This window comes from Rhodococcus koreensis, from assembly GCF_900105905.1.
Classification (GTDB): Bacteria; Actinomycetota; Actinomycetes; order Mycobacteriales; family Mycobacteriaceae; genus Rhodococcus_F; species Rhodococcus_F koreensis.
The window spans coordinates 8,730,273-8,844,573 of record NZ_FNSV01000005.1 but is presented as its reverse complement, the minus strand read 5'-3'; the positions used below and the strand labels follow the sequence as shown (position 1 = coordinate 8,844,573).

Annotated in this window: 108 protein-coding genes and 10 pseudogenes (2 of these 118 only partly in view); 54 read left to right on the top strand and 64 right to left on the bottom strand. The window is 66.4% G+C overall.

Features of this window, described 5'->3' with window-relative positions; genetic code table 11:
* The 9 genes and pseudogenes from BLV94_RS44985 to BLV94_RS44945 all read right to left on the bottom strand — a co-directional run.
* Positions 1-191: the 5' portion of a VOC family protein gene (locus BLV94_RS44985; protein ID WP_072943302.1), read on the bottom strand. Its footprint begins 139 nt before the window's first position; only the first 191 of its 330 coding nucleotides appear in the window; the start codon lies at positions 189-191; the stop codon falls past the left edge of the window.
* Between the two features lie 116 nt (positions 192-307).
* A complete protein-coding gene (locus tag BLV94_RS44980; protein ID WP_072943300.1) occupies positions 308-1,039 on the bottom strand; it encodes a thioesterase II family protein in 732 nt (243 codons plus the stop codon).
* A 111-nt stretch (positions 1,040-1,150) separates the two neighbouring features.
* Positions 1,151-1,531, bottom strand: coding sequence for a VOC family protein (locus tag BLV94_RS44975; protein WP_072943353.1), 381 nt, complete (start codon positions 1,529-1,531; stop codon positions 1,151-1,153).
* Positions 1,532-1,547: 16 nt separating this feature from the next.
* The gene (locus BLV94_RS44970; protein WP_072943298.1) at positions 1,548-2,306 is read right to left on the bottom strand and encodes an arsenate reductase/protein-tyrosine-phosphatase family protein; all 759 of its coding nucleotides are present in this window, start codon (positions 2,304-2,306) and stop codon (positions 1,548-1,550) included.
* 56 nt (positions 2,307-2,362) lie between these two features.
* Positions 2,363-3,247 carry an aldo/keto reductase gene (locus tag BLV94_RS44965; protein WP_072943296.1) on the bottom strand — a complete coding sequence of 295 codons (885 nt, stop codon included), beginning with the start codon at positions 3,245-3,247 and terminating at the stop codon, positions 2,363-2,365.
* Positions 3,244-3,891, bottom strand: a complete 648-nt coding sequence (locus BLV94_RS44960) for an MFS transporter (protein WP_255314982.1) — start codon at positions 3,889-3,891, stop codon at positions 3,244-3,246. Before BLV94_RS44960 ends, BLV94_RS44965 begins: the two co-directional genes overlap by 4 nt.
* A gap of 58 nt (positions 3,892-3,949) precedes the next feature.
* Positions 3,950-5,092 carry an RNA-guided endonuclease InsQ/TnpB family protein gene (locus BLV94_RS44955; protein WP_072943294.1) on the bottom strand — a complete coding sequence of 381 codons (1,143 nt, stop codon included), beginning with the start codon at positions 5,090-5,092 and terminating at the stop codon, positions 3,950-3,952.
* 10 nt (positions 5,093-5,102) lie between these two features.
* Positions 5,103-5,768, bottom strand: a pseudogene (locus tag BLV94_RS44950) (MFS transporter); the annotation flags it as partial.
* 21 nt (positions 5,769-5,789) lie between these two features.
* Positions 5,790-6,839 (bottom strand): alcohol dehydrogenase catalytic domain-containing protein, encoded by a 1,050-nt coding sequence (locus BLV94_RS44945; RefSeq protein ID WP_072943293.1) that lies wholly within the window; start codon positions 6,837-6,839, stop codon positions 5,790-5,792.
* A gap of 101 nt (positions 6,840-6,940) precedes the next feature.
* Between BLV94_RS44945 and BLV94_RS44940 the strand changes: the two genes are divergently transcribed.
* Positions 6,941-7,840 (top strand): helix-turn-helix transcriptional regulator, encoded by a 900-nt coding sequence (locus tag BLV94_RS44940; RefSeq protein WP_072943291.1) that lies wholly within the window; start codon positions 6,941-6,943, stop codon positions 7,838-7,840.
* A gap of 68 nt (positions 7,841-7,908) precedes the next feature.
* Here BLV94_RS44940 and BLV94_RS44935 read toward each other — a convergent pair whose 3' ends face one another.
* Positions 7,909-8,736, bottom strand: coding sequence for an LLM class flavin-dependent oxidoreductase (locus tag BLV94_RS44935; RefSeq protein WP_072943290.1), 828 nt, complete (start codon positions 8,734-8,736; stop codon positions 7,909-7,911).
* 173 nt (positions 8,737-8,909) lie between these two features.
* Here BLV94_RS44935 and BLV94_RS44930 point away from each other — a divergent pair, with 173 nt between their 5' ends.
* On the top strand, positions 8,910-9,611 hold the full coding sequence (locus tag BLV94_RS44930) for an MspA family porin (RefSeq protein WP_072943288.1): 702 nt from the start codon (positions 8,910-8,912) through the stop codon (positions 9,609-9,611).
* Between the two features lie 422 nt (positions 9,612-10,033).
* Here BLV94_RS44930 and BLV94_RS44925 read toward each other — a convergent pair whose 3' ends face one another.
* Positions 10,034-10,471: a carboxymuconolactone decarboxylase family protein gene (locus tag BLV94_RS44925; RefSeq protein WP_072943351.1), complete on the bottom strand. Its 438-nt coding sequence runs from the start codon at positions 10,469-10,471 to the stop codon at positions 10,034-10,036.
* A 32-nt stretch (positions 10,472-10,503) separates the two neighbouring features.
* Positions 10,504-11,142 carry an HD domain-containing protein gene (locus BLV94_RS44920; RefSeq protein WP_072943287.1) on the bottom strand — a complete coding sequence of 213 codons (639 nt, stop codon included), beginning with the start codon at positions 11,140-11,142 and terminating at the stop codon, positions 10,504-10,506.
* Positions 11,143-11,272: 130 nt separating this feature from the next.
* Between BLV94_RS44920 and BLV94_RS44915 the strand changes: the two genes are divergently transcribed.
* The gene (locus BLV94_RS44915; RefSeq protein WP_244163809.1) at positions 11,273-12,253 is read left to right on the top strand and encodes a GlxA family transcriptional regulator; all 981 of its coding nucleotides are present in this window, start codon (positions 11,273-11,275) and stop codon (positions 12,251-12,253) included.
* A gap of 48 nt (positions 12,254-12,301) precedes the next feature.
* Here BLV94_RS44915 and BLV94_RS44910 read toward each other — a convergent pair whose 3' ends face one another.
* A complete protein-coding gene (locus BLV94_RS44910; protein WP_072943283.1) occupies positions 12,302-12,952 on the bottom strand; it encodes a TetR/AcrR family transcriptional regulator in 651 nt (216 codons plus the stop codon).
* Between the two features lie 188 nt (positions 12,953-13,140).
* On the opposite strand from BLV94_RS44910, the gene BLV94_RS44905 reads away from it, so the two are divergent.
* A complete protein-coding gene (locus tag BLV94_RS44905; protein ID WP_072943282.1) occupies positions 13,141-13,653 on the top strand; it encodes a DUF4863 family protein in 513 nt (170 codons plus the stop codon).
* Between the two features lie 23 nt (positions 13,654-13,676).
* Entirely contained in the window at positions 13,677-14,426 is a 750-nt protein-coding gene (locus BLV94_RS44900; RefSeq protein WP_083395868.1) for a nitroreductase, read from the top strand.
* A gap of 51 nt (positions 14,427-14,477) precedes the next feature.
* Here the strand turns inward: BLV94_RS44900 and BLV94_RS44895 are convergent, their stop codons facing one another.
* Positions 14,478-14,990 (bottom strand): DoxX family protein, encoded by a 513-nt coding sequence (locus BLV94_RS44895; RefSeq protein ID WP_072943280.1) that lies wholly within the window; start codon positions 14,988-14,990, stop codon positions 14,478-14,480.
* Between the two features lie 530 nt (positions 14,991-15,520).
* On the opposite strand from BLV94_RS44895, the gene BLV94_RS44890 reads away from it, so the two are divergent.
* From BLV94_RS44890 to BLV94_RS44870, 5 genes are all read left to right on the top strand, one after another.
* Positions 15,521-16,774: an MFS transporter gene (locus BLV94_RS44890; RefSeq protein ID WP_072943349.1), complete on the top strand. Its 1,254-nt coding sequence runs from the start codon at positions 15,521-15,523 to the stop codon at positions 16,772-16,774.
* A 164-nt stretch (positions 16,775-16,938) separates the two neighbouring features.
* Positions 16,939-17,319, top strand: a complete 381-nt coding sequence (locus tag BLV94_RS44885) for a hypothetical protein (protein WP_072943278.1) — start codon at positions 16,939-16,941, stop codon at positions 17,317-17,319.
* Between the two features lie 18 nt (positions 17,320-17,337).
* Positions 17,338-18,045 carry a methyltransferase gene (locus BLV94_RS44880; RefSeq protein ID WP_244163808.1) on the top strand — a complete coding sequence of 236 codons (708 nt, stop codon included), beginning with the start codon at positions 17,338-17,340 and terminating at the stop codon, positions 18,043-18,045.
* Positions 18,046-18,093: 48 nt separating this feature from the next.
* Positions 18,094-19,569, top strand: coding sequence for an MFS transporter (locus tag BLV94_RS44875; RefSeq protein WP_072943277.1), 1,476 nt, complete (start codon positions 18,094-18,096; stop codon positions 19,567-19,569).
* Positions 19,566-20,210, top strand: a complete 645-nt coding sequence (locus BLV94_RS44870; protein WP_072943275.1) for a TetR/AcrR family transcriptional regulator — start codon at positions 19,566-19,568, stop codon at positions 20,208-20,210. Before BLV94_RS44875 ends, BLV94_RS44870 begins: the two co-directional genes overlap by 4 nt.
* A 22-nt stretch (positions 20,211-20,232) precedes the next feature.
* Here BLV94_RS44870 and BLV94_RS44865 read toward each other — a convergent pair whose 3' ends face one another.
* The 6 genes from BLV94_RS44865 to BLV94_RS44840 all read right to left on the bottom strand — a co-directional run bounded on the left by BLV94_RS44865 (position 20,233) and on the right by BLV94_RS44840 (position 25,032).
* Positions 20,233-21,534, bottom strand: a complete 1,302-nt coding sequence (locus tag BLV94_RS44865) for an alpha/beta hydrolase family protein (protein WP_072943273.1) — start codon at positions 21,532-21,534, stop codon at positions 20,233-20,235.
* Between the two features lie 122 nt (positions 21,535-21,656).
* On the bottom strand, positions 21,657-22,142 hold the full coding sequence (locus tag BLV94_RS44860) for an SRPBCC family protein (RefSeq protein ID WP_072943271.1): 486 nt from the start codon (positions 22,140-22,142) through the stop codon (positions 21,657-21,659).
* 3 nt (positions 22,143-22,145) lie between these two features.
* Positions 22,146-22,487, bottom strand: a complete 342-nt coding sequence (locus BLV94_RS44855) for an ArsR/SmtB family transcription factor (RefSeq protein WP_072943269.1) — start codon at positions 22,485-22,487, stop codon at positions 22,146-22,148.
* 393 nt (positions 22,488-22,880) lie between these two features.
* Complete coding sequence (locus tag BLV94_RS44850) at positions 22,881-23,159, bottom strand: hypothetical protein (RefSeq protein WP_072943267.1); 279 nt, start codon at positions 23,157-23,159, stop codon at positions 22,881-22,883.
* 170 nt (positions 23,160-23,329) lie between these two features.
* Positions 23,330-23,470, bottom strand: a complete 141-nt coding sequence (locus BLV94_RS49785; RefSeq protein ID WP_167372227.1) for a hypothetical protein — start codon at positions 23,468-23,470, stop codon at positions 23,330-23,332.
* Between the two features lie 539 nt (positions 23,471-24,009).
* Complete coding sequence (locus BLV94_RS44840; protein ID WP_072943348.1) at positions 24,010-25,032, bottom strand: helix-turn-helix transcriptional regulator; 1,023 nt, start codon at positions 25,030-25,032, stop codon at positions 24,010-24,012.
* 202 nt (positions 25,033-25,234) lie between these two features.
* Between BLV94_RS44840 and BLV94_RS51670 the strand changes: the two are divergent.
* The 5 genes and pseudogenes from BLV94_RS51670 to BLV94_RS44820 all read left to right on the top strand — a co-directional run.
* A pseudogene (locus BLV94_RS51670) lies at positions 25,235-25,915 on the top strand (FAD-dependent monooxygenase); the annotation flags it as partial.
* Positions 25,916-26,052: 137 nt separating this feature from the next.
* Positions 26,053-26,844 carry an FAD-dependent monooxygenase gene (locus tag BLV94_RS51665; RefSeq protein ID WP_255314980.1) on the top strand — a complete coding sequence of 264 codons (792 nt, stop codon included), beginning with the start codon at positions 26,053-26,055 and terminating at the stop codon, positions 26,842-26,844.
* Positions 26,841-27,938 (top strand): alpha/beta hydrolase, encoded by a 1,098-nt coding sequence (locus BLV94_RS44830; protein ID WP_244163807.1) that lies wholly within the window; start codon positions 26,841-26,843, stop codon positions 27,936-27,938. Before BLV94_RS51665 ends, BLV94_RS44830 begins: the two co-directional genes overlap by 4 nt.
* Positions 27,928-28,341: pseudogene (locus tag BLV94_RS44825) on the top strand (iron-containing alcohol dehydrogenase); the annotation flags it as partial. The gene BLV94_RS44830 and the pseudogene BLV94_RS44825, both read left to right, overlap by 11 nt.
* Positions 28,335-28,853: pseudogene (locus BLV94_RS44820) on the top strand (dioxygenase family protein); the annotation flags it as partial. The pseudogenes BLV94_RS44825 and BLV94_RS44820, both read left to right, overlap by 7 nt.
* Here BLV94_RS44820 and BLV94_RS51280 read toward each other — a convergent pair.
* Positions 28,850-29,425, bottom strand: a complete 576-nt coding sequence (locus BLV94_RS51280; protein WP_143051474.1) for an Lsr2 family DNA-binding protein — start codon at positions 29,423-29,425, stop codon at positions 28,850-28,852. The pseudogene BLV94_RS44820 and the gene BLV94_RS51280 overlap by 4 nt on opposite strands.
* A gap of 247 nt (positions 29,426-29,672) precedes the next feature.
* Between BLV94_RS51280 and BLV94_RS44810 the strand changes: the two genes are divergently transcribed.
* On the top strand, positions 29,673-30,584 hold the full coding sequence (locus BLV94_RS44810; RefSeq protein WP_072943261.1) for a MurR/RpiR family transcriptional regulator: 912 nt from the start codon (positions 29,673-29,675) through the stop codon (positions 30,582-30,584).
* A 77-nt stretch (positions 30,585-30,661) separates the two neighbouring features.
* Here the strand turns inward: BLV94_RS44810 and BLV94_RS44805 are convergent, their stop codons facing one another.
* Positions 30,662-32,077: an amino acid permease gene (locus BLV94_RS44805; protein ID WP_244163806.1), complete on the bottom strand. Its 1,416-nt coding sequence runs from the start codon at positions 32,075-32,077 to the stop codon at positions 30,662-30,664.
* Positions 32,078-32,531: 454 nt separating this feature from the next.
* On the opposite strand from BLV94_RS44805, the gene BLV94_RS44800 reads away from it, so the two are divergent.
* The 5 genes from BLV94_RS44800 (at position 32,532) to BLV94_RS44780 (ending at position 38,716) form a co-directional block, all read left to right on the top strand.
* Positions 32,532-33,305, top strand: coding sequence for an enoyl-CoA hydratase/isomerase family protein (locus tag BLV94_RS44800; RefSeq protein ID WP_072943260.1), 774 nt, complete (start codon positions 32,532-32,534; stop codon positions 33,303-33,305).
* Between the two features lie 2 nt (positions 33,306-33,307).
* A complete protein-coding gene (locus tag BLV94_RS44795) occupies positions 33,308-35,494 on the top strand; it encodes an acetate--CoA ligase family protein (RefSeq protein ID WP_083395865.1) in 2,187 nt (728 codons plus the stop codon).
* On the top strand, positions 35,491-36,291 hold the full coding sequence (locus tag BLV94_RS44790; protein ID WP_072943259.1) for a crotonase/enoyl-CoA hydratase family protein: 801 nt from the start codon (positions 35,491-35,493) through the stop codon (positions 36,289-36,291). Before BLV94_RS44795 ends, BLV94_RS44790 begins: the two co-directional genes overlap by 4 nt.
* Complete coding sequence (locus tag BLV94_RS44785; protein WP_072943257.1) at positions 36,288-37,409, top strand: C45 family autoproteolytic acyltransferase/hydrolase; 1,122 nt, start codon at positions 36,288-36,290, stop codon at positions 37,407-37,409. Before BLV94_RS44790 ends, BLV94_RS44785 begins: the two co-directional genes overlap by 4 nt.
* Positions 37,410-37,519: 110 nt before the next feature.
* Positions 37,520-38,716 carry an MFS transporter gene (locus tag BLV94_RS44780; protein ID WP_244163805.1) on the top strand — a complete coding sequence of 399 codons (1,197 nt, stop codon included), beginning with the start codon at positions 37,520-37,522 and terminating at the stop codon, positions 38,714-38,716.
* Positions 38,717-38,785: 69 nt separating this feature from the next.
* Here the strand turns inward: BLV94_RS44780 and BLV94_RS44775 are convergent, their stop codons facing one another.
* From BLV94_RS44775 to BLV94_RS44740, 8 genes and pseudogenes are all read right to left on the bottom strand, one after another.
* Complete coding sequence (locus BLV94_RS44775; protein ID WP_072943255.1) at positions 38,786-39,466, bottom strand: biotin/lipoyl-containing protein; 681 nt, start codon at positions 39,464-39,466, stop codon at positions 38,786-38,788.
* Between the two features lie 126 nt (positions 39,467-39,592).
* Complete coding sequence (locus tag BLV94_RS44770) at positions 39,593-40,048, bottom strand: MaoC family dehydratase (RefSeq protein ID WP_072943254.1); 456 nt, start codon at positions 40,046-40,048, stop codon at positions 39,593-39,595.
* The gene (fabG, locus tag BLV94_RS44765) at positions 40,045-40,818 is read right to left on the bottom strand and encodes a 3-oxoacyl-ACP reductase FabG (RefSeq protein WP_072943252.1); all 774 of its coding nucleotides are present in this window, start codon (positions 40,816-40,818) and stop codon (positions 40,045-40,047) included. Before fabG ends, BLV94_RS44770 begins: the two co-directional genes overlap by 4 nt.
* Positions 40,815-41,218, bottom strand: a pseudogene (locus tag BLV94_RS52260) (thiolase family protein). The gene fabG and the pseudogene BLV94_RS52260 overlap by 4 nt, the downstream one beginning before the upstream one ends.
* A gap of 54 nt (positions 41,219-41,272) precedes the next feature.
* Positions 41,273-42,109 carry an SDR family oxidoreductase gene (locus BLV94_RS44755; RefSeq protein WP_072943250.1) on the bottom strand — a complete coding sequence of 279 codons (837 nt, stop codon included), beginning with the start codon at positions 42,107-42,109 and terminating at the stop codon, positions 41,273-41,275.
* A gap of 130 nt (positions 42,110-42,239) precedes the next feature.
* Complete coding sequence (locus tag BLV94_RS44750) at positions 42,240-43,169, bottom strand: helix-turn-helix transcriptional regulator (protein WP_244163804.1); 930 nt, start codon at positions 43,167-43,169, stop codon at positions 42,240-42,242.
* A 110-nt stretch (positions 43,170-43,279) separates the two neighbouring features.
* Positions 43,280-44,800: a long-chain-fatty-acid--CoA ligase gene (locus BLV94_RS44745; protein WP_072943248.1), complete on the bottom strand. Its 1,521-nt coding sequence runs from the start codon at positions 44,798-44,800 to the stop codon at positions 43,280-43,282.
* A gap of 52 nt (positions 44,801-44,852) precedes the next feature.
* The gene (locus tag BLV94_RS44740; RefSeq protein ID WP_072943246.1) at positions 44,853-45,821 is read right to left on the bottom strand and encodes a polysaccharide deacetylase family protein; all 969 of its coding nucleotides are present in this window, start codon (positions 45,819-45,821) and stop codon (positions 44,853-44,855) included.
* Between the two features lie 234 nt (positions 45,822-46,055).
* Between BLV94_RS44740 and BLV94_RS44735 the strand changes: the two genes are divergently transcribed.
* Positions 46,056-47,072, top strand: a complete 1,017-nt coding sequence (locus tag BLV94_RS44735; RefSeq protein WP_072943244.1) for an NADP-dependent oxidoreductase — start codon at positions 46,056-46,058, stop codon at positions 47,070-47,072.
* A 577-nt stretch (positions 47,073-47,649) separates the two neighbouring features.
* Here BLV94_RS44735 and BLV94_RS44725 read toward each other — a convergent pair.
* From BLV94_RS44725 to BLV94_RS44655, 16 genes and pseudogenes are all read right to left on the bottom strand, one after another.
* Positions 47,650-49,716: an FUSC family protein gene (locus tag BLV94_RS44725; RefSeq protein WP_072943243.1), complete on the bottom strand. Its 2,067-nt coding sequence runs from the start codon at positions 49,714-49,716 to the stop codon at positions 47,650-47,652.
* 337 nt (positions 49,717-50,053) lie between these two features.
* A pseudogene (locus BLV94_RS52255) lies at positions 50,054-50,739 on the bottom strand (IS701 family transposase); the annotation flags it as partial.
* A gap of 88 nt (positions 50,740-50,827) precedes the next feature.
* Positions 50,828-51,256 (bottom strand): DUF6262 family protein, encoded by a 429-nt coding sequence (locus BLV94_RS44715; RefSeq protein WP_072943241.1) that lies wholly within the window; start codon positions 51,254-51,256, stop codon positions 50,828-50,830.
* Positions 51,256-53,427: a tyrosine-type recombinase/integrase gene (locus BLV94_RS44710; RefSeq protein WP_072943240.1), complete on the bottom strand. Its 2,172-nt coding sequence runs from the start codon at positions 53,425-53,427 to the stop codon at positions 51,256-51,258. Before BLV94_RS44710 ends, BLV94_RS44715 begins: the two co-directional genes overlap by 1 nt.
* A complete protein-coding gene (locus BLV94_RS44705; RefSeq protein WP_244163801.1) occupies positions 53,424-54,662 on the bottom strand; it encodes a tyrosine-type recombinase/integrase in 1,239 nt (412 codons plus the stop codon). The genes BLV94_RS44710 and BLV94_RS44705 overlap by 4 nt, the downstream gene beginning before the upstream one ends.
* Positions 54,663-54,755: 93 nt before the next feature.
* Positions 54,756-54,884: a hypothetical protein gene (locus BLV94_RS51660; protein WP_255314979.1), complete on the bottom strand. Its 129-nt coding sequence runs from the start codon at positions 54,882-54,884 to the stop codon at positions 54,756-54,758.
* Between the two features lie 104 nt (positions 54,885-54,988).
* Positions 54,989-56,302 (bottom strand): MFS transporter, encoded by a 1,314-nt coding sequence (locus BLV94_RS44700; protein WP_083395864.1) that lies wholly within the window; start codon positions 56,300-56,302, stop codon positions 54,989-54,991.
* A 317-nt stretch (positions 56,303-56,619) separates the two neighbouring features.
* Positions 56,620-57,789, bottom strand: a complete 1,170-nt coding sequence (locus tag BLV94_RS44695; protein WP_072943238.1) for a CaiB/BaiF CoA transferase family protein — start codon at positions 57,787-57,789, stop codon at positions 56,620-56,622.
* A 45-nt stretch (positions 57,790-57,834) separates the two neighbouring features.
* Positions 57,835-58,626 carry an enoyl-CoA hydratase/isomerase family protein gene (locus BLV94_RS44690; protein ID WP_072943237.1) on the bottom strand — a complete coding sequence of 264 codons (792 nt, stop codon included), beginning with the start codon at positions 58,624-58,626 and terminating at the stop codon, positions 57,835-57,837.
* On the bottom strand, positions 58,623-59,873 hold the full coding sequence (locus tag BLV94_RS44685; protein ID WP_072943236.1) for an NAD(P)/FAD-dependent oxidoreductase: 1,251 nt from the start codon (positions 59,871-59,873) through the stop codon (positions 58,623-58,625). Before BLV94_RS44685 ends, BLV94_RS44690 begins: the two co-directional genes overlap by 4 nt.
* A gap of 47 nt (positions 59,874-59,920) precedes the next feature.
* A complete protein-coding gene (locus BLV94_RS44680; protein WP_072943235.1) occupies positions 59,921-61,078 on the bottom strand; it encodes an acyl-CoA dehydrogenase family protein in 1,158 nt (385 codons plus the stop codon).
* Positions 61,075-62,646, bottom strand: a complete 1,572-nt coding sequence (locus BLV94_RS44675) for an acyl-CoA synthetase (RefSeq protein WP_072943234.1) — start codon at positions 62,644-62,646, stop codon at positions 61,075-61,077. The genes BLV94_RS44680 and BLV94_RS44675 overlap by 4 nt, the downstream gene beginning before the upstream one ends.
* 70 nt (positions 62,647-62,716) lie before the next feature.
* Positions 62,717-63,619, bottom strand: a complete 903-nt coding sequence (locus BLV94_RS44670) for an SDR family NAD(P)-dependent oxidoreductase (RefSeq protein ID WP_072943233.1) — start codon at positions 63,617-63,619, stop codon at positions 62,717-62,719.
* A gap of 64 nt (positions 63,620-63,683) precedes the next feature.
* Positions 63,684-64,475: an acyl-CoA thioesterase gene (locus tag BLV94_RS44665; protein ID WP_241031239.1), complete on the bottom strand. Its 792-nt coding sequence runs from the start codon at positions 64,473-64,475 to the stop codon at positions 63,684-63,686.
* A 155-nt stretch (positions 64,476-64,630) separates the two neighbouring features.
* Complete coding sequence (locus BLV94_RS44660) at positions 64,631-64,837, bottom strand: ferredoxin (RefSeq protein WP_072943341.1); 207 nt, start codon at positions 64,835-64,837, stop codon at positions 64,631-64,633.
* A gap of 18 nt (positions 64,838-64,855) precedes the next feature.
* Entirely contained in the window at positions 64,856-66,088 is a 1,233-nt protein-coding gene (locus BLV94_RS44655; protein ID WP_072943231.1) for a cytochrome P450, read from the bottom strand.
* Between the two features lie 314 nt (positions 66,089-66,402).
* On the opposite strand from BLV94_RS44655, the gene BLV94_RS44650 reads away from it, so the two are divergent.
* The 8 genes from BLV94_RS44650 to BLV94_RS44615 all read left to right on the top strand — a co-directional run bounded on the left by BLV94_RS44650 (position 66,403) and on the right by BLV94_RS44615 (position 73,982).
* Positions 66,403-67,590, top strand: a complete 1,188-nt coding sequence (locus BLV94_RS44650) for a lipid-transfer protein (protein ID WP_072943229.1) — start codon at positions 66,403-66,405, stop codon at positions 67,588-67,590.
* A gap of 3 nt (positions 67,591-67,593) precedes the next feature.
* Positions 67,594-68,049, top strand: coding sequence for a MaoC family dehydratase N-terminal domain-containing protein (locus tag BLV94_RS44645; protein WP_072943227.1), 456 nt, complete (start codon positions 67,594-67,596; stop codon positions 68,047-68,049).
* Positions 68,046-68,441, top strand: coding sequence for a MaoC/PaaZ C-terminal domain-containing protein (locus BLV94_RS44640; protein ID WP_072943224.1), 396 nt, complete (start codon positions 68,046-68,048; stop codon positions 68,439-68,441). Before BLV94_RS44645 ends, BLV94_RS44640 begins: the two co-directional genes overlap by 4 nt.
* A 26-nt stretch (positions 68,442-68,467) precedes the next feature.
* Positions 68,468-69,271, top strand: a complete 804-nt coding sequence (locus BLV94_RS44635) for an SDR family NAD(P)-dependent oxidoreductase (protein WP_072943222.1) — start codon at positions 68,468-68,470, stop codon at positions 69,269-69,271.
* Positions 69,272-69,340: 69 nt separating this feature from the next.
* Entirely contained in the window at positions 69,341-70,510 is a 1,170-nt protein-coding gene (locus BLV94_RS44630) for a thiolase family protein (RefSeq protein WP_072943220.1), read from the top strand.
* On the top strand, positions 70,507-71,292 hold the full coding sequence (locus BLV94_RS44625) for an SDR family NAD(P)-dependent oxidoreductase (RefSeq protein WP_072943216.1): 786 nt from the start codon (positions 70,507-70,509) through the stop codon (positions 71,290-71,292). Before BLV94_RS44630 ends, BLV94_RS44625 begins: the two co-directional genes overlap by 4 nt.
* Positions 71,293-71,315: 23 nt before the next feature.
* Positions 71,316-72,125 (top strand): enoyl-CoA hydratase/isomerase family protein, encoded by an 810-nt coding sequence (locus BLV94_RS44620; RefSeq protein ID WP_072943215.1) that lies wholly within the window; start codon positions 71,316-71,318, stop codon positions 72,123-72,125.
* A gap of 36 nt (positions 72,126-72,161) precedes the next feature.
* The gene (locus BLV94_RS44615; protein ID WP_072943213.1) at positions 72,162-73,982 is read left to right on the top strand and encodes an AMP-dependent synthetase/ligase; all 1,821 of its coding nucleotides are present in this window, start codon (positions 72,162-72,164) and stop codon (positions 73,980-73,982) included.
* 55 nt (positions 73,983-74,037) lie between these two features.
* Here BLV94_RS44615 and BLV94_RS44610 read toward each other — a convergent pair whose 3' ends face one another.
* Entirely contained in the window at positions 74,038-75,237 is a 1,200-nt protein-coding gene (locus BLV94_RS44610; RefSeq protein ID WP_072943211.1) for a TetR/AcrR family transcriptional regulator, read from the bottom strand.
* 422 nt (positions 75,238-75,659) lie between these two features.
* On the opposite strand from BLV94_RS44610, the gene BLV94_RS51260 reads away from it, so the two are divergent.
* From BLV94_RS51260 to BLV94_RS44590, 5 genes are all read left to right on the top strand, one after another.
* Positions 75,660-76,064: a hypothetical protein gene (locus tag BLV94_RS51260; RefSeq protein WP_072943209.1), complete on the top strand. Its 405-nt coding sequence runs from the start codon at positions 75,660-75,662 to the stop codon at positions 76,062-76,064.
* A gap of 43 nt (positions 76,065-76,107) precedes the next feature.
* Complete coding sequence (locus BLV94_RS51255) at positions 76,108-76,848, top strand: PucR family transcriptional regulator (RefSeq protein WP_244163873.1); 741 nt, start codon at positions 76,108-76,110, stop codon at positions 76,846-76,848.
* On the top strand, positions 76,745-77,059 hold the full coding sequence (locus BLV94_RS51250) for a hypothetical protein (RefSeq protein ID WP_241031240.1): 315 nt from the start codon (positions 76,745-76,747) through the stop codon (positions 77,057-77,059). Before BLV94_RS51255 ends, BLV94_RS51250 begins: the two co-directional genes overlap by 104 nt.
* A gap of 355 nt (positions 77,060-77,414) precedes the next feature.
* Positions 77,415-77,876: an alkyl sulfatase dimerization domain-containing protein gene (locus tag BLV94_RS51245; protein ID WP_244163800.1), complete on the top strand. Its 462-nt coding sequence runs from the start codon at positions 77,415-77,417 to the stop codon at positions 77,874-77,876.
* Between the two features lie 518 nt (positions 77,877-78,394).
* Positions 78,395-79,594 carry a Fic family protein gene (locus BLV94_RS44590; protein ID WP_072943206.1) on the top strand — a complete coding sequence of 400 codons (1,200 nt, stop codon included), beginning with the start codon at positions 78,395-78,397 and terminating at the stop codon, positions 79,592-79,594.
* Between the two features lie 174 nt (positions 79,595-79,768).
* On the opposite strand, the gene BLV94_RS51655 is transcribed toward BLV94_RS44590, so the two are convergent.
* Positions 79,769-79,903 carry a hypothetical protein gene (locus BLV94_RS51655; protein WP_255314978.1) on the bottom strand — a complete coding sequence of 45 codons (135 nt, stop codon included), beginning with the start codon at positions 79,901-79,903 and terminating at the stop codon, positions 79,769-79,771.
* Positions 79,904-79,998: 95 nt separating this feature from the next.
* Between BLV94_RS51655 and BLV94_RS44585 the strand changes: the two genes are divergently transcribed.
* A complete protein-coding gene (locus BLV94_RS44585) occupies positions 79,999-81,249 on the top strand; it encodes a M16 family metallopeptidase (RefSeq protein WP_072943204.1) in 1,251 nt (416 codons plus the stop codon).
* A gap of 225 nt (positions 81,250-81,474) precedes the next feature.
* On the opposite strand, the gene BLV94_RS49780 is transcribed toward BLV94_RS44585, so the two are convergent.
* The 3 genes from BLV94_RS49780 to BLV94_RS44575 all read right to left on the bottom strand — a co-directional run bounded on the left by BLV94_RS49780 (position 81,475) and on the right by BLV94_RS44575 (position 82,772).
* Positions 81,475-81,636, bottom strand: coding sequence for a hypothetical protein (locus BLV94_RS49780; protein ID WP_167372226.1), 162 nt, complete (start codon positions 81,634-81,636; stop codon positions 81,475-81,477).
* A gap of 386 nt (positions 81,637-82,022) precedes the next feature.
* Entirely contained in the window at positions 82,023-82,223 is a 201-nt protein-coding gene (locus BLV94_RS44580) for a hypothetical protein (protein ID WP_072943202.1), read from the bottom strand.
* A 66-nt stretch (positions 82,224-82,289) separates the two neighbouring features.
* Complete coding sequence (locus tag BLV94_RS44575; protein WP_072943200.1) at positions 82,290-82,772, bottom strand: cupin domain-containing protein; 483 nt, start codon at positions 82,770-82,772, stop codon at positions 82,290-82,292.
* 112 nt (positions 82,773-82,884) lie between these two features.
* Here BLV94_RS44575 and BLV94_RS51240 point away from each other — a divergent pair, with 112 nt between their 5' ends.
* Positions 82,885-83,196 carry an SDR family oxidoreductase gene (locus tag BLV94_RS51240; protein ID WP_072943199.1) on the top strand — a complete coding sequence of 104 codons (312 nt, stop codon included), beginning with the start codon at positions 82,885-82,887 and terminating at the stop codon, positions 83,194-83,196.
* A 124-nt stretch (positions 83,197-83,320) separates the two neighbouring features.
* Here the strand turns inward: BLV94_RS51240 and BLV94_RS44565 are convergent, their stop codons facing one another.
* From BLV94_RS44565 to BLV94_RS44520, 8 genes and pseudogenes are all read right to left on the bottom strand, one after another.
* The gene (locus BLV94_RS44565) at positions 83,321-84,097 is read right to left on the bottom strand and encodes a VOC family protein (protein WP_072943197.1); all 777 of its coding nucleotides are present in this window, start codon (positions 84,095-84,097) and stop codon (positions 83,321-83,323) included.
* 493 nt (positions 84,098-84,590) lie between these two features.
* Positions 84,591-85,997, bottom strand: a complete 1,407-nt coding sequence (locus BLV94_RS44555) for a DUF2252 domain-containing protein (RefSeq protein WP_072943193.1) — start codon at positions 85,995-85,997, stop codon at positions 84,591-84,593.
* 717 nt (positions 85,998-86,714) lie between these two features.
* Positions 86,715-87,518, bottom strand: a complete 804-nt coding sequence (locus BLV94_RS44550) for an SAM hydrolase/SAM-dependent halogenase family protein (RefSeq protein WP_072943192.1) — start codon at positions 87,516-87,518, stop codon at positions 86,715-86,717.
* A 1,000-nt stretch (positions 87,519-88,518) separates the two neighbouring features.
* A complete protein-coding gene (locus BLV94_RS44540) occupies positions 88,519-89,034 on the bottom strand; it encodes a Clp protease N-terminal domain-containing protein (RefSeq protein WP_244163799.1) in 516 nt (171 codons plus the stop codon).
* A 179-nt stretch (positions 89,035-89,213) separates the two neighbouring features.
* A complete protein-coding gene (locus tag BLV94_RS44535; protein ID WP_072943188.1) occupies positions 89,214-89,453 on the bottom strand; it encodes a hypothetical protein in 240 nt (79 codons plus the stop codon).
* 212 nt (positions 89,454-89,665) lie between these two features.
* Positions 89,666-90,175: a hypothetical protein gene (locus BLV94_RS44530; RefSeq protein ID WP_143051472.1), complete on the bottom strand. Its 510-nt coding sequence runs from the start codon at positions 90,173-90,175 to the stop codon at positions 89,666-89,668.
* Positions 90,176-90,406: 231 nt separating this feature from the next.
* Positions 90,407-90,871, bottom strand: coding sequence for a pyridoxamine 5'-phosphate oxidase family protein (locus tag BLV94_RS44525; protein WP_072943184.1), 465 nt, complete (start codon positions 90,869-90,871; stop codon positions 90,407-90,409).
* 298 nt (positions 90,872-91,169) lie between these two features.
* A pseudogene (locus BLV94_RS44520) lies at positions 91,170-92,214 on the bottom strand (zinc-binding dehydrogenase).
* A 486-nt stretch (positions 92,215-92,700) separates the two neighbouring features.
* On the opposite strand from BLV94_RS44520, the gene BLV94_RS44510 reads away from it, so the two are divergent.
* Positions 92,701-93,264 (top strand): HD domain-containing protein, encoded by a 564-nt coding sequence (locus tag BLV94_RS44510; protein WP_072943180.1) that lies wholly within the window; start codon positions 92,701-92,703, stop codon positions 93,262-93,264.
* A gap of 833 nt (positions 93,265-94,097) precedes the next feature.
* Positions 94,098-94,592, top strand: a complete 495-nt coding sequence (locus BLV94_RS44505) for a hypothetical protein (RefSeq protein WP_072943178.1) — start codon at positions 94,098-94,100, stop codon at positions 94,590-94,592.
* A gap of 396 nt (positions 94,593-94,988) precedes the next feature.
* On the opposite strand, the gene BLV94_RS44500 is transcribed toward BLV94_RS44505, so the two are convergent.
* Positions 94,989-95,849 (bottom strand): nucleoid-structuring protein H-NS, encoded by an 861-nt coding sequence (locus BLV94_RS44500; protein WP_208613730.1) that lies wholly within the window; start codon positions 95,847-95,849, stop codon positions 94,989-94,991.
* A gap of 512 nt (positions 95,850-96,361) precedes the next feature.
* Between BLV94_RS44500 and BLV94_RS49775 the strand changes: the two genes are divergently transcribed.
* The 4 genes from BLV94_RS49775 (at position 96,362) to BLV94_RS44485 (ending at position 100,205) form a co-directional block, all read left to right on the top strand.
* Positions 96,362-96,532: a hypothetical protein gene (locus BLV94_RS49775; protein ID WP_167372225.1), complete on the top strand. Its 171-nt coding sequence runs from the start codon at positions 96,362-96,364 to the stop codon at positions 96,530-96,532.
* 375 nt (positions 96,533-96,907) lie between these two features.
* Entirely contained in the window at positions 96,908-97,516 is a 609-nt protein-coding gene (locus tag BLV94_RS44495; RefSeq protein WP_074933939.1) for a hypothetical protein, read from the top strand.
* Positions 97,517-97,824: 308 nt separating this feature from the next.
* A complete protein-coding gene (locus tag BLV94_RS44490; protein ID WP_072951434.1) occupies positions 97,825-99,171 on the top strand; it encodes a hypothetical protein in 1,347 nt (448 codons plus the stop codon).
* Entirely contained in the window at positions 99,171-100,205 is a 1,035-nt protein-coding gene (locus tag BLV94_RS44485) for a glutamate ABC transporter substrate-binding protein (RefSeq protein ID WP_072951431.1), read from the top strand. Before BLV94_RS44490 ends, BLV94_RS44485 begins: the two co-directional genes overlap by 1 nt.
* 140 nt (positions 100,206-100,345) lie before the next feature.
* On the opposite strand, the pseudogene BLV94_RS51900 reads toward BLV94_RS44485, so the two are convergent.
* Positions 100,346-100,454 (bottom strand): annotated as a pseudogene (locus tag BLV94_RS51900) (citrate/2-methylcitrate synthase); the annotation flags it as partial.
* Between the two features lie 577 nt (positions 100,455-101,031).
* Positions 101,032-102,279, bottom strand: coding sequence for a PucR family transcriptional regulator (locus BLV94_RS44475; protein ID WP_174705591.1), 1,248 nt, complete (start codon positions 102,277-102,279; stop codon positions 101,032-101,034).
* 159 nt (positions 102,280-102,438) lie between these two features.
* Between BLV94_RS44475 and BLV94_RS44470 the strand changes: the two genes are divergently transcribed.
* The 8 genes and pseudogenes from BLV94_RS44470 to BLV94_RS44435 all read left to right on the top strand — a co-directional run bounded on the left by BLV94_RS44470 (position 102,439) and on the right by BLV94_RS44435 (position 108,817).
* Complete coding sequence (locus tag BLV94_RS44470) at positions 102,439-103,908, top strand: flavin-containing monooxygenase (protein WP_167372255.1); 1,470 nt, start codon at positions 102,439-102,441, stop codon at positions 103,906-103,908.
* Positions 103,909-103,922: 14 nt separating this feature from the next.
* The gene (locus BLV94_RS44465; RefSeq protein ID WP_072951423.1) at positions 103,923-104,855 is read left to right on the top strand and encodes an alpha/beta hydrolase; all 933 of its coding nucleotides are present in this window, start codon (positions 103,923-103,925) and stop codon (positions 104,853-104,855) included.
* Positions 104,856-104,907: 52 nt separating this feature from the next.
* A pseudogene (locus BLV94_RS49015) lies at positions 104,908-105,111 on the top strand (3-hydroxyacyl-CoA dehydrogenase NAD-binding domain-containing protein); the annotation flags it as partial.
* 65 nt (positions 105,112-105,176) lie between these two features.
* Positions 105,177-105,623, top strand: a pseudogene (locus BLV94_RS49010) (nitric oxide synthase oxygenase); the annotation flags it as partial.
* A 50-nt stretch (positions 105,624-105,673) separates the two neighbouring features.
* Complete coding sequence (locus BLV94_RS44450; protein WP_072951421.1) at positions 105,674-106,006, top strand: DUF6907 domain-containing protein; 333 nt, start codon at positions 105,674-105,676, stop codon at positions 106,004-106,006.
* Positions 106,003-106,290 (top strand): hypothetical protein, encoded by a 288-nt coding sequence (locus BLV94_RS44445; RefSeq protein ID WP_072951418.1) that lies wholly within the window; start codon positions 106,003-106,005, stop codon positions 106,288-106,290. The genes BLV94_RS44450 and BLV94_RS44445 overlap by 4 nt, the downstream gene beginning before the upstream one ends.
* A 731-nt stretch (positions 106,291-107,021) precedes the next feature.
* A complete protein-coding gene (locus tag BLV94_RS44440; RefSeq protein ID WP_072951416.1) occupies positions 107,022-108,059 on the top strand; it encodes an alpha/beta fold hydrolase in 1,038 nt (345 codons plus the stop codon).
* A gap of 443 nt (positions 108,060-108,502) precedes the next feature.
* Positions 108,503-108,817: a WhiB family transcriptional regulator gene (locus tag BLV94_RS44435; RefSeq protein WP_072951436.1), complete on the top strand. Its 315-nt coding sequence runs from the start codon at positions 108,503-108,505 to the stop codon at positions 108,815-108,817.
* 86 nt (positions 108,818-108,903) lie between these two features.
* Here the strand turns inward: BLV94_RS44435 and BLV94_RS44430 are convergent, their stop codons facing one another.
* Positions 108,904-110,238 (bottom strand): IS110 family RNA-guided transposase, encoded by a 1,335-nt coding sequence (locus tag BLV94_RS44430; RefSeq protein ID WP_371851629.1) that lies wholly within the window; start codon positions 110,236-110,238, stop codon positions 108,904-108,906.
* Between the two features lie 454 nt (positions 110,239-110,692).
* Positions 110,693-110,959 carry a helix-turn-helix domain-containing protein gene (locus BLV94_RS44425; protein ID WP_012687703.1) on the bottom strand — a complete coding sequence of 89 codons (267 nt, stop codon included), beginning with the start codon at positions 110,957-110,959 and terminating at the stop codon, positions 110,693-110,695.
* Positions 110,960-111,058: 99 nt separating this feature from the next.
* Between BLV94_RS44425 and map the strand changes: the two genes are divergently transcribed.
* From map to iolD, 3 genes are all read left to right on the top strand, one after another.
* Positions 111,059-111,829, top strand: coding sequence for a type I methionyl aminopeptidase (gene map / locus BLV94_RS44420; protein WP_072951159.1), 771 nt, complete (start codon positions 111,059-111,061; stop codon positions 111,827-111,829).
* A 410-nt stretch (positions 111,830-112,239) separates the two neighbouring features.
* Complete coding sequence (locus BLV94_RS44415) at positions 112,240-113,670, top strand: aldehyde dehydrogenase family protein (RefSeq protein WP_072951162.1); 1,431 nt, start codon at positions 112,240-112,242, stop codon at positions 113,668-113,670.
* 24 nt (positions 113,671-113,694) lie between these two features.
* On the top strand, positions 113,695-114,301 hold the start of the coding sequence (iolD, locus tag BLV94_RS44410; RefSeq protein ID WP_244163798.1) for a 3D-(3,5/4)-trihydroxycyclohexane-1,2-dione acylhydrolase (decyclizing). It continues 1,370 nt past the right edge of the window; 607 of the gene's 1,977 nt are visible here — the first part of the coding sequence; the start codon lies at positions 113,695-113,697; its stop codon lies off the right edge, out of view.

Genomic DNA, 114,301 nt, shown 5'->3' with positions numbered 1-114,301 from the left:
TCGACGTCGGCGAAGGCCACCGGTCCCCCGCCTTCCTCGCCTGGATTCAGAGCGACCTCGAAGCCGTCGACGTTGTATCCGACATAATAGGGCTGGTCGGTGTGCGGTTCGCCGAGCAGCGCGGTGTAGACCGCCTTCGCGGCGTCCAGGTCGGACACCGGAATCACCAGGCTGCGGATCGTGGCACTCATACTCGTCTCCTCAGGGTCCGGCGGCCGCGTCGGCGACCGCTCGGTGTCCACGCTAAGGGCAGTCCTGGGACCGGCGCTTCTTTATTCCTGATCGGTCTGCTGCCTGTTCGTCCGGCTCAGTTGAACCGCGAGCCGACCAGGGAAGCGATCTCGTTCGCGTGGTCATCGATATAGAAATGGCCGCCGGAGAATTCGCAGGTGTCGAAGGTCCCGGTCGTGAATTCGCTCCAGAGCCGGATGTCGGCGTCGGTCACCGATGGGTCGGCGTCGCCGCGAAGGGCAATGATCGGACATGACACGTCCGGCCCGGATTTGTACCTGTAGGTCTCCACGGCCTTGTAGTCGTTACGCACGCTCGGCAGCACCAGCTCTGCAAGGTCGGGGTTCTCGACCAGTATCTGCACCACATTGGAGTCCGCACCCCCGAGCCGGCGCATGTCGTCGAGCAAGGCCTGATCGCTTGCCAAGTGCAACGCCGTCGGCTGGACGACACTCGGTGCTGTTCGACCAGAGACGAACAATGCTGCGAGCGCCTGACCTCGCTGCTCGAAACGCCGCGCCGCCTCGAACGCAATCGTTGCACCCATGCTGTGACCGAACACTCCGAGGCGCCTACCCGCGGGCGGAGTCGACTCGCGCACAACCTGCTCCGCGATAGCGCCGACGTCGGACATCATCTCGTCGCTGAGGCGATCCTGCCGACCCGGATACTGCACCGCCAGCAACTCGATCCGCGGGAACAGTGCCTCGGCCAACTGTCGATAGGCGCTCGCCGTACCACCACCATGCGGAAAGCACAGCAGCACCCCGGATGCGTTCGGGGATTCTTGGAAACACCTGATCCACATCTTCGCTCAGCACTCCCCGTTGTCGAGATCACGGTGGACGGCGTTCACGGTAGCGCGTCGCCTCGTGCGCGATCGGCGAGACGTAGCCGGGCAGCCGATGTCGCCGGCTCCTCAGGCGACGGGCTGGAACAGTTCGATCAGGTTGCCTGCCGGGTCGGCGATCAGGATCTGACGCCCGCCCGGACCGGCGACCACATCGCTGCGAAACGCGACACCGGCATCACGCAAGCGGGCGATTTCGGCGTCGAGGTCGCCGACGATGAGGTGAATGCGGTTTCTCCCCGCACCGGCATTGTCGGCCGGGGTTGCGCGAGCCCCCGAACTGGCCGGCCCCGACAGCAGGAGCCTCAGCGAGCCGCGTATCACGTCGGCGAAGGCCGGCGCAGGATTTGTGTGCAGGGTGAAGCCGAGGTGGCGGGTGTAGAAGTCGATGGCTGCGGGCACATCGTCGACCAGGTAGCGGACGCTGACGTAGTCGTCGCGTGGGGTCATCATCGCAAGCTCCTTTTCACGTTTCGGTGGTGAGGTTCGGCACCAGGTACCGGATGCGGGTGTCGATGTCGGCGGCGGTCGCCTGGAAGGCCGGGTAGGTGTCCTCGTCGGTGCCGCCTGCCTCCGACGGGTCGGGGATGCTCCAGTGGATCCAGCGCGTGCCCTCACCGAACTCCGGACAGACTTCACGAGCCTTGTCGCACAGGGTGATTACCGTGTCGAACCGGTGGTCTGCGAGTGCGTCCAGGTGGCGGGGATTCTGGCCGGAGATGTCGATCCCGAACTCTTCTCGCAGCACCCGCACCGCATTCGGGTGCATTATCGGTTGAGGGCGGGTGCCTGCACTGCGTGCTTCGACCCGGCCGTTGGTACGCTGCCGCAGCAGAGCTTCCGCGATCACGGAACGGGCACTGTTACCGGTACACACGAACAGCACCGACGCAGGTGCCTGCGAATCGAACTGCGGGGCAGTAGGAATCAACCCGAGCGCCGGGTGCAGCGCGGCGCCCGCACCGGTCAGCATCTCGGCACAGCAGTCCAGATCCAGGTGGTAGTAGCTGTCGCGGCCGTCGAAGCTGCTGCGGGTAGCCCTCACCAGCCCGCCGTCCCGCAGCAGGCGCAGGTGGTAGGAGATGAGGTTCTGCGACTCACCCAGCAGAGTCACCATCTCCCGGACCCGGTAATCGCCGCCGGACAGCGCTGCCATCAGCTGCCACCGCAACGGATGAGCAGCCAGCTGCACGAACGACGGGACTGGTTGACGCACCAACACCACAACACCAGACTACCACCAGATACATCAAATGAGTTTGATGTATCCGATGAGATTCCTCAGGCTTCGGAAATTTCGAGACCGAATGTCTCGCGGGTGATGTGGTCGGGCTCCGGACCGCCGCGCACACCGGTGTCGAGAGCGTCGATCGCGGCAAGTTGGTCCTCGGTGAGATCGAAGTCGAAGACGTCGAAGTTCTCGGTGATACGCGACGGGGTGACCGACTTCGGGATCACCTGGCGGCCCTGCTGCAGGTGCCACCGCAGCATCGCCTGGGCCGGCGACTTGCCGTGCGCCGCTGCGATGCTCTTGATGGTGGGGTCGTCGAGAGTGGAGCCGTGGGAACCGTCGCGGTAGAAGGTGATACCACCGATCGGCGACCATGCCTGGGACACGATTCCGTGTTCGGCGTTGGCGGTGAGCACGTCGGATTGCCGGAAGTACGGGTGCACCTCGATTTGGTTGATCGCCGGCACCACGGATGTTTCGTCACGCAGTCGCGTGAGGTGGTCGGGCATGAAGTTGCTGACACCGATGGCGCGGACGCGGCCGTCCGCGAGCAGCGTCTCGAGTGCCTTGTAGGCCTCGATGGTGAGGGTGAATTCGCCGGGTAGCGCCTGGTGCAGTATCAGCAGGTCGATTTGGCCGACTCCGAGTTTGCGGGCGCTCTTGCCGAAGGCGTGCAGGGTCGCGTCGTAGCCGTAATCGGTAATCCAGATCTTGGTCTCGATGAAGACGTCCGCGCGATCGACGCCCGAGCGGCGTATGGCTTCGCCGACCTCGCGTTCGTTCTGATAGGCAGCAGCGGTGTCGATGTGCTGGTATCCGGTTTGCAGCGCCGCCTCGACCGCGGTAATCGTGGCATCGGGCGGCGTCTGGAACACACCGAAACCCAGTGCCGGCATGGTTGTTTCATTGTTCAGTGTCAGTAGTGGGATGGTCATGCTTCAACCTTGGGGTCGGTCACAGGGTGCTGAGTGTGTTTGTCGGACGAGGTGCCCGGACCCGCAGTGCTTTGTCGTGCGGCGGGCACGATCACCGTGAGCACGACGGCCAACGCGAGCACGAGCAGAATGGCGCTGCCGGTGAGGGCGGCGCCGACGTGGTCGGTCACCGCTGCCGGCCGGTCGAGGGCGCCGCCTGCGTTCGCCGAGAGTGCGACGAGGATGCCCAGACCGAGTGCCATCCCGAGTTGGTGGGCCGTGTTGACCAGTCCGGAGGCCGCGCCGGCGTCCGCCGAGTCCACACCGGCGACTCCTGCGTTCGTCAGCGGCCCGAACGCCAGGCCCTGCCCAGCGCCCACCAGGATCATCGGCAGCGCAACGTCTGCGAGATATGCATCGAGTGCGCCGATGCGGCTCAGCCATGCCATGCCGGCCAGGGTCAGCGCGGTCCCGGTGGCGAGCAGAATCCCGTTCGACAGCCGGGCGCTCAGCCGGGGCACCGCGAGTGCGACGGCGAAGTTGACGAGGGTCATCGGCAGAAACCCGAGGCCGGCTTGCAGTGGGGAGAAACCGAACCCGTCCTGCAGCAATTGGGTGAAGTAGAAGAACCCGTTGACTTCTTCTCGGCCGTGAACGACCGAGATTCCCCTCCAGACTCGCGTCCCGAGGTTCCTGTTTCACCGACAGTCGCCACCCCACACGTTATGTGCGGGGCGGTCTCACACCGTCTCCGCAGGCTGCCACCGTCAGTCCGACGGCCAAAATATTCTTCGCCGCGTTCACATCCCGGTCATGGACGACGCCGCATCGGCACGTCCACTCCCGCACGTTCAGCGGCATCGCCGACGCGACCTCCCCACACACCGAGCAGGTCTTCGACGACGGACAGAACCGATCGACCGCCACCACCCGCCGCCCGTACCACTCGGCCTTGTACTCGAGCATCGACCGGAACTCCGACCACCCCGCATCCGAGATCACCCGAGACAACGACCGAATCTTCACCATGTTCCGCACACTCAGATCCTCGATGGCGATCACTTGGTTTTCGCGCACCAAACGAGTGGAGAGTGTGTGCAGATAATCGCGGCGCCGATCAGCGATCCGACCATGAATCTTCGCGACCTTCAGTCGGGCCTTGGCCCGGTTCCGCGATCCCTTCTGCTTCCTGGCCAGCATCCGCTGCGCCTTCGCCAACCGCGCACGATCCCTGCGCTCGTGGCGCGGGTTGGTGATCTTCTCCCCCGTCGACAGCGTGTACAGGCTCGTGATCCCGGCATCGAGCCCGACCACCCGATCGACCGGCTCGAGCTCGCTGATCGTGTCCTCGACGAGGATCGAAACATGGTACTGACCACGAGCATTACGCGACACCGTCACCTGCGACGGCACCGCCCCCTCCGGCAGCGGCCTCGACCACCGAATATCCAGGGGTTCGGACTGCTTGGCCAACCGGAGCTGCCCGCCGCGGTAGGTGAAGCAGTTCGAATAGTAGGTCGCCGAATCCTTCGACCGCCCCTTCCTCTTGAACTGCGGGTAGCCGGTCTGCTTGCGCCAGAACCTCTCGAACGCACCCTGCAACTGCCGCAGAGACTCCTGCAACGGCCCCTTCGACGGCTCCGCCAACCACTCCGTCTCGGCATCCCGCTTCCATCCGGTGAGCATCTTCGAGGTATCCGCATAGGTCACCCGCCGCCGCTCCTGCGACCACGCCCGCGACCGCTCCGCCAACGCCCGGTTGTAGACATACCGGGTGCACCCGAACGTCCGAGCAAGCTGTTCCGCCTGCACCGCAGACGGATAGAAACGAAACTTGAACGCCCGCTTCACCACCCTCCCCGCCATGACCCAGACACTAGCCCCACAGTCCGACAAAACCAGATCGGCCATCCCGGACCTGAAGGACCGGGTTTGCGCCGAAAGACTCAAGGATCATCGCCCCGAGGTAGAGCAGCCGAGCGGTGTAGGCGCCGCTGCGTTCGCGACCGTAGAACAACCGCAGGGGCAGGATCGGCTGCCGCACCCGCCCCTCGTGGACGATCAGCGCAACCAGCAGGACCACCCCGACGACCAGAGCAGCCTGCACCCGGGCCGATCCCCATCCAGCGTCGGCGGATTCGATGATCCCGAAGATGACGGCGCCCATGCCCAGTGTGGCAGCGAGCGCACCGATCACATCGAACTGCCCCGTTCGACGTGGTGTTTCCACGAGCACCGTGCCGGACCACGCTATCAACGCGACCGCGATCGGGACGTTGACCAGGAACGCCGCTCGCCAGGAGACCCACTCGGTGAGCGCACCCCCGACGAGGAGACCGAGGCTGGCACCGATACCGGCCGTTACGGCGTACCAGGCGATCGCTCGATTGCGGGCCTCGCCGTCGAAATAGGTCGTGATCAACGCCAACGAGGTCGGTGCGACGATCGCCGCACCGATTCCCTGCACCGCACGGGAGGCGATCATCCACCATCCCGCCGGCGCCAGCCCGACGAGCAAGGGAGCGGCACCGAAAAGCGCGAGCCCGACCGGAAACCGCGGTCGTCACGGCCGGACCGCAACCTTGAGCGCTTCCCGGGCGTCCATCGCGGCGTACCCCAGCGGCGTCTGATCCAGGCCGACGGTCCGGTCGAACACCCTCCCCGGCTGCACGGTGCCCTCCAGGACCGCCGGAAGTAGGCGCTCGATATACGCGCGCACCGGCGCCGGACCACCGGTCAGCGTGACGTTCGGTCCGAACAGGCTCCCGAACCCGACCGGTGCGTCCTCGTACTGAGGCACCCCCACCCGACTGATCACTCCGCCCGCGCGGACGACGCCCACCGCCTGGTCGTAGGCGGGCCGGTGACCGACCGCCTCGAGGACGATCGCGCTGCCCAGTCCGCCGGTCAGCTCGCGAACCCTCGCGATGCCCTCCTCGCCGCGCTCGGCGACCACATCGGTTGCACCGAACTCGCGACCGAGATCGGTCCGCACCTGGTGCCGACCCATCAACACGATCTGCTCGGCGCCGAGTTGGCGAGCCGACAGCACCGCCAGCAATCCCACCGCCCCGTCACCGATCACGGTCACGACACTGCCCTCGCCGACGCCTCCGCGGACCGCAGCATGCCAGCCGGTGCCGTACACATCCGACAACGTCAACAAGGAGTCGAGCAGCGCATCGTCGTCGTCCTCGCAGACCGGCGCCGTGACCAGCGTGCCGTCGGCCAGCGGCACGCGGACTGCTTCGGCCTGACCACCCGCCGTACCCAGCGCGGCGTCGTTCCAGAACCCGCCGCGCACGCATGAGGTCTGCAGACCCTGGGCACAGAACACACAGGTGCCACACGACACCGCGAACGGCGCGATGACGAAGTCACCGACCCGCACCGTCCGCACGTCCGAACCGACCGCTTCGACGACACCGATGAACTCGTGCCCCATCGACGTGCCCGCAGGGTCGACACCCATGGAGTGGTAGGGATGCAGGTCACTGCCACAGACGCAGGCCCGCACGATCCGTACGAGAGCGTCGGTGGACGATTGGATGGTGTGATCAGGGACATCGATGACGCGGACATCGCCCGCTCCGAACATGTACGTCGCTTTCATGCCTTCCAGTCGACCTCTATTCGGGTCGTCCGGGGAGTCACGGACGTTCCAGGTACTGCCAGTACCTCCCACACCCAGCGGTTACTACCTACCGTGGACTCATGAGCTCGATCGACCTGCGCACCGAAATCCGCGAATTCCTCAGCACGCGGCGCGCACGCATCACCCCCGAGCAGAGCGGACTCCCCGTCTACGGAGGTAACCGCCGAGTCAAAGGCCTGCGCCGCGAAGAGGTAGCCATGCTCGCCGGTGTCTCGGTCGACTACTACGTCCGCATGGAACGCGGCAACCTATCCGGTGCTTCCGACAGCGTTCTGGATTCCCTCGCCGGCGCCCTGCAACTCGACGACGCCGAACGCGACCACCTCCTCGCCCTCGCCCGCCAATCGCGAGTAAGCAGCACCCGTCGCCCCCGCACCCAGTCGATGACGGTTCGCCCGGCGATCCAGCAAATACTCGACGCCACCACCGACGCACCTGCGTGGATCCGCAACGGCCGCCACGACATCCTCGCGATGAACGACCTCGCCCGGGCCCTGTACTCCCCCGTGCTCGCAGACCCTCGCCGTCCGGCCAACACCACCCGATTCGTCTACCTCCATCCCCGGGAAGCCGAAGTGTTCTTCGTCGACTACGACACGATCGCCAAGGACGCCGCCGCCATGCTCCGACTCGAAGCGGGTCGCAACCCCCACGACAAAGCGCTCATCGCTCTGGTCGGGGAACTGTCCACCCAGAGCGAACTGTTCCGGCAACGCTGGGCATCACAAGACGTGCGCTTCCACCGCAGCGGTCGAAAACGACTGCGCCACCCTGCCGTCGGTCAACTCGACCTCGATTTCGAAGCACTCGATCTGCCCTCCGAACCGGGCCTCCAACTCAACATCTACACCGCCGCCGCCGGCACACCCACCGCCGACGCCCTCAAGCTCCTCGCGTCCTGGGCCGCCAGCCAGGAAGTACTCGACACCGAGCAAGACACTTCACACCGTCCCCGGTGACCCCGAAACACCGGGTGACGATCGCCGACATCGACACACGCGCATCGAAGACCCCCTGCCCAAGGTCTCTACCGACCCGGGACGCGAGGTGGGCCGGCCCGCAGACGGTCCCGCATCTGCCCGGCGCGCCCACCGAACGGGTACATACTCTCCAGCCACCACGTCGCACCTGCCCCCACCCACTCCGATACCGCGGCAACATCATCGGGACCGGATGTCGAGCCGCTGGCCACGTATGCGAAATCGTCCGCCCGCCCGATCGCGACCCGGATCGCACGGAGGTCATCGGTGGTGACCAGCCCCGTTTCGTCGTCGGCCTTGCGGGGAACGACGCCGTCGAAGCGAGCCGCCCGATCGAACGGCGCCCGGTTCGGCCAGTGACCTCCGACCCAGATCGGGATCGCGCCGTTCACTGGCGTCGGGAGCATCGGCGGACAATGCACGTGGTAATACGTGCCGTCGAAGTCGACCGGCCCACCAGTGAACAATGCCGTCAGGACGGCCAACGACTCGTCGAGGACCTCACCGCGAGCAGTCAGCCGCTCCCCGAAGACCTCGAAGTCGTAGTCGGCGCCCAAACCAACACCCAGGAGCGCGCGTCCACCCGAGAGGTGGTCGACGGTGAGGACCTGACGAGCCACGATCTGCGGCCGACGACGCGCGAGCGGCGTCACCACCGTCCCCAGCAACACGTGCGAGGTCGCGGTCGCCGCGGCGGCCAGGCACGTCCACGCGTCAGCGATGGGCGGCGTGCCACCCCAGGCAGGGTTCCACGTCACGTGATCCCACAGGAAGAAGCCATCCCAGCCCGCCTCATCGGCCTCGGCGGCCATCTCGACAACCGTCAACGGGTCTGACCACTCCATGAACGGTGGCAGCGTCACTCCATAACGCATGAAGTCAACCTACCGAGACGATGCTCCAATCGCACGGGCCGCCGAGCGTGCAGCCCTCGGACGCAGGAACTTCGTCGTGAACTTCTGATCAATACCGAGATTCTGTGCGCCCCCGTGGCTACGCTTCGCATATTTCTTCACTTCTGATTTGAAGCACTCTGAATGGGGTCGGCATGACGGACATCAGCACATCTCGCGTTGGGTACAAGAGCTTCACTCGCGCTGTCGCGGTCGCGGGCATCGCAGCGCTCGCTATGGTCATGGGCAATGGCACGGCGTCGGCCGGCGTGGACAATTCCAGCTCGGTCGTCGACGCCGCCGGTAACCGGATCGAGGTCTTGCAGGGCGACACCTCGTACCAGGTGGTACCGCCACTCGACGGCGTGCCCACCAGCGTGGAGTTCTTCCACAACGGCTATGCCGGGGTCAACATCACCGGACCGGACGCGGCGTCCTTCGAGGGCACACAACTCACCGTCGGTTACCAGATCGGTTACCCGATCGCGTTGGCAGGCGCAACGATCGTCCTGAACACACCCGGTCTCGGGTTTGCTATCGGCTCGAGCAACGGCATCGATCTCGGGCTCGTCCCGGACCTCACGCTGGGGCTGAACGCGGGCACCAGCGCAACACTCGCCGGCGACATCATTCCGTCGCAGGAACTCGACATCGACCTCGAGCCGGGCGGAATCACCACCGTCCCGATCCTGGAGGGCCAGGAGTTCGACGGACCGGCGGCCTCGGTGAGGATGCAGGGAGTTCATGGCTCCATCTCCGGCGCTCTCGGTGCGGTCACGATCCGTCCGTACGCCATGGCAGTCACCGCGGACGGTGACACGGTCATGACTTACGGTGTGCCGCAGAAGCTCAACTAAAGTCCACCGGCACAAACGACGATGTGCAGGCCGACGCGACCCAGTCGCGTCGGCCTGTCGTTGCGCGGACAGTCCGCACAGTGCATTACTGAGACATGTTCGGAAAGAACAGAATTCGTCGCTGTTCGGCCGCTGAATGCGAGTAACATTCAGTGTGTGCTGCAAGTTCGATGCAACCGATCCAGCGGCATGTCGGCCCCCGCTCACTGCCCCAAAAGCGGTGGCGGGGGCGCGTCGCGCGTACTGCCCCTAACCGTATCGGTAGTGCATCATGCCGTGATGGCCGCCCCCATGGGTGATGACCGCGACGGCGACCAGGATGCACAGGATCACGAAGAGGAGCAGCAGACCCGTGAAGATCCACAACGAGAGTTGCCCGAGCCGACGAACACCGACCCGTCGCCGGACAGTATCGTGCGACTCTACGGCGCAACCGGGTAGTGGCTGCTGACCGCGACCCGGTTCCAGGCGTTCATCACCGTCGCGAGCCAGCTGATCGCGGACACCTGCTCGTCAGTGAGCGAGCCGTCATCCCAGGTGCGCCGTTCCGGAACGGCGAGAGCGGTGACCTGTTCGGCGAGAGCGAGCGCGGCACGCTCCTGGTCGCTGAAGTACTGCGCCTCCCACCACGCCGCGACGACCGCGAGTCGATCGGTCGTCTCTCCCTTGGCCAGGGCGTCGCGGGTGTGCATGCGAAGGCAGAAGGCACAGCCGTTGAGTTGGGAGACGCGAATCTTCACCAACTCCACCAGGAGCGGGTCCACTCCCGCCGTTTCCAGGGCAGCCTTCACATCCGCGTCCAGCTTCATCAGACTCTTGTATACGGACGGGTGTTGCTTGCTGAGATTCACGCCGGTCATGATGTTCCCTTCGAGTAGGCGGTGCGTGCCGATCATGCAGACCAGGCCGAGTCCATGATCCGCTCCACCATGCTCACGCGGCGGAAACCCGGGACGAAATGTTCGAGCACGTCGGCATTGACGGTGCCGTAAGTCGTGTCCGGCCGGTAACTGAGCCCGTCGACGAAGGCACGCAGAAACTCGTTCTTGAAATCGCCGCGCGGATGAACAGCGGTGATCTCCTCCACCTGCCCCGGATCCAGACCGTCCAGACCCAACCCGACCACATCGGTGAGGACACCGAAGTTGGTGGCAGCGACCTCATCCCCCATCCGGCCCGGAATCCCCGGCGTGGTGTGCAACGCGATCGCCGTCCAGACCACCTCGGCAGCAGCACCCGAGAATCCCCGCTCGAGCAGGAACTGGCGAGCGTGATCGGCTCCGTCGAGCTCGAACCGCTGCTCGACATCCGAGAACGGACGCAGCAGACCCGTGTCATGAAACAGCGCAGACAGGTACAGCAGCTCCGGGTCCGGCCGCAGGCCGAGCTCACGGCCTCGGAGCGTGCTGAAGAGGAACACCCGCCGCGAGTGATGGAAGATCAGCGGGTCCGTCGTCTCCCGGATGAGGCGTGTCGCCTCCGCCGCCGCCGGCGTCTCGGGAATTTCCACTCCTGCGATGATCTCGGACATGGGCCCTGCCCTTCCAGATGTCGATGTTGTAGAACGGACGGTGTGCCCGTCCCCTTACGATGCCGAACATCCCGGGCCGGCGCCGCCCAGACCCGGCCATGAAGCACCCGAATCCGGACAGGCGGTAAGCGTGGACACCAGCCCCCACCCGCATCGGGTCGCGATCCTCGTCTACGACGGCGTGAAACTGCTCGACGTCGCCGGCCCCGCCGAGGTGTTCGCTGAAGCGAATCGCTGCGGCGCCGACTACCGGATCGTGCTGCTGTCACCGACCGGCGCCGACGTGGCGTCGTCGATCGGCATCCACCTCTCCGTCGACGGCGACGCCGAATCGGAACCCGCCCCCGACACCTTCCTCGTCGCCGGCGGCGACATCTACCCCCGAACCGCCATCGCCCGCGACCTGATCGACGCCACGAACACTCTCGCCACGCGAGCCGCCCGGGTCGGGTCCATCTGCACCGGGGCGTTCGTCCTCGCCGCGGCCGGACTGCTGGACGGCAAACGCGCCACAACACACTGGAAAGTCGCACACCAACTCGCGGCCCGGCACCCTACGACGCACGTCGAACCCGATTCGATCTACGTTCGCGACGGCACCACCTACACCTCCGCCGGTGTCAGCGCCGGCATCGACCTGGCACTGGCACTGGTCGAGGAAGACCACGGCCCCGAGCTGACCCGCGACGTAGCCCGACACCTGGTGGTCTACCTGCAGCGCGCCGGCGGACAATCACAATTCTCCGCCCCACTCCAGGGCCCGCCACCACGAACACCGGCCCTGCGCCGCATCGTGGACCTGGTGACAGCGGACCCCGCCGGGAACCACTCCCTCACCGAACTCGCCACACACCTCAACGTCAGTGCCCGACACCTCACACGCCTGTTCCGAACCGAACTGTCCACCACCCCGGCCCGCTACGTCGAACTGATCCGCTTCGACCTGGCAAAGGCCCTCCTCGACCAGGGACACAACGCAACACAGGCAGCATCACTCGCCGGATTCCCCAGTTACGAAAGTCTCCGACGAGTCTTCGTGCGAGAGCTGTCGATGTCACCGACCGTCTACCAACGCCGCTTCGGCACCGCACACCGCGCCGACGCGGAGTAACTCGACGCAGGCGTGAGGTGGTTGCAGCCGGGCACGGGACTGTCGTGGCTACGTTTGCACGACCGCAATTCCCGGCCACAGGGTCGCCGCAACCTTCTCGGCCAGATCCTCGCGATCGCTGTCACCTCGGAGAAAGGCGGCGTAATAGCTGCCGAAGCAGATGGTGGCCAGGGTGTGGGTGTCGATGTCCTCGCGTACTTCGCCGCGACTTCGGAGATCGTCGAGCACGCGTTCGACCAGATCTACCCGTGGTTCCACTGCGTGTTCGCGCACGATCTCGAGCAGTTCGGGCGTGCGGAAGGCCTCGCCCATGAAGTTGCCCATGAGAATCATGGCGTCCGGATTGAAGTAGCACGGGTCGACCCGCCGGATGGCCTCGGTGAAGGCTTCGAACGGTCGCAATTTCGCGAGTTCCAGGTTCGGGTAGGTCGCACGTTGCGCGCGGAAGCCGAAGTCGAGGGCGTCGACGACGAGTTCGAACTTTCCCGGCCACCGCCGGTAGAGAGTGGGGCGGGTGACGCCTGCATCGGATGCGATGTCGCCCAACGTCATTCTCGAGTACCCGTCGACGACCAACCGTCGCCGAGTCGCCTGGATGATGGCGTCGTCAAGGGATGGATTGCGGGGTCGGCCCCCGCGGGCGGCGGCCTCTGCGTCGGCACCCTCCTGCGAATCCGTGCCGACTCCCTTTTCCGCCATGACCACCCCTTCGCTCGTTCCGTTACGGTCGATAATCGTAACCGAGCCTGCTCCCCGCTTCGGGATCGCGCTGTCATCTCGATCGAGCCGCCGTTCGCAGTTACGTTACACCTCTTGACTGTAACTTAACTGCGTCATAGTCTGGCTGTAGCCACAGACGTGGCGGAAGTCTCATCCAGGAGCGCGTCATGAATCCCAGTCAGGCCCTGATCGATCGCAGCATCCCGTTTCTCGACGAGGTCAAGAACCGGACCGCGGGCGGAGAGTTGGAGGGGTGGCTCAACACCAACTACGGGCCCGGGACGGAGTTGTACGACGACCTGGCTCGGATGATCACCGAAGGCGTCGACGACGGGTGGGCGGCGAATGTGGAGCTCGACGGACCGAGGTATCGCCGCAGCCGAATCGCATCGCCGAGCGAGGAACTCCACTATTTCAGCGTCACCGCGGTCTACATGAACAGCATTTCCCGGTACCGGGGCCAGTACCACCAGCATCCGTATGGCGAACTCAACCTGGTAGTGCCCCTTGATCCCGGCGCCGAGTTGGCCGGTCCGCGCGGATGGTGCGGCGCAGGCTGGACCGCACCCGGGCCGGGGAGCCACCACTACCCCGAGGTCCGAGGCGGTGCCCTGATCGCTCTGTTCTACCTACCGGCTGGGCGGATCTCCTACGACATCACGCCCGCCGCCACCGTCTGATCAATGAAAGGGGCGCATGCTCCATGAGTGATGTGACCACCACCGCCCCGCGAACGTCCCGCGCCGTACGCCGTGCGATCGAACACATGACAGTCGAGCAGGCGTTACTGAGCAGGCGAAGTGTTCGCGCCTTCCTGCCGACACCGGTACCCCGCGACGACATCGAACACTTACTCGAGTTGGCCGCACGGTCGGCCAGCAATTCGAACTGCCAGCCGTGGCAGGTTCATGTCGTAACCGGCTCAGTGAAGACGCGCCTGACATCAGAACTTCTCGCCGCCCACGACTGCGAGGACCGTGTAAGTACGCGGGAGTACAACTACCAGCCCAAGCCGAACGAATGGGCGGAGCCGTTTCGTACTCGTCGACGTCGATTCGGTGAGAGCCTGTACGGCAACGCCTTAGGCATCGCGGCAACCGACTCGGCAGCCAGGCTGGCCCACCATCGCCGCAATTACGACTTCTTCGGCGCTCCCGTCGGAATCATCCTGACGGTCAGTCGGAATCCGCTCGACGGTGCGCTCGTAGATGCAGGCCTCTTCCTGCAGGCATTGATGCTCGCTGCCCGCGGCGCCGGGCTCGACACTTGCCCTCAGGCATCGTTCATCGACTTCTACCCGGTTTTGCGCCGGCACCTCGACATCCCCGACGACCAGCTGATCGTCTGTGGACTTGCACTGGGTTACGCAGACAACGAACACCGGCTCAGCCGGCACCACACTCCCCGAGAAGCCGTCGCCTCATTCACCACCTTCTACGAAGACTCCCCATAGGACGGTGGCCCCCACGCGTTTCGCGTGGGGGCCACAACCGGTTTCACATTCCTATGCGCCCACCGTGACCTTCGAGGGCCGATAGAACAGCGCCAATTGTCCTACTCCGCCGAGAATTCCCGCACCGGCCGCAATGACGAGACCGGCCCATCCATCGACCGGATTGCCACCGAACACCCACTGCTCGAGACTGACTCGTCCTGCACCGAGCACCGCAACACACACCGCCGATACCGCTATGACAAAAGTGTATTCCCAACCTGAGCCCATGACATAGAAGCCCTTGGTGCGGTGCACCGTCCACGCGGCAACCAGCATCAGCGCCACCACCACTGCCGCCGCAGCGGTGGTGAAGAGGCCCGCCGCCAGGCCGAGACCCGCGACGATCTCCGTCCCGGCAGCCACCCGAGCATGCAGCATGCCTGGACGCATACCCAAGCTTTCGAACCACTTGGCGTTACCTGAAATTCGGCCACCGAGAAAGATCTTGTGGCATCCATGAGCAGCCATTGTCAGGCCGAGTGTGACGCGCAGCAGCAGCATGGCGAGATCGAACGAGTTCATCGCTGCAACCTCCCAGCGACCGGCCCCACAGAGACGGCTTCGACTTCTCCGATCACCCGTGTCGACGACAGACGATGTACCACGCGAATCGCCTCTGCGACCGCATCTTCCGTGCTCAATGGTTTCTCCTTCGGGATGTTGGGTAGATCGGCCGCGGCGGCATCGAGTGCCCCGCACCGAGTTCACGCCGATCTCCAGCGGTCGAAGCCTAGATTCACGTATCGTTACAGTCAAGATGCGTAACGTAATTGGTGTTTCGTTACAGCTATTGACTGTAACGAAAGACGCCTCTATGGTTCTCATCACCGGCCCCGATCCACCGTCCGCACCCAGAACAGCTGACAACGCGTGACGAGGGCCTCTGAACCAACAATCAACTCAACTCGCACCTGAGCGAAAGTGAAGTCGCAATGGCCTCTGAACTCTCCAGTTCGCATGCATCCGTCACCGGGGTCCGCGTCGGTGAACTCATCGACGGGCGGCCCGTGGGCCGCTTCCACTACCTCCTCCTCGCTCTCGCAGGCGCAGTCATGTTTCTCGACGGCTTCGACACCCAGTCGATCAGCTTCGCGGCCCCGGCCATCGCACGCGAGTGGGGGCTGCCCGTTTCCTCCCTCGGGCCAATCTTTTCCGCGGCCATCGTCGGCCTCATGGTCGGCTACCTGTGCCTGGCACCGCTCGCTCATCGATCCGGACAGCGACGCGCGGTCATCGTCTGCACCGCGATGTTCGGTATTTTGACCCTGCTGTGCGCATTCGCAGAATCGCCGCTTCAATTGATCGCACTGCGATTCCTCACAGGGGCTGGACTCGGCGCTGCCATTCCCAGTCTCGTCGGAATTGTCAGTGAGTTCACACCGGCACGGCGACGCTCGTCCTTCGTGATGTTCATCTATTGCTGGTACGCCTTAGGATTCGTCGCAGCCGGGGTCGTCTCCGGATTCGTCATTCCGCTGTGGGGATGGCGCGCGATGTTCATCGTCGGGGGCACCGTACCTTTGGTGCTGTTGATGGTCTTGCTGCGTTACTTTCCGGAGTCCCCCCGATACCTGCTCCTACGCGGCGCCGGCGATCGCGCAAATGCCACTCTGCGCCGGCTCGATCCCGCCTTGCCCTCCAACGCCATCGTCCTGACAGACGCAACAGACAACAGCCACCCCGCGGGAGAGGGGAAAGCCTCGATGATTCTCGACTTCGTACGAGGTCGGTGGTTGCTGAACACCCTTCTGCTCTGGCTTGCCTTCGGCGCGAATCTGGCGGCGTTCTATGCCATCCAGAGCTGGCTTCCGACAATCGTCGGCTCTCTGGGTGAATCAGCACGCGTAGTCATCGCTTGCACTGTTCTCACTACTGTGGGTGGCATCGCCGCGGCCATGTTCATCGGCCCTGCCATGGACCGCACCAGTCCTTTTCGCACACTCGGAACGGTCTATCTCGTCGGCGCCGGATTCGTGGCCCTGCTCGGATGGGCGCTCGGCGGTGGCAGCACCGTGGCCCTTCTGGTCGCGGCGTTTCTCACGGGGACATGCGTCACCGGCGGTCAGATGAGCGTGATTGCCCTGGCGACAGTCCTCTATCCGACCGACATGCGCTCGACCGGAGTGGGGTGGGCACTCGGAATCGGCCGACTCGGCGGAATCGCCGCCCCTCTGATCATCGGTGCCGCGCTGAGCGCCGGCATTGCGCCCCGCGAGGTCTTCTTCGCGATGGCGATTGTCCTCGTCGTCGCCGGCTTCTGCGTGCTGGCCCTCGAACGGCGCGTGCAGGCTGTTCGACAGCCGTAGCACCGAACCGCTGTCCTCCGAGGAACCACCCCGAGGGGTGGATTTCGACCCCGTACAGGGTGGCGGGATGACCACCCTGTCGGTGTTACCACCGGCCCGCTCCCGGAGCAGAGTTGGTGTCGTTCGCAAGACGCGGACTTCACCCACCAGGCAGGAGTAACACGATGACCTCGATCAAGACCCGCACCGCCGTCGCAGCCGCCGCAGGCGTCGCCGTAGGACTGGGGGTGTTGATGGCGCAAGGTGCCACCGCTGGCGCCGCACCCGCCGACGGGGTCGCTCCACACGCGATTTCCCCGTACACCGTCCAGGTACGAGACCGCATCGGATGCGCCGACGCCTGGCCCATGGTCTCCTGCGACGCCCCCGACGAGGACCGGCCCCCGCAGGTCACCTTGGTCGAGCCCGGCACCACGCTGACCCAGCCGGGCGGCACCGACCTCTTCGGATCCTCGAGCGCCCAGTTCCACCCGGCGAACTACCCCCTCGAGCCCGACGACGGCGTGATCTCCCACCCGCTCGATCCCGACATGCCGTGGATGTGAACCCAATATCGTGGAGTGGTGGGCGACGACAGCTGGGAAAGTTTGGCCGACCATTTCGCCGACGAGGCCTACGCCTCGGCAAAGGGGCTCGTGCGCACCACTGTGTTGCACCAGCAACTGCTCGAGCATCTCCCGGCACCACCGGCGGCGGTGCTCGACGTCGGAGGCGGCGCCGGCCATCAATCGTTTCCGCTCGCCCGAGCCGGCTACGACGTGACCCTGCTCGACCCGTCCGCGGCGATGCTGGGCAAAGCCCAGCAGCGACTCCGGAAATTGCCCGATGACGCCCGGCACCGGGTGACGCTCCTACAGGCCGACGGCGAGAACGCCGACGAGGCACTCGACGGCCGACGCTTCGCCGCTGTGCTGCGTCATGGCGTGCTCGGATACCTCGAAGACCCGGAACCGTTGATCGACCAACTGTGCCGGTGCGCTGATGCCGGCGGAGTCGTCTCGATCATGGCAGGCAACGCCCACGCGATGGCGGTGCGCCCGGCTCTCGAACGACGGTGGGACGACGCCCTGGCCTCGTTCGATGCCAGCAGCGAGATCGGGGTGCTGGGAGTTCCGACCCACGCCCACACTGTCGAGGAACTCAGCGACCTCATCCGAGACCGCGGGATCGAGCCGGCGAGACCCTTACCGCCAACTCAGCCGAATCTTCCACCTCGTCGGACGCAAAGGTCCCAACTGACCGGGATCGCGCACCCGCATCGCGTCGAATGATAGATTCCCGATATGCGGAGTGAACGCTCCGCTTTGTTGGGAGTATTCATGAAAACCGCTTCGCCGCGGACGCACTATCAATTGACATTTGCCGTTCTCACTATCGGTGTCGGCGCCTTTGCCCTTCTGCAGTCGCTGGTGATTCCGGTGCTGCCGACCCTCGAGTCGGCGCTGGGCACGACTCAGGCCGACGTCACGTGGGTGTTGACCGCCTACCTGTTGTCGGCGTCGATCTCCACCCCGGTCATGGGACGCCTCGGCGACATGCACGGGAAGAAGCGCGTGTTCGTCGTTGCACTCACCGCACTGGCGGTGGGGTCCCTGCTCGCCGCCCTCGCCACGTCCCTGCCGGTGATGATCGCGGCTCGGGTGATCCAGGGCATCGGTGGCGGTGTGCTGCCTTTGGCGTTCGGCATCATCCGCGACGAGTTCCCCGAGGAGAAGGTGGCGGGAGCAGTCGGCATCATCGCCGCACTCACCGCTGTCGGTGCAGGTCTCGGCATCGTCCTCGCCGGTCCCATCGTGACGGTGCTGAGTTACCACTGGCTGTTCTGGATTCCGCTGATCATGGTCGTCCTCGCGGGGGTGGCCGCGCACATCCTGATCCCCGACTCCCCCGTGCACACTGCCGGCAAGATCAACTGGCTCACCGCGCTGCTGCTGTCCGGGTGGCTGGTCGCGCTACTACTCGGTGTGAGTCAGGCGCCCACGTGGGGTTGGGGCTCACCGATCGTCGTCGGGCTTCTGGTGGCCGCCGCGGTCGTCGTCGTGACGTGGGTGGTCGCCGAAGCGCGATCCGCCAACCCGCTGATCGACATGCGGATGATGCGGGTCCGCAGCGTCTGGGCGGCCAACCTGCTGGCTCTGCTGATGGGCGTCGGCATGTATGCCGCATTCGGCTTCCTGCCGCAGTTCCTGCAGACACCCACGTCCGCCGGATACGGCTTCGGCGCTTCGGTCACCGAGTCGGGTCTGATGCTGCTGCCCCTGAGTGTGGGAATGTTCCTGCTCGGACTCGCCTCCGGCCGCCTGGCGGCTCGACTGGGTTCGAAAGTCCTGCTCATCGCAGGGTCGATCGTGGGTGCGATCGGCTACTTCGTGGTGGCGTTCGCGCATGACACCGAGATCGACATCTACCTCGCCACGTCATTGATCGGGATCGGCTTCGGACTGGCCTTCTCGGCGATGTCGAATGTCGTCGTCGCAGCGGTACCACCCGAACAGACCGGTGTCGCCAGCGGTATGAACGCGAACATCCGCACGATCGGCGGCTCTGTGGGCGCTGCACTCATGGCCAGCATTGTCACCGCGGGGGCGTCGTCCGCGGGAGTTCCGCCGGAATCCGGTTACACCCATGGATTCGTCATGCTGGGCACAGCAGTGGGCCTCGGCGCCGTTGCGGCCATGTTCATCCCGGCGATGAAGCGGGACAAGACCACGCGTCTCGAGGAGTCGGCCGCACTGCGGCACCCGGAACTCGCGATGGTCGCGGGAGGCACTCTGGTGGGCGACGAATCCGAATGAAGTCCGACATGAGGGTTCGGGGAAGCGAAAGGGCGCTGCGCCGCGACGCCGCGGAGAATCGGCAGCGGCTACTCGACGCGGCAGCGACCGTGTTCAGCGAGCGCGGCCTGGATGTGGGAGTCGACGAGATCGCCCGGGTCGCCGGCGTCGGAATCGGCACCCTCTACCGCCGGTTCCCCACCAAGGATGCATTGGTCAGTGAGCTCGTTCGCCAGGTATACGACGACTTCCTGGCCCTTGCCGACGAAGCCCTGTCCGCGCCGGACGGCGAAGGCCTCGAGCAGGTTCTGTATGGTACCGGTGCCATCCTGGCGTCGAACCGAGGATGTTTGTCCCGTATGTGGAACGACGACGAGACCACGATTCTGCGGGACGAGTACCGACGGATCCTGTTCGAACTCCTGGCGCGAGCCAAGCAACACGGGCGCATCCGCGAGGATGCCGCCGACGCCGACCTGGATCTCATCTTCTGGTCCGTGCGCGGCGTCGTCGCGACAACCCGCGGCGTCACCGACACAGGGTGGCGCCGGGCCATGGCGATCATGATCGCGGGACTGCGGCCCGGCGCGGACACCCTCGACGAGAGCCCGATGAGCGCCCAGCACGTCGCACAGATCATCGACAACCTGTCGGCCCGATAGCGTACGGCGGATCCCTACTGCTTCAAGCACGCCGCAGGTGGCCGGCGGTCCAGTCGGCCACCAGCGACAGCACCTCCGGATCCACGGCGTCGCGCACGAGTCGCCGATAGGCGCGCAGCGACGGCGGGGCCGTGTCACGTCGGATCAGATGCGTCAGGTCCGGAACCCGGACGGTGTCGACCTGGCCGGGCACGAGTTCGGCGATCGCCGTGAGATCAGCCGGGTCCACCTGCACGTCCTTGGCTCCGGTGATCGCAAGGACCGGCGCGGGGTTCTCCCGCAACAGCGGTTTCGGGTCGAAGTCGAGAAACTCTCGGAACCAGCGCGCATTCACCCGGCGACCACCCATCCGCGCGGTGTCCGTGGTGCTCCGGGACAGCTTCTCGAGCGCCGCGCGTTGCCTTTCCTTCACATCGATGCGCAGTGCCCGCAGGACCGCCCGCACCGGAGCGGGCAGGCCGTCGACGGCCTTGCCCGACTGCCATTGCAGCACCTGCCGCCCCGTCACCGCCGGACACGCGAGAAGCACCACTGCCGCCGGGTCGACCCCCCGATCTGCTCCCAGCGCCACTGCGAGGCAGGCGCCCTCGCTGTGCCCGATGACCGCGATCGAATTGCGTCCGAATCCCCCTGTCGTGCCCAACCAGTCGACGGCGGCAGCGGCGTCCGCGATGTTGTCCGACAGGCCAGCCGACAGGTAGTTGCCGCCCGAGTGCGCGACCCCGCGCTTGTCGTATCGCAGCGAGGCGACACCTTTCTCAGCCAACGCGTCCGCGAGGGCACGGCTCACACCGATCGGGAGCTTTGCGTGGTCGCCGTCGCGATCGAGTCGGCCGGACCCGGTGAGGATCACCGCCGCCGGCCCGCCCTCGGCACCCGCCGGAACCGTCACAGTGCCGGTCAGTACGGTGCCGTCGCCGGACCGGAACCTCACCTCGTGTTCGGGTACTCCCACTCGTTCGACATCGAGCACGTCGCGGATCTGCGCCGCGACGCGAACGGCATCGGGCACGGTCACGATCAGTTCGTCGAACTCCGCTCCCGAGCCCCGTCCGAGGGTGCGCACGCGAATCGCCGGGACACCCGACCGCGCCGCGACGAAGGAGCGCACTCCCCTGCCGCGCCAGGTCCCGATGCACAGACGCCGCGGAATTCCCAGACCCGGTGCCCGCACACCCCGGATGTTCGCGAACGGGTCGGCTATCACCTCGGCGCCTCGAATCAGCGGCATGGGGACGGCGACGTCGCCGTGCAATCCGGCGAATTTTTCGAACCTGGACAATGCGAGACGTACCTCGCTCGCGCTCACGCTGATCTCGGCCATCGGACGCCCTCCCGTCGGTGCTGCCCCATGACGATCTCATCACTGTGTGACCGCATCCCGCACCGGATTGGAGGCGCCGCCTCGCACACGGACGGCGAGGCGGCGACAGTGAACCGGTACGCTCAACCCCTGATGAGATCGTCGATCTGGCCGATCGCCTGCGAGGAACCCTCGACTACGCCCATGTCGAGCACCTGCTGGAGACCTTCGGCGGTCGCATAGGTACTGACGTAGGTGGCAACGGTGCTGCCGCCTTTGTCCTCGAAGGAGAACTCGTTGGTGGACACCGGCATCGATTCGATCGGAGTGTAATCCGCATCGGCGAATCCGTCGGTGAAGGTGAAGCCGGTCGGTTCGTCGACGGAGACGATGTTCCAGTAGCCCGCATGCTTGTCACCCTCGGGGCCGGTCATGTAGTACGTGACCCGACCGCCGGGGGCGAACTCGTGGTCGACGACCGTCGCCGGGTACGTCGGCGGGCCCCAGATCTTCTCGAGCTGGCGGGGATCGGCATAGATCTGCCAGATCCGTGCTCGGGGTGCGGCGAACTCGGCGGTGATGGTCAGGGTCAATGCATCGGTGTCCTGGCTGACATTGGTGACAGGCATCGTTCATTCCTTCCATTGCGGTTCCGTTGCGATCAGTTCGTCGATGCGGGCGATCCGTCCACGCCACACCTGTTCCAACTCGGCTAGCATGGACGACACCGCGCGCACTGCTTCCACATCGCCCGTGGCGAGTTGTTCACGGCCGCTGCGTCGCTTGACGAGTAAGCCGGACTTCTGGAGGACGGCGACGTGCTTCTGGACGGCAGCGAAACTCATATCGTACTTCGCTGCCAGTGCCGAGACGGAATGTTCTCCGGCCAGCACGCGACGCATGATGTCGCGCCGCGTTCGGTCGGAAAGCGCGTGGAACAGGGCATCGGCCCGGTCCTCATCTGTCTCTGACACACCCAAAACATACAACCAATCGGTTGTATGTGCAAGACCGAAACTCCCCCGATCCCCGAAGGAGCCCATCGCCCGACACGGAAATACCTGTGTGGCATAGATCACACCTCTGCGATGCGGCCCGCCGGTGGATCTACCATTTCCTCGCGACGGTACACACCCAGTGCACCGCGCCGATGCACTCTTCGCCCGCCAAATCCATACCGGCCGAGGGTGATTGAAGCAGTCCGTTGCGCTGCGATCCACCGACCGCACGAGCGCGGCGGGGACCGAAGCGGTGTCTTTCCATACGTCACGGCGAGGCCCGGTCAGAGCGGAAATCCACTCCGACCGGGCCGCTTCGGTTCACCCGACCGATCACCGCATTCACAGACGGATCGGCGCCCGCCGTCCTCACCCGACGCAGATCAGCACACCCACGACCACCACCGCGACCAGCGAGGCGCCGCCGCAGATCAGCCACGCCTGGGTGGCGAGTTGCCGCCACTGATCGCACCGGCCGGTCATTTCCGCGACCGCGACCGATCGCCCCTCATTCGCATCGGACGCAGGTGGCCCCGACAGACGGCGGGCCTTCGCATCCGCACGTGCCGCCACACCGAACGACACGGGAACCACCAGCAGCGCAACCACCAGCAGGCCCACCATCGCGCCCAAACCCGTCCCGAACATTCTCAATTCCTTCCACACCACACGACGCCCGCCACAGGTGCCGCACGTCTGTCACCGCCCACCCGCACCCACGGGCACAACCAATCCCCGTCAGCTATATCGCCACACGGCCGCCCGATGTTGCACCCTCGGACCGCCGGAACTAGCGAAGGACAAGAGTCACCGCCGGCCTACACGCCCGGCACCGGGAAATTCCACATCGCCACGACGATCACGCCCATGACCAGTCCGGCGCACACGACGGTGCCAACGACACTGACACGCAACGCATCCAATAGATCGGCCCCCGATTTCTTGCTGATCCGTGCCATGACAAACTCTTTCTTTCACATGCAGGGGTTCTGACTGCCACGTCGGTGACGGTGCACCACATACACTCACCCGAGTTCGCCACCGGCACAACGGCCGATATACCTACACCCATACCCCTGTCGGGCCTCGAGAAGAGACAGCACCACAACTCGCTCCCGAACGTCGGATTTCTCCGCAGAATTACGTGTGTTTCATGTCACATGTTCGCGTTTCGCCTTGGTTGCCGGATAACGGACTTCGGAATTGCACCTACCGGTCGGTAATTCAGGCAGTCGGAAAACTATGCAATGGCATAGGTCACACTCTATGGACTTCCACGCTGCGTCTCACGAAAATCACTGATACGCCGCTCGTCACGACGTGCAGGCTGTCCGTGTAGCGCCCCTGCCAGCTGATTCCCATCGTTGGCGGGGGCTGCGCCTGGCTGCACCACGAACCCGCACAACTCCCACGTCGCCTCAGTGCGGACCGTACAGCCTTGCATTGCAGCACAATTCACCCCGGCATCACGAGAAGCCTACATCCACTGATCCACGCATCAATGGTGATTCGCTCGGAGCCTTGTGGCAGAGGGGGTTTCGCCGTACCGCCGCCGGTATGCGGCCGCAAATCGGGAAAGGTGAACGAAGCCCCACCGGTAGGCGATGTCTGTCACCGACCCCGTGTCCGGCCCGTTCGGTGCGAGAAGATCCTCCCGGACCCGGGCCAGTCGAAGCGACTCGAGATAGCGACTCGGTGACGTGCCCAGATCCTCCTGGAACGCGCGTTGCAGCGACCGCACGCTGACACCGACGTGCTGGGCGACGTCACCGATCGTCATCGACTCGGTGAGGTGTTGTTCGTAGTACTCCACGGCGCGGGCGAGTGCGCGGGGGGCGAGCCGAGGCTGATCGTGGTCGTGGAGGACTGCCGAGTAGGTGTGTGGCTGTGCGAGGAGTAGACCGGTGAGCAGCATGTCCTGCACGCTCGCGGCGGCGAGGGGGTGGGCGGTGAGTCCACTCTCCGCGTCGAGGTCGCGGATCACTACCTGCAGTGACGACATCCAGGTGGACAGTTGGGGCGGCGTCAGATCCACGGACAGATCGAAGATCACCGGCCCGGGAGCGGACCGTCCGATCAGGCACTCCAGTCGACGGTCGAGGGCGTGTTGTTCGATGCGCAGATGCATCTGCCGGTAGGACGCGTCCATCTGCATCCGGGCGCGCATCCTCGGCAACAGCAGTGCGGCGTGTGCAGGCCCGACGTGTGTGCGAGCGTCGTTGCAGGTGATCTGGTTGGTGCCCTCCACTGCGAGCATCAGGTCGTAGTAGTCGAGGTGTTCGAGGATGTCGACGTCGATACCGATGCCTTGTTCCAGATAGACCAGTTGCAGATCGCCGAGCGACGCCGCGCGCACCCGGCCCCGGAACGGCGCCGTGTCGACCGCGTCGATGCGACGGATGCGGTGTTCGCTGAGCAGGCTGGAGGCCTGGTGGCGGAACTCGTCGACGCTGGCGGTGGCGAGTGTGTCGTGGCGCGCCAGTGGGCCCGGCAACGCGGAGGCGTGTCCTGGATCGTGCATATCGAATTGGTGAATGCCCACGTCAACCTCGTCCGATCGAGCGCCCGGTCATCCCGATGGTATCCCCGGCGGGCACCGGGACCGCCGCCGCCGGAAGTTCGTGGCGTGATGCGGCTACCTCTGGCGCGTTGCGGATAGCGACCTGGATCACACCCTCGTAGCTTCATCGCATCGGGCAGAAAGCCCCAGGTAGCAAGGAGTTGTGGTGTCTGCAGATTTCGATGTCGCGGTGGTCGGATACGGGCCGACCGGTCTTGTGCTCTCGTCGCTTCTCGGTCGCGCGGGCCACCGAGTGGTGGTGTTCGAGCGGTGGCCGGATCTGTACGGTCTTCCGCGCCTGACTCACATCGACGGCGAGACCGCGCGGATCGTTCAGGCCGCCGGCGATATCGAGTTCGCGCTGCGTGATGCGTCCCCGAAGCAGGTGTACGAATGGCGCGGATGCGACGGCGAATTGTTGCTCGAAGTGGACTGGTCCGGGCGGTCCAGTGGGTTCGAGGCCCATTACTCGATGTACCAGCCGGATATCGAGTCGGCGATCGATCAGCGCATCCGGTCGTACCCGAATGTCGAGGTCAACCAGGGAGTCGGTGTCGTCGCCGTCGAGCAGGAGCCCGACCAGGTGACGCTCGTGGTCCGGCCGTGGAAGCGGGACCGGGACGAGCAGTGGGCCAGCGGATCCGAGGACCGGACCGTGACAGCGCGGTATGTGGTGGGCGCGGACGGTGCCAACAGCTTCGTGCGCAACGCGCTGGGCGTCGAACGCTCGGATTTACACGTCGAGGACCGCTGGTTGAACATCGACACCGAGTGTCTCCGTCCGCTCGGCCCCGAGTTCGAGGTCACTCGGCAGTATTGCGATCCGGCGCACCCGAACATGTTCATGCCGATCGGACGCAGCCGACAGCGATTCGAGGTCGCGGTGTTGCCGGGCGACGATCCCGAGAAGATGGAGTCCCGGAATTCGCGTGGTCGTGGTTCCGTGAGCGGCACGGCCTGGGACCGGACGACATCCGGATCTTGCGGCAGATCATCTACACCTTCTCTGCCCGCACCGCCGACAGGTGGCGCAGCGGCCGGGTACTGCTCGCCGGCGATGCCGCGCACACGATGCCGCCGTACATGGGCCAGGGCGCGTGCTCCGGGATGCGAGACGGGATCGCGCTGGCATGGAAATTGGATCTGGTCTTGTCCGGGCGTGCGGGCCACGGTCTGCTCGATACCTACGAGACCGAACGCCGTCCCCACGTCGAGGTCATCCAGCGGTGCGCGGTCGAACTCGGCCGGGTCGCGAATCTGAAGGATCCCGAGGCTGCGGCCGCCCGCGATGCCGCGTTCCGGCGCGGCGACGTTCCGCCGTTGCCACCGTTTCCCGTCGTCACGACCGGGGTCATCGCCACCCGGGAGGACAAGACTCCGCAGTCGTTGGCAGGGACGCTGTCACCGCAAGGCGTCAACGCGGTCGGAGACCGAGTGGGCCGATTCGACGATGTATTCGGGTGGGGCTTCGTCGTTGTCACGACAACCGATCCCCGCGCGGTGCTCGATGCCGACCACCTGGCCTTCCTGAATTCGCTCGGCGCCGTCCTCGCAACCACCGAGCCGGGCAGCGCGCATTCGATCACCGACGTCGACGGGACCTACACCGACTACCTGGCCGCGCACGGAATCGAGGCGTTCCTCGCGCGCCCGGATTTCCATCTCTACGGAGCCGGAACGATGCACGAGCTTCCCGGACTCGTCGATGGCCTGCGTGCCGCATTGGGAACTGTAGGAGTGCCGACCCGCCGATCCGAGGGAGCCGCACTGTGACCGACACCGTCATCGAGACAGCGCTCTCGGCGGAGAATGCGGCGCACCGTCGCGCGATGCCGGCGACCCGGTTGCTCGACGGCGGCATGCTCCACGCCGACGTCATCCTGCTCGAGCAGGCGATCGTCGCCGGTGACCGCTGGGATGTGGCCGCCGAGCGCCTGGGTGAGCACCGGTTGGAGTTGGCCGAGTGCGCGCTGGGGTCCGGACACGCGGTGACCGCCCGGCGCCAGTTCCGGGCCGCGGCCGCCGCCTTCGCGCAGATGGCGATCAATTCGGACACCGACCGCAAACGGGAGCTGTACGACAGATTCGGCGCCGCAGTCGCCGCGGCAGCCGCGGTGGTTCCGTCATCGATGCGGAAGGTCGAATTGCCCTACGCACGTGGCTCGTTGGTCGGCTGGCATGTCCAGCCGGCAGGCACTCCGGTGGGCACAGTGGTGGTGTTCGGCGGCCAGAGCGGGTGGGGTGCGACGTATCTGCGCTATGCCGACGCGCTCGCCGAACGTGGAGTGGCGACCATACTGGCCGAGGGCCCCGGGCAGGGCGAGACGCGGCTGCGGCACCGAATCTACCTGGACGTCGACGTGGCCGCCGCGTACGGCCACTTCGTTCGCTACGCGACCGAGCAGTCCGGTGGCCCGGTCGGGGTGTGGGGCAACAGTGTCGGTGGACTGTTCGCGGCACTGACTGCCGCCCGCAATCCCGCCGTCCGCGCATGCTGTGTCAACGGTTCGTTCGCCGCGCCCCGGTTGCTCCCGTTCCGCGCCTTCACCGAGCAGGCCGCCGCCATGTTGGGCACCGCCGACGAGGCCGCGATCACCGCGAACTTCGCCCGCCTACGCTTCGACCCGGACAAGGAGTCGATCCGGTGCCCGCTGATGGTGCTGCACGGAGGCGCCGACCCCCTCGTGACCATGGAGGACCAGCAACCGTTCCTCGACGGAGCGACAGGCGGCGACGTGGTCCTGCGGGTGTGGCACGACGGTGAACACACCCTCTACAACCACGCCGACGAACGTAACGACGTCGTCGCCGACTGGTTCGCCGACCGGCTCTCACTGAGCGAAGAGAACACGCACCATGCGTTTTGAACACGAAACCTTGCCGCAGCGTGTCTGTTTCGCCACGGGTGAGGCGCGGGCGATGCTCGCCGGCGAGGTACCCCGGCTGGACGCGTCCCGGGTGATGGTGATCGCCTCGGCGGCCGAGGCCGGGCGCGCCGAACAGGTCGTGCATCGACCTGCCGGTCGTGCATCGCCACGACAAGGTGGTGATGCACGTGCCGGTGGGGGTGGCCGAGCGGGCCCGGACAGCGGCCATTACGCACGACGTCGACGTCGACGTCGACGTCGTGGTCTGCGTCGGTGGCGGGTCGGCCACCGGGCTCGCGAAAGCGGTGGCGTTGACCACGGGGCTGCCGATCGTGGCGGTCCCGACCACCTACGCCGGCTCGGAAGGACGAACGTGTGGGGGCTGACCGAGACATCGCGCGAGAGGCGACCGTGTTCGGTCCGTTCTTCGTCGACGACGCACCCGAAATACCCTGCGGTGGTGACATCGCCGGCGGTGCGACCGGACAACCGTGCTGGATCGAGGGCACCGTCACGGACACCGACGGCCGTCCCGTCCCCCACGCCCGCATCGAGGTGTGGGAATGCGACGAGAACGGCTACTACGACGTCCAGTACGACGATCACCGGATCGCCGGCCGGGCCCACCTGTATTCCGACGACAACGGAAGGTACCGATTCTGGGGGCTGACGCCGGTCCCGTACCCGATCCCGCACGACGGTCCGGTCGGCCGGATGCTCGAGGCCACCGGCCGCTCCCCTGTGCGGGCAGCGCACCTGCACTTCATGGTCTCCGCACCGCACCAGCGGACGCTGGTCACCCACTTCGAGCAGCAACCCGCCGGCACACCCACCCCGGATGGACGCGAACTGAATGACCGCAGCTGGGCCAGAACCAATTTCGACATCGTGCTGGCTCCCGAGACTCGGGCCTAACGCTCGGGGTGCGCGTCGGTGTAGGCCTCCCAGACTTCGGCGCGTAGTCGTCCGCGGTCGGAGACGGGGAAGCCGTGTTCGCGGGCCCAGGCTCGAACCTCGGCAGTGGACGGTGAAGGCGCCGCAGCACTCCTCTCATCTGCGGTAGAAGCGTCGGCGACGGACGCGTCGGCGACCGGTTCCTCGTCGTCGGTGTCGTCGTCTCTGTCGGTCTCCACGTCATCGGCGGGGAGATCGTCGACCTGGTCCACGGCGCCCACGGCCAGGTCTTGGGCGGTCCGGAGGATCTCGTCACCGCTGTGTGGGAGCAAACGGTCGATGTCGACGTCGCTCCGGGTGGTGCCTGCGGTCACGGCCGCCACCTTTACTGCGTCGAGGAGTTGACCACGCACCGATTCGTCGAGGGCGGCGAACTCGGGCGATGCCTCCAACAGCGTGGCAGCGTGGTCGACCATCTCCTGCGGGCTGCCGGCGAGGCGTCCGGCACCCGCCGCGGCAAGCTTCGTGTGGCGGGCTCGGCCCAGCCAATATCCCACGATCACCGCGATCGCGACCTGCATTCTGATCATCATCGTCGACTCCCACGGATGGACTTGACCGTGCGGCCTACTGAGGCGACTACCCTGGACCGCCTGCACTCAATCGCCCGTGAGCGGTCGTGCAGGCATCACGGCAGACGCATACGAGCCGCTTCGAAACGAACACCCGAAGAGTGCAACGGCAATTGCAGTAGCACGTCTAGAAGCAAGTTCCCAACTACTACGATGGCGTTAGCTCGTCAGTGATCGACCACAGATTTTCGAGGAGAAGAGGGCGCGCATGGCCACGAAGTCCAAGTCGGCGGGTCCTGCGACCTTCGAGGAATTGCTCACCGAGATTCGTCAGCGCGAGGGCAAGTTGTCGCCGTCGCACAAGAAGCTCGCCGAACGGGTGATGTCCGACCCCGAGGCGGTGGCGTTCATGACCATCTCGGAGCTCGCGGCCGCGGTCGGCGTCAACGAGGCCACCGTCGTACGGTTCGCGACGGGGCTGGGACTCAAGGGATACCCCGGGCTGACGCGCCTGTGCCGCGAACGCCTCCAGGAGCAGGCGCAGCTGCTGCGTCGTTTCGACAACCTCGAGCACATGGCTGCGGAGGGCGCCGGCCTGCTGGAACAGACCGTCGCCCTCGATCAGGCCAACATCGCCCGCACGTTCGCCCGGATCGAGGGTTCCACCTGGGATTCAGCGGTCGAGCACCTCGCCCGGGCGCCGCGTGTGCACGTCATGGGGTTGCGCAAGTGCCACGCGCCGGCATACTTGCTCGGATACTTGCTGCGCATGCTGCGCGAGGACGTGGAGACAGTCAACGCCAGCGTCGGTTCGCTGACCGACGACCTGCGTCGGGTCCGCGAGGGCGACTGCTTCGTGGCGATGTCCATCCACCGCTACAGTGTCGACACCGTCCGGGCCGCCGAGTGGGCGCGGCACAGTGGCGCACACGTCATCGCGTTCACCGACAATGCCAGCTCTCCGCTTGCCGCGTCGGCGCACGACACCTTCTACATCGACGCGTCGAGCGCCTCGGTGTTGCGGTCGATGACCGCATTCACCTCGCTCGCTCAGGCCATGTCCGGCGGCGTCGCACAGCTTCTCGGACACCGGGTGCGCGAAACCCTCCTGGAGGAGGAGAAGCTCTTGAGCAGCTTCAGCGTGTACGTCACCGATGCCGCGGCAGACAAGCACCACTAGCCGATCCACGCCCGGTCCGTACAAAGAGCGTGGGGTGCACCCGATCGGGTGCACCCCACGCTCTTTGTACGCGAGGGCTACTGCCGGCGGGTTTCAGCCAGCGTGGTGTTGCTGTTGTCGGCGGGAACGGTGGTGCGTCGCTGATGAATCAGGCCCGCAGCGACGGCCAGCGCGGTGACGATCGCGGTCAGCACCAAGGGCGTTCGAGTGGCGGGAGTGAACGCCATACCGGCGACGATGGCGACCAAGACGACGCCGACCACGTACGACAGGTACGGGAAGCCCCACATCTTGACCGGTAGCGCAGCGTTCTCCTCCGCCGTCTTCTTGCGGCGACCGACGATCTGGGTGCCGCAGATGCACAGGTAGACCACCACGGCGACGGCGCCGGACGAGCTGAGCAGGAAGGTGAACACGGCGCCGGTGGGCAGGAAGTAGTTCGCGATGACCGCAAGAAATCCGGCGCTGGAGGCCGCAAGCACCGCCTTCACGGGAACTCCGGACTTGCCGGTCCGGGCGAGCACTCGGGGTCCTTCCCCGCGGCGGGCCAGCGAGAAGAGCATCCGGGAGGAGGAGTAGACGCCCGAGTTCAGGCAGGACAGCACCGCCGTGAGGACGACGAGGTTCATGATGGTGTTCGCGCCGGGCAGGCCGAGGAGGTTCAGCACGGCGGTGTACGGGCTCTTGGTGACCTCGGCGGTGTCCCACGGCAGCAGGGTGACGACGACGAGGATGGAGCCGACGTAGAAGATCAGGATTCGCCAGGCGACGCTGCGCATGCTCTTGCGGACCGCCCTGACCGGATCCTTCGCCTCACCTGCGGCGATGGTGACCAGTTCGGTGCCGAAGTACGAGAAGAACACCGTCAGGGTGGCGATCAGCAGCGGGGTGAGACCGTTCGGGACCAATCCACCGTGCCCGAGCAGATTCGAGGTGCCGGGAGAATCGAAGTGCGGCAGGACGCCGAGGATTGCGGCGACGCCGACACCGATGAACAGCACGATCGCCGTCACCTTGATCATCGCGAACCAGAATTCGAATCGCGCAAAGGAGGTGACCGCCGCCAGATTCACCCCGGTCAGCGCCGTCATGAAGATCAGTGCGTACAACCAGGTGGGCACGGCGGGGATCAGTTGGTTCGCGATCGCGGCGCCGGCGATCGCCTCGAAGGCGACTGTCACGCACCAGTGATACGCGTAGAGCCACCCGACGGAAAGCCCGGCCCACGAACCGAGTTCGCGGGAGGCGTAGGTCGAGAACGAACCGGTCTCGGGACTCGCGGCGGCCAGTTCGGCGAGCATCCGCATCACCAGGATGATGAGGAGCCCGGTGAACAGATAGACCAGGACTATGCCCGGGCCTGCGGAGGAGATCGCCTTGCCGCTGCCGACGAACAGACCGGCACCGATGACGCCGCCGATGCCGATCATCGTCAGCTGACGAGTGTTGATGGAGTGCTCGAGCGTTTCCGAGCTGGAAATCGAGGTTGGCACGATGCCTTCTTCCGTGTAACGCGGATGTGACCCAGGTAACTGTGTGTCAGCCATGAAACACGTCATCGCCACGTTATGCAAGTCAATTTGCACTCTGTTTACTAGATGCAATTTTCAGGTCGCGTTCGCAGAAATGCGCCCCCACCAGCCCGAACGCCGAAAGATCAGGTCGCGGATGACACTCGAAATGAAGTTCGCCGCGAAGGCGAGAGCCCGCGCCACGACTCGAATCACCAGGCGCCACAACGGGAGACGGGATCGCAACCGGCTTGTCATGCTGTCGAATTGCAATTTCACATCAACGTGCAATTTTACTTGCATCTGCCGCGGCGATGCGGTTGTATGGATGACAGGAACCCTTCCCGGAAGCACCGCGACCGGCAGCACCCCTGCGGCCACACCGTCAGCGGGACAACGCATTACAACCAGATCGACGAGAAAGTGACGTGAGACGATGACGACCGTCCTGGCAACCCGTTCGGGTTCGACCGCGACCCTGGCCCTGAACCGCCCCGACCGCCTCAACGCGGTGAGCGAGGAGCTGTACCAGACGCTGATCGACGAACTGGTCGCGGCGGATTCCGATCCGGACGTGCGCGCGGTCGTGATCACCGGCGCAGGCCGCGCGTTCTGTGTCGGCGCCGATTTGAAGGCCCACAAGTCCGGCACCCGCAGCCGGGAAGAGCAGGCCCACTACCTCGACCTCGGCCAGAGAGTCTGCGAGCAGATTCAGACGATGGACACCCCGGTCGTTGCCGCGGTCAACGGATACGCACTCGGTGCCGGCGCGGAAATGGCGGTCAGCGCCGACTTCCTCGTCGTCGCCGAGGACGCCCAGATGGGCTTTCCCGAGGTCGGCATCGGCACCTTCGTCGGCGGGGGTGTCACCAACCGACTCCCCCGCCTCGTCGGACTGCGGCGGGCCACTGACATGCTGATCCTCGGCGAACGCTTCACCGGCGCCCAGGCGCTGGAGTGGGGACTGGCGCACTCGGCCGTCATCGCGGATGAGCTACTGGACGCGGCGTACGCGCTCGCCGACACCCTCGCCGGGAAGGCCCCGCTCTCGCTCGCCCGGATGAAGGCAGCGCTGCGGCGTAACGACCCCCTCGACATCGTCCTCGAGACCGAGCCGCAGGAGTTGCTGGCGCTGATGAGCACACAGGACTGGGCCGAAGGTGTGGCCGCATTCGCCGAGCGCCGCGCCCCGATCTTCGAGGGAAAGTAGCGATGACAACGATGGCTCAGCCCTCCCCCGCCGCGGTCGCTCCCGCCCCGCGGGCCGGAACCCGCACGGCGCTCCAGCGCCTCTTCGATCCTCGCTCCATCGCGATCGTCGGCGCCTCGACCAGCCCGACCAAGCGCGGCTTCCAGGCCGTGCGCGCGCTGCAGCAGGCCGGGTACGAGCACCCGGTGTACCCGGTCAACCCGAATGCAACCGAGATCCTCGGACTCGAGGTCGTCCCCTCGATCGACGGACTGCCCTACGGCGTCGACGTCGCCCTCATCGCCCTACCCGGCGCCGCCGTACCCGACGCCGTGCGCGAGTGCGCGGCGGTCGGCATCGCCGGAGTGGTGGTGCTGGCCAATGGATTCAAGGAAACCGGAGACTCCGGGGCCGACCTCGACGCCGACCTCGCGCGAGCGATCGCCGAGACCGGTGTGCGGGTGATCGGTCCGAATACCTCCGGGATGCTCAACGTCTCCACCGGCGCGAACCTGGTGGGCCTGCAGAACGTGCCCATGGGCCCGATCAGCGTGGTCACCCAGAGCGGAAACATGCTGCTGTCCATGGTCAACGACAACCGCGCTCTGAAAGGTCCCGGCTTCCACGCCTACGTCGGCCTCGGCAACCAGGCCGATGTCCGCTACGACGAATGTGTCACCGAACTCGCCCGCGACACCGGCACCGGTGCCGTCGCCATCCACTCGGAGGGTTTCGCGGACGGCCGGGCGTTCCTGGTCGCCGCGGCGAGCGCGGTGCGGGAGAAGCCGGTGGTGGTACTGCGCGGCGGCCGCTCCGAGGTCGGGCAGCGCACCGCGCTCTCTCACACCGGGTCGATCGCCGGTTCGGACGCTGTCGCCACCGCGGTGCTGCGCCAGGCCGGTGCGGAATTGGTAGACCGCTCGGACGAACTGGCCGTCGTGGCAGGAGCAATGTCCACCACCGCGCCGATCGCGTCCGGCCGCAAGGTTGCAATCCTGTCCGACGGCGGCGGCCACGCCACCCTGGCCGCCGACGCACTGACCGCGCGCGGAATCGAACTCGCGCAGATCGGTGACCAGACCCAGCGGGTCCTGCGTGATCTGCTCGGCGGGCCGGCGTCGGTGGTCAACCCCGTCGACGTGGCCGGGGCCACCGACGCCGATCCCACGGTGTTCGCCGACGCGGTGGACGCCCTGATGCGGGATCCGGCGGTCGGATTGGTGCTGATCGTGGGACTGTACGGCGGTTATCACCTGCGGTTCGACGCCAGCCTGACAGACGCCGAGGACGCCACCGCCGACAGGCTCCTCGAGCTGACCACCGCCCACCGGGTTCCCCTGCTGGTGCAGAGTTGTTACGCCGGGGACACTGTCTCCAACCACGACCGCCTGCGCGCCGGTGGGGTCCCGGTGATCAGTTCCATCGACCACGCCGTCCGGGTGGTCGCCGCCCTGGACCGGCGCGGACGACGACTGGCCACGGCGTCGCAACGTTCGCCCCTCACCTTGCCCGCCCCCGCACCGCGTGCTGCGGTGGGAACGGGAATTCTGGACGAGCCGACCGCCCGCGCCTTCGTCGAGGACGCCGGGGTCGACATCGGCGGATGGACCTTCGCCCGCACCGTCGACGAGGTCGTCACCGCGGTCGTCGGATACTGGCGGCCGTGTGCACTGAAGATCGTCTCGCCGCAAGTGATCCACAAGTCCGACGTCGGTGGCGTGAAACTGAACGTGGTCGGCGCCACCGCCGCGGAGAATGCACAGGCGATCATCGACGCGGTCACCGAGAACGTGTGCGGCGCAGTGATCGACGGCATCGTCGTCACCCCTATGGCCGATCAGGGCGTCGAACTCCTCGTCGGCGCCACCCACGACCCGATCTTCGGCCCGGTGGTGGCATTCGGCAGCGGTGGTGTGATGGTCGAAGCCCTCGAGGACGTCACCTTCCGCGCGGCGCCGTTCACCGAGATCGAAGCCCACGAGATGATCGACGAGACCATCGCCTCCCGCATGCTCGACGGCTACCGCCACCTTCCGGTGATCGACCGGACTGCGCTGGCCAGGTTCCTCGTCCACGTCGGTGACATCGTTGCAGCACACCCCGAGATCGGCGAGCTCGATCTCAACCCCGTCATCGCCTCGAACACCGGGATCGTCCCCGTGGACGTGCGTATCGTCTTGTCCGACAATCTTTCTGGAGAACACGCATGAGCGACCCCCTGCTGACCGACCGCACCGGCGACACCGTCGTCTGGACCCTCAACAACCCCGAGGCCCGGAATCCCATCTCCGAGGCCGACACCATCGACGCGCTCGAGGAGGCCGTCACCGCGGTCAACCGCGACCCCAGCGTGCGGGTGGCGATCCTCACCGGCGCCGGCTCCGCGTTCTCCTCCGGCGGCAACGTCAAACACATGCGCGACAAGGAAGGCATGTTCGGCGGGTCCCCCGCAGAACTGCGGCAGGGATACCGGCACGGCATCCAGCGCCTCCCGAAAGCGCTGTACCACTGTGAGATCCCGACGATCGCCGCCGTGAACGGGGCAGCCATCGGCGCCGGCTGCGACCTGGCAATGATGTGCGACCTGCGGATCGCCTCGACCACCGCGCAGTTCGCCGAAAGCTTCGTCAAGGTCGGCATCATTCCCGGCGACGGAGGCGCCTGGCTGCTGCCCCGTGCCATCGGCATGGCCCGGGCAAGTGAGATGGCCTTCACGGGTGAGGCGATCGACGCGCAGACCGCACTCGAGTGGGGCATGATCTCCGCGGTCACCGAGCCCGAGCACCTTCTGACCGCCGCCCACGAACTCGCGTCCCGGGTGTCGGCGAACCCGCCGCACGTGCTGCGGATGACCAAGCGGTTGCTGTGCGAAGGGCAGCACCAGAGCCTCGAGAGCATCCTCGAGCTGTCGGCGGCCATGCAGGCTGTTGCGCATCACACCGAAGACCACCACGAGGCTGTCGGGGCCATGCTCGAACGGCGAGCCCCGCAGTTCAGCGGACGATGAACGCCCGTATCGACGAGACCACGGTCGCCGGACTGCGATGGGTGGTGGTGACGGGTGAACGCATCGCCGCGTTCACCCTGCTGGGTGAGTACGCCCGCGCCTCGATCACCGCCGTGCAGAAACAGTTGCCCGAACGCGAAGGCCTGCAAGTCTTCACCCGCAGTGGTCGCGGACGACGCATCCTGGCCGATGTGGCGGCAGCCACCGAACAGGCGTACCCGCACCTCGCCGCCGAGCTGCGTGCGCTCGCGGCCGGCGCCACGCTGCCCTACGAGGATTTGCTGCTGGCCAATCTGCGCGGCGACCTCGGCGTCGACGACGGCACCGGCTGCACGGACCTCGCCTGGCGCGGCACATCGTCTTTCATCGCGCACAACGAGGACGGCGCCCCCGCCCTCGACGGACACTTCATGCTCCTGACCCTCCACATCGACGGTGACCTACCGGTCACCGTGCAGTGGTACCCCGGGTTCCTGCCTTCCAACACACTCGCCGCCAACGCCGCAGGACTGGTGTGGGGCATCAACCACATCCAGGTCACCACTCCGATCGCCGCCCCCGGCCGCCATTTCGTCGCCCGCCGACTGCAGCAGTGCACCACCTTCACCGACGCCGTCGACTTTCTGCGCACCCACCCCAGCGCCGGCGGCTTCGCCTACACGATCGGCGATACCCACACCGGTCGCGCCGCAGTCGTCGAAACCGCCGCGGGGCGTCACGCCGTCCGTGAACTCCCACCCGACAGAGCATTCGAATGGCACACCAACCACATCCGGTTCATGCCCGACCCACCGGACCGGGCGCCGGCTGGAGCCGCCACCGCCAATCTCGGGCAGCGCGACGAGAGTCTTGCTCGGGGCAGGGTCCTCGAAAACATCACCCCGGCCCTCGAACCCGGCGTCGACTGGTTCGACCGAGTCCTGGCCGGATCCCCCGTTCCCACCGGCGTCCACCGCACCGCCGCGGGCGACGACCCCCTCGCCACCCTGTGCACCACCGTGACCAACCTGACCGACCAAACCATCTTCATTCGCAACCGACACGACCGAACAGCCTCACTGTCGCTGGCCGACTTCGTCGCGGGACCGCCCTCCACTGAACGATCGGCGACCGAGTGACGTAACGCTCAGGACTTCGTCCGATGTAGCCGCTGCTACATTTTCCTGGTGACGAGTGAGGGAACCGGAGCGCGCTGGCTGACGGAACCCGCCGCCGACAGCGAACGGCCATGACCGGCGCCGCGTCACCAGCCGCGCGGTGGCGGATGTGGCCGCTGTACGCGGCCGGTTTCACCACGGCCTTCGGAGCGCATGCCGTCGCGGCGAACCTCGCCTTCGACCTCGAGGACCCGGCCGGCTCCCTCCTGTATCTCGGTCTGCTGCTGGCGCTGTACGACGGCGCCGAGGTAGTGCTCAAACCCGTGTTCGGGACCCTCGCCGACCGGATCGGTGCCCGACCGGTCCTCCTCGGTGGCCTCCTCGGATTCGCCGCGGCCTCCGCCCTGTTCGTCGTGGTCGGCGACTCGGACTGGCTGTGGTCGGCCCGGCTCGGGCAGGGCGCCGCCGCGTCCGCGTTTTCCCCGGCCGCAAGTGCGCTGGTCGCACGGATGACCCCGAAAGCCGGGCACGGCACCGCGTTCGGAACATACGGCTTCTACAAGAGCCTCGGCTACACGCTCGGCCCACTGCTGGGCGGCGTGCTGGTGTGGCTCAGCGGCCTCACACTGCTGTTCGCGGTGATGACCGCCCTCGCGCTCACCATCGCGGCATGGGCGGCGCGCGTGGTGCCCGCCCTGCCGCCCCTGCCGCGCGACCGACAGACCGTCCTGGACCTGGCACGCCGCCTGACGGATCGGACGTTTCTCCGGCCCACCCTCGCACTCGCGTTCGCAACCTCGGCGCTGTCCGTGGGAGTGGGATTCCTGCCCGTCAGCGGCGCCGCCGCCGGGATGGGCTCGGAGGCGACCGGCGCTGCCGTGTCCGTCCTCGCCGCCTGCGCCGCCCTCGTGCAGCCGCGAGCCGGGCGGGCACTGGACGCAGGTCGCATCTCGGCCGGCACCGGAACCGCGCTGGGCCTGCTGATCACCGCCACCGGACTCGGGTGCGCGATGATCCCCGGTTTGCTCGGTGTGCTGCTCTCCGCAGTGGTCATCGGCACCGGCACGGGACTGATCACCCCGCTGGCTTTTGCGGCGCTGGCCGGCTCGACTCCCGACGAGAGGATGGGACAGACCATGGGTGCCGCCGAACTCGGACGCGAACTCGGCGACGCAGGAGGACCTCTACTCGTCGGAGGCGTCGCCGCGGTCGCCACACTCACCGCCGGGTTCGGCGCCATCGCCGCGCTCACCCTCGTCGTCGGCGCCGGGACCGCGGCCGCACCGCTGCGCCGCCATCTCGGTTTCGTCTCGCCGAAGGACGAGTGACAGCAGCGGCAACAACTGGTCCGTCTCGCTCGCGCGTTGGCCCAGATCGATTGAGACAAACGGAGATCGTCAGGTTTGGTTCGAGTTCAACCTGTGCTTGATGCAGAGCTGCAGGCCAAAGCCCGTTTCCAGCCGTTGCCGCACCGTGGTGAGGTTGATCACCGGATGGTCGCCGAGCGCTTCGACCGCGTCGGCCACGAAGAACGGCGGGAACGACAGCTTCATACCTGTGCGTGCGTGGAGCACCGCCTTCTCCCGGTCCCGCACGCGGGCGATCCCGGTGACATCGATCTCGACGACTGTCGTCAATTGCGCCGAGGTGTGGAGGGATTCGACCATTCTCCGGGCGATGGTGCGACGGATCCGCGGCAGCTTCTCGACGCGGTCCGCGCCGGACACCGTGACCGGTTCGACGATGGGCGCAGGTTCCGGCAGAGTCACCCCCGCGGCGTTCGCTCCGATCATCGCCAGCGGGCCACCGACCTCGACGACAGTGTCCTCTGAAGCGAGGATGTCGACGAGAATCCCGGCCGTCGGCAACGGGACCTCGGTGTCGACCTTGTCGGTGGACACCTCGAGCACCGGTTCCCCCTCTTCGATGCGGTCACCTCGCGATGTGAGCCAGCGGGTGATGGTCGCCTCGGTGACGTTCTCACCGAGCGACGGCAGCACCACGGTGGTCGCGGCGATCTGATTCAGCGGAGCTTCGCGCTTGCGGGCGGTGGAACCCTCGGGGAACGGCTTCGGCATTGCAGCATCCTTTCAGCGTGAAGACTGATTTTCACAGGTCAGATGTCACCCCATGCGGGTGTGGCCCCCCGTCGATCATTTGTCAGCGTGCAATCTCTCCGGTGGGGATTTCGCAAGTCTGCGAGGTTAATTCGGAACGTAGATGCTGACAATCTCTGCAATACAAACCGGCTTGTCGGCATTCTCGCGTTCGATCGTGACGGCCGTGACAACCTGGACGCCCGAGGGGACGGTTTCAACGTTTACTATGTCAACCGCGGCCCGAATCCGCGAGCCGACGGGGACGGGTGCTGGGAATCGAACCTTGTTCGACCCGTAGTTGATTCCCATTCGGACGCCGTCGACGGCGTAGACCTCCCATACAAGCATCGGGATCATCGAGGTCAGCAGATGTCCGTGGGCGATGGTGGCGCCGAACGGTCCGTCAGCAGCCCGTGAGGGATCGACGTGAATCCACTGGTGGTCACCTGTCGCGTCAGCGAACGCGTCGATTTTCTCCTGGGTGAGGGTGTGCCATGACGAGTAGCCGATCCGGGTGTTCGCCACCGCGTGCAGTCCGTCGATTCCGTTGAGTGTTTTCATACCTTGGGCCCTCCGGCGATGTAGAGAACCTGCCCGGAGACGAATCCGGCTCCCTCACTCGCAAGGAATGAGATCGCGTGTGCGATGTCGTCGGGGACCCCGACTCGGGCGACGGGGATGTCGGCGGCCACCCTCTTCTTGAGATCGTCGAACTTCATTCCCATTCGTGCTGCCGTCGCGGCTGTCATCTCGGTCTCGATGAAACCGGGAGCAACGGCGTTGGCGGTGACGCCGAATTTGCCGAGTTCGAGGGCTAGAGTTTTGGTGAAACCTTGCAGCCCGGCTTTGGCTGCGGCGTAGTTCGCTTGACCGCGGTTTCCGAGCGCCGACACGCTCGAGAGGTTGATGATTCGCCCAAAACCGGCCTGAGTCATGTGTCCCTGAACCTCTCTCGTCATCAGGAACGAGCCACGCAAGTGGACGTTCATGACGGTATCCCAGTCGGTGGCCGACATTTTGAACAGAAGATTGTCGCGGGTGACGCCGGCGTTGTTGATCAGAACGACCGGCGCTCCGAGTTCCGTTGTGATCTTATCCACTGCCTTCTCGACACCAGTTCCGTTGGAGACGTCTGCGCCGACAGCAAGTGCGGTTCCTCCGGCCTGGGTGATCGTGTCGACCACGTACTGGGCGGCGGCCTCCTCGAGGTCGAGGACGGCGACAGCGTGGCCGTCTGCTGCGAGCCGCTGCGCGACGGCGGCGCCGATTCCCCGTGCAGCACCGGTGACGATTGCGGTGCGGCGGTGTTCGGGATGGGGTGATGTGTTCACGAGATTGGGGGTACCTCTCGAGGATTGGATCGATGTGACTTCGGGTCAGGTGAGCATTCGAGGATCAGTGCCATGCCCTGTCCTCCGCCTACGCACATGGTTTCGAGGCCGAACTGCTTGTCGTGCGTCTGCAGTAAGTTGATGAGGGTGCTGGTGGTCCGCGCACCGGTCATGCCGAACGGGTGGCCCATGGCGATGGCCCACCGCTGACGTTCAGTCGCTGTTCGCCGACACCGAGCATGAGGTCGTCGATGTCGCTTGGATGGAGTGCAGGTACTTTCGCCAACGCGGCCGTGACCATCTGGACGGGGAGGTCATCGGGCCGAATGTCCTTCAATGAGTCCTCGATCGCTCTACCGATCGGCGAACGTGCGGTGGCGACGATGACAACTTCAGGCATGGTTGTTCCTTCAATCGGTGATTGCTGTACGTGGAAGAAGATGGAGGCGAAGGTTCAGCCGGCGCAGCCGGAGATCCCGCCGTCGAGCGGAATGATGGTGCCGGTCAGATAAGAGCCGGCACGGGAGGCCAAGAACCGGACCGTGCCGATCAGGTCGTCGGTTTGTCCGTAGCGGCCCAGTGGGACGCGCCCGACGAGCTCTGCCTCGACCTCTGGATCCGCCGCGACGTGTCCGAGCATGTCCGTCAAGACAGGCCCGGGGGCGATCGCGTTGACGGTAATACTGTCGGATGCCAGTTGCTTGGCTAAATGGCGGGTGACCATGTGCAGACCGGCTTTGCTCGCACTGTAGGAGTAGTTCTCCCAGCTAGGTGTAGTCAAGGCATCCACGCTGCCGATGTTGATGACATGAGCGGGCCGGTCGGGGCGTGCCGCATTGCGCAGAAGCGGAAGCGTTCCCGTGATGAGGTAGAACGGAGCGACAAGGTTGGTGTTGAGCACCTTCGTCCAACCGATGAGGGGAAACTCTTCAAGTGGCGCACCCCAGGTGGCCCCGGCATTGTTCACCAGGATGTCGATGCTTGTCAGGTGCTCGCCCAGCCAGTCGACCAGACCGGTCACCCCTTCGGCCGACGACAGGTCACTGGCGACGGGGGTGCAGCGTCCTGTCGTTCCCGCAGCGTCTGCCCCGGCATTGATGGCTTCGGCCGTCGCGCGGCACTGTTCTTCCTTTCGGCTGGTGATGACAACGTGGGCACCGCCCTGTACCAGGCCGCGGGCGATCATGGCGCCGATCCCTCGTGAGCCACCGGTTACGACGGCGGTCCTCCCGGCGACAGAGAAGAGGGTGTCGGGTGCCGGTCGCACTTCGGAGGTGGTTGCACTATTCATATTATCTACGCTAGGACCGCATTGACGTTATCTCTTGGAGGTCAGCGCACTTCGCTTGCGTCGCGCGCAGTAGACATGAGCGGAGCCGCGGGCAAGCCTGGTCGTCGAGCGGGCCCGCGGGTCTGCTGATTCAGTCGTTTTCGGCTGCCGCAGAACGTGTGTCGGACGGGCGCTCACCGAAGGCCCGCCGGTACGCATTACTGAAGGTGCTGAGGTCGCCGAATCCTGACGAGTATGCCACCTGAGTCACGCTCTGGTGGCTCCAGCCACGGTCCTGAAGACGCAACCGGGCCAACGCCAGACGCTCCTCTCGGATGAGGTCCGACGGCGTTGTCCCAATCCGCTGCAACTGGGCCTGAACGTGCCGGAGCGACCAGCCGAGACGCGTCGCGACCACGGCACCTGTGAGGTTCGGGTCGTGCGCATTCTCTCGAACAAAGCGTCGGATCGCGGTGACCAACCCTTCCTGAACATCGACGGAGGGGGCGGCCGTGTCTGCGTTGTAGGCGAGCGCCACGAGATCGACGATTCGGTCGGCGATCGCGTCGAATTGACTACCGGTGAGCTCGTGCCGCTCCCTGCGCAGACTACTGACCACGTCGACAACGATGCGCCCCAGTCCGGATGTCGCATCGAGGACGGTGCCGGCGTGCGGCAATGTCGGCACCCGCGCCTCGATCCGGTCACGGGGAATCACGAATGCAACGGAGGAGAAGCCGTCACCATGGCGCAGAACAGTCGCGGTGTCCAGCGACGTGAGAGCCATGACCGCCGGTGTGATCGTGGCTTCACGACGATCCTGCTCGAGGATCACTTCACCCCGGACCGGTAGGAGCAGTTCGTAGGCGCCATGTGGATGTCTGCGGATGTCGGCTGCCGTGCGGGAGAGGACCTCCGCTTCGCCCCACCAACGAACTAGCTGGTACGTGTCCGAATATTGATGCTGAAGGGTTCCCTGGTAGCTGTCCGCAAGGGAGAAGGCCATCGGACAGTGGATCGACGAGACCTGATCGCGCCACCAATCACCGCGCTCGCGCTGGTCGTGCTCGTTGCTGCGCAACGTATCGACGGAATACAAGGTCACAACACCTTCTCACACCGGTATGCCGAAACTGCGACTCACGCCACCGTCGACGCTAGCGTGCGCCGGCGCCCACGCCAACGGCGTGATCATCGCAGAGCCCGCTTGAGGAGCTTTCCTGTCGCGTTCATTGGCAAGGTGTCCCTGAACTCCACCAGGCGCGGGTACTTGTAAGCCGCCAACCGTTCCCGTGACCAGCCGATCAGGTCTTCCTCCTTCAACTCCGATCCGGGCTCGCGGACGACGAAGGCTTTCACTTCCTCACCGATTCGCTCGTCGGGGAGTCCGACGACGGCCACGAGGCTGACCTCTGGATGGCCGGTGAGCACCTCCTCGAGCTCGCGCGGGTAGATGTTGAAGCCTCCCCGCACGATCAAGTCCTTGGCGCGATCGACGATGAAGTAGTAGCCGTCCTCGTCTCGCGTTGCGATATCGCCCGTGCGGAACCAGCCCTCGCGGATCACTTCCTTTGTCGCCTCGGGCCGCCCCAGGTATCCCTTCATCACGTTGTATCCACGTACGGCGAGTTCTCCTGGCTCCCCGGCGGGGACCTCGTTCCAGTGATCGTCGATGAGCTTCACCTCTACCCCCCAGATCGGTTTGCCGATCGATCCCGACCGGTTTGGTTGGTCGAGCGGGTTGAACGTGACGGTGGGACTGGTTTCGGAGAGTCCGTAGCCTTCCCGGATCCCGACACCGAAGACATCCCGGAACCGCTCCAGCACATCGACGGGCATGGCAGCTGCGCCGGACAGCGCGATTCGCAGGAGACCGGCGAGGTCAACGTCTATTCCGTCAGCGGCCCTATTGAGCAGAGCCCAGTACATCGTCGGGACACCGGCGAAGACTGTCACCCGGTGCTGCGTGATCAACGCCAGGGCCTCGGCTGCGTCGAATCGTGGCAGCAGGACCAGGGTGGCACCCATTGCGAAGCCGGCGTTCAGCTGTACGGTCTGTGCGAAGGAGTGGAAGAGCGGAAGAGTGACCAGGTGTACGTCGTCGGCGCGGGCGTCGAGCAGTTGGTTATGCCCGATGGCGTTGAGGACCATGTTGGCGTGGGAGAGCTCCGCCCCCTTCGGCTTGCCGGTCGTCCCGCTCGTGTACAGGACCACCGCTGTGTCCGTTGCCTCGGTCACCTGCAGGACGTCTTCCGCGGGGTGTTCGGCCAATGCCTCAGCCAAGGTTGTTCCCACGCCTGGCTCATCGAGCAAAGCGGGGCCAAGGGTGACCAGTTGCTCGCAGGATTCGACGTCCTGGAATCCGCGCCACGCCTCGTCGTCGAGCCCCGGCACGGTACAGAAGTATGCCGTCGCGCCCGAGTCACGGAGGTGGTAGGCAACCTCCTCCCGCTTGAGCATCGTGTTGAGCGGCACGACGGCTCCACCGGCCTTGAGGATGCCGAAGTAGACAATCGGAAACTCGACAACATTCGCGATCGTCAGGGCAACGCGGTCGCCTGAGCGCAACCCCAGGGAGAGAAGATATTGGGCAACACTGTTCGCAGCCGCATCGATTTCACCGAAGGTGAGGGTTCGGTCACCTTCGATGACAGCGGTTCTGCTGGGAGTGCGTCGAGCAGTGTCGGCAAGCATGGTGGCCAGGTTGAGCATGATCCTGCTTTCAGATGATGACGGTGTGACGTTGTGAATGTGGATTGCCGACTCAGGACCAATCCCAGTCGTATTCAGCTCCCACCCGCTTTGCCAACGGCTTGAACATGCGCTCTTCGTAAGTCGCCATCGTGTCGAGGCCGGGAATGGGCGCGAGGTTCAGGATCTCGGCAAGCCGCTCGAAGTCGAGTTCAGGTTTCGGCAAGCCCGCAGCAAGCGCGAATCTCTGTAGTTGGTTGGTGAAGCTCTCATTACACGGCGGCTTCCCGAAGTTCACCGGATGCTTCATCGCCTCATCGAGGGTTACAAACTCCACGCCACGCTCGAGGAATGCCTCCAGGATCGGAGCGAGGGTGTCACGAGAGATCGTGGTGCCGTGTACGAGCCAGATGAGGGGCGCGTCGGCACCGAACAGGGTGTGCGCGGTGTCCGCGTGCTTGTAGAGCATGTCAACCGCGGTCGACACGTGCAGGTCGCGTACCTGCTTCTGCACGTCCTTGTCGCCTAGGGTCATCGCGCGGAAGTAAGGCATGATGAACGCGAAATCACTGAACCAACTGGTGATCGGGGCAGTGCGGTAGCCGAGATCTGCGAGGTAGTTCTCGACTTCCCCTCGACGTCGTTCGGATCCTGATGACATGTCCATGGGGTACCGGAAGTACTTCGACGGTGCGGCGTCGATCAGATGACCGATGTACTTCTCGGCCGTCTCAAAATCGCGTCGGAATGCCGCGTCGGGCATCCAGCGCAATGGAGCGTGCTGGTGAGTGTGGTTACCCAGGTGATGGCCCGCTTCGGCCCACGCCTCGAAGGCCTCGATTTGCTCTGGCTCGTTCTCGAGCCGGTATGTGTGAGAGAAGCCGTAGGTGCCCTTGAGTCCGTAGTCGTTCAGCGTTTTCGCCACAGACCGCGTGATGTCGGTGGGAGTCGTGTCGTCCGGCATGGGAACGCCGTCCCACAGGACGAAGTCATCGATCGTGACCGCAATCTCGAGAGGGCGGTCGGCGCGTGTGTCATTCATTGCGTTGACTCCGGATCTACCAGGAGGACTCCTCGACACGAAGCCCATTTCCACCGACCCTATGAAGTGATGGACATCACGTCTTGGCTGTTTGCGCGCATCAGCTTTTATCAGGCGCACCGTATTCGGCATTGAGATGCGCGCTGTGCGCGCTCGTCGAATCCCGTGCGCATAGGGCCAAGTTTCGCCTTGTCATGACTTCTACCGTCGTTGGTGACGAAGGAGTAGCACACCGTGAATTCATCACAACAGATCGTCCTGGCGCAGCGCCCCCACGGGCACGTGAGCTTGGAGGACTTCCGAGTGGAGGACGTCGTCCTGTCCGAACTCAAGGCTGGCGACGTCGCACTCGAGACCCTCTTCATCTCGATCGATCCGGCCATCAGGGGCTGGCTCGACGACCGACCGAGTTATCTTCCGCCAGTCGCAATCGGAGAGCCAGTTCGCGCTTTCGGACTGGCCCGCGTGACCGCCTCACGCAACAGCAATTTCACCGCGGGCGACATCGTTCGTGGCTTCGTCGGCTGGCAACGGCACCAGATCGTCAGCTCGCCCGGCTCTGACTGGGACCGAATCGCATCACGCGAGGACGTCCCCTTGGAGCACTACCTTGGCGTCCTCGGGATGACGGGCCTGACCGCGTGGGCCGGAGTGTGCGACATCTTGCGGCCGGAACCAGGGCACACCGTCTTGATCTCCGGCGCCTCTGGCGCAGTCGGAAGCGTGGCCGTCCAACTCGCGAAGCAGGCGGGCGCACAGGTTGTCGGCATCGCAGGAGGCGCCGAGAAGTGCTCGATGGTGGCCCGACTGGGCGCCGACGCCGTCGTCGACCGCAAGGCCCCTGATTGGAAGGACCAGCTCGAGGCGGCAACACCGGACGGCATCGACCGCCTCTTCGAAAACTCGGGGGGCCCGATGTTCGAGGCATCGATCACCCGGCTGAACAACCACGCACACATCGCCTTGTGTGGCCTGATCGACGGCTACAACTTGACCGAACGCCCCTCCGGCCCAAACAACTTCGGACAGCTTCTCACCAAGCGTGTCCTCACCCAAGGATTCGTCGTGCTCGACTACATGGACCGCGCAGCAGAGGTTGAAGCCACGCTTGGCGAACTCATCAGTTCCGGACAGTTGGAGGCCGTGCAATCGGTATTGCCCGGATTCGAGGAGCTGCCGGCCGCCTTCGTGGACTCGTTCCCCAACGGCCAACCGGGCAAGCTCATCATCGATCTGACTGCCAGCCTCTGAAACCACCTCAGTCGGAGCTTCGCATTTCGTCATCGCGCGGCCGGCATACGGCCCCCGACGCAGGCGAGGTATCCCACCGATCCACCTCTACTGCAGGTCCTCGCCAACTCCGTCCACTGGGATCACTCCGCCCCTGTCGGCACGCCCGTCGATTTGCACAAGGTGTTGACCACCGAGCCCGCCCGACGCGCTCACAATCTGCTCGGGCTCGACGAACAATAGGTGAGCGGGCCGACGAATCCGCCTGCCCCTACACTCGCGGCGGCCGCGATGACGGAATCATCGTTCGCGCCGACGGGGCGATCGCCTACGGGCCGATCTGGAACTGGACCACAAGTTCGGCGTGGGCACATGTCACCCGACATCGGCTGACCGTGAACCCCGTCTACGCCAAACTCCATGAACTGGGTGTCCCCGATCATCAGCAGCAACTCTCCCACCTCATCAAAGGCAGCCACCTCGACCGCGGCCCTCTCACCTGGCTACGCCGCGGATGGCCCGCCCTCTTCGAACATGCGCCGACACCCTCCCCGCATCCGACAACTGAGCTGAGCGCCCGGGAGTGTGTACGACGCCATCAGACACGCGTCAATGCCTCCCCCATCGTGCGGTTGAGGGTGCTGAGCGAGCGGACGGCACTGCGAACCGGCCCGGGTGTGGTAGTCGACCGCAGCATGACGTCGGGTGCCGAGGTTTCGGTGAGTTTCTCTGGAGGCTCTACGTGCTCGCCGGCGAGTGCGCGTTTGACGTCGGCGATGGTTGCCTTGGTGACGTCGGCTGCTTGGCGCAATGCCTTCGCGGTCGCCTGCGACGGTCCGCTGTCCGGTTCGCCGCGAGAGGCGCTGACCCCTGCTCGGGCGAGTGCATGAGACGACCGATTGCTGGCCGTCATGATCCGCAACAGCCGTTTTGCTCCCCGACGGGTCCGCGTCGTCGGTCCCATTTCCAAGGGTTTGCCCGCCGTGACAAGGTCCTTCAGCGCGTTGTCCAGCTTCCGGATGTCGGCGACGAGGTCAGTCTCGTGGCCTGGTTGGACGACGGCTCCGATACCGGTGTCGATGATGGCAGTCATCTGATCGAGGTAGTCGTCGATCTTCGAGATCAGCGTCGATCTCGTTCCGGTGGAGAAGATGAAGCACGCCGCCGCTATTCCGACGATTCCCCCGGCCGCCGTTTCGTAGATGCGCAGTTCTAGTACCTCGATGCTGAATGTGCCGAGCAGTCCGTACAGCATCGCAAGCATGACGGTAACGAAGAAGGAGAGCAATGCGTAGGCAACCGTGACGAGGTAGAACGCGAAGAATACGCAGACAACGAGCAGGAGCAGCTGCAATGGCTGGTTGTTTCCGACCAACGCGGACAGCAATACTCCTGCAAGAACTCCCGCGATGGTGCCGACGACGCGGTGGCCTGCGCGCGAGAGAATCTCACCGCGGGTAGACGCTCCGGTGAAAACGAGGAAGGCCGTCAGGACCGCCCAGTACCAGCGGTCGGGCGAGATCAGCTCACCGAGAATCGTTGCAGCGCTGGTTGCGACGGCTACCTGGATCGCGGCTTTGGTGCTCGGATTCCATCCGGTGTCCGCCTCTTCGGCCTCGTCCGGTTTCTCCCTCGGCTCGGATTCTGTTCGCAGGGCATTGTTGGTGATGTGATGGATCGCGATGTGTGCCTGTACTGCTCGCATCGCGACGGCGGTCGCGATACCCTCCGGAGTCGATGGATCGGACTTGTTTGCGGCCGCGGTGGCGAGGCGTCGGGCAGCGCGGAGTTGGTTGTCCGACGGATTGTTCTGCAGGCACGATCCCAGTGCCGTGGTCGCCTGCCCCAGCGAGTTCGGCCACGACTTGTTCGGGTCGAGCGCCCACAGCGCGCTGACGAGTTGTTCGGTAGCGATTTGCGCGTCGAAGATGCGAACGGACAGATCATCGTTTGTGACGCTCAGGAGCTGGGCTGCATCGTTGCGGTCGAGCCAGTCGTCGATCATCAGCGCGGTGCTTCCGAGCCGGTCGAGTTTCTTGCGGAGTAGATCGAGATTCCGATCACCCCTGTTCGACGCCACCTCCAGCACGTCGATCGACGCGGCCCGCAGCGCCCGAACCAACCGTTTGAGTTCGAGCCCGGGCCGGTCCGGCAGGATCACTGTACGGACGAGGAGCGAGATACCGACGCCGGCGACGACGGACACGGCGAGGATGGGAATCTGCCCAGGCTCGGCCCGAAGGAAGAGCGCGAAGAAGTAGCAGATGAACGCAACCATTCCGAGCGCCGTCCCTCGGGGGCCGTAGCGCCGCACCCAGACGGCCGCGAAGAGCACCGCGATGAAGCCCACATCGGCGACCTTCCCGAACTGTGACAGCACCGCGGACATCGACACCGCTGCGATTGCAGGAAACACGAGCAGCAGTGTCGTGATCACCCTGCTGTGCTGATCCCTGTCCTTGACCGCCGCCGAGGACTGCATCGCGACGACCGTCCCGAGCAGCGCGACGGTGAGTGGCTGGCCGATCACGTTGGAACCCGGTAGCAGCACCACCATCGCGAGCACGACGGTGATCGTCGTGGCGGTTGCGGCACGGAGCCGCAGCCTGCCGGGATCGGAGACCGCGAGAAAACGGACCGTCTCCTGTACGAACCGAAAAGCCATTCACCGATTGTGCGCCTTCAGCACCCGCGCATCCGTCATGACACCCCTACACATCGCGGTGCTCTGCGATATCACCCAATCCCGAAATACTTCCTGCCGATCGTTAATCCTATGCACCGTACGTTGATTCGGGAAGTGTCCGCGTCCTACCCATCGCGGTCAGTCTCGGACGATATCGCTTCTGATCGTGTCCGCGTGTTCGGTAATGGCAGATGCGGGCCTGGTGCTGTCGGCGTCTCCGCCAGTGTGACCAGGACCAGACGTGCTCGTCGGGGTGCACGTGCCGCAGGATCAGATGCACGAGCAGTCGCCGGATCTGAAGGTACCGTGTAGCCGATCATGCCCTGATCGTCGATCCCGATTCCCCTTCTACTGCTTCGGTTTCGTCCCGGCCAGCCAGCGAGGGCGAGCATCGACAAGGTGGTGTGGGCGTACCAGGCACGGTAGGTGCGCACCTGATACTGGTCCAGGCCGGCCTCGCTGCGGGCCTACTGGAAGCATTCCTCGACCCGCCACCAGGAGCCGGCGGCGGCGAGTTCGGTGAGCGTGGTGCGGCGGGGTCCGGCGCAGATGTAGTCCGCGATCTCGGTCGGATCCGACAGGGATCGGCGGGCGAGCAGCCAGTGCCCCCGCCCGGGTGCCCAAGCGATCCGGATCGGGATCCGCACCCAGGAATACTCCCGCGGGCCGTGCCCGCCGTCGCCGGCAGAGATACGGCGCCACTCTTCGGCGGGACCGCGGCGATCGTCTCGTCTGCCCGGCCGGTGTGCCCGCCGGGATAAAGACGTCGTCGCCCACGCGAGTGGCCAGCACGTAGGAAATATCGCGTTCGACGAGCCAGACCCGCAGAGGTCCATGATTCGGGCAGGTACAGCTCCCGGTCGATCAACGCGTGCCCAGCGGAACTCGCGTAGGCGAGGAACACCCCGATCTGACATTGTCCACCCACCCAGCGGAGCCCGAGTACTGGCGCTGCACGCCGGCCGAGCGGGTGCCCTTCTTCAAGAACCCGGTGTCGTCGACCTATGCCGACGTCTTATCTGGGGTAATGAGCGTGAATCTGCGTGTTTACACGGGTAGATCTTTTGCGTACGCGTCTGCAAGAGGAGCGTCAGGGTGTCTCGGTGTTGTGGAGGGCGCGTTGGGCGCCGAGGCGGCGACGTAGTTCGAGGTTCTCGCCGTGCGCGGCCTCGAGCGCCTGTTGGAGCGCGCCTATCTCGTCACGGTGACGCCGTTTGAGTTCGGTGAGCTGGGCGGTGAGGGTGCGGACGACGCTGCTCGGAGTTCCGTCTCCGGTCGGGGCCGCTGCTGCCGGTGGCGGTGTGTTCTGCTGTTGAGTCCGAAGTTGTTGGACGCGTTGGCGGATCGGGGTGCAGCGGTAGAGGAAGTCCAGGGAGACACCCGCGGTCCGGGCGAGGCCGCGGAAGGTGATCGGCTCGTTGCGGCGGATGATCTCGTGCAGTCCTTGCTCGGCTCGGGCCTGAGCGGCGGCGCTCTTTCGGGCGGCGGCCTGGCGGAGGTTGTCCGGGTTGCCACGCATCAGTGGTTGTCCTCTTTTCCGGTGATGGCCTCGGTGCGAGCCTCGACGCCGGCGCCGCGTATCGCCCCGGCGGTGCCGTCGGCGAGCCGGGTGTGCCCGAGGGTGAGGATGATTCGGCCGAGGGCGTCGCGTTCCTGGTGGCGTCCGGCGAGCCAGATGTTGTCCTCGCCCATCGGCTGTCCGGTGCGGGCCTCGAACGTCGCGCGGCGTTCGGTAATGAGTTGCGTGGTTCGGACGAGTTGGATTTGCAGCTCGGGCAGGAAGGTGGCGTCGGTGGCGAACTTGTCGCAGGTCAGGCAGGCGTTGCCCTTGCCGCAGACCTGACGCGGCGGCAGCAGGCAGTACCCGTTGGGCAGGATCCGGTCGGTGCGCCTGTCCAGCTCGAGCATGTCGTAGAGGTCGCGGGAATCGACCTCGAGCTCGCGCCCGTCGGCGGTGATCTTTCGGAAGCGCAGAAACTCGGCCTCGGCGGTGGACTGCAACGTCTGCGCATACGTCATGCTCATAGTCGGCGTGAGGTGCCCGAGGTAACGCTGCAGCACGTGCAACGGGACGCCGGAGTTCAGCAACCGGGTGGCGACGGTGTGGCGGAATCGGTGGGTGCGGTTGAAATCGACCAGGGCTCCGGCGCTGTCACGCACCTCCAGTCGGACGGCCAGATCGGTCAGCAGATTCCGCAGGACGGTGCCGGAGTAGGGCCGGTCGCCGTTGCGGTTCATCAGCGCGGCCAGGAACAGGTACTTCGGGGTCCTGCCGGGCGCGCCGTGTTCGGCGAGGAACCGCTGCGCCCACTGTTGCTGCTCGCGGATGATCGCGACGACCTCGGCGTGCACCGGGATGGTGTCCGGCCCGCCGTCGATCTTCGTCTGCTGGTAGCGGAGCTTGGCGACCAGCCCCGGCTCGTCACTGTCTGCGGCGGGGCCGCCCGGCGAGGCGGGGGCCGTCGGCGACAACGGCAGCAGCGGGTCGCGGTCGAGCAGACAGATCTCGCTGACGCGCCGGCCCAACAACGCCACCAGCATGGTGATCCGCATGGCCTGTTCGTCCCCGAACCCGCCGTCGGCGACCGCGGCGCCGAGCAGGTCCAGCCCGCCCATGATCCGCGTCATGGCGTCGTCGTCGATGACCTGACCGTCGAGCCGGGGCCGCGGCTTGCCGGGCAGCTCACCCCGCCGGTAGAAGCCGGCGTGCTCGGGTCCGAGTCGCCGCCAGCCCGGTTCGGCCAGCGCCGCGGCGGCCGCGTCCTTGTTGTCGGTCATGAATAGGTAGAACTGCTCCACATCGCTGGCCAGGCGCTGCATCGACGCCGGTGACAACCGCTGGCCGGTGCGGCGTCCACGGGTGACCGGCCTGGCGCGGAGATGACCGAGGAACTCCAGCATGAGGGCCCGCATCCCGGCGGCGCCATCGACCAGCCACGGCCCCTCGACCCCGCGGCCGCCCAGGAAGCCGTCGAACTCGCCCACCGCCACGATCCGGCGGTGCACCGTCGACCAGCTCAACGATCCCGTCTCCAGCCCGACCTTGCAGTGCCACTGCAGCCCGCGCCGCAGCCAGCGGGTGCCGATCCGGTCGAACCGCACCGAGTACCGGCCCATCGGCTCGTGCTCGCGCAGCGGGATCTGGTTGTCCTCGACCGGGTTCCATCGGTCTCGCTGCCACCACGGGCCGGTATCGGAGGCGGTGACGAGCAGCCGCATCATCCGCGTCAGCAGGCAGCGGATGTTGTTCATCGTGGTGGCCGCCGGCAGCCGCCCGCGGCGCCGATGCACCGCATGCTGGATCTGCCCGCACCAGTCCCGCACGGGCAGTCCGAGCAGGGAGGCGGGCGCCCGCCCGGCACGATCGGCGATCACCTCACCGAGCCGGCGCACCAGCATGCTCAAGCCCGGTGTCGGGATCTTCCCGCCCAGCTCGATGATCCGGAACACACACCACGCCACCTCCCGGCGCATCGGCTCCGGCAGCTGCGACAGGTCCACCCCGGCCCGCCAGGTCCCGTCGTGGCAGAACGCTCCCGCGTATTCCGTTGGGACACTTGACTCGGCGAAGCACGACAGCCGCATCGGTTCCGGCACCGCCGCCCACAAGTTCTCCAGCGCCTGCGGGTCGCAGCGGACGCGGGCCGCTTCCACCCAGTCGATCGTGGCCTCGTCGCGCCCGCCGGTCACGAGCCGGACTCGATCCGCTCGTCGCGGTGCGCGCCGACTCGCCAGCCACCGGTGAACGCCTTCCAGTCGGCGACCGTCCGCATCTCGGCGTCCTCGCTCACGTGCGCGTACGTGTTGAGCGTGGTCTGCACGTCGACATGCCCCAATCGTCGACTCACCACGTGCACCGGTACCCCCGACAACAACAGCGCCGTGGCGTGGCTGTGCCGCATCCAGTGCGGCGACCAGGCCTGCGGCACCTGCCCGGACAGCTCGCGGCGCAGCCGGTCCACCAGGTCGTAGACCGACTCCGGTCGCCACGGCGCGAACCGCGGCTCCCGGTCGAGGTTGACGAACACGCAAGTGCCGTCGAAGTCGTCGGTGGCCAGATCGGCGCCGACCTCACACAACCGCCAGACGTACTCGCCGTAGAGGCGGTCCAGCTCGTCGGAGACATACACCCGCCGGTAGCCGCTCTTGGCCCGCACCTCATGCGGGTGGTCTCGGGCGACGACCTCGACGTACGGGGTGTCACCGCACCCGGTGTGCCAATCGCGATGCTGCAAACCGAGCGCCTCACCCAGCCGAACGCCCGTCTCCGCCAACAACATCCAGAGCAGTCGGTTGCGCACCGACCCACGCCACTCCCGCGTGTCGGGATCCCAACTCGCGCATGCCTCACAGATCCGCTCGATCTGCTCGGGCGTCAAGATCGGTGGCGCCCCCCGGCCCGGGCGGCGCACCCGGATCACCGCCTGGCGACGACCCTTGCGCCGCGCGACGTGCTCGAGCAGCGGCTTGTACCGGCCGCCGCCGCGATGGGTGATCCGATGCAGGTCCCGGCCGACGTCCACGCCGTTGAGCACGTGATAGTCGTAGCAGGACAGCACCGCACCCAGCCGCGCGGAGATCGTCGACTCGGCGAATCGGGCACCACGGTGCTCGATCGACACCACTCCCGGCTCGTCCCCGGTGCGCAACCACGTCAGGAACGCCCCGAAGTTCTCCAACGTCACCGCATCCCAGACCAGCCCGAACAGCTCCAGAAACTGCCACCACAACGCCAACGCCCGCGCATAGGACTTCACCGTGTTCGGCGACACCTGCTGGGCCCGAAGATATTCCAGATACTCCTCCGCCGGGACCACCGGGCGATGATCCGAGCCGAGCACCGTCCAGGTGTGGCCCCCACCCCCGGGCAGGACCAGCCGCTGCACCCGACAACACGCCCCGACCGTTCCTGCGATCGTCGTCACACCCCGTAGCGTATCCACCCCGGATAGAACGTCCGCGACAGACACGCCGACCCTCGCACAGAACTCTCACCATTCATTGCGGACGGTGGTCACCTAACCCCAGATAGGACGTCGGCATAGGTCGATGATTCGCACACCGGCCACGTTGCTGATATGGCCTGCGAGCCCGATATCGGCGGTCCGCAAGGGAATGTGCACTGCTTGTTCGAGCAGCAGCTTCATGCTCAGACTTTCGGTGGATTCAGTCCCCGAGGTGTCGACAAGCGTTCCCCGTGGTGGATCCGATGCGATCGAAATCCACCACGGGGCGCAGCTGAGCGCGCGCTCTACCTGCCAGCCGCCGCGGACATCGCGGCGACGTCACGTTCCGGCTTGATCAGAAGCGCGCCGATCACTCCCGCGACGATCAGGATTCCCCCGAGCAGGGCGAAGCCTGACTGATAGCCCGCGAGCGGAGTCGCCGAGCCCGTCACGAAGCCACCCAGCATCAGCGGCGCGAGAACGCCACCCATGCTGTAGCAGGCGACGATGATGCCGATCACGGTGCCGCGCTGTGTCGCGGGGACGACGTCGGAGATCAGCGTCCACGCCACCCCCTGTGCCCCCACGACGAGGGCGGCTCCGACTACCAGCAGAGCGATCTGCAGCGGACCGCGTTCGGGAACCATCCACACCGAGGTGCTGAGGCCGCCCACCGTGACCAGTGCACAGGGCAGCAGACCTCGCGCGGCGCGCACACTCATGCCCCGCTTGGTCATCGCCCGGGAGACCGCGCCGAAGGCGATCATCAGCACCGCGCTGAGCAGGTACGTCAGCGAGACCAGCCAGCCGGCAGTCTTCGCGTCGTAGCCGGCGCCCTGTCGCAGCGCCAGCGGCAGCCAGCTGATCTTCGTTGCCGCTGTGCAGAAGGTGGCGAAGAACAGCACCGTGACCCCGATGACGGTGCCGGAGAACAGCAGCCGCCGGAACGGCACGTGCTCGGGCAGCAGGGCGATCGACGACTGCTGGTGCCCGGCCACCTCCGGGCCCTCGCGGCCGAGGAGCAGCCAGGCCACGACGAACAGCGCACCCGCCACCGCCGCGACCGCGAAGGCTGCATGCCAGTCGAAGCTGGTGATCAGTGCGGTGATTACCGGCGCGGCGACGACCGGGCCAACTGCGACGCCGGCGCCGACGATGGAGGTAGGCAGGGCCCGCTTCTCCGGGGCGAACCAGGTGTGGGTGACGCTGAAAGCCATGGCAGCGCTGGGCCCTTCGGCAAATCCCAGCAAAATCCGGGTGATGATCAGGACCGTGAAGCTGGTGCTCCAGATCATCGGGACCAGACTGAGGGTCCATAGAAGAGCGACGCCGCCGAGCAACCAGCGAGCCGGTACCTTGCCGACGAAGTACCCACCGAGGATGGCGCCGACGGCGAAGAGCCAGAAGAATGCGCTCTGCATGAGGCCGAACTGGCTGGCGTCGATGCGGAGATCCCGCATCATCTCGACACCGGCGAGGCCGACGATCGCCTTGTCAGCGTAGTTCAGCAGCAGGAATGTGAACAGCAGCACGACGATCGTCCAGGCCTGACGCCTGGTCACCGGGCCGCGCGCCGCGGCTTCCGGCTTTGCTGCCGGTGAAGACTGGTCAACAGTCATGAGCGACCTTCCTCGAATGAAGAGTTTATCGGAGGGGTGGGAGGCGAACCCACACGATTCCTGCCCGGCGCGGTGACGCTCACACGGGGCTTCGCCTCTCAAGAGTGAAGCACGCCACACCGACCGAAGCAAGAGCTATACCCGACTAACAATTAACTTAATCGTGTTCTTACAGTTAAATTGAAGATTATCTTTCGAACACCACTTCACTAATGGCGTTCTCGGACGCGCGCAGAGCCAGCCACGTGGGCCGCCGGGCGTTAAGGGCCCCCGGCGCCGCCGGGGGCCCTCCGTTGTGGGGCTGATCGCCGGTATTGCTACGCAATCACGCCTTGCGCCCGCAGTCCGGCGATGCGGCCGGGAACGTAACCGACTTCGGCGAGTACGTTTTCGGTGTCGGAGCCGATGACCGACGCGCGGGACGGCTCGGCGGCCGGGGTGCCGGAGAACCGCGGCGCGGGAGCGGGTTCGATTGCCCCGTCGGGGCCAGTCCTGAATGTGCCGCGCGCGTGGTTGTGTGGATGCCGAGGGGCTTCGGTCAGGGACAGGACGGGAGTCACACAGGCTCCCCTGCCGGCGAACACGCGCTCCCAGGCATCGCGATCGCGACTGCCGAAGACCTCGCCGAGAGTCTTGCGCATGGCTCGCCACGCGGTGCTGTCGCGTCGGTCGGCGAAGTCCGGGTCGTCCTCGAGTCGCAGAACCTGGAGCAGGGCCCCGTACGACCGCTCGTCCCCGATGCCGAGGGCGACGTGCCGGTCGTCGGCGCAGCGATAGACCCCGTAGCAGGGGCTGCCGCCGTCGATCGAGTTGCGTTCTCGTTCGTCTTCCCAGCCTCCCGCGTTGAGGAAACCGTGGATCATCGCCAGCAGCGTGGCCGAGCCGTCGGTCATCGCGGCGTCGACCACCTGGCCCCGTCCTGTGCTGCGCGCGCTGAGGATCCCGGCGAGCAGGCCAAAGGCCAACAGCATGCCACCGCCGCCCATGTCACCGATTAGGTTGAGCGGCACGACCGGCTCGTCGGCCGGCCCGATGGCGTGCAGGGCCCCGCTGAGGGCGATGAAGTTGATGTCGTGCCCCGGCTCGGCGGCCAAAGGACCATCCTGACCCCAGCCCGTCATCCGGCCGTAGGCCAACGCCGGGTTGCGCGCCAGCAGGGCATACGGTCCGATACCCAGACGCTCGGCGACTCCCGGGCGGAAGCCTTCGATCACGGCGTCCGCGGTGTCGATCAGCGCTAGTACGACGTCGGTGCCCTGCCCGTGCTTGAGGTCGATCGTGACCGAGCGCCGATTGCGGTGCAGGATCGGGTGGGGGTTGGGCTTCCCCGCGTCCTGTGGTCGGTCGATGCGGATTACCTCGGCACCGAGGTCGCCGAGCAGCATGCCGGCGAAGGGGCCGGGACCGATGCCTCCGAGTTCGACGACACGGATGCCGGACAGTGGCCCGCGGTGGGCCGTGGTTTTTCTAGGGGCGGTGGGAGTCATGGTGGGAGCTCTCGTTCGGAATTGGGCGTCGCCTCCGCACGGGAGTCAGGCGATCACGAATCGGGGCGCGCGCTTTTCCACGAAGGCGACACGCGCCTCCTCGGCGTCCGGGGAGGCCGCGCACGTGGCGAACTGCTCTGCTTCGAGGGGTAGATAGTCCCCCAGGGACAGGCTCGTGGCCGCCTGCAGGTTGCGCCGCGCCGCCGCGACGGCTGTGGGCGAGTGGGACGCGATCTCGGTAGCGGTGGCCATCACCCTCGCCGAAAGTTCCTCGGGCGGTAGCACGTCGTTGACCAGTCCCCAGTCGAGCAATTCGGTGCCGCGCAGTCTCGGGGAGAGCAGAAGCAACTCTTTCGCCCGGAGCGGCCCGACGAGCCGGGTCAGGTGCCACACACCGCCGAGGTCGCCGCCGAAGGCGACCTTGACGAACGCGGTGCTCATCACGGCCGTCGTCGAGGCGTACCGGAAGTCGCAGTTGAGCGCGAAGGACATCCCGGCGCCGGCGCAGCCACCGCGGATCTCCGCGATGGTCGGTGTGTTCATGTCGTGCATGCAGGTCACCAGACGCGTGTAGCGCATGAGCGACGTACGGCCCCGCAGGTGGTCACCCGCCGGGTATGGCGGCGGGTCGGTGTCGGCGTTGTCGCGTCCGACAGAGAAGTGGTCGCCGGTGCTGGTGATGACGACCGCCCGGATGCCACGGTCGTTCTCCGCCCGTTCGAGGGCGGCGAGCAGCCCGTCGGCCATCTCGATCGTGAAGGAGTTGCGGCGCTCGGGGCGGTTCATCGCGATCGTCGCGACACCGTTTTCTTCTCGGTATACGACCGTGTCGGTCATGGTTGTGTCCTCACTGCTGGAACGTCTGTGATGGGTGATGGAACCGGGCCGACACCGGCCGTCGTCGGTGTGCGCTGCGGAGGCGGTGCATCGGCGACGAGCCGCGCTCGCCACGTGCGCGCGATCCGCGGCATGTTCCAGGCGGCCACGGCGCGGGTGCGCCCGTCCGCGTCGAACTGCACGGCGGCGAACGGCCCTTCCTCCGGATCACCGTCGACGACCGTGAACCCGAGGTCACCCGAGATGCGCCCGTAGACCTGGATCCTGTTGTCGTACTGGTCTGTCCAGAAGTACGGGATCGGTGCGAACGGGATGCGGTGGCCGAGCAGCGTCCGGGCAGCCGCCATCCCCTGCTCTGTCGCGTTCATGCGGTGTTCGACGCGAATCCGGCCGAACCGAGGATGGATCCACGAGGCGACGTCGCCTGCGCCGACGATGCCGGGCGCGGCCTCGCAGCACTCGTCGCACAGCAGCCCGTCACCGACCGGCAGACCGCTGTCGCGCAGCCAGTCGACCGCAGGTACCGAGCCGATCGCGACTACGACAACCCGGGCGGGAGTCACCGTGCCGTCGTCGAGACGCACACCGGCAACCCGGCCGTGCTCTTCCGTGAAGCCGACGACTCCGGTGCCGCACCGCAGGTCCACTCCGCGGTCGATGTGCAGCCGGGCGACCCGGGCCGCCATACCGGCACCCAGTTGGCGCACCATCGGCGCGTCCAGCGGATCGACAATCGTTACAGCACACCCTAATTCTCGGGCAACCGCCGCGGCCTCGGCGCCCAGGAAGCCGGCGCCGACGACCACGACGGGCGGGCGCTCCTGCAGTGCCTCCCTGAGGTCCCACGCGTCGTCGAGACCGCGCAGCACGTGCACGCCGTCGAGGTCGTGTCCGAACGGAAGTCGCCGGGGCTGCACCCCGGTTGCGACGACCAGTCCGTCGAACGGTACTCGTGTGCCGTCGCCCAATTCGACGGTGCGCGCAGCCAGATCCAGGCGCTCCGCTCTGATACCCAGCAACCAATCCACGTCGAGGGCGTCGAGCGACTCCTGGGCGCGCAGAGCGACGCGCTCACGTTTCCACTCGCCGCGCAGGACCTGTTTGGACAGGGGCGGTCGGTCGTACGGGGCGTGCGGCTCGTCGCCGATCACCGTCAACCGCCCCTCGAAGCCGTCCCGGCGCAGTGTTTCGGCGGCGGTCAATCCCGCCGCCGATGCGCCGACGACGACGACATCTCGGAGTGTCATCGAATGTTCCTTCGGTTGGGTTCGCTCACGACGTTCAGCGCTCTCGTCTACAGGCTGAGGTCTTTGGCGATGATGGTCTTCATCACCTCGCTGGATCCGCCGTAAATGCGGTTGACGCGGATATCGGTGTACAGCCGGGCGATGGGGTATTCGCGCATGTAGCCGTAACCGCCGTGCAGTTGCAGGCACTTGTCGATCACCCGGCCGGCGGTCTCGGTCGCGAACAGCTTGATCCGCGCCGCGTCCGCCGGGGTCAGTTCCCCGACTGCCTCCAACTCGATACCCCGATCCACCAGTGCCTGCGAGGCCTCGACCTCTGTGGCGCACTCCGCCAGCACGAACTTCGTGTTCTGGAATGCCGCCACCGGCCGGCCGAAGACGACTCGTTCCTTGACGTACTCCTTGGCGTGTTCGATCGCGGCTGCGGCCCGTCCGGTGGCGTCGACGCCGACCAACAGGCGCTCACGAGGCAGATTCTGGCCCATGTAGGCGAACGCCTTGCCCTCCTCGCCGAGCAGATTTTCCACCGGCACAACGATGTCGGTGAAGGACAATTCATTGGTGTCGCTCGCCTTGAGGCCGATCTTGTCGAGATTGCGGCCGAATTCGAAGCCCGTGCTGTCGGTGGGCACGACCAGCAGGCTCAGGCCGGTGCGGCGGTCGTCCTCGGTCGGGAGTGAGGTGCGGGCGACCACGACGCACAGCTCGGAGTTGCGGGCACCGGAGATGAAGGTCTTCGCACCATTGAGCACATAGTGAGTGCCGTCCTCGGACAGCCGTGCGGAGGTCCGGATGCCTGCCAGATCCGAGCCGGTGCCCGGTTCGGTCATTGCGATGCACAGGACCGTATCGCCCGATGCGATCCCGGGCAGCCACCGCTTCTTCTGCTCCTCGGTGGCCAGGGTGAGTAGGTAGGGCAGGACCATCCCGGTGCTGAGCCCGTAGTGGCCGAGCATGATGACGGCGCGGGCGCTTTCCTCGGAGAGGATCGCCTGATACTTGAAGCTGACCTCGCCCGGGCCCCCGTATTCCTCGGGGATGCCGAAACCGGTGACGCCGATGTCACCGAGTTTGCTGAACAGATCGCGGGGCGGGTGGCCGGCTGCTTCCCAGTCCGGATAGTGGGGAACGACCTCCTTGGCGATGAAATCGCGGATCATCGTGCGGAATTCGTCGTGGTCGGTGTCGTAGACGGTGCGTTTCATGTCGGCTGCTCGTTTCGGGAAGTCGTTGGAAGGGTGGTGTCGCGGTCGGTGTATGCCGCGCGGAGTTCACGTTTGAGGATTTTTCCGGTGCCCGAGACCGGCATGGCGCCGACGAAGTCGACCGTGCGCGGCGCCTTGTAGCCCGCGATGAGGGTCTTGGTGTGAGCGCGCAGTTCTTCGGCAGTGACCGTGTGGCCCGGCCGCGGCACGATCACGGCGTGCACCCGCTCGCCCCAATCCGGGTCGGGGACGCCGATCACCGCACAGGACGCCACCGCCGGGTGGGCGGCCAGGGCATTCTCCACCTCCGCGGAGTACACGTTCTCACCACCGGTGATGATCATGTCCTTGAGGCGGTCGACGATGTAGAGGTAACCGGCCTCGTCGAGGTATCCCCCGTCGCCGGTGTGCATCCAGCCGTCCCGGAGTGCGGTCGCGGTGGCTTCCGGCTTGCGCCAGTACCCGGCCATGACGTGGTCGCCTCTGGTCACGACCTCGCCGATCTGGCCGGGAGGGAGGCGGTGACCGTCCGGGTCGACGACGGCGATCTCGACGGTGGGCGTGGCCCGGCCGACCGAGCGTAGTCGGGCGCCTCCGGTCCTGTGCTCGTCGCCGCCGAGGACGGTCAGCACGCCGGTCTCGGTCATCCCGTAGACGTGGACGAAGTTGATCGAGGGGAAGTGTTTCATTGCCAGGTCGAGCAGGCTTTGCGGGGTGCCCGATGCGCCGTACCCGATGAATTCGAGGCTGCTGACGTCGTAGGAGTCGAAGTCGGGGTGCTCGCAGAGCCTTTGGATCATGGCGGGAACGAGCGCACACCCGGTGACGCGGTGTTCGTCGATTGCGCCCAGTACGGCCTCCGGCGTGAAGGTGGGCAAGAACACCAGGGTGCCGCCGAGCAGGGTCTGGCCGTACCAACTGAGAAGGGCTCCGATGTGGAAGAGCGGTGCCGTGCACAGCGTGGCTCCGCCACGTTTCACCGACGACCCGGCGAGGTGGTAGCTCAGCAAGGAGGTCATGAAGGAGCGGTGGGTGACCATCACGCCCTTGGGTTTGCCGGTGGTGCCGCCGGTGTAGAGCAACATCGCCAGCTCGTCGCCGCCTCGATGGATGTGGGGAACCGGTGCCGCGCCGGCGACCAGTTCCTCGTAGGCGAGCATGCCCTCGGGGGTCGGCCCGGCGCCGCAGTAGATCAGGGTGCGTAGGCCGGGGGCTCGCTCACGCAGCTCGGGGCCGAAGTGTGCGAACGCGTCGTCGACGAACAGTACCTCGGTGCCGGAGTCGGTCAGCGCGTAGGCGATCTCAGCGGCGGACCATCGGGTGTTGATGGGGTTCGCCACTGCGCCGGCCCACCAGCTGGCGAAGAATACTTCGTGGTGGTGGGCGGAGTTCAGCGCCACGATGCCGACCCTGTTGCCGGTGCCGACGCCGATCCGCTGGAGTGCCCCGGCCAGTCGAGCCACCCTGTCGGCGACCTCTCGGGTGGTGCGGGAACAGTCGCCGTCGACGGTCATGACCTCATCGGGCCACTGCTCGAGTGCGCGGTGTAAGGCGTGGGTCAGATACATGACAACTCCCGCTGCGCCGTCCGGCGGAACCGTCGGATCGGATGGTGGTTGTGCGATAAGGGGTCCGCGGTCACTGGCCCGCACCCTCGAGTTGGATCAGTCGGGGGCGGATGGCCTCGGCCGACTTCGGGAACGACGCGGCGCCCATCAGTTCGGCCAGCTCGTCGACCGACCAGGGGCGGTCGGTGTCGACGGAGTGCGCGAGCGAGTAGCCGGCGTAGAGACCGACATGGCCTCCGGTGACGGAGAAGACCTGCCCTGTGAAGGGGCAGTCGGCGGTGGCCAGGTAGCCCACCAGTGACGACACATTCCTCGGGTGGAACCGGTCGAACGCGTCTTCGTCTTCCGGTGCGGCGACCGCCGCGGCCAGAATTGGTGCGGTCGTGACCATCGGCGTGCGCGCCGCCGGCGAGATCGCGTTGGCGCGGACCCCGAATCGGCCCAGTTCTTCTGCCGCGAGAACGGCCTGGATCGCCAGGCCTGCCTTCGCGGCGGCGTAGTTCCATTGGCCGACATTGCCGTGCAGGCCGGCGGCGGATGTCGTGTTGACGATCGAGCGGTCGGCCGACGCACCCGACCGACTCTGTTCACGCCAGAACCGTCCCGCCGCCCGGGTGAGCCCGAACGCACCCTTGAGGTGGACGTCGACCACGAGGTCGAACTGGTCCTCGGTCATGTTCCACAGCATGGCGTCACGCACGACCCCGGCGTTGTTCACGATGACGTGGAGGTCGCCGAAGGACTCGACCGCTGCTGCCACGAGCTGCTCTCCGGTGGTCATATCAGCAACGGAGCCCTCGACCGCGACGGCTTCCCCTCCGGCGGAACGGATCTCGTCAACCACGGCCTGTGCGCCATGCAGATCGTTCACGACGACCGTGGCGCCTTCGGCGGCGAGTAGCAACGCGTGCTCGCGTCCCAGGCCGCCGCCGGCACCGGTGACGACGGCCACGCGATTGTGCAACTGTCCCATGGTTTTTACTCTCTTTCTGCGGGGGAACGACCGACACGACCGGTCGGTCTTCCCGTGGGATGGTCTAGGTGGTGCCCGGTTCGGCCCGTCGGGAACGCGGACGGATCGCCGCCTCCTGGGTGACGGAAGCGACCAACGCGCCGTCCCGGGTCCAGAATTCACCGAGGTTGAAACCCCTCCCGTCCACTGTCGACGTGCTGCGCTGAGCGAACAGCAGCCACTCGTCCGCACGGAAAGGGCGGTGGAACCACATCGCGTGGTCGAGGGAGGACAACATCATCTTCGAGGGCTCGGCCCGGATCGGGTAAAGCAGCTCGATGTCCAGGACCGCCGTCTGGGGCAGCGTGATATCGGAGCAGTAGGTGAGTGCGCACGCGTGCAGCAGGGGGTCGTCGGGCATCGATTCTTTCGTCCGGAACCACACCGCCTGACGTAGCTGGCCACCGTCCTGCGCCCACGTCGCACCACCAGGCGACAGCGGGGCGATGCGCATCGCGGTCACCTGCGCGTACTTGGCAATCCGGTAAGCCGCGGGTTTGATCTCGGACCAGTATTCGAAGGCGTCGGCCAGATCGTCGGGCGGCAGCACCTGCGGCATCCGCGTCTGTCGTTCGGCCCCTGCCTCCGGGCGCTTGAAAGATGCGGTCAGGGTAAAGATCGGTTGTCCCTGTTGGATTGCGGTCACCCTACGGGCCGAGTAGCTGCGCCCGTCGCGCATGCGTTCGACTGTGTAGTCGACGGGCCGGTCGGTGTCCCCGCCTCGAAGGAAGTATCCGTGCAGCGAATGCACCGTGCGGTCCGGGTCGACGGTATGCCCGGCCGCAGCGAGGGCCTGGGCCGCGATCTGTCCTCCCATCGCTCGCATCGGTGAACCGCCATGACACCATCCCTGGAAGCGATCGGGGTCCGAGCGCTCGAGGCTGAGGAACTCGATCAAGCCGGCACCGTTTCGGGTGTCCCCCGGCCCGGCAGGCCGAGTGCCACCCGGCTGCACCGACGTCGTGGGCATCGTCACGTCTCTGCTCGCTCACCGAGTTCGATGGCGACCGCCGGGCACAGCCGGGCGGCCTCCCGGATCTGGTCGTGCAACTCGGCGGGCGCGTTGTCGACCAGCAGAACCGCGACACCGTCCTCGTCGCGCTGGTCGAACACGTCGGGGGCCGCGAGCACGCACTGCCCGCCACCGACGCACTTGTCTTCGTCAATGTGGATTTTCATCATTGTGGTCCTTTCGTGTCACCAGGTCACCAACAGTCGATGCACCCCGTAGATCGACATGTCGTCTTTGAAGGCGACATTCTCGAGTGGCTCGGCGAGCGCCAGTGTGGGAATTCGGCGGAACAGCGTGCCGAACACGACCTGCAGTTCGACGCGCGCCAACTGCTGCCCCAGGCACTGGTGGACACCGAAGCCGAACGCAAGGTGGTGACGGGCCTGACGGGTGATGTCGAGGGCGTCCGGTCCGGACACGCCTTCGTCGTGAAACGCGAGGGCATCGCGGTTGCCGGAATCGAGGGACAGGACGACACCGTCGCCGCGTCGGATGAGAGTCCCGGCGATCTCCATGTCCTCGCTGGCGACCCGGCGCAGACCGCTGTGCACGATGGTCAGGTACCGGAGCAACTCTTCGACCGCGCCGGCCAGTAGTGCCGGGTCGCCGCTCGTGCGGAGCAACTCCACCTGGTCCGGCCTGCCGAGCAGCGCGGCCGTGCCGAGCGCGATCATGTTCGCGGAGGTCTCGTGGCCGGCGGTCAGTAGCAGCAGACCCATCCGTGCCACCTCTTCGCGGGTCATCAAGCCCGGGACGAGCTGCTCCACGGCGAGGCGGCTGAGCACGTCGTCACCCGGATTCACGCTCTTGGCGTCGACCAGCCCGGCGATGAACTCGATCAGTTCCTCCGCTGCCGCGGTGGTCTGCTCCGGCGTCGATGCCTTGGCGACGAACACCTTGCTCAGTCGCTGAAACACGTCGTGGTCGGCGTACGGCACCCCGAGCAGCTCGCAGATCATCAGCGACGGCACCGGGAGCGCGAAGGCCTCCACCAGGTCGACCGGCTTAGGCCCGGCGAGCAGCTCGGTGATGAGCGCGTCCACGATCTCCTGGATGTGCTCGCGCAACGCCTGCATCCGCTTCGCGGTGAAGTCGCGGGCCAGTACTCGTCGGGGATCGTCGTGCGCGGGACCGTCCATCTGGAAGAACGTCTTCGCGCGCGCCCGGCGGGCCCTGATGGCGGCCGAGGAGTGGGGGTAGCCCGGATTGTCGGTGTCGGCGCTGATCGCGGAGTGACTGAGCACGGCGCGGATGTCTTCGTGCCGGGTCACGAGCCAGGGCTCGCTGCCGTCCCAGATCCGCACCCGTCTGAGGGCCCCTTCACGGCGCCACTCCGCGAGCGTCGCCGGCGGGTCGAAGGGGCACCGGGCGACATCGCGGTGCATCGGAAATGCCGTGGCTTCGGTGGTGTCGAGCATTGGAACTCTCCTGTCACGAGCGAGCTCACTCGCCAATCGGTTGATACTCGAACCATACTTCACTTACTGCGTTCTATGTCAAGGCCTGAAGCAGGAATCCGAGCCGCATATTTCGCCTCTTACCGGCCACGAACGAGAGGCTCCCGCCGCTCGTCCGACGCTGCGATCGGATCTAACACTGAATTACATACTGATGCGGCGACGCCTGCGGCCGAGCGTTGACGCAGGTCGGCGGCGAATTTCACGAACGCCCTTGACAGGCCCGCGTCCGATCACCGAAAGTGAATCATCGTTAGAGTGAAAGGGAGATCGAAATGAATCACAGAGTGTTGGTTGCCGGTGTCGGCATGGCGCCGTTCAGCAAACCGAGCGCCGCAGACTCCTACGACTTCCAAGGTCCGAGGGCGATCACGTCCGCCCTTAAGGACGCTGGGCTGACCTATGACCGGGTGCAGCAGGTCTACGCCGGATATGTTTATGGCGATTCGACCAGTGGTCAGCGAGTCGTGTACCAGCTCGGCAAGACCGGGATCCCGGTGCTGAACGTCAACAACAACTGCGCCTCCGGATCTTCGGCGTTGTGGCTGGCCCGCCAAGCGGTCGAATCCGGTGCCGTCGACTGCGCACTCGCCGTCGGCTTCGAGCAGATGCCACCCGGCGCCCTGAGCGCGAAGTGGACCGATCGGCCCGCCCCGCTGAGCGACTTCGTCGCGGCACTGGGCGAGATCTACGACATCGATCCCGACGTTCCCATGACTCCGCAATACTTTGCCGCGGCCGGCCTCGAGTACTTGCAGAAGTACGGTGGCAGTGCGGACACCTTCGCCGCGGTGGCGGTCAAAGCCCGCAGCCACGCCGCGAACAACCCGTATGCGGTGTTCCGGGATCCGGTCACCTTGACCGACGTGCTCGACTCCCCCCGGATCGCGGGACTGCTGACCCGGCTGCAATGCTGCCCGCCCACCTGCGGCGCCGCCGCAGCAGTGATCTGCTCGGACGAGTTCGCCCGAGCGAACGGACTGACCCCGAGGGTTGCCATCGCGGCGCAGACCCTACAGTCCGACGCCGACGACCTCTTCGCGAAGAAGAGCGCGATGTCGCTGGTCGGCACGGATGTGACCCGGAGGGCCGCCCGGGATGTGTACCAGCAGGCAGGTGTCGACCCCCGCGACATCGCGGTCGTCGAACTGCACGACTGCTTCACCGTCAACGAGGTGCTCTCCTACGAGGCGCTCGGCCTGTGCGACGAGGGCGGGGCCGAGAAGTTCATCCTCGAGGGCGAGAACACCTACGGCGGCAGGGTGGTCACCAACCCCTCCGGCGGTCTGCTGTCCAAGGGACATCCGCTGGGGGCCACCGGTCTCGCCCAGACCGCCGAGATCACCTGGCAACTGCGCGGCGAGGCGGGCGATCGACAGGTCGAGAACGCCACCCTGGGCCTCCAGCACAACCTCGGCCTCGGCACCGCAGGTGTGATCACGCTGTTCGAAAGGTTGTCCTGAACCATGCCCATCGACCCGACGATCGTCGGCACCCGTACCCCCGAGTTCCAGACCACAGCCGAACGCGGCCGGTTGCGCTCCTTCGCGCAGGCGACCGGACAACCCGATCCGGCGTACACCGACCTCGACGCCGCCCGGTTGGCGGGTTACCGCGATCTCCTGATCCCGGCGACGTTCCTGTTCTGCCTCGAGATGGACAACCCCGACCGGCACCGATTCCTCGCCGACCTCGGAGTCGACATGCGCGCAATCCTGCACGGAGGACAGCGATTCCACTACCACGCCCAGGCGTACGCCGGTGACACCCTGACCTTCTGGACCGAGGTGACCGACGTCTACGACAAGAAGGGCGGTGCCCTCGACTTCATCGTCCGCGACACCCACGTCAGCCGTGACGGCACCCCCATCGCAACGCTGACGAGCACCATCGTCGTCCGCGACCCGAAGGCGGCCGCATGAACACCGCATACCTGACCGCGGGAGACACCTTCTCCCTCGACTGCCCCACGATCACCCGCACGACCCTCGCCCTGTACGCCGGCGCCTCCGGGGACCACAACCCGGTCCACATCGACATCGACGCCTGCCACGCCGTCGGAATCGAGGACGTCTTCGCCCACGGAATGCTGTCGATGGCCTACCTGGGCCGGTTGCTGACCGCGACGTTCCCGCAAGACCGCCTCTGCAGCTTCGAGGTTCGATTCACCGCGATCACACCGGTGAACACCACACCGACCTGCACGGGCACCGTCGCCAAGGTCGAGGACGGCCTCGCCCACCTCGATCTCAGTGTCGCCCTTCCCGACGGAACGGTCACCCTCTCGGGCACCGCCGTCGTCACCACCCACTGATTCGACCAACGCAAGGACTCCCCATCATGAAAACCCTGGACGGCAACGTCGCACTCATCTCCGGCTCCGGGCGCGGCATCGGCCGCGAAGTCGCACTCAAACTGGCCGCCGAAGGCGCCAGCGTCGTCGTCAACGACGTCGACAAGGAACCCGCCGACGAGACCGTCGCCGACATCGTGTCCGCCGGCGGAAAGGCGGTGGCCTGCATCGGTTCGGTCACCGACCACGACTTCGCCGACCGCTTCGTCGCAACCGCCACCGACACCTTCGGTGGGCTCGACATCATCGTCAACAACGCCGGCTACATCATGGACAACGTCATCCAGAAGATGACCGACGACCAGTGGCAGAACGTCCTCGACGTACACCTGCAGGCGCCGTTCCGGATTCTGCGCGCCGCCCAGCCCTACATCAAGGCGAACCCGACCGATCGCCACCGCAAGGTCGTCAACGTCTCCTCCGTCTCCGGTGTCTACGGAAACCCCGGGCAGGCCAACTACGCTGCCGCCAAGGCCGGGGTCATCGGGCTCACCAAGACCCTCGCCAAGGAGTGGGGCCGCTACAAGGTCAACGTCAACGCCGTCGCCTTCGGGTTCATCCTCACCCGCATGACCGAGTCCGTCGCCGGCGACGACACCTACGTCGAAATCGAAGGCCGCAAGATCAAGGTCGGGGTCAGTCAGGACATCATGAGCGCGGTCAAGCGCACCAACCCCCTCGGCAGGCCGGGCACACCCGCCGAGGCCGCCGGCGCTGTCTACGCGCTCTGCCTGCAGGAGACGAATTACGTCTCCGGCCAATGCCTTACCGTCGACGCCGGCTCCCGCTGATCTGCGTGCCGACCACCGTCCCGAAACCCTCACCGGCCCACCGGGCCCCTCACTCCCTCGGAGACCATCATGCGTGATGCCGTCATCGTCGACGCGGTACGCACCGCCGTCGGCAAAAGGAACGGATCACTGGCGAAGCATCACTCCGCCACCCTGTCCGCCCACGTCCTCACCGCACTCGCCGAACGCAACCATCTGGACCCCGCCGTCGTCGACGATGTCGTCTGGGGCTGCGCCATCGGCGTCGGTATGCAGAGCGGCTGCATCGGCCGCGCCGCCGTCCTCGCCGCCGGTTGGCCCGAATCGGTTCCCGGCCTGACCATCGACCGCCAGTGCGGATCCTCCCAACAGGCGGTACACCAGGCCGCGGCCGGGGTCGTCGCCGGCCAGTACGACGTCGCCGTGGCCGGTGGCGTCGAGATCATGAGCGCCGTGCCGGCAAGCGCCACTCTCGCCGACGGCCAGTTCGGCCAGCCCTTCGGCCCCGACGTGTGGAAGCGCTACGACGACAGACGATTCCATCAGGGTGTGGGTGCGCAAATGATCGCCGCCGAGTACGGAATCACCCGCACCGAGATGGACCAGCACGCCCTCGACTCGCACGCCCGCGCCGCCCGGGCGATCGACGAAGGACGCTTCAAGGACCAGATCGCGCCCATCACGGTGACCGGCGACAACGGCGCCGAACACACCTTCGACACCGACGAGGGCGTGCGGCGCGGCTCCACCCTCGAAACCCTCGGCGGACTCGCGCCTGCCTTCGGTGAGGGTGGCACCATCACCGCGGGCAACGCCTCACAGATCTCCGACGGCGCCGGCGCATTGCTGATCACCACCAGCGAGTTCGCCCGCGCGCAGGGTTGGACGCCGATTGCCCGCATCCACACCGCGGTGGTCGCCGGCACCGACCCCGTGACCATGCTCAAAGGTCCCATCCCCGCCACCGCCAAGGTATTGAAGAAGAGTGGGCTGACGCTCGACGACATCGGAGTGTTCGAGATCAACGAGGCCTTCGCCTCGGTCACGCTCGCCTGGCTGCGCGAGACCGGCGCGGACTACACCCAGATGAACCCGAACGGCGGAGCGATGGCCATCGGACACCCCGTCGGCGGATCCGGCGCCCGGATCATGACCACACTGGTCCACCACATGCGCGAACAGGGCATCCGCTACGGACTGCAGTCGATGTGCGAGGGCGGCGGCATGGCCAACGCCACCATCCTGGAGCTGCTGTCGTGACCGCGGCACGGACCGCCCTGGTCACCGGAGCAGCACGCGGCATCGGCCGCCGGATCGCCGTGAACCTCGCCAAGGACGGATACGCCGTCGCGGTCGTCGACACCGACTTCGACGGGTACCGCGAGTTCGCAGCCGACGACGAAACCACCAGCGTCATCGACGAACTCGAAAGTCACGGCGCGCCGGTCATCGCCGCCGAAGCCAGCACCACCGACGTCGACGCGATGAACGAACTCGGGACGCGCATCCTCGACGAATGGTCGGCGCTCGGCGCGCTGGTCTGCAACGCAGGCGGCGGATCCGGGGCCTTCGACGGCAACCGGGCCTCCGCGATCGACCTCGACGACCTCGACAACGTCCTGCGCCGAAACCTGCACGGGACCATCACCACCGTCGGCGCTGCGCTGCCCGCGCTACGGCGCGCCACCGATCCCTCGATCGTCACCATGGGGTCGATCACCGGGGTCGAAGCCAAATCCACCGGCACCTACGCCCACTACGGCATCACCAAGGCAGCAGTGATGCACTACACCCGCTACCTCGCCAACGACCTTGCCCCGGAAGGCATCCGGGTCAATTGTGTGGCACCCGGACTCATCGCCACCGGTCGCGCCCAGCACCGGCTGCGTGAGCGCGCCGACTCCGGGGACGAGATCCTCGCGCGGATCGGGTCCCCGGACGACGTCGCCGAAGCGGTCCGCTTCCTCGTCTCGCCCGCCTCCGCGTACATGTCCGGGCAGATCCTGCCCCTGTGGCGGCCTCTGGTGGCCGATCAGCGATGAATCGACTCGAAAGGAACACCACCATGGGCACCACCGCGCCCTACGACTACACCCATCTGGAGATCGACCAGCGGGACGGCGTCCTCACGGTCCGCCTCGACCGACCGGACGACTACAACGCCATCAACCACGACCTGCACACCGAGCTCATCGCCCTGTGGGGACAGATCCGTCGCGACCGGCAGGTGCGGGCAGTGGTCCTGACCGGCAACGGGCGAGCGTTCTCGGCCGGCGGGAACCTCAAGGGCCCGCGGATGAGCGCCGGCCCCGAACTCGACGCCTTCTTCCAGGACGCCCGCTCCATCATCATCGAACTGCTCGAACTCCCCCAGCCGATCATCGCCGCCGTGAACGGCCCCGCCATCGGACTCGGGGCGACCCTCGCCCTGATGTGCGACGTGGTGTACGCCTCCACCGACGCCGTCATCGCCGACCCGCACGTGACTGTCGGCGTGGTCGCCGGCGACGGCGGTGTGGTGGCCTGGCCGTGGCTGACCGGCATGGCCCGGGCCAAGGAATACCTGCTCACCGGCGACAAGGTCGGTGCGGTCGAAGCCGAACGGATCGGGCTGGTCAACCGGGTCATCGAGCCGAGTGCGCTGCTCGATCAGGCTCACGCCCTCGCGCACCGGCTGGCCGAGAGCCCCGTGCGTGCCGTCCAAGGCACCAAGGCGGCGCTGAACATCATTCTCCGGGACACCGCGAACCTCGTCCTCGACACCGCGCTGGCCACCGAGAAGGAGTGCTTCGCCTCCGGCGACCACGCCCGCGCCGTCGAGGCCTTCCTCGCCGAGCGGGAGACCCTCAAGGCCGCGGCCCGGACCCCGGCCTGATCCGTGCCCCGCTGTGACGAAAGAGGTAACACCCCCATGATGTCGTTGGATCAGGTCGAAGAAGCGCAGAGCCTGTGCGCAGTCTTTCAGGCCACGGTCACCACCTGCGCCGACCAGGTCGCTCTCCGCACCGCCGAGGGCGACCGGACCGTCAGCTGGCGGGCCTACGGTGAGCAGGTGCGGCAGATCGCCGCCGGCCTGGCAAAGCTGGGAGTCCGGCGCGGGGACACGGTGGCGATCATGCTCACCAACCGGCCCGAGTTCCACCTCGTCGACACCGCCGTGATGCACCTGGGTGCGACGGCGTTCTCCATCTACAACACCTTCACCCCGGAACAGATCGCGCAGCTCTTCGCCAGCGCCCACAACCAGATCGTCGTCACCGAAGCACAGTTCATCGACAAGATCCGGCAGGCCGGCGCCGTCCATCCGATCGGGCACATCGTGTGTGTCGACGGCACCGGCCCCGACACGACCTCCTTGGACGGCCTCATCGCCCAGGGAGACTCGGACTTCGACTTCGAAGCCCGCTGGCGAGCGGTCCGCCGCGAGGACCTGCTGGCGCTGATCTTCACCTCCGGCACCACCGGAGCGCCGAAGGGCGTCGAACTCACGCACGCGAACGTCCTGTTCGCCGTCGCGGCGAAGGTCGCGCACCAGCAAGAGGTCCTCGGCAGCGACGTCACCGAACGCGTCCTGTCCTACCTTCCCGACGCCAACCTCGCCAACCGCTTCGCCGCCCACTACGTGCCCATGGCCAGCGGTGCCACCGTGACCGACGTCCGCGACGGCAGAACCGTTCTGCAGGTCTTCCAGGACGTGCACCCGACGACGTTCATGGGCGTTCCGATGATCTGGTATCGGCTCAAGGCGATGATCGACGCCGCCGTCGCCGAATCGGACCAACCCGTCCGTGACCAGGCCGCCTCGGCGCTGTCGGTCAGCCTCGACAAGGTTCGGCGCGAACTCGCCGGGCAACCCGTGCCCGCGCGGCTCGCCGCTGACCACGAGGTCGCCGACCGAGCCGTGCTCGGGCCGCTACGCCGTCGGTTCGGAATCGATCATCTCGGGTTCGCCACCTCCGGTGGCGCCCCGATCTCCCCGGAGGCGCTCGAATTCTTCCTCGCGCTCGGTGTCCCGGTGTGCGAGGTCTACGGCCTGACCGAGAGCGCCGCGTCCGGTATCGCTAACCACCCGAATCGAATCCGGATCGGCACGGTCGGTCAACCGCGGCCCGGTGTCGAGGTCGCACTCGCTCCCGACGGTGAACTGCTGTTGCGCAGCGTCGGTGTGATGCGGGGATACCGCAACGATCCGGTCAAGACGGGCGAGGCCCTCGACGCCGAGGGGTGGTTGCACACCGGAGATGTCGCCACCATCGACGCCGACGGCTATGTCACCATCGTCGACCGCAAGAAGGACATGATCATCAACTCCTCGGGGAAGAATTTGGCCCCGGCGAACATCGAGAATGCGATCAAGCTCGAGTGCCCGCTGCTCGGATCCGTCGTCGCGGTCGGCGACGGTAGGCCTCACATCGTCGCGCTGCTCATCCTCGATCCGGACCAGGCCGGCGTCTTCGCCGAGACCCACGCAATCGAGGACCGACGCCCGGTAGCACTTGCCGACGACCCCCGGATCCTCGCCGCGATAGCCGACGGGGTCGCGCGCGGCAATGCCCGCCTCTCCCGGGTCGAGCAGGTGCGCGCCTACACCGTGCTCCCTACGTTCTGGGAGGCCAATGGGGAGGAACTCACCGCGACCACCAAGGTGCGCCGCAAACTTGTCCACCAGAAGTACGCCGCCCAGATCGACGCCCTGTACACCCCGACGGCGGCGGCCGGGCAGCGCACCTGATCCGGCGATGCTCTCCGTACCGGTAGGCGGCCCGGGCCCGCATCAGGCGGGCCGCCTACCGGTGTTGCTCGGTGCCCGACGGACCGGGCAACCCGAGGACCGCTGCGCCCAGACTGGACAATTGGATTCGGACATCCTCCGGTGGCCCGGGCAGTTGCCTGCGCATCCGGTTGATGACGGACTGGGCGGTGCGGGACAGAGCTTCGGCCTCGGGGCCGGTGAGGTCGGGACGGACCCGGGTCAGCAGCGCCACCCATTCACTGGCGTAGTCGTGCTGCAGGCGTCGGATGGGGGCGCGCTCGTCCTCCGGTACGTTGACGACCTCGGTCAGCAACGCGCTGAGCGCGTCACCGTGCTCGACGTTGATGCGGACAAAGGACGCCAGCGCAGAATCGAGCGCGGCGGCGGAGTCGTCCGTGCCCGACAGCGCCCCGGACACATCGAAGTACAGCGCGTCGAGGCAGCGGGTGATCACCGTGACCAGGATCGCGGACTTCCCGGGGAAATGGTGATAGAGAGTCGGCCCGGTAATTCCCGCCGCGGTACCGATATCGTCCATTCCCACGGCCTGATAGCCCCGTTCGGCGAACAGTGTCACCGCGGCCGCGAGGATCGCTTCCCTGCGCGCGGCCGGCATGATGCGACCGCGCGGCTCATCCCGCGCGGACATCGCTCGTTCGACCGCGGGCAGCTCCTCGATCCGGCACACCGTCGCCGCGGCCTCCACCATCAACATGCGTGCTCGTGTGTGGTCGAGTTTGCGCCTGCTGAACATCGGATTGCTGCTCACTACCGCATGCGCGCCACCCGCCAGCATCGCCACCGCCGGCTCCTCGAGATCCGGGCGGGCGGCCGCGATCGCCTCATGCAGCGGACGGAGAGCCCGCTCGTAGCGCTCGCGCAGTGTGTCCCGCCCCGGCGGATCCAGGTAGGCCTGGTTTCGTTCCCACAGCGCGCTTGCACGGCCCTGGCGCAGCGCCGTCGCGACAGCGTCCTCGAGCATCTCCCCGAGTGCGTGGCGCGGTCCCCCGTAGGTCGCCTCGAGCTGCTCGATCTCGAACTCGACCGCAGCGGCGAGCAGATCCTGCTTGCCCCGGAAGTGCCGATACAGTGCCGGGCCGGTGATTCCGACGTCAGCAGCGATGTCCGCGATCGCGGCATCATGGAAACCACGCCGCTCGAACTGTCTCGCCGCAGCGGCAATGATGAGCTGCTTGCGATTGCGCGGGCGGCGCTGCACGACAGTCTCGGTCATGATCCGCTCCTCTCCTTCAGGTCTCCGGGCTCCGCGCTCGACCAATGGGCAACCGGTATCCCATCCATCGGTAACCACTTCCACCGCCGCCGGACACGTCTGCACCCTCCACCAGCATGTTAGCAGCTGTTCGGTTCGGCCCCGCATTACGGACGGGGCCCCCACACCCCGGCATCACGAAACGCAACGATCATCTACCCATGCTTACAACTGGCGGTCGACCAGTTCGGGCAGTCCACCACACTGGCGGACCGAACTACGAAGTTAACGAGAATATAGGGAAACGCGAATCAGCACGCCTGACCCGGCAGCTCGGGAGAGCCGCTGTGAAGGGTATCCGGCCGCCGCCCCCGACCACCACGGACTGCACGAAAAGTCGTGACCGCGCTGCGCGACATCACACCGAAGGGCAAGGACCGGACATGACCGCCGCAACGACCAGCACCCTCGCACGACCCATCACCGACCTGAGGACCAGAGTCCCCGGCATGGCGCGCGCTGCGATCGATCGCTACATCGAGGGAACCGCACGATACGCCGAAACCGGCATACCTGAATATCTGCACCGCGAGAGCGTGCACACCATCCACACGCTGCTGACCGTGTGTCTACGATCGGCACTGGAAGACTCGCTCGATATCCCCGGATCGCTCCGAGAAGTCATCGAGCGCGGCACCGAGCGAGTCGCCGAAGGACTGCCGCTGCGCGAGTACATGCGCTGCTGGCAAATCGGATTCGACGTCCTCGCCGAGGAACTGCACACCACCATCGGTGCCGGCCACCCCGGGTCTCCGCCTTGCCCTTACCCGCATCCGCCACACCTATGACTGCATCCTGCGTGAAGTGATCGCGGCGTACGAACTCCACACGATGGACCTGCTCGCCACACAGGGCAACGACCACGCTCGCATCATCGACGCCCTGCTGCGCGGAGAGCAGCCGCCATTCGACGACCACGGTCAGGTACCCGCGCGTCCGGTCATCGCGCTCCTGCACATCGGCGTGATACCGGGCGAAGATTCACCGGCCCCGCAGATCAGGGGGCAACCCCCCAGCTCGTCCCTCCCGGTTCTACTCCACCGCTGCCGAGCCCTGCAGCACCGTCCAGAATTGATCGACACCCTGCGGGCGTATCTGGCACACAACCTCGATCGGCGAAGCACCGCACACGCGTTGTTCGTGCACCCGAACACCGTCGACAACCGACTCACACGGGTACACGAGCTCACCGGACTCGACGTCCGCGTCACCACCGAGCTGCTCACCATCGCCGTCGCAGCCCACGCCCTGAACATCGCCAGATGCGCCGTGCCGCACGCCGAAAACCGGGCCGGAGCCGACACCGCCGTGGTGGACACGGGTTCCCGGACCCACCGAACTATGACACGGTCACAGCCTTCGGTCGAATTGCTGTGCATTAGAACGATTGCCGCCGACACCCCGTCGACGAACAATGGGACAGACGACCACCACATCGCTGGTCGTCTCGACAACGAGGAGAAGCCTCGTGACCAACATCATCGACTACGCCGACAAGGCGTGGAGCGAAGCCGATACCGCCGCCTACCACCGCGGCGACCTACGCAAGGACGGGCTACATCTCGTCGGTGACGGCGTCTACATGTGGCCCGCATTCGGCAACGTCTACGCCTTTCCCACCAGCGACGGAATCGTCCTCTACGACACCGGAGACCTCAACCGCTACCAGCAGACCCGCGGCTACAACGCGGTGATCAACCAACGCCAGTTCCAAGCTCCCACCCTGCAATGGCCCGCCGAGTACCGACACCCCGACTGCACCTTTCCGACCGCACCACCGTGAACATCGGTGAGCTGCGGATGGAACTGCACCATGCCCGCGGCGAGACCGACGACGCCGCCATCGCATGGATACCGGACCGCGGAATTCTCTGTTGCGGTGACTTCTTCATCTGGGCAAGCCCCAACGCCGGCAACCCGCAGAAAGTCCAACGGTACGCCCACGAGTGGGCGAAGACCCTGCGATGGATGGCCGGACTCGGCGCCGAAATCCTGCTACCCGGACACGGCCTACCGATCATCGGTGTCGACCGCATCCGCACCACGTTGACCGACGCGGCGCAGCTACTGGAATCGCTGCACGGCCCGACCCTCGAGATGATGAACGCCGCGGCCACCTCGACGAGATCATCCACACCGTGTCGGTCCCCGACGAACTGCTCCGCAAGCCCTACCTGCAACCGTCCTACGACGAACCCGAATTCGTCGTACGAAACATCTGGCGCCGGTACGGCGGTTGGTACGACGGCAACCCCGCCAACCTCAAAGCCGCCCGCCGCGACGAACTCACCCGCGAACTCGCCGAACTCTCCGGCGGCGCCGAGCAACTGGCCGAGCGCGCACGCGACCTCCTGGCCCGCGGCGAGCACCGATTGGCCGGACACCTCGCACAAATGGCCACCGACGCCGAACCGAGCAACCCCATCACTCATCAGGTTCGAGTAGAGGTCTTCACCCGACTCGAGGGCGACGCACCCTCCACCATGGCCAAAGGCATCTATGCGTGGGCGGTCGCCGAATCCCGTGCCGCCCTCGACGACACCACTCGCACAACCGAACTCAGATCCATGACCGCCGGACGAACCCAATGGGCATTGTGAACCCAACACGCGCGCACACAGCCCCGGCGCGACACTGAGCGAGGTAGTGTACCCGCAACCACGGTCACCGGATCGATCGACGCTGATCAGCACGGGAATGCAGCAGCGGCCACACGCCAGTGACGGCTCCCCCACCGGGCACACCCCCTCTGCTTGATTCAGCCGGCCCGCTCCGTCGGTCATCACCGCCTCCGCAACCCTCGCCCGAGGCGGATCAGCGCGCCCCCCACCGGCTACCGCGCACGCGATGAGTTTTCGCGGCGGAGGATGCGACCGTCCTGGTCGAGTCGGCGTCGATCCGGGGTGCTTCCGGTCCAGGGAGTGGACCACTGGCCACCGGGCCAATGGTCCACCCGCGATGTCGGTCCATCTCGCAGATCGACCACCGGATCGTCGAATCAGGAACGAAGTCCCGAATCACCGGCGCACGGATCCCCTCTGTTCATCATGATCCGTTTCTCACCGAGTACACCGCCCATACCATTGGATAAATTACTAACCAATAGTATGGTCCGGGTATGACATCGGTTGATGACGGACAGCGGTGGCCGCCCGTCGCCCACGAGGAGCATCCCTGGGTCAGCACCACCGGCAACTACGGATCTCGACGCGAACGTCGCCTCACCTCCGGACCCTACCGCGCGGCGGTACCGCCATTCATCGCGAACCGGACCATCTCACTGAACGGCGAACTGCAGGCACTGACGGAGGAAGCGGCGACCGAACTCACCCGCTTCGACGCCGAGGTCGGCCACATCACCGCCCCGTTCGCATCCATTCTGCTGCGCACCGAGAGTGCATCGAGCTCAGAGATCGAGAACCTCACCAGCGGGGCACGCCAGATCGCGCTGGCGGAACTCGGCGAGTACGCCTCCCGCAACGCCCGCCTGATCGTCGGAAACGTCCGGGCCATGCAGGCCGCATTGGAGTTGTCCGACCGCATCGACGCCGACGCGATCCTGCAGATGCACCGGGCACTGCTCGAACACGGCGACCCGAACATCGCCGGCCGATGGCGGCAACAGCAGGTCTGGATCGGCGGCGGAAGCCTCGGCCCACACACCGCGCAATTCGTCCCCCCACACCACGACCGCGTTCCCGAACTGATCGACGACCTGACCGCCTTCGCCAACCGCGTCGACGTACCCGTGGTCGCCCAGATAGCGGTCGCACACGCACAGTTCGAAACCATTCACCCGTTCCCTGACGGCAACGGGCGCGTCGGTCGCGCCCTGATCCAGGCGATGCTGCGCGGCGGACAGCTCACCCGCAGCGTCGCCGTACCGGTGTCCGCGGGCCTCCTGCACGACACCGCCACCTATTTCCAAGCCCTCGACGACTACCGGTCGGGCAACCTCGAGCCGATCATGCGGTCGATCGCGGAAGCATCATTCGCCGCCATCGCCAACGGCCGCACCCTCGTCCGAGACCTGGAAACGGTTCGAGCCGACTGGCGCACCCGGGTGACGGCGCGACGAGACGCGGCGGTACACCGCCTCGCCGACCTCCTCCTTCGCCAACCGGTCGTCGAGAGCAAACTCGTCACCTCCACGCTGGGGGTCACCGGCGCCAACGCGCAAATCGCGATCGACCGCCTGGTCGACGCCGGAATACTCACCCAAATCACCGACGGACGACGCAACCGGATCTGGCAGGCCAAGGACGTCGTCCGTGTCCTCGACGAATTCGCCGCCCGCGCCAAACGACGCCGAGGATGAATGCTCACTCCCGACAGTGGAATCAGGGCACCGCCCCACTACTACGCCGATCCAATACACGATCCCCTGAGAGTGTGTCATATGTGTAGAGCTTCTTATAGCAGGTGAGTGCGGCGGCGAGTTGAAGAATCCGGCGAAGTGTTCGCCATAGCGCTCGCAGCGGATGGTCATACGTCAGTAGCCGGTGAGCCAGGCAGATAGGTCGGCCGAACCGGACTTGATAGTTTCCCGATCATCCGGCTCTTCGGTAATGGATCCGAAGACCCAGATCAGTAGCGCCCCGATCACGATGAGTGCTGCCACGGCCATGGGTGGACCTTTCTGCTGGGGCCGTGTGGTGGCAGCATCCCCGAAGGTGACCAATGCCCCGGCGGGGTCGATCCCGAGTGCCTAGACTGCTACGGATGGCTCGAATTGTCTCCGAGACTCTCGACAACGGCCTACCCCTGCATCGGATTCGCGTCGATGGCACGCGGGCAACCACCATCCTGATCGCCTTCGACGCGGGCGCACGCGCCGAGCGGCGGGATGAGAATGGAATGGCACATTTCCTCGAGCACGTGGTGTTCAAGGGCGGCGAGAAATACGAAGATCACCGCACCATCAACCGCACCGCGGAGCAGTTGGGCGCTCGGACGAACGCAGCGACTTCCCACGACCTGGTCGCGTTTCACATCACAGTTCGCGCGGAGGCGGCACCGCAGGCCATCGACCTGGTGACCGACTTCGTCGCTCGACCTCGGCTCGACGAAAACCATCTCGACATGGAGCGCGGTGTGGTCGCCCAGGAGATCGCCCGCTACCTCGACCAGCCTGCCTACGTTGCGAGTCGAATGAGCGCTCTCGCAACTTTCGGCGACCACCCGCTCGGCCGTCCCGTCCTCGGCCGAGTAGAACACCTGCCCACCTTCACGCGTGCGGCGCTTCTATCGTTCCGGCAACGCCGCTGGGCTGGGTGTCGCGGCGGCGCATTCATCATTGGCAATATCGACCACGTTTCCGACGATGGCGAAATATCCGACCTGTTCGAGCGGTTCCCCACGCTCGAAGAGCCGGAGCCATACGAATCGGCACCCGACTTTCTGCCGCGAACGCTGGTCGAGCGGCGCGACACCAATCAGTCGCATTTGCGAATGAGTTACCGCCTCGACTACGACGTCACTGATGCCAAGGCACGGGCCGCGGCGAGGATCTGCGCGATCATTCTCGGCGGCTCACCGAGCTCCAGATTCAACGACGAGATCCGCGAACAGCGGGGGCTGTGCTACTCGATTTCTGCGGGCATCCGCGAGTGTGCCGACGTTGGGGTGCTGAACCTCGCCGCCGGCCTCGCGTCCGCGAATTGTGTCGAGGCGTACACGCGAATGCGCGAGATCGTTGCCGAACTGTGTGCCCAGGGACCAACCGATGAGGAAGTCGCACGAGCACGCGCGGTCGCTGCCGGGCGTCGGGTGCTGGCGTTCGAGGACACCTACACAGTGGCGCTGCACACGGCACACCAGGCGATCGTCCATCATGGCGATCTTGATCCGGACGCCCTCATCGCCGAACTGGACGCGGTCACCATCGATGACGTACACGACATCGCGAGTGCCATCGATCCGGACAAGCCGTCGGTTGCCTGCCTCGGTCCGCACGACGCTGAGGAATTCTGAGCTGCGCAGCGGCGTGGAGATCGGGCCGAAACGAGAACCGTGTGGGCCACCACTCCGACCCTGCTCTGCCCAGACCAGAAATAGGAAAAACACCTTTCTGCCGAAGTAACGTCCGTCCTTGCTCAGCCACACCGCCCACTGGGCGAGGTCGATCTCGGTGCGGGCGGCGGTGATTCCGCTGCCGTCGGCGGCGACCAGGTCGGCGAGCAGGACATCTGTTCCGGATCAGGGTTCTTCCGCGAGGATCGTGTATCCCTTGTCGAGGTAGGGCTGGGCGGCGCGTTCGGCCTTCTCCGCGTGGTCGTCGAGCAGTCGTTGTGCGATGTAGCGGAACTGGTGCCGGCCAGCCGTCATCAACTTTTCGACGGCTTCGGTGTCGCCCTCCACCTCGATTATGTGGACACCTCTCCGAAGTCCACCATCACGCTGCTTTCGCGGGAGTGATGTGAAACGAATCCGACGTCGAGTGAGCTTCAAGTTTCTGTGATGTCGGCTTCCCATTACCGCTGCTCGTCCAGGTTTTGGAACACTTTCACCGGTCGTGCGGCAGAATTTGCGGACGGGGTCGGTCCTGGTGGATGGCGGAAGTTTCGTCAGGTCGGCCTCCACATCCGCACTCGACTGCTGGCGGCGGATCTCGGCAACCTTGGCCGCCGCTGCGAAGAAGGAACTCCGCGGGCGTAGCCGCGACAAACGTCGCCACGGCGAGACAGACCGCGCCGACGGTGGCACCACGACCTGCGGCAGCCCCGAGGTCCGCAACACGGTCGCAGTCATCGCGGCAGCGATCGCACCACACCGCCGAGGTACAGCACGGCTGCGCGAGCGTTGTCCACGCGCTTCTCGGATATGGAGTTGGGATAACGTCCGGTGTCGACGAGCAAGCAGGACCTTGCCCCGGCCAGATCGACGCGTTCACCCGGGCAGGATCCGGCGATCTTCACGAGGACGCGCAGGTGCGGCGGGCGTCGCACCAGGCGATTGTCCGCCTAGTCGAACCGACCGAACGACCGATGCGGACCCAGAACTTACCGAGGGGCTTACGTGACGGAGTTACCCGGCGCCGGGTGGACGGGGTCGATCCAGGGCACATGCTCGGGGTCGGGCACGCCCTCGATGTTCAGGTTTACCACCACCGGTTCCTGGCCGCTGCGCGCCACCACACACTCCAACGGCTCATCGTCGAGGGCGTTGATCTCCTGGTGCGGCACGTAGGGCGGCACGAAGATGAACCCGCCGGGCCCGACCTCCGCGGTGTACTCCAAGCGCTCGCCCCACCGCATTGCGGCCCGACCGCGGACGACGTAGATCACGCTCTCCAGCTCACCGTGGTGGTGGGCGCCGGTGCGGGCGCCGGGACGGATCGTGACCGTGCCCGCCCAGATCTTGTCGGCGCCGGCTCGGTCGTGGGTGATGGCAGCGGCCCGGTGCATGCCCGGAGTCTGTGGTGTGTTGGGGTCGAGCGAATCGGGCGGGATAACTCGTACCCCGTTGCTGCGCCAGTCGGGGGTCTCGCTGTTCATGGCTTTCGGTCCTCCCTTCCGATCCTGCCGCGCCCCCGGCCCTGAAACAAGCCTTCACCCATTCGACGGGCGGGTTGGGGTGAGCCCGTTGAGGACTATCCTCGGCGATGGCGTGCCCATCGCCCGCGCCGCGTTCGATGACAACGATCTGATCACCGCGATGCGCGAACAGCTCTATCCCAAGTTCCTCGCCTCCGCAATCGGATCAGAAGTCGTCGCCGACCGGGTGGTCACCGGAATCGAGGACCGATTGGCGCGCATCATGGTTCCTCGGCGGTGGCAGCCGATCTCGGCGCTTCGGGGCATCGTCAACCCACTCATCGACCGATCACTCGAACGCAACCCGCACATCGTCGACGCCGTCCTCACGGTCGCAGACCCGGACGAACAAGACGTGGGCACCGACGATCACGACCGACCGTGATCTATCGACCGACAGCAACCCGGTGACAACTCAGCGTCACCACCGCTCAGCCGGTACGGATTGCGGACATCTCTCGTCGCGGACGTCCTGAAATCCGGATAGCTACTTCCTCCCCGAGACTCCTCTACCCCTGCCCACCCGGCAGCGGAGAACCCACCGTGAACTTCGCCCCGAACGGATCGGTGACATCCGCGGTCCGCCCGTACACCATGTCCGTCGGGTCGTCCGCGGCACCCCCGTGGGCCCGGGCCGCGGCGACGGCCGCGTCGGTATCGGCCACCTGGAAGAGCGTGCCCCAGGAAGACTCCGAGGCGGCCGCATCGCCCACGATGCCGCCGATCTCGTGCCCGTCCGGCCTACGCAGAAAGGTGAAGTCCATGCCGGGCAGGTCGGCGTTCCCGTCCAGCGTGAAGTCGAACACCGCCGCGTAGAACTCCCGCGCCGGACCCGGATTTGGTGTCACCAAGTCGTTGCGCAACAACGTGTTCGGCTCGTTCACGAGCTCGCAGCCGACGTGCGCCCGCCCCTGCCACAGGCCGAACTGCGCACCGGCCGGATCCCGCACCATCGCCATCCGACCCTGGTCGGCGATGTCCATCGGCTCCATCAGTAACGTGCCACCCGCGGCTGCGGACCGAGCAACCGTCGCATCGAGATCGTCCGTCGCCAGGTAGACGTTCCACCAGAACTCGGTGGCGTTCTCGTCGGGATTCGGCATCAGCGCGGCGACCTTCTTGCCGCCGAGCAGACACATCGTGTACCGCCCGTACTCTTCGGGACCGACGTCGAACTCCCAGCCGAAGACCGACCCGTAGAAGGCCATCGCCCGGTCGAGATCCGGGATGCCCAGGTCGATCCACGTCGGGGTACCGAGTGGTTGATTCGTCGTGACCGCGCTCATCGCTGCTCCTCAGCTGTCGGATACCCACTCGACGCTAGCCTGCGGCACCGACATTCGACGGCAGAGCCATCGGAGGAGTCGCCGCCCTGCCCGGCATAAGGCCGCTGTGACGGTCCTACATCGTGCCGTCGCACCAGGAGGCATCCGCTGACTTCGAGTTCGAGCTCGGACCCGAAGCCTGTCGCCTCGAGGGGGCACACCAAACGCAATCAGACGTTCCTCTGCAGCGCCATGTCGACCAACCTACGGACGACGCGTGGGGTTGCGGTCATCTCGTCGAGCGCAACGTAGCCCTCAACATTGATGGCAAGGTGTACGACCCGACCGACCCGATGGGCACGATGTTCATCGGGTTTCTGGCGGGCGCGGACCACGCGGGTTGCCGTTGGTTCCCGCGGGCCTCCTTGCCCTAGCAGGTAGCGGCGACGGTCAGGTACGCGAAGAAGCAGTGACGTGTGGTCGCCGCGAAGCCGGACGACAGATACACACCGATTCACGTCGGCGGCTCACACGGCACCTTCCCCCGCTTCACCGCATCGACCAAAGTGGCGTGGTCGCGTTCAGTTTGATCCGCGTAGGCGTGCGCGAACCGGCTCAGTGCGACGTCGAGCGTGTCCGACTTTCCGACGTAACCGCCGATCATCGACGCACCACTGGTCCGCGCGTGGCCCTTCGCGAGCAGGCGCCCGCAGATGCCGGCGTAGTCGGTCAGCGCTGCCGCGCTGAGGTTGTCGATCGGGACCGCGCCCTTCATGTTCCGGAACTGCCGCACGTAGTACTGCCGGCCCTCCACCGTGGTCCAGCCAAGCAACGGATCGCTGACGGTCTGCAGGGCCTGCTGATACTCGACCACGCGCCGACCCTGGTGGTCATGCCAGGCAGACTCGCCGTGTACGAAGCGCGCCACAACGGATCGACGCGCCTGCTTGAGCTGCAGGAACAGCACGTCGTCGGCACTGCTCCCTTCGCACAGCACGACGTAGGCACGCAGTCCGACGCTGCCCACGCCGACCACTTTGTGCGCGACGTCGACGACGGTGTAGCCACTGAGCAGTCGTGCCCAATGGCTGGGCAGCGTGGTGAGGTATTCGTCGAGCCCGGCGGCGAGATGCTCGGCCTCCGCCTCCGACACCCGGGTGATCAGCGGCGGCTCCTCCACGATGCGCCGGCCGGTTTCGTCCTGCTCGGTGAATCGGGGCAGCGCCCGGTCGCTGACACGGCGCCGAGCCCGCTCCGCGGCGCGGGTGATCTCGTGGCGCAGAGACTCGTCCGACGCCGTCGCGTGCAGCCGGTCGAGGTCGAGTCGCTCGAACGAGCGCGCCAGCAATGGTTGTTCCGCGAGCCAGCGCACATGCTCGCGATAGGTGGCGACGCAGGACTGCACTGCACTCTCGCACTGCCCCTCGGTCGCCGAGTTCTGCCGGCCCGCCACCCAGATGCTCGCAGTCAATCGGCGCAGGTCCCATTCCCAGCCGCCGGGATGCGCCTCGTCGAAGTCGTTCAGATCCAGCACCAGGTCGCGCTCCGGTGATGCGTAGAACCCGAAGTTGCCCAGATGCGCGTCCCCGCAGATCACCGGCCGGATTCCGGTCGCCGGCAGCCCGGCGAGGTCCTGGGCCATCACGATCGCGGTGCCGCGCAGAAAACCATACGGCGAAGCCGCCATCCGCCCCACCCTGACCGGTATGAGCGATTCCACCCGACCCCGGTGCGACACCCCGATCTGATCCACCACATCGGGGCGATCGTCCGGTGCGCGCCACTCGCCGAGCGCCGACCGCGGTGCCTGCTTGCGCAGGCGTTTGCCGAGCGCGTACCGCTCCGCCCGCGGCGTGGCCCGGCGGCGCAACGACGCGAACGACTGCCCGTCGATGGTGGGCACCACGATGTGCGCGTCCACGGTTACTGCGCGCCGACGTCGAGGATGGGCCGACCACCACGGCGTGCAGCTTGTCCGGGTTGGTCGCGTTGCGCATCAGACAACTCGGTCACCGTCTCTTCGCTATGAGGAGTAAGGATGCATGCAGCATATCGACGGGTACCTGACACTCGCAGCGAACGGTCGCTAGCCGTCCACCGGTTGCCGGGGCATTGCATCACGTGACGGCCGGGTGCGGTCGGAGCGGGCGTTCGCGTCGCTCGCGGCGACGCCCTGGGAGGTAAGCGCGTCAGGGTGTTCGAGAGATTCTCCGATCAAGCCCGTCGCGTGGTCACCCCTCGCCGCCGGCACCCACCACCAGAACTGACGTCGGCACCGAACACCTGCCCGCCCCAGATCCTCGACGCCAACCGCCCTGGAGCGGAAGCGCTGCCCTCATCGGGTGCCACCGCCCCTGCACCGACAGCAACCTCGAGGGCCTCAGCGCACCGACGGGCCCCGCCCCGGCCGCCGGGCACATCCCATTCACCGACAACAACGCAGGTCCTCGAGGGCAGCCTGCGCGAAACCGCCTGCTCGGGCACGAAGAAGATCGGCACCGACCACCTTCCTCCTGGACCCTGCTCGACGACCCGCCTGCGCCCGGCGCTCAGATCCTCACCAACCTCGCATCCCTACGCATCAGCCAGATGGGCGAGCAAGGGTTCGCCGGGCTGCAGGACTCGACGATCTGCCGGTTCACCGTCGACGAGCGACGGTGAACCGATCCGCCTCGCCGAGCCGCTCGACCGCCGAGCCGCCGTTCACGGCCACCGCCACGTGATCCGCCGAGTCGATCACCACGAGCAACTCACCCGACCGCACGTCGGCGAACGTGTGGGCGACGGTGGCGGGCACCATGGCCCCCTCGGCCCGGATCGTCACGTGATCACCGCGCCGTAGGCCCGCGGCAGCCAGATCCTTTGCCGTCGCTGCGAGCTGGATGTTGCCGAATCGGTCGACGGTCAGCACCTCGCTGCTGAGTTCGCCGGGTACGGCGTCAATTTCGGGTGCCCTCAGGCGCGCGAGCGAGTCCGGGTCGATCGGGGGCCCGAACCGCTCCGGCGCCACACCGACGGCCAGGTGGGCGGCGGCCGGCGCGAAGATGTCTCGACCGTGGAACGTCGCGGACACCGCGCTCAACCGATAGTCAGGTGCGGCAAGCAGGTACGCGGAGCGGACCCCGCCCAGCGCCTCGGCCGCCGGTTGCAGCAATCCGTTGTCCGGGCCCACCAACACCCCGGCGTCGGTGACGACCACGATCGGGCGGCGATCGGTGCCCACGCCCGGATCGACTACCGCCAGATGCACTGAAGGCGGCAGGTACGGCACCGTCTGTGCCAGCACCGCCGCACCCCACCGGAGGCGCTGCGGCGGCACCGCATGTGTCACATCGATCATGCGCACACCCGGCGCGAAGCGGGCGATGACGCCGTGGCACGCCGCGACGAACCCGTCGGAGAGCCCGTAATCGGTGGTGAACGAGATCCAGTCGTAGCCCACGTCGTCATCCCGTCCGTTGTTCTCGGTCCGCGGTGCCCTCGCCGGCCTGCGCCACATGGGCCGCCGAAGGGGGCCAGCCGCAAGGCGAACCGATCGCCGATCGCGGCGGTGATCGGTTCGGGCGCGTTTCCTGAATGCAGTGATCGGCCCCGGCCACTCGACAACCACGTGATCGGGAAGGATCGCCCGCGTCCAGGGAAGCAGGCGTGCGTTCGGGTCCGAACGCGAAGTCCATCATGCCCCACACGAACGGGGAAGGCGTGGGCCCGAGCGTGGCCGGGACCTCTCGCGCGAGGCGCTCGAGCATCGGGCGACGCGCACGCTTGCTGCTCGACGCGTGCACCGAGTGCATTCGAGCACGCCGGTTCACGGTTCCCTGGCTCGGCCGACACTCAACCGAGGCGCCCATTGCTCTCTGCCGTGCCGTGGTGCGCAGTCCCCCTGGATAGATTGCGCGAAGGCCCGGGTCGGAACCGCAATAGACGGCGGTTGACGTGCACCACCGGATGCCGTCGTCGGATCGACCGAATTCGGAACACCCGCACCGTGAAGTTCAGAGACCCGCCCTTCCTGGCAACGGCTGCGTGGACATTCGAACCGTCGCAGTCGAGGAGGAACTTTCCGTACGCCCGCCGCACCGGCGCGTCCTCGTCGAAGATCACCGGCAGCACCACATCGTCGACCAGGTGGAACGGGAAACGTACGAGCCGATAGGCGGCCCGTACCAGCGCTCGCACGCCGGCGCTCGGCCCCATGCTTCGTAACGCCGCCCTGGGCCGCGGTGACGCCGTCATCGGGCCGAATCCCCACGGGCGGCCTCACCGCAGTGGGAATGGTGCCGAGGACCCGCCGCGGCGTCCGGGCGCGCGGTCTCGCCGGCGGCGCAGGCCCTCTTCGGTACCCGCGCCGCCGGCACGGGCTGCGTCGAGGATCCGGTCTCGCATCCAGGCGTCGAGGGGTTGGCCGGCCGCGGCGACGCACAGCGCATGTCCGGTGTCGGTCAGCCTGAGGTTGGTGACGTGTGTCGGCTCCAACCCCAGCTCTGCGGATATCCCTTACTCGTGCCTTCCCGGAGGATGTGCTGACGCAGTTGGTCGAAGTCCACCGGTAGAACCTCGCCGAGCAACCGTGCGCCGGTCGATTCGCGGTCGTCGACGAGCGCGAGGAGGATCTGTTCGGTGCCGATGCGCTCATGGCCGAGTAGAGAAGGCTCGCGCAGGCTCTGTTCGAGGATCCGTCTGGCGTGCCGGTTGAACGGGATGTGCCCGGATCGGTCTGGCTCGCCGTAACCGGTGGTGAGCCGGCTGTCGATGACGGCCTCCGACACGTCGAACGATTCCAGCGCTCGCGCCGCTGCCCCATCATCTTCGCGGATGAGGCCCAGCAGGATGCGCTCGGTTCCGAGATAGTCGTGGTGGTGGGCCCGGGCCGTTTCCGAGGCCAAGACGACGGTGCGCCGCGCTTGGTCGGTGAACCTCTCGAACACCGTTGCTCCCATCGGATGTGGCCGCTGCACGCGGTTACCTCATGTCCCCGTTGTGTACACCAACCGCTGGACCGGGGCGGGGTGTCTCCGTCGCCCACCCGGTGGGCCGCAGCAAGGCACAAGCGGAGGAGTACCTTGACGAGGCTGCGGGGATGCGCACGACACCCGCCTGACCAGGATAAGTAGCGTCATCGGTACTCCCCGACCCGCTACGTGAGCCTGATGATGACCCGGGAGCCGGCGGCCAGCTTCTGGGCATACGTCGTCAACTCGGGATCGGTGATCGCCGCATCCGTCGCGTCCTCCCACGCCTGCGCCACGCGACGTTTCGTCTCCTCGACCGACTTGCCCTTGCATTCGCGCTGTAAACGATCCATCACGCGTTGCAGCGTTTGTTCCACTGTGGCTTTCGCGACCTGCTCGAACTCGCGCTCGTCGAAGTCTGACACGTGTGGTCTCCGTCGTTTGAGCCCTGAGTGCGAACTCCGGCTCGGTACCTCATGGCCATGATCGACGAGACGTCGCGACGGCGACAGAGGAGATCGGCCCTGACCGCTGGTCTGTCGCCCTCGCTGCGGGTATCCGACCTCCTTCGAGGCAGGTCGAGGCAGGGTCATACCCGGCGAACCCTCCTGTCACCGAACGTAACCGGACAGCCGACTCAGCTGCTGCCGAACATGTCGCCGAACGGGTTGGACTCGCCGAGCAGACCACCGAAAGGATTCGATCCGCCGAACATGTCGCCGAACATGTCGCCGAACGGGTTGGACTCGCCCAATAGACCACCGAACGGATTGAGTTCGTTCTCGTCCTGCTGATCGTCCTGGTCATCGTCCCCGCCTCGGGGGTGCTGCCCGTTCCGATCGACCTGCACAACCCCCGACACTGCGGCGGCCGCAGCGGGTGCTGCCACCGCGGCCATCGGAAACGCGGCAAGTACTCCGACGACGACGATCTTCGCCAGCAGACGCGACAGGTCATTCTTCTTCACTTGTTTCAGCACGGTCGTACCTTCCGTCGCGCCGAAGAGATCGTGGTAGCGGTCCATGTCCTCAACCAGGCGGGGCCGTCTTCGAAAAGGGCGAAACCGACCAAGTTGTCGTGCTCGAATCGTGGTCTCTTCAGCGTGGCTGTTGTCGGGTGCGCCGCCGGGACACGGCGCAACTTCCACTACACGCCTCAAACCCTGATCCTTCAACTCCCCATGCGGAACAGCCCAGGTCCAGCTGATCGGGCTCCCTCGCCGCCACCCGATCACCCACGCCAGTGCGTGCGGACGGCAATCGAGCGGATTTGGCGAACGAGCTCGGCTCCATCTGCGTGTCAACAGGTTCCGTTGCCATCGCACAGAGAAACAGTGAGTTTCACCTCCAGGTCGACCGGTAGCGTGCAGTCCACACAGCTACTCCGGAGGCGAACGTCGCACATTCGAGAAGGGCGTATGCCAGATTGTCGGGTCGACGACCGGAAACCGGCGGCCAGTCACCAGTGTGGGAACGAGTCTGACGAACAGGTTCTTCGCCCCCGCCTGCCACGGAAAGAGCGGCAGATCCACCGTGTCCATCAACTCATCGATTTCACGGATCCCCTCGGCACGTCCCTTGATCACCACGCTCCACGCTTCGTGCGCCGGCGCCTCGTAGCCGTCGACTTCCAGCGCAACCGGCGCATCCGACAGCGCAGCGGACACTTTGGTTCCTCTCCCGGACCTGAACACGATGGTTCCACGATCGACCGCATAATTGAGGGGAAAGATATCCGGGTGGTCGTCCACCCACACGGCGAGACGGCCAACACTCTCGGTACGAAGCAGTGCCCAACATTCGTTGACAGCAAGTTCCCTGACACTTGGCTCATCGTTTCCCATTGCCTTCGCCTCCTGTCATGGCATGAGAGGAACGGGGCCGTCGCGTTCCGGCACGGCGATCCGGCTCACCAAGAATCATCGTCGCTGTCTCGGCTCTTCGCGACGTATCCGCCCCTATCTGCTGTCGGACACACAGAGGTGCGGTGCCATACGACCTTCGGCCGGGGGGCCGGGGCGCGGTTCGTGTGCCCGACCTGATTCGACGTCCAACTCGTCCAACTCGGAAGCGCTGCATCAGCGCATCCTCGTAGCCGGACGCCGCAGGTCGGCCGCCTGCCGTGTGGCCGCCGACGCGACGTCAGGCGTTGAGCACAACCTTGAGCGCCTGCGTCTCGGCGGCCCGGCCGAACACGTCGTAGGCCTTCTCGATGTCGCCAAGGTCGAAGGTATGGCTCACGAACAGGGGTATGTTCGGCGACCATCTTCAGCAGCGTCGCGGTGGTGTCGGTGTTCACCAGGCCCATCGCGATGGTGATGTTCGAGATCCACAGCGTGTCGAGCGGCAGCGGCACGCCGGCGCCGTGCACCCCGACGTTGGCGACGTGCCCGGCGGGTCGGACGACGTCCAGACACATCTGGAAGGTCGCCGGAACCCCCACCGCCTCGATGGCGACGTCGACGCCGAGCCCATCAGTCAACGCCATCACCTGGTCCTTCCAGTCGTCGTCGCTGGACAGCACCCCGTGTGTGGCGCCGAATCGCTTCGCCTGTTCCACCCGGTTCGCGTCGAGGTCGACGGCGATCACCTTCGACGGGCCGTACAGACGCGAGGTCATGATCGCGGCCAGCCCCACCGGCCCCGCGCCGACGACCACCACGACGTCGCCGACCTTGACATGCCCGTACTGCACGCCGATCTCGTGACCGGTCGGCAGGATGTCGGACAGCATCGCACCCTCCTGCGGTGTCACCCCGTCGGGCAGCCGATACACCGACGTCTCAGCGAACGGCACTCGGACGTACTCGGCCTGCGTGCCGTTGATCAGGTGCCCGAGGATCCAGCCGATGCCGGACGCACCCTCGTCGGCCAGGCAGTGTGAGAACACCCGCTGCTTGCACATATCGCAGTGCCCGCACGCGGAAATGCAGGAGATGATGACCCGGTCGCCGACCTGTAACGAGGTGACCGCCGAGCCGACCTCGGTGATCGTCCCGACGCCCTCGTGGCCGAGGATGCGCCCGTCCTGCACCGCGGGCACGTCGCCCCCGAGGATGTGCAGGTCGGTGCCGCAGATGGTGGTGGTCTCGATCTTGACCACCACGTCCGTTGGCTTCTCAATGGTGGCGTCGGGGACGTCCTCCCACGCCTTCCGGCCGGGACCGTGGTAGATCATTGCCTTCATCGGTGGGCCTTTCGACTGTGGCCTTCTGCGGCGGGCCCTCGACGGTGACCGCCTAGGGCCGCCTCCCGTCAGCGAGCGAGACGGGGTCTCGGACGGATCGCCGGAACTGCCCACTCGCGCTCGCCGCTGCGGGAAGTGACGCGACGGCACCGAAATCACCCCGCTTGCGATCACCCAGCTTGCGGATCAATCCTATTCCGACGTACGCGCGCCGCACACCGGATCCAACGTGAACGGAATTCGCGGTTCGCTGTTCTTCTCCACAGGGATCTCCCGGCTGCAGGCCCCCGCCACGCCACCGTCCGTCGGAGGCGCCCGGCGATGCACTCGCACCGGCGCCTCGACTGCAGGTCCGCCCCCGCCGAGGAGAAGCGGCGAACCCCGTCCGGAGGCTGTCGGCGCGAGATATCGTGTGAGCCCGACACCAGGACCGCCTGTGCGGTGGTTGGCCCGGGTGCCGATCAGCGCCATGCGGGAGGTGTGGTCATGGCCGAAGATGCGACATCGTCACCGCTGGCGCCCCGCGCCCAGGCGCTGACACTGCGCATCCTGGCCCGCGACCGCGTGCGCGTCGACCACAGCGCGTCTGTCGCCGCCCACGCGCTGGCGCTCGCACCCACGGTCCCCGCCGCCGACCGGGACACGCTGGTGGCCGCCGCATGGCTGCACGACATCGGCTACGCCACCGAGCTGGGCGAGACCGGGTTTCACCCGCTCGACGGCGCCCGCTACCTGCAAGCCCAGGGGTGGCCGGCCCGAGTGTGCGACCTGGTCGCTCATCACTCCGGCGCCCGGTTCGTCGCCGCCGTCATCGGCCTGGGCGAGCAACTGAGCCGGTTCGGCTTCGTCGAGGACGCAGTCTCGGACGCGCTGACCGTCGCCGATCAGACGACCGGACCACACGGCGAGGCGGTGAGCCTGGACCAGCGACTGCGCGAGAAGCACGACCGGCACGGCCCCGACTCCGCCGCCGCCCGCGCGCAACCGCAACGCGACCCCTACCTGCGGGCCGCCGCCGACCGAGTCGAGCAACGCCTGCGGCTGCACTGAACCCGCCGCCTGGTAGCGGAGACCGGCACCGGCCCAACCCCGCCCGCCGCCCCCACGGACACGAGCTGCGATCCATGCCTACACCCGCAACTCCTCAGCCTCACCAGTAGCGCTGCCCCGCACCATCTTTTCCCGATCGGCCATCGACGTCCCGTTGCCCTGTCGAGCCCCACACCCGGCAATACGCTACCTCCACCCCCTCTCCGGCGTCGCTCCCGCACACTTCCCTCCGGGCCTGCCCAGAAAGGAGCGAGGTCCGCGCGGTCAAAGATTCGGTGACCCGAACCCACACGCCCAGAAGGCCACCGACCCCATGCCGCCCTATTGCACACCGCAACCACCGACATCCCAAGTATCCGCGGCCTCACCAATTCACACAGGCAGACAATGTCAGAACCTATTAATTTGTGTTAGACATATCGGCAACAGTTGAAAGCCTGCGCAGATGGGCGGCGAACCTCGATTCGATCTCGGGGGTGAGGGCGAGCCCGGTTCCGGGAACCGCGGTGTAATCGGCCAATGCGGTCGGGTCGGGCCATAGGCCCGCGATCCGTCCCGGAAGGGGTGATCGGCTCCTCGTGCCCGACCCGCGCCACAACCTCGAACCCGCCGACGGACTCCACGGTCGCGATGCCGTCGTGACCCACACCCGGACCCGGGGTTATCCGCCGTCTCCGGTACGCCTGACACCACGTCCGGGTCGACTACAGTCCATTTTCGGCGGGCCGAATTTTGGCAGATCGTCCTGTCATGTCACCCATCGACGAAGAGGGCTCGCCGCCCAAGGTGCCGAGGTGACACCTGATGTCCAGCCCCACAGCAGGAGAGCGAAGATGAGTGAGCCCCCAAGCGAGTCCAAGGTCATCGACAACGTAACGAGGCCCCTGTACGCCACGGTCGGTGCCGGCGATGCGGCCGTCCAGGCCGTTGCCGATGCCGTCGCCGAGGTGCGCCAGCGCGCCGAGCACACCGGCACCGAGGTATCCGGGTGGTTCGAAGACGCCCGGGAGCGTGTCGGGTCACTGCCCACCGATGTGCAGGAGCGGATCGAGGCCTTCCGGCAGCGCCTCGCCGGTTTGCCCTCGGAACTGCCCGGATGGGCGCAGGTGCGGGAGGCGTTCACCGTCGAGGAGCTGCGCAAGAATTACGACGAGTACCGCAAGGGTGCCGTCGACCTGTACGCCGACCTCGCCGAGCGGGGCGCGGGGACCGTCCAACGGCTGCGCACCCGCCCGGGCGTTGACGAGCGCACCGAACCGGCCGACGACGCCGCCGACCAGATCGACGAGGCCAACGCTGCCCCCGCCGAGAAGGAGACGCCCCGCTGAGACACCCCGACCCCGACCCCGATCCCGGGACCATAAGGTCGGTGGTACCGAGCCGCCCTCGCGCCGCACCTGCGCGAGGGTGGCTCCCGCACTATGGCCGCCCGCAGTGGGCCCACTCGACGTGGGCACAGGCCCGGGCAATCCACGAACGCATCGCCGGCGATCTCGACGGGCCGACCCGCGACGGACTGCTGAACCGGTCGGCCCGGCTCCCCCGGTTCGGTCTCCGCCCGGCTGGGGATGTGCAGGGATTCGGTCGAGGACGCGGCCTGTGGCCTACCCGCCTCTCGTGATCGGCCGTCCCGTCAGAGTGGTGCATGGATTCGATTGGGGTGGCAGGTTCCCCGAATAATGAACACCGAGTGGGACCGAAGACCTCGCTGGAAGCGATGTTCACTATTCGGGAGGAACCCCAGTTGCCTTGGCACCTCTCAGTGCGGACCCGGTCGGTTTGGCGGTTGCCTTGGCGGCAGCGGCCTTCTTCACGGGCGTCTTCGCCGCAGCAGCCTTCTTCACGGGCGCCTTCGCCGCACCAGCCTTCTTCACGGGCGCCTTCGCCGCACCAGCCTTCTTCACGGGCGCCTTCGCCGCACCAGCCTTCTTCACGGGCGCCTTCGCCGCAGCAGCCTTCTTCACGGGCGCCTTCGCCGCACCAGCCTTCTTCACGGGCGCCTTCGCCGCAGCAGCCTTCTTCGCGGGCGTCTTCGCCGCAGCAGCCTTCTTCGCGGGTGTCTTCGCGGCACCAGCAGCCTTCTTCACCGGCGGCACCCCGGACGGCACCGATTTGGCAGTTGCCTTGGCGGCCACAGCCTTCCTCGCGGGTGTCTTCGCGGCACCAGCAGCCTTCTTCACCGGCGGCACCCCGGACGGCACCGATTTGGCAGTTGCCTTGGCGGCCACAGCCTTCCTCGCGGGCGCCTTGGCCACCACGGCCTTCCTCGCGGGTGTCTTCGCGGCACCAGCAGCCTCCTTCGCGGGCGCCTTCGCGGCCGCAGTCTTCTTCACCGGCGCCACCTCAGACGGGGTCGGCTTTTCGGCAGCAGCCTCCTTCACGGGCGACACCTCGGACGACGCCTGCTCCGACTCGGGGGTGGTGCTGATCTGGGGTTCCCCCTCGAGTCCGGCCTTGGCACCCTCCGATGCTTTCATCTGTTGCCGCAGCTTGCTGTTCGTCCAGGACCAGGCGCCCTCTCCTGCATCCCGAAGAACCCCGACTGCATTTCTGGCGGCGCGCGCGGCGCCGCTGATAACGTTCATGGCCAACTCAGCCAGCCTTCCGCAGTCACGGCCGCCGACGCACAGGCGGCCTCCTCGGACGTATCCATCACCGGACAGACTAACCGTGAATGGCAGTCAACGAGCGACCGGCGGATTGTGCGGTGCATAGCGGTAAGTAGTGCGGCTGACACAAACCGCCGTCTTTCGCCCAGTCTGATGCACCCGTCGACGTTTCGTTAACCGCACCTCCGGTTGGGCACGACCACCGATATCCGACACCATCCCCACCGAATACTGCGCCGACGGTCGTCGCACACCGACAACCCGTCGGTGGACGTGAGCGATGAACCAGGACTGTCGGATTCGGCGCCGACCAGTCCGCCACCGCGACCGTCCGTCGCCTGACGTCCCGACAGAAAGCAGCCAGCGATCCGGGTCACGCACCGGGCACTCGCGCACCACACGCACGGCGTGGTCTCAGGACTCGTGATTCGTGATCGTGATTCGGGGTCCCAACACCACGGCTCGAACTGATCGCCATTGAAGAGGCGATGGACACCGATGTCGTGTTCGTCGACGTCGAGGAGACGATGGTGGACAAACACCGTGCCCGCCGCAGCGTCATGCCCACGGCGTACACGCTGCATCCGAACGAGGTCATCGGGGAGTTCGGGGAGCGCCGATGTGCACGCGAGGACCGCGTGACGGGGCGCATCTTGTGAGTGGGCGCCCGGGCCGATCGAGGCATCCGAGTAACCAGGCAGTGCCGGTGCGCGATCACTCGAAACCTGCGCACCGAACGCACGTCTGAGACGTCGATCAGAAGGCCGCACGGCGGAACGAATGGCCCGCCGTCCGATCACCACTCGCTCTGCACGCGCCCGTTCCGACCGAGGACGGCGGACACCCGTTCGACCTCCACCGGGTCGAGCGAGCTGCCGGTGCGTGCCCTTGCCCCACACGGTCTGGCGGAGAAAAATTGGGTACGCAGTGGCTGCGGCCGCGGGCCGTCGACGCCCGCCGGCGGTGGACCGCGACAAGTCGGCCACCGTTGCACTCACCGAGGGGACCTGTGTCCCCGCGGGAGGAGGTTACTGATGTTCATCCAAGTCATCCAGGGAAAAGTTGCCGATCAGCCGCGGCTGCGCGAATGCATGGATCGGTGGAACGAGGAACTGCAACCGGGGGCCACCGGCTACCTCGGCTCCACCGCCGGCACCCGCGGCGACGGCACGTACATCGCCCTGGTTCGGTTCGACTCCGAGGAGGCGGCCCGCCGCAACAGCGAACGTCCCGAGCAGGGCACCTGGTGGGCCGAGACCGAGCGGTGTTTCGACGGCCCGGTCACCTTCATGGACTGCCCGGACGCGATGGAGTGGCTCGGCGGCGGCTCCGACGATGCCGGGTTCGTGCAGATCATGGAGGGCCACACCACCGACGCGCACCGGCTGTCTGAGCTGATGGCCCAGGCCGGCGACAAGCTACCCGGGGTGCGGCCGGAAATCCTCGGCGGTACGTTCGCCGCCGCCGGCGACGGCGGATACGTCGAGGCGGTGTACTTCACCACCGAGCCCGAGGCCCGCGCACACGAGAAGATCACCGTCCCCGACGATCTGCGTTCGCTGTTCGAGGAGGAAGGCCGGCTGATGGGCGAGGTCGACTACTTCGACCTGCGCGAGCCCATGCTGGTCTCCGCGTCGCGGTAGCGACAACCACCCGTCGCGCGCCGCACCGGCCTTACACACAGATGCCGCCCGGTCGCGATGCCGACAGCGATGACCCTTCGGAAGGAAGTGGATCCAGGCAACCGGATTTCACGCGAACAGCAGGATTTGACGAGTTGTCTCGAGATGTTCGTTGATCTTCTGGTGCACCCGGTGTCTTTCCCTCGGTCAGCCCCTGGGAAGCATGCTGTACTCGGCGGCGACGCACAGCCGATTCTGTCGCTGCTCTGGACGGCCTCCGGGCAATCCCGACTGGGACCGACCAGCAGGTTTGTGGGGCAGGAGGCCGGATGTTCCACCGTGGTGACCGTGTTGCTACCGAAGCCCCTACCCTCGATGAGGGTCTGGTCGTCGAGCCCGAGGCCCGCCGCCGTCCGTGGATGGACTTTCTCGTCTCCACGCCGGGACGGCTGTCCGTGCTGGGGATCCTGCTCGTCGCGGCGGTCCTCACCGCTGCTGTGATCACCTCGGCCGCGGTTGCAGCCCGGCAGCAGCGCGTCGAGACCCTCCGCACCCACACCGAACCGCTGATGAATGCCGCCCAGAACGTCTACAGCGCATTGTCGATCGCCGACGCCGACGCCACCACGTCCTTCCTCTCCAGCGGCACCGAAACGACCGCCGTCCGGCAGCAGTACACCCAGGCGATCGGCGAGGCATCGAGCGCGTTGGTCACCGCAGCCAACGGCGTCTCGTCACAGGACGCCGAATCGCTGGCACTGCTGTCGGACATCGTGCGCAACCTCGCCGAGTACTCCAACCTGGTGGCGACTGCGCAAGCCAACGACCGGGCCGGCAACCCGGTCGCGGTGGCGTACCTGTCCGATGCTTCCACGCTCATGCAGGACACCATCCTCCCGATGGCCGAACGCCTCTACGTCCACCAATCCCAGGCGGTCGCCGATACCCAAACCCACATTGCGCAACTGCCCACGACCGCCCTCACCGTGACCGTTGCCATGCTCGTCGCCCTCATCCTCGCCCAGCTGTACCTGCGGCGGAAGAACAAACGTCGGGTCAACCCCGGCCTCGCCGCCGCCACCGCACTGATGGCCGTTCTGCTGATCTGGTTGGTCGCGGCAAGTGTGGTGTCGTCGATGGCGAGCGACCGCGCGAGAGTTGAAGGGACCCAACCTCTCGATGCCGTCGTCCACGCTCGCATTCTGGCGCAGCAGGCCCGCGCCGACGAAACCCTCGCCATAGTGCAGCGCGGATCGGACACCCGGTACGAGATCGACTATGCCCGGCATACGGAGGCGCTCTCGGAGGAACTCGCCCGGCAGCTGGCCGACTCACACGGACGTGCCGCCGCGGAACCGATCGACGGCGCCGTGACCGCACTCGACGGGTGGCGTGCCGCGCATCAGGAGATCGACAATGCCCTCGATCGCGGTGACTACCCGGCCGCCGCGGCGATCGCCGTCGGATCCGATCCTGCCGCATCGACGGCACGGTTCGCCGCCCTCGACCAGTCCCTGCGCAGCGCAATCGACCGGCTCCGCGACGACGAGGTCGACGCCGTGACGGACACGTATCGGTCGATGTCGAAGCTGGCCATCGGTAGCATCGTAATCGGAGTTCTCGGCGGATTCGCCGTCGGCGGGGGTATCTGGCCGAGACTGAACGAGTACCACTGATGACCCGGATGACGCTACCGACACAGAGCGCGGGACCGCGAACGCGGCTCGGGATCCTCGTCGGTGTCGCGATCATCGCCACCGCCGGCGCCGTCCTCACCGCGTGCGCCGCACCGGATCCGCTCACCCCGACCGCCACTGGTCTGTACACCCGACCGATGTCGGGTGGCGCACAGATCATCGCGCCCCTGGGCACCGCGCCTCCGGAACCACCATCACCCGAATCGTGCGGTGCCCTCGCCAGCCTGCGTCCCGGCCCACCGCCGGCACCCGGACAGATGCCACCCGGCGGCTCGCTCGCCGAGATTGCCGCTCGCGGTCGGTTGATCGTCGGTATCGATCAGAACACCAATCTGCTCAGCTTCCGGGACCCGGACACCGGCACCTTGCAGGGCTTCGACGTCGACATCGCCCGCGAGATCACCCGCGACATCTTCGGCGATCCGGAGAAGCTCGAATTCCGGCTGCTCACCTCCGCAGGCCGGTTCACCGCACTCGAGAACAACGACGTGGACGTCGTCGTCCACTCCACCTCCATCACCTGCGATCGCGCACAACGGGTCGGCTTCTCCACCGAGTACCTGCGCACCTACCAGCGCCTGCTGGTCCCCAAGGGCTCCGACATCACCGGACCGGCGGACCTCGCCGGGAAGCGAGTCTGCAGCTTCATCGCCACCACCTCATTGGCCACCGTCCAACGGGTCGCGCCGCAGGCCACGATCGTCGCAGTCCCCGACTGGGACGACTGCCTGGTCACCCTGCAGAAGGCACAGGCCGACGCCGCCAGCACCTCCGACTCACTTCTGGCCGGATTCACCGCCCAGGACCCGGAACTGCAGATCGTCGGACCACCGCTCGAGACCGAACACGCCGGAATAGGGGTCAACAAGGACCGGAGCGACCTGGTGCGGTTCGTCAACGGCACACTCGACCGCATCCGTGCCGACGGCACCTGGATGCGCATCTACGACCGGTGGCTGGCCACCCCGCTCGGACCGGTCTCGGGCCCACCCCCAGCGATCTACCGCGACTGAGCAGACACGGAGTTGCAGTCCGCGTCCAAGCCTTTCCAGGCGGTGAAATTGGGAACTTGTCCAAGAACGTCGAGTCCGGCCGCGACAGCCATGCTCCGGTTCGACTGGCGGACTTCGCACTAGCAAAACAGTTTCGCCGGTCAGCTGGTGTGGGCGATCTGGTCCCAGCCCTCGACGGACTCGGGGGGCGCGAGGTGCGGGTCCGGTGTAGAAGGCGGCGGGGCGGACGAGCTTGCCGAGGCGTTTCTGCGACGTCCGCGGCATCTACCAGCCCGCGTTCCCGCAGAAACGGATGCATCGATGCGGCGCGGGCCCGCACCGGGCCGAGCAGCAGACGGTGCCTGCCGTTCAGGTGTGCGCGTTCGTGGGCGAGGACGGCGCGCAGTTGGTGGTCGTCGAGGGCCAGCTAGATCCTGTGCATAATTCTCGCAGAATCTTGCCCTGCAATTGATTATCTAAATATGTTGTATATCAACATATTTCAGAAAACGACTCAACACCGGTCGAAAGGGACATCCGCGGTGCAGTCGACACCCCGCGCGCCCCGGCGGCCGGCACTCCCCCGACACCCACATCACAAACCGGGGACATGTCATCACATCGGGTCACAGCACCATCACAACCGAGGCGCCCACCTCACAGGGATGCGGGTCGCCGCATTTCGGAGCGGACTCCCCTCCGGGGAGTGACGGGTCGCCTCGGGGGTGCCGCGCTGGACGTCTGTGAGTGTTCTGCACGCCGACCCAGGGGATCCGCGGCGCGCTCGAGTACTCGGTGGGGAAGGTCGCGGGTCGGTTGCGGCGATCACGGGGTACCTGAATGTTCGTCAGGTCCGGGTCAGGACCCGGGGCCCGATGTGGTGGGCGAGTTCGAGCGCGAGTTCGAGCGCCAGCCGGCGTTCGCCGGGATGGTGACCGAGGAGTTCGGTTGCACGCGCGACGCGTTGCAGGACGGTATTGCGGTGGGTGTGCAGGCGGACGGCGGCGCGGGGTGCGTTCTCGGCTTCGTCGAGGAACACCCGCAGGGTCTCGCGGAGCCGCGCCGCGCTGGGCGTGTCCACGGCGAGCGGACCCAGCGTCGTGGCGACGAAATCGGCTGCGCGGTCTTGGTTTTGCGCTGCCAGCGCCGTGACTTCGAGGTCGCGGTAGTGCGCCAGGCGCGCGCCGCTCGGGTGCCCGCTGAGCAGCCGCTGGATGGTCAGCGCCGCATCGTGTGAGCGGCGGAACCCGGTGATGCCGGGCTGGGTGGGGCCGACCGCGACGCGGACGTTGGGTTGCGCTCGGGTGAGCGCGTCGCGCAGTGCGTCGAGCGCGGGGTCGGAGTCGGTACCGAGCCAGGCCCACAGCGTCGAGGTTCCGGCGGGGAGGGTCAGCGGAGGGCGCGCACCGGCGGCGCGGGCGAGGCTGGTGGCGGCGGACTCCAGCGCGCCCTGCACCTCGCCGGGCGGTTGGGTCCACAACACGAGTGCGGTATGGCGGCGGGCCAGTTCGTACCCCAGGCGTTCGCTGGCTCGGCGGCTGTCGATCGGGGCACCGTCGAGGATCAGACGAACGGTCTCGGTGCGGCGTGCGAGCGCACCACCGAGCACCTCCTCGCGCTCACGCTGCGCGTCGGCAATGACGCGGCCGATCACGTGGTCGACGTTCTCGAACAGGTGCTGCGAAAACGCCTCCAACAACTCGACGAGCTGCGGGCCCGGCGCGACGACCCGAGCGGCATGGGCGATGAAGCTCTGCCACACCAGGTTCTGCCCTCGCCGGTAGGCGTGGAAGATCACGTCGAGGTCGATGCCGCGGCGCACGATGGTGCGGACCACATCCAGCGCCTCCGGTGGGACGTCGATCGGTGCCGCGCGGCCGTCGCGGCGTGAGAGTGTCGTCAGTAGGCGCGCGACGTTCGCGCGGTTGCTTGCCGACATCTCCGCCGCGATCGCGGCATCGGCGCCCAGCGCTGGGGCCAGCTTGACCACCTCGGCGTCCATGTCTTCGACGAACCGATCGAGTTCGGCGAGCATCGAGTCGGCGACGTCACCCATGAGCCTGACGATCACCGCGGGGGTCGTTGCGCTGGTCATGAACAGAGTGTGCTACCGCACATAGTCGGGGGCAAGGTATAGGCGTACGGACATGTCGCCGGGTGTCGGTGCGGATTTACTGTGAATCACATCACACCCCCACTCGACAGCGTCCAGGAGACACCAGTGACGATCACGACCATCCCCGACGTGGAGACCATGGAATTCGATGTGTTGATCATCGGCGCCGGCATCTCCGGAATCGGCGCGGCCTACCACCTCAAGACCCGCCGGCCGGACACGACGTTCGCGATCCTCGACGGTAAGGACGCGATCGGCGGGACGTGGACCCAGTTCCGCTACCCGGGGATCCGCTCGGATTCGGACATGCCGACCTTCGGCTTCGGGTTCAAGCCGTGGACGCACAAGAAGGCGATCGCCGACGCGCACATCATCCTGGACTACCTGCAGGAGACCGTCACCGAGAACCACATCGACGAGCACATCCGCTTCGGATACCGGGTGTCGGCGGCGGAGTTCTCCTCGTCGGCGGGGCGCTGGACTGTGACCGCGCACCGTTCCGGCAGCGACGAGACCGTGCAGATCACCGCGCGGTTCCTGTTCTCCGGTACCGGCTACTACGACCACGAGGCCGGCTTCACGCCCGAATTCGACGGCATCGAGGACTTCACCGGCCAGGTGGTTCATCCCCAGCACTGGCCCGAAGACCTCGACTACTCCGGCAAGAAGGTGGTGGTCATCGGCAGCGGCGCGACCGCGGCCACGCTGATCCCCGCGATGGCCGGCACCGCAGGGCACATCACGATGTTGCAGCGGTCGCCGAGCTACGTGCTCTCGCTGCCGGCCGAGGACGCGATCGCGAACACGCTCAACAAGCTGATCGGCCCGAAGCGGGCGTACCCGATCATCCGGCGCAAGAACATCATGATGCACCGCGGGATCTTCACGGCCTGCCGGCGCTCCCCGAAGCTCATGCGGAAGCTGTTGATCGCCGGGGTCCGCCGCCAGCTGCCCAAGAACTTCGACGTCGACACTCACTTCACCCCCCGCTACAACCCCTGGGATCAGCGCCTCTGCATGGTGCCCAACGGCGACCTGTTCAAGGCGATCTCGACAGGCCAGGCCTCGGTAGTGACGGATCGGATCGAACGATTCACCGAAACCGGAATCCGGCTCGAGTCCGGCCAGGAACTCGAGGCCGACATCGTCGTCACCGCCACCGGTTTGAACATGCTCGCGTTCGGTGCGATCCGGATCAGAGTCGACGGAGAGCCGGTGAATCCGCCCGACACCACCGTCTACAAGTCGATGATGCTCAGCGGCCTACCGAACTTCGTGTTCGCACTCGGCTACACGAACATCTCCTGGACGCTCAAGGTCGACCTCATCAGCGAGCACTTCTGCCGACTGCTCGATCACATGGACGAGCGCGGCTACACCATCGTCGAACCGGTCCTCACCGATCCGGACATGGAACGGGTCCCGTTGCTCGACCTCACCTCCGGATACGTCCAGCGTGCGGTCGCCGCGTTCCCCCGTGCCGGCACCAGCGGCCCGTGGACAGCCGCGACGGCCTACGACAAGGACGTCGAGCGGCTGCGTGAGGGGCCGATCGAGGACCCCGACCTGCGATTCACCGCCCACCCGCCGGCTCTGCTGGCCTCGTGACCGGAGCGAGCACGATGAACAACGAGATCACCTTCACCAGCCACGGCGTCACCTGTGCGGCCTGGCACGTTCCGGCCACCACCGACGCGCCAGACCGAGAACCCGGCCGGCCGTGCGTGGTCATGGCACACGGCTTCGGCGGCACCCGGGACACCGGCCTGCTGGGCTACGCCGAGGCATTCGCTCAGGCAGGCATCGATGCGTTCGTCTTCGACTACCGCGGCTTCGGTGACTCGGACGGCACACCCCGCCAACATGTGTCGTTCCGCCGTCAGCGACAGGACTACCGCGCCGCGATCGAGGCGGCCCGCCGCCTGCCAGGCGTCGACCCGGACCGAATCGCACTGTGGGGGACGTCGTACTCCGGAGGTCACGTCATCGCGGTCGCCGCGGAGGATCGGCGCATCGCGGCGGTCGTTTCCCTGACACCGGCCACCGACGGGCTCGCCGCCCTGGTCCAGATCGCCCGCTACGCCGGCCCCGGCCAGCTGGTTCGCGCCACCGGACACGGGCTGCGGGACCTCGCCCGTGCGCTGACCAAACGCGCGCCGCACCACGTTCCGGTGGTCGGGCAGCCCGGGTCGGCGGCGATCCTCAGCACGCCCGGCGCCGAGGAGGCCTACACCTCGATGGCCGGCGCGACCTGGCGCAACGAAGTGTGCGCACGCACCGCACTGGAGGTCGGGGTGAACCGGCCCACCACTTCCGCTCGTCATCTCTCCTGCCCGATCCTGGTGCAGATCGGCACACACGACCGCATCGCGCCGCCCGACGCCGCCCGCCGGACCGCCGCCAAGGCCGGCCCGCTCGCGCAACTGCGCGAGTACCCCGTCGATCACTTCGACATCTACCAGGGACCCTGGCAACAGCAGGCACTGGCCGACCAGCTCACCTTCCTCCACCGAGTCCTCGACCCCCTCCACAGCACACCGTCACCGACGAGGTGAGACCGCACCCACCGCACATCACGAATGTGCACCACCGAACACCAATGGAGAAGTGATCTCCGACCCGAATCGGGTCACTGTAGTAGGCGCAGGCATCCTCGGCGGGCAGATTGCCCGGCACAGCGCATTCAAGGGAAAGGACATCGTCGTCGACCACTTCGACCACCAGGCCATCGACAACTGCCGTGCCGCGCACGGAATGTACGCCGACATCAACCGTGCCGGCGTCGCCGCCACCGACGAGAACATCGCAAAGACCCGGAAACGGTTGACCTACAGCACCAACATTTCCGAGGCCGTCCAGCAAGCAGACGTAGGACGGTGGTGCGGATGGGCTCGCAGGGTCGCGGTACCGCGTTCGACACTCTCCCGCTGCTGGTCTCCACCCCCGACGAGGTCCTGCGCCGGTTCGACGTGCCCGCCGACCTCGTGCTGGAGGTCGACATCACCCACCCCGACTACGACTGGTTCGGCGACCTCGGCCTGAAATGGCATGCCGTCCCGGCCGTGTCGAACATGGACCTCGACATCGGCGGGGTGATCTACCCGTGCGCCCCGTTCAGCGGCCGGTACGTCAGCACCGAGGTCGGGGCCCGCAACTTCTCCGACGAGAACCGCTACGACATGCTCCCGGACATCACCGCCAGGCTTTAACCTCGACACCCGCTCCGACCGCACCCTGTGGAAGGACCGGGCGCTGGTCGACTCAACCGCGCCGTCATCCACAGCTACCGGCAGGCCGCGGTCATCATGGTCGACCACCACACCTGCGGCGATACCCGCGACAGGCGAACGGTCACGGGAGGAGGATCGAAAGCATGAACACCAACCAGACGACCGGAACCGAATGCGCACCCTGGTGCACCAACGAGGACGCTCGCGGGCGCGCGGATCACACCTGCATGGGTGACAGCAGCGACTGCATCGAACTGACCGCAGCACTGGATTACCTCACATTGGACGAAGACGGCATCGAATCGTCGTTCTGCTTCGTCACGCCCGTCCGAGAGGCAGACCGTCGACCCGGCGTCTCAATGACCTGGGAGGTCGGTGACCACCCCGAGTTCCGGCCACGCCTGACACCAGGAGAGGCCCGCAGGATCGCCGCCGAACTGGTCGCGGCCGCGGACCTGATAGAAGGTGGCGGATGACCCACGAGGACATTCGAGACCGGGTGGCGGCGCAGATCGGGATCGATCCGACCACGCAGACTCCGGCGCAGCTGCCGAAGATCGAGGAACTGACGATGCGCGCCGAGGCGCTGTACGTGCAGAGCCTGGTTCAGCTGCCCGCGTTCGGGCCGGTCTCTTCCCATCGGATTCGCCGCCAACGACGAGGTACGGCAGGAGGCGGCCGCAGCGCTTCGGGATCTCCTGGGCCAGTGGGCCCCGCGCATGGCACGGTTGCGCTGACACCCCGGGACTCGAACCGCTGACCATCCTGCCGCCCGAAGCTCCGTGCGGCGCCGTGCGGGCGTTGCCGAACCGGCGCGACGGCGCGCGGATCTGCGGCCGCTGTGACGCCTGCACCCATCTGATCGTGTGCGTGCGATGCGGGCGGCAGGGGCAGGCCACGGTCCGCGACCCTCGCGGCGGCACGGTGTGCGACCTGGCCAGTTGGGGACATCGACGTCATCCAGTTGCGCACCGGGACAACCCAACTGCGCGCCGACATGATTGAACGGTGGCGAACGCCGATGCGCAGCGTCGAGGCGCGGCAATCCGGCTACCGATGGCCATGCGGGTGCAGCGCTCGACCAACCGACGGTTCGACTGCTCTCACATCAACCGGGACCACGACGCGCCGAGTGACGGACCGGCGCGGGCCGACCGGCGGTTGTCACCATTACCAACTGTGACCACCACGGCGACGCCGTCACTCAAAAACAGTGCGGCAATTCCACCCACGCCAACCACACGGGCGGCGGCTCGACGGCCCCGAGCCGGTCGAGCGGCACAGGCACTCCGGTTACTCGGTGATCGCCCGCGTGTAACGCCGCGGCCTCCACCGCGAATAACCAGCGAACGTTGTCCGCGCCCACTCCGGGGCACGGGAGACAGGCAACAACCACCTGATGTCAACACCCCCGGGTGGGGCGTGTCGCCACGGGTATCGACGATGCGCAGCGAAGAATCAACGTAGAACGCAACAAGCGAGGAGGGTCCGATGAACCCCAGCCGGATGCGCAGACTCCGGCCGGTACCCAACACCGAGCCGCAACTGACGTTCCGCACCATCCACGGATACCGACGCGCCTTCCGCATGACCGGCAACGGCCCCGCACTGCTACTGCTGCACGGCATCGGCGACAACTCGACGACATGGACCGAGATCATCCCGCACCTCGCCGAGAACTACACCGTCATCGCACCCGACCTACTCGGCCACGGCCGCTCCGACAAACCCCGCGCCGACTACTCCGTCGCCGCCTACGCCAACGGCATACGCGACCTACTCTCCACCCTGGGAATCGACCACGCCACCGTCATCGGACACTCACTCGGCGGCGGCATCGCGATGCAATTCGCCTACCAATTCCCACACATGGTGGATCGGCTCATCCTGGTCTCCGCCGGCGGCATCACCAAGGACGTTCACCCACTCCTGCGCCTCGCAGCGACACCGATCCTCAACGAGGCACTGAAATTGCTGCGCCTGCCGGGAGCGGTGCCCGCGGTGCGATGGGTGGGAACGGTGTTGACCCGGCTGCACGGCACCCCCCTGCACCCCGGTGCCGCGCTGCACGACACCCCGGATCTGGTGCGTATCTTGACCGAACTGCCCGACCCCACCGCATACGAGGCCTACCTACGCACCCTGCGTGCGGTGGTCGACTGGCGCGGACAGACGGTGACCATGCTCGACCGCTGCTACCTCACGGCCAGTCTCCCCGTTCAACTCATCTGGGGAGACCGGGACACCGTCATCCCCGTCAGCCACGCCCACACCGCGCACACGGCAATGCCCGGCTCCCGCCTGGACATCTTCCGAGACGCCGGGCACTTCCCCTTCCGGGACGACCCCCTGCGCTTTGTCCACACCGTCGAGAAGTTCCTCTCCGATACCCGCCCCTCACCATTCGACGAGGCCAGATGGCGGCAACTACTCAACACCGGAACGGTCCAGGCGGCCCTCACCCCCGACGCTTCGACGCGTGCCACCGTGCTCGACGCGGTCGGACCCGCCGAAAGCAAAGCCACCTGACTCGCGCTCACAAGACCGACCCCGGGCACAACACCCACCCGGCACCCGGGTACGAACCCACACGGCACGGTCACCGGCCGCAGGCAGGCGCCCCTGCGGCGCCCATGGTGGCTTCGGCATGGCGGTACCACCACACGACACGTCAGGCGCTGACGTCGCCACCCACGGGACCGCGCCGAGGCCATCTCCGTGCGCGTTTCAGCACGAAGTGTGCGTTTTACTGCAAGACCGGAGACCCCCGCCGGAGGGATGCTTTATGCAGGCCATGACACAGCATGCGGGAGCGCACTCTGATGACTGCAGTACACGAGAACGTCGGTGCCACAGGGCTTCCTGATGGAATCGCAACGCAGCTGTTCATCGGCGGACAGGCCGCCAGTCGCACCTCGCCGCGCGATCCACTGAGCGTGTCACCGTTCAATTCCGAAAGCGACCCATCTGCTGTGCCTGATCATCCGCACCACCCCATCGACCGGAACTGGCAGCACCGCGCCTCCTGCCGCGGCACCGACACCGACATGTTCTTCTCCCCCGACGGTGAACGCCGTAGCGTCCGCGCCCGGCGCGAGCACGCCGCCAAACAACTCTGCCAGAGCTGCCCCGTACTCACCGACTGCCGCACCCACGCCCTCACCACCACCGAAACCTATGGCATCTGGGGTGGCCTCTCCGAAACCGAACGCGCCCGCCACACCCGACGCACCCGCCGCGCGACTTCCCGATCCCCGGGCGGCACACTGCGCCGTCTCACTCTCTGACCGGAAAATGCCGAAGGTGGGTGGCAGGCGATAGCATCCGGCGTAGCTTGCGGAGCCGGATCAGTTTGTGAAGGTATGTGTTTGGGTTAGGCAGCGGGCGTGACGGTGACCCGGTAGCCGAGGGCGGCGAGCTGGGCGAGGTGGCTGCGAAGCTTGCGTTCGGTGTTGATGTGGCGGGTGTGATAGTCGGCGCCGAGGTCGTGGAACCGGACGTTTGTGTCGATGAGCAGATGCCAGACCACGACGAGGATGGAGCGGGCGACGGCGACGAGGGCTTTGAGCTTGCCGCGACGTTTGACGATTCGCCGGTAGCGTTCGCCGAGGAAGGTGTTTGTTTTGGCGGCTGCGGCGGCGGCCTCGCCGAGCACTCCCTTGAGATAGGGATTGCCCTTGCCGGTTCGACCGCCGCGCTGGATCGGCCCGGACTGGATGGTGCGCGGGCACAGTTTCGCCCACGACACCAGGTGCGCAGCCGTGGGAAACACTGTCATGTCCGGTCCGACTTCGGCGAGAATGATCTGCGCGGCGCCACGCCCGACGCCGGGAATTTCGTCGAGCCGCTCGATCACAGTGAGTCCAGACCCGCCGCGCGCCGCGTCGTGGCCGTCGGCCGGCACCGTGTCACCGGGCTCGTCGATGCTGGTGACCAGCAGGTCGTCGATGCGGGTGGTGAGCCTCGCGATCTGTGCGTTGAGGGTGTCGATCTGGTCGAGCAGCATCCGGGCCAGCTCGGCGTGATGATCGTCGAACCGGCCGGTGAGGGCCTCGACGAGGGCGTTGTGCTTGGCTTTCATCGCGCCGCGGGCCAGACCGGCGAGCCGCCGCGGGTCACGCTCGCCCGCGATCAGCGCCTCCAGCATGTCGCGCACCGACAGGGTACCCAGACTGGAAGCCACCGACGACACCTTGATCAGCGCGTCCTCCAGCAGTTTCTCGAGTCGTTGCCAATAGCGGGTGCGATCACGGGTCAGATCGATCCGCAGCCGGGTGTAGTCGCGCAACTGCCGGATCGGTTGCGGCGGGACGAAACTCGGCCGCAGTAGACCTTTCTCGGTGAGTTTGGCGAGCCACACGGCGTCGAGCTTGTCCGTTTTCGGGCGTCCCGGCACGTTCTTCACATCGCGGGCGTTGACCAGCTGCACCGTCAACCCGGCCGATTCGAGCAGATAGAACCAGATCCGCCAGTAGTCCGAGGTCGATTCAACGGTGATCCTCTCGATCCCCGCCGCCACCAGCTGCTCGCCGAGATCCGTAATCGCGGCAGTCGTGGCCGAGACGTCCCACACCGTGCTGCCGCGCCGGCCTGGTCGTCTCGGATCCGGTGTCCGGGTGCACACCTTGCCCGAGGCCTTGGCCACGTCGATGGCGCACACACACTCGACCACCAGTTCGTGCTCAGCATCGGGAATCTGTTCCGGCAATGAATTCACTTCTGTTGTCCTCCTTCCGCATCCCACACGCATACACAACGGCGGGCCGCCTGGGGGCCTCGGTCAAGGGAACCGAAATTCTGACCGGCGTGCTCGGAGCAACAATGCGTGACCCTTCCAGGTCGGGGCCCCGGCGCCAGGCTAATGAACGAGCTCAGGCTCAAGGGAAAGTCGGCGTCGGCAGGCGACCCGATCCCATTTTCGCGCCTGCGAGGCGTCCCCGGGAGGATAGGTGGCTAATGGGAGACGACCAGCGAGCCTTCGACAGGTAACGGACCCCGTGGGGAAGCTGATCACCGAGCCGCCGACCGGTGAGCACTATTCGTGCATGTTCGCGGCAACGTCTACATCACCCCATAGGGGATGTTCAGCCAGGCGCAGCTGCAGTACTGCGTCGAAACCCTCGGCGTCGACCGCATCCTCTACTCCGGCGGCGCCTCGCTTACTACCCGGTCTGCTGAAGGTTCAGTTCGGGAAGGCAGATCTGGGCGAGGTCCTCCAGCGGGACCGCCAGCACAGCCGCGAGTGCGGCGACTGTCGTGAAGGCCGGAGTTGCCAGACGTCCCGTCTCGATCTTGCGCAGGGTCTCGGGTGAGATCGACGCGGCATGCGCCACTTCGGCGGGCTTGCGGTCGCCGCGCGCCTGCCGGAGGTAAGCGCCGAGTCGCTTGCCGGCGGCACGCTGCTGCGGCGTCAAAGGGGATCGCACCATGCGACAAGGATACGCCACGCTCGGTATGAAAATACCGAGCCATCCACTAGCCTGGTATTTCTATACCGGGTTGTCTGCGAGAAAGTGGAGTGTGAGCGCGTGTTGGAACTGAAGACGTCACAGGAGATCGAGGCAATGCGCACCACCGGCGCGTTCATCGCCGAACTGCTCGACGACCTGCAATCGCGCGCCCTGGTAGGGGTGAATCTGCTCGACCTCGAAGACCGCGCCCGGCACCTGATCGAGGAGCGCGGGGCGGTGTCCTGCTACTGGGACTATGCGCCGTCATTCGGCCGCGGTCCGTTCCACAACGTCATCTGCCTGTCCGTCAACGATGCGGTGCTCCACGGGCTACCGCACGACTACACCCTGCGCGACGGGGACCTGCTGAGCATGGACATCGCCGTATCGATCGACGGGTGGGTGGCCGACTCGGCGCGCAGCCTGATCGTCGGCACACCCCGAGTGGACGACCAGCGACTGATCGAGGCAACCGAGCGCGCCCTCGCCGCCGGTATCGACGCCGCACGTCCGGGCGGGCGCCTCGGCGACATTTCCGCGGCGATCGGTGCGGTAGCCGCCGACTACGGCTACCCGGTCAACACCGAATTCGGCGGGCACGGACTCGGTCGAACGATGCACGAGGACCCGCATGTGTCCAATCAGGGGCGGGCCGGGCGGGGCCTGGTGCTGCGACCCGGACTGACCCTCGCACTCGAGCCTTGGTTCGCCCGCGGAACCGACAAGATCGTCTACGACCCCGACGGGTGGACCATCCGATCGGCCGACGGCTCGCGGACCGCCCACAGCGAACACACGATTGCAATCACCGACGGTGATCCGCTCGTCCTGACACGCCGCTCGTCCTGAGCCCGGTCGGCGACCGACTCGAACTCCTGGTCGTCGGCACGTCCGGATGAGGTGAATTTGATGGGTTATCAATCTTGATTGAGGTGCCAGTCACAGCAAGACTGGCTGCATGAGCATCAGCAATTCCCCACCGAAGTGGCACAAGCGCTCGCGGGTCCGTAAGTCCGAAGAGACAAGCCCCGCCTACGCCTAGTTCACCGGCCGCTGCGGCCTCCGGTGACGGCGATACCACGCAGCCCGCCGCGCGAGCGCCGCGCCGGGCGTCCCGGTCCGAATCCTCTTTTCGATTCGGGTACAGACTTGTCCGAGCGCGGCGGGTATTCGACTCGGCACCAACCTTTTTCAAGTCATCCTCAGTCGCCCTGCCGTCCTCACGGTGGGCGGCGAACGAGTCCCGATATGGAGCCGACATGGACATGTTGCTCGCTGGTGAGTGGCGTGGCGCCACTGACCGCACCACCGACCTCATCCGATCACCGTTCGACGGCCGCGTGATCGATTCGGTTCCGGTGGCCACCGCCGCCGATGCCGCCTTCGCCCTGGACCGGGCAGAGGCCGGTGCCCGAATCCAGCGAGCCACTCCCGCTCATGAGCGGGTGGCGACCTTGATGCGTGCGGCCGATCTGGCCGACGAACGGGCGGAGGACATCGCGCAGACCATCAGCGCCGAGACCGGGAAGCCGATCAGCGAGGCGCGCGGAGAGGCCGGCCGGTCCGGCAGCATCATCCGGTTGGCAGCGTTCGAGGGCAGCCAGCTCTACGGCTCGACGCTGCCGCTGGACGCCAACCCCGGAACCGGGCTCGAGAAGGTCGGGTTCACGCTGCGCCAGCCCTGCGGGATCGTCGTGGCGATCACACCGTTCAACTACCCGGCCCTGTTGGTGTTGCACAAGATCGCTCCCGCGCTGGCCGCCGGTAATGCAGTAGTACTCAAGCCTGCCCGCACCACCCCACTGACCGCGCTGAAACTCGCCGAGTGCTTCGTCGACGCCGGCCTCGCCCCCGAGTCCCTGTCAGTTCTGACCGGCCCGGGCTCCGCGCTCGGTGACGTCCTGGTCACCGACCCACGGGTACGCAAGGTGTCGTTCACCGGCTCGACCGGAATCGGCACCCGCATCAGTTCGCTTGCGGGAGTCAAGAAGCTGTCGCTGGAGTTGGGTGCCTCCTGCCCGGTGATCGTTCTCCCGGACGCCGACATCGAACTTGCCGCGTCCGCCGTCGCGGCCGGTGGCTACATCAACGCCGGTCAGGTCTGCATCAGCGTGCAGCGGGTCATCGTGGATCAGTCCGTCGAGGCGGACTTCCTCGACGCCCTGGTCCCGAAGGTCGAGAGCATCGTCGTCGGCGACCCCGCCAACACCGACACCAGGCTGGGCTCGCTGATTTCCGAAGCCGAAGCCACACGCGTACATTCGGCGATCGCCGAGGCCGCGCTGGCCGGTGCGAAGGTCCTCACCGGCGGTGACCGGGACGGCGCCGTCGTCACCCCGACCGTCGTCGCCGGCGTCGACCCCTCTTCCCCGTTCAGCCGCGACGAACTGTTCGGCCCCGCGGTCGCGGTCTCGTCCGCCGCCGACATCGAGTCGGCGATCGACCTCGCCAACGACAACGACTACGGCCTCGGCGCAGGACTGTTCACCTCGGACGTCTCGGCGACCACGCGGGCGATGCGGCAGATCGACGCCGGCAACATCCACATCAACTGGACCCCGCTCTGGCGCGCCGACCTCATGCCGTACGGCGGCCTGAAGGGCAGCGGCATCGGCAAGGAAGGCGTCCGCTCGGCGGTCGAGGAAATGACCGAGGAGAAGACCATCGTCCTCCACGGCCGCCCCTGGTAACCCGCCTCCCCCTCAGGCACTTTCGTGGCACTCACAGAAAACGACGACATGACATCACTGAGCACACACAAGACCGTGCGGCTGACCACGGCCCAGGCGGTAGTGAAGTATCTCGCGGCGCAGTACTCGGTTGCCGACGGCGACCGTCGCCGCCTCATCCCGGCCGCACTGGGCATCTTCGGGCACGGCAACGTCGCGGGCCTCGGACAGGCCCTCGACGAACTGTCCGACGAACTGCCGTTCATTCAGGGTCGGCACGAGCAGTACCTCGCTCACATCGCCACCGCGTACGCCAAGGCCAGCCGCCGCCGCGCCACCCTCGCGGTGACCGCCTCCATCGGACCGGGTGCCCTGAACCTGGTCACCGCCGCCGGTTTGGCCACCATCAACCGGCTCCCGTTGCTGCTGCTACCCGGTGACACCTACGCCACCCGGCACCAGGGACCGGTGCTCCAGCAACTCGAGCACGCCAGCGAATCCGACACCACCGTCAACGACACGTTCCGTCCGGTGGCGAAGTTCTTCGACCGCATCAACCGCCCGGAGCAACTGCTGACCGCGCTCCCGCAGGCGATGCGAGTACTGACCAGCCCCACCGACACCGGTGCCGTGGTGCTGTCGCTGCCGCAGG

Bases quoted from the DNA above. Each gene is read 5' to 3' on its own strand.
- BLV94_RS44980 (WP_072943300.1), bottom strand. From the start codon at position 1,039: ATGTGGATCAGGTGTTTCCAAGAATCCCCGAACGCATCCGGGGTGCTG.
- BLV94_RS44975 (WP_072943353.1), bottom strand. From the start codon at position 1,531: ATGACCCCACGCGACGACTACGTCAGCGTCCGCTACCTGGTCGACGAT.
- BLV94_RS44965 (WP_072943296.1), bottom strand. From the start codon at position 3,247: ATGACCATCCCACTACTGACACTGAACAATGAAACAACCATGCCGGCA.
- BLV94_RS44955 (WP_072943294.1), bottom strand. From the start codon at position 5,092: ATGGCGGGGAGGGTGGTGAAGCGGGCGTTCAAGTTTCGTTTCTATCCG.
- BLV94_RS44945 (WP_072943293.1), bottom strand. From the start codon at position 6,839: ATGAAAGCGACGTACATGTTCGGAGCGGGCGATGTCCGCGTCATCGAT.
- BLV94_RS44940 (WP_072943291.1), top strand. From the start codon at position 6,941: ATGAGCTCGATCGACCTGCGCACCGAAATCCGCGAATTCCTCAGCACG.
- BLV94_RS44935 (WP_072943290.1), bottom strand. From the start codon at position 8,736: ATGCGTTATGGAGTGACGCTGCCACCGTTCATGGAGTGGTCAGACCCG.
- BLV94_RS44930 (WP_072943288.1), top strand. From the start codon at position 8,910: ATGACGGACATCAGCACATCTCGCGTTGGGTACAAGAGCTTCACTCGC.
- BLV94_RS44925 (WP_072943351.1), bottom strand. From the start codon at position 10,471: ATGACCGGCGTGAATCTCAGCAAGCAACACCCGTCCGTATACAAGAGT.
- BLV94_RS44920 (WP_072943287.1), bottom strand. From the start codon at position 11,142: ATGTCCGAGATCATCGCAGGAGTGGAAATTCCCGAGACGCCGGCGGCG.
- BLV94_RS44910 (WP_072943283.1), bottom strand. From the start codon at position 12,952: ATGGCGGAAAAGGGAGTCGGCACGGATTCGCAGGAGGGTGCCGACGCA.
- BLV94_RS44905 (WP_072943282.1), top strand. From the start codon at position 13,141: ATGAATCCCAGTCAGGCCCTGATCGATCGCAGCATCCCGTTTCTCGAC.
- BLV94_RS44900 (WP_083395868.1), top strand. From the start codon at position 13,677: ATGAGTGATGTGACCACCACCGCCCCGCGAACGTCCCGCGCCGTACGC.
- BLV94_RS44895 (WP_072943280.1), bottom strand. From the start codon at position 14,990: ATGAACTCGTTCGATCTCGCCATGCTGCTGCTGCGCGTCACACTCGGC.
- BLV94_RS44890 (WP_072943349.1), top strand. From the start codon at position 15,521: ATGTTTCTCGACGGCTTCGACACCCAGTCGATCAGCTTCGCGGCCCCG.
- BLV94_RS44885 (WP_072943278.1), top strand. From the start codon at position 16,939: ATGACCTCGATCAAGACCCGCACCGCCGTCGCAGCCGCCGCAGGCGTC.
- BLV94_RS44875 (WP_072943277.1), top strand. From the start codon at position 18,094: ATGAAAACCGCTTCGCCGCGGACGCACTATCAATTGACATTTGCCGTT.
- BLV94_RS44870 (WP_072943275.1), top strand. From the start codon at position 19,566: ATGAAGTCCGACATGAGGGTTCGGGGAAGCGAAAGGGCGCTGCGCCGC.
- BLV94_RS44865 (WP_072943273.1), bottom strand. From the start codon at position 21,534: ATGGCCGAGATCAGCGTGAGCGCGAGCGAGGTACGTCTCGCATTGTCC.
- BLV94_RS44860 (WP_072943271.1), bottom strand. From the start codon at position 22,142: ATGCCTGTCACCAATGTCAGCCAGGACACCGATGCATTGACCCTGACC.
- BLV94_RS44850 (WP_072943267.1), bottom strand. From the start codon at position 23,159: ATGTTCGGGACGGGTTTGGGCGCGATGGTGGGCCTGCTGGTGGTTGCG.
- BLV94_RS49785 (WP_167372227.1), bottom strand. From the start codon at position 23,470: ATGGCACGGATCAGCAAGAAATCGGGGGCCGATCTATTGGATGCGTTG.
- BLV94_RS44840 (WP_072943348.1), bottom strand. From the start codon at position 25,032: ATGCACGATCCAGGACACGCCTCCGCGTTGCCGGGCCCACTGGCGCGC.
- BLV94_RS51280 (WP_143051474.1), bottom strand. From the start codon at position 29,425: ATGATGATCAGAATGCAGGTCGCGATCGCGGTGATCGTGGGATATTGG.
- BLV94_RS44810 (WP_072943261.1), top strand. From the start codon at position 29,673: ATGGCCACGAAGTCCAAGTCGGCGGGTCCTGCGACCTTCGAGGAATTG.
- BLV94_RS44800 (WP_072943260.1), top strand. From the start codon at position 32,532: ATGACGACCGTCCTGGCAACCCGTTCGGGTTCGACCGCGACCCTGGCC.
- BLV94_RS44795 (WP_083395865.1), top strand. From the start codon at position 33,308: ATGACAACGATGGCTCAGCCCTCCCCCGCCGCGGTCGCTCCCGCCCCG.
- BLV94_RS44790 (WP_072943259.1), top strand. From the start codon at position 35,491: ATGAGCGACCCCCTGCTGACCGACCGCACCGGCGACACCGTCGTCTGG.
- BLV94_RS44785 (WP_072943257.1), top strand. From the start codon at position 36,288: ATGAACGCCCGTATCGACGAGACCACGGTCGCCGGACTGCGATGGGTG.
- BLV94_RS44780 (WP_244163805.1), top strand. From the start codon at position 37,520: ATGACCGGCGCCGCGTCACCAGCCGCGCGGTGGCGGATGTGGCCGCTG.
- BLV94_RS44775 (WP_072943255.1), bottom strand. From the start codon at position 39,466: ATGCCGAAGCCGTTCCCCGAGGGTTCCACCGCCCGCAAGCGCGAAGCT.
- BLV94_RS44770 (WP_072943254.1), bottom strand. From the start codon at position 40,048: ATGAAAACACTCAACGGAATCGACGGACTGCACGCGGTGGCGAACACC.
- BLV94_RS44755 (WP_072943250.1), bottom strand. From the start codon at position 42,109: ATGAATAGTGCAACCACCTCCGAAGTGCGACCGGCACCCGACACCCTC.
- BLV94_RS44745 (WP_072943248.1), bottom strand. From the start codon at position 44,800: ATGCTCAACCTGGCCACCATGCTTGCCGACACTGCTCGACGCACTCCC.
- BLV94_RS44740 (WP_072943246.1), bottom strand. From the start codon at position 45,821: ATGAATGACACACGCGCCGACCGCCCTCTCGAGATTGCGGTCACGATC.
- BLV94_RS44725 (WP_072943243.1), bottom strand. From the start codon at position 49,716: ATGGCTTTTCGGTTCGTACAGGAGACGGTCCGTTTTCTCGCGGTCTCC.
- BLV94_RS44715 (WP_072943241.1), bottom strand. From the start codon at position 51,256: ATGCGTGGCAACCCGGACAACCTCCGCCAGGCCGCCGCCCGAAAGAGC.
- BLV94_RS51660 (WP_255314979.1), bottom strand. From the start codon at position 54,884: ATGAAGCTGCTGCTCGAACAAGCAGTGCACATTCCCTTGCGGACCGCC.
- BLV94_RS44700 (WP_083395864.1), bottom strand. From the start codon at position 56,302: ATGACTGTTGACCAGTCTTCACCGGCAGCAAAGCCGGAAGCCGCGGCG.
- BLV94_RS44695 (WP_072943238.1), bottom strand. From the start codon at position 57,789: ATGACTCCCACCGCCCCTAGAAAAACCACGGCCCACCGCGGGCCACTG.
- BLV94_RS44690 (WP_072943237.1), bottom strand. From the start codon at position 58,626: ATGACCGACACGGTCGTATACCGAGAAGAAAACGGTGTCGCGACGATC.
- BLV94_RS44685 (WP_072943236.1), bottom strand. From the start codon at position 59,873: ATGACACTCCGAGATGTCGTCGTCGTCGGCGCATCGGCGGCGGGATTG.
- BLV94_RS44680 (WP_072943235.1), bottom strand. From the start codon at position 61,078: ATGAAACGCACCGTCTACGACACCGACCACGACGAATTCCGCACGATG.
- BLV94_RS44675 (WP_072943234.1), bottom strand. From the start codon at position 62,646: ATGTATCTGACCCACGCCTTACACCGCGCACTCGAGCAGTGGCCCGAT.
- BLV94_RS44670 (WP_072943233.1), bottom strand. From the start codon at position 63,619: ATGGGACAGTTGCACAATCGCGTGGCCGTCGTCACCGGTGCCGGCGGC.
- BLV94_RS44665 (WP_241031239.1), bottom strand. From the start codon at position 64,475: ATGGGAGGACAGATCGCGGCCCAGGCCCTCGCTGCGGCCGGGCATACC.
- BLV94_RS44660 (WP_072943341.1), bottom strand. From the start codon at position 64,837: ATGAAAATCCACATTGACGAAGACAAGTGCGTCGGTGGCGGGCAGTGC.
- BLV94_RS44655 (WP_072943231.1), bottom strand. From the start codon at position 66,088: ATGCTCGACACCACCGAAGCCACGGCATTTCCGATGCACCGCGATGTC.
- BLV94_RS44650 (WP_072943229.1), top strand. From the start codon at position 66,403: ATGAATCACAGAGTGTTGGTTGCCGGTGTCGGCATGGCGCCGTTCAGC.
- BLV94_RS44645 (WP_072943227.1), top strand. From the start codon at position 67,594: ATGCCCATCGACCCGACGATCGTCGGCACCCGTACCCCCGAGTTCCAG.
- BLV94_RS44640 (WP_072943224.1), top strand. From the start codon at position 68,046: ATGAACACCGCATACCTGACCGCGGGAGACACCTTCTCCCTCGACTGC.
- BLV94_RS44635 (WP_072943222.1), top strand. From the start codon at position 68,468: ATGAAAACCCTGGACGGCAACGTCGCACTCATCTCCGGCTCCGGGCGC.
- BLV94_RS44630 (WP_072943220.1), top strand. From the start codon at position 69,341: ATGCGTGATGCCGTCATCGTCGACGCGGTACGCACCGCCGTCGGCAAA.
- BLV94_RS44620 (WP_072943215.1), top strand. From the start codon at position 71,316: ATGGGCACCACCGCGCCCTACGACTACACCCATCTGGAGATCGACCAG.
- BLV94_RS44615 (WP_072943213.1), top strand. From the start codon at position 72,162: ATGATGTCGTTGGATCAGGTCGAAGAAGCGCAGAGCCTGTGCGCAGTC.
- BLV94_RS44610 (WP_072943211.1), bottom strand. From the start codon at position 75,237: ATGACCGAGACTGTCGTGCAGCGCCGCCCGCGCAATCGCAAGCAGCTC.
- BLV94_RS51260 (WP_072943209.1), top strand. From the start codon at position 75,660: ATGACCGCCGCAACGACCAGCACCCTCGCACGACCCATCACCGACCTG.
- BLV94_RS51255 (WP_244163873.1), top strand. From the start codon at position 76,108: ATGGACCTGCTCGCCACACAGGGCAACGACCACGCTCGCATCATCGAC.
- BLV94_RS44590 (WP_072943206.1), top strand. From the start codon at position 78,395: ATGACATCGGTTGATGACGGACAGCGGTGGCCGCCCGTCGCCCACGAG.
- BLV94_RS51655 (WP_255314978.1), bottom strand. From the start codon at position 79,903: ATGGCCGTGGCAGCACTCATCGTGATCGGGGCGCTACTGATCTGGGTC.
- BLV94_RS44585 (WP_072943204.1), top strand. From the start codon at position 79,999: ATGGCTCGAATTGTCTCCGAGACTCTCGACAACGGCCTACCCCTGCAT.
- BLV94_RS44575 (WP_072943200.1), bottom strand. From the start codon at position 82,772: ATGAACAGCGAGACCCCCGACTGGCGCAGCAACGGGGTACGAGTTATC.
- BLV94_RS44565 (WP_072943197.1), bottom strand. From the start codon at position 84,097: ATGAGCGCGGTCACGACGAATCAACCACTCGGTACCCCGACGTGGATC.
- BLV94_RS44525 (WP_072943184.1), bottom strand. From the start codon at position 90,871: ATGGGAAACGATGAGCCAAGTGTCAGGGAACTTGCTGTCAACGAATGT.
- BLV94_RS44510 (WP_072943180.1), top strand. From the start codon at position 92,701: ATGGCCGAAGATGCGACATCGTCACCGCTGGCGCCCCGCGCCCAGGCG.
- BLV94_RS44505 (WP_072943178.1), top strand. From the start codon at position 94,098: ATGAGTGAGCCCCCAAGCGAGTCCAAGGTCATCGACAACGTAACGAGG.
- BLV94_RS44500 (WP_208613730.1), bottom strand. From the start codon at position 95,849: ATGAACGTTATCAGCGGCGCCGCGCGCGCCGCCAGAAATGCAGTCGGG.
- BLV94_RS49775 (WP_167372225.1), top strand. From the start codon at position 96,362: ATGGACACCGATGTCGTGTTCGTCGACGTCGAGGAGACGATGGTGGAC.
- BLV94_RS44495 (WP_074933939.1), top strand. From the start codon at position 96,908: ATGTTCATCCAAGTCATCCAGGGAAAAGTTGCCGATCAGCCGCGGCTG.
- BLV94_RS44490 (WP_072951434.1), top strand. From the start codon at position 97,825: ATGTTCCACCGTGGTGACCGTGTTGCTACCGAAGCCCCTACCCTCGAT.
- BLV94_RS44485 (WP_072951431.1), top strand. From the start codon at position 99,171: ATGACCCGGATGACGCTACCGACACAGAGCGCGGGACCGCGAACGCGG.
- BLV94_RS44475 (WP_174705591.1), bottom strand. From the start codon at position 102,279: ATGACCAGCGCAACGACCCCCGCGGTGATCGTCAGGCTCATGGGTGAC.
- BLV94_RS44470 (WP_167372255.1), top strand. From the start codon at position 102,439: ATGGAATTCGATGTGTTGATCATCGGCGCCGGCATCTCCGGAATCGGC.
- BLV94_RS44465 (WP_072951423.1), top strand. From the start codon at position 103,923: ATGAACAACGAGATCACCTTCACCAGCCACGGCGTCACCTGTGCGGCC.
- BLV94_RS44450 (WP_072951421.1), top strand. From the start codon at position 105,674: ATGAACACCAACCAGACGACCGGAACCGAATGCGCACCCTGGTGCACC.
- BLV94_RS44445 (WP_072951418.1), top strand. From the start codon at position 106,003: ATGACCCACGAGGACATTCGAGACCGGGTGGCGGCGCAGATCGGGATC.
- BLV94_RS44440 (WP_072951416.1), top strand. From the start codon at position 107,022: ATGAACCCCAGCCGGATGCGCAGACTCCGGCCGGTACCCAACACCGAG.
- BLV94_RS44425 (WP_012687703.1), bottom strand. From the start codon at position 110,959: ATGGTGCGATCCCCTTTGACGCCGCAGCAGCGTGCCGCCGGCAAGCGA.
- BLV94_RS44415 (WP_072951162.1), top strand. From the start codon at position 112,240: ATGGACATGTTGCTCGCTGGTGAGTGGCGTGGCGCCACTGACCGCACC.